81 protein-coding genes are annotated in these 82,738 nt (G+C 72.9%); 56 read left to right on the forward strand and 25 right to left on the reverse strand.

Annotated elements, in window-relative coordinates; translation table 11 throughout:
• The first annotated feature begins 37 nt into the window (after window positions 1–37).
• From ACFWUZ_RS14455 to ACFWUZ_RS14520, 14 genes are all read left to right on the forward strand, one after another.
• Entirely contained in the window at window positions 38–961 is a 924-nt protein-coding gene (locus tag ACFWUZ_RS14455) for an ABC transporter permease (RefSeq protein ID WP_384371893.1), read from the forward strand.
• A 21-nt stretch (window positions 962–982) separates the two neighbouring features.
• Entirely contained in the window at window positions 983–1,903 is a 921-nt protein-coding gene (locus ACFWUZ_RS14460) for an ABC transporter permease (protein WP_384371895.1), read from the forward strand.
• A gap of 51 nt (window positions 1,904–1,954) precedes the next feature.
• Complete coding sequence (locus ACFWUZ_RS14465) at window positions 1,955–3,004, forward strand: ABC transporter ATP-binding protein (protein WP_384371897.1); 1,050 nt, start codon at window positions 1,955–1,957, stop codon at window positions 3,002–3,004.
• The gene (locus ACFWUZ_RS14470; RefSeq protein ID WP_384371899.1) at window positions 2,997–4,049 is read left to right on the forward strand and encodes an ABC transporter ATP-binding protein; all 1,053 of its coding nucleotides are present in this window, start codon (window positions 2,997–2,999) and stop codon (window positions 4,047–4,049) included. The genes ACFWUZ_RS14465 and ACFWUZ_RS14470 overlap by 8 nt, the downstream gene beginning before the upstream one ends.
• A 168-nt stretch (window positions 4,050–4,217) precedes the next feature.
• On the forward strand, window positions 4,218–5,156 hold the full coding sequence (locus tag ACFWUZ_RS14475) for a GNAT family N-acetyltransferase (RefSeq protein WP_384371901.1): 939 nt from the start codon (window positions 4,218–4,220) through the stop codon (window positions 5,154–5,156).
• Between the two features lie 107 nt (window positions 5,157–5,263).
• Window positions 5,264–6,895: an ABC transporter substrate-binding protein gene (locus ACFWUZ_RS14480; RefSeq protein ID WP_384371903.1), complete on the forward strand. Its 1,632-nt coding sequence runs from the start codon at window positions 5,264–5,266 to the stop codon at window positions 6,893–6,895.
• Window positions 6,896–6,987: 92 nt separating this feature from the next.
• Window positions 6,988–7,911 (forward strand): ABC transporter permease, encoded by a 924-nt coding sequence (locus tag ACFWUZ_RS14485; protein ID WP_384371905.1) that lies wholly within the window; start codon window positions 6,988–6,990, stop codon window positions 7,909–7,911.
• Window positions 7,904–8,920 (forward strand): ABC transporter permease, encoded by a 1,017-nt coding sequence (locus ACFWUZ_RS14490; protein WP_384371907.1) that lies wholly within the window; start codon window positions 7,904–7,906, stop codon window positions 8,918–8,920. The genes ACFWUZ_RS14485 and ACFWUZ_RS14490 overlap by 8 nt, the downstream gene beginning before the upstream one ends.
• 12 nt (window positions 8,921–8,932) lie before the next feature.
• A complete protein-coding gene (locus ACFWUZ_RS14495) occupies window positions 8,933–9,916 on the forward strand; it encodes an ABC transporter ATP-binding protein (protein WP_384371909.1) in 984 nt (327 codons plus the stop codon).
• Window positions 9,909–10,970 (forward strand): ABC transporter ATP-binding protein, encoded by a 1,062-nt coding sequence (locus ACFWUZ_RS14500; protein ID WP_384371911.1) that lies wholly within the window; start codon window positions 9,909–9,911, stop codon window positions 10,968–10,970. The genes ACFWUZ_RS14495 and ACFWUZ_RS14500 overlap by 8 nt, the downstream gene beginning before the upstream one ends.
• Before the next feature lie 356 nt (window positions 10,971–11,326).
• A complete protein-coding gene (locus tag ACFWUZ_RS14505; protein WP_215011896.1) occupies window positions 11,327–11,521 on the forward strand; it encodes a hypothetical protein in 195 nt (64 codons plus the stop codon).
• 81 nt (window positions 11,522–11,602) lie between these two features.
• Window positions 11,603–12,526, forward strand: a complete 924-nt coding sequence (mshB, locus tag ACFWUZ_RS14510; protein WP_384371914.1) for an N-acetyl-1-D-myo-inositol-2-amino-2-deoxy-alpha-D-glucopyranoside deacetylase — start codon at window positions 11,603–11,605, stop codon at window positions 12,524–12,526.
• Window positions 12,523–12,906 (forward strand): DUF6113 family protein, encoded by a 384-nt coding sequence (locus ACFWUZ_RS14515; RefSeq protein ID WP_384371916.1) that lies wholly within the window; start codon window positions 12,523–12,525, stop codon window positions 12,904–12,906. The genes mshB and ACFWUZ_RS14515 overlap by 4 nt, the downstream gene beginning before the upstream one ends.
• 348 nt (window positions 12,907–13,254) lie before the next feature.
• Entirely contained in the window at window positions 13,255–15,084 is a 1,830-nt protein-coding gene (locus tag ACFWUZ_RS14520) for a peptidoglycan binding domain-containing protein (RefSeq protein ID WP_384371917.1), read from the forward strand.
• A gap of 116 nt (window positions 15,085–15,200) precedes the next feature.
• On the opposite strand, the gene ACFWUZ_RS14525 is transcribed toward ACFWUZ_RS14520, so the two are convergent.
• Window positions 15,201–15,995, reverse strand: coding sequence for a transglutaminase-like domain-containing protein (locus tag ACFWUZ_RS14525; RefSeq protein WP_384371919.1), 795 nt, complete (start codon window positions 15,993–15,995; stop codon window positions 15,201–15,203).
• Window positions 15,992–16,978, reverse strand: a complete 987-nt coding sequence (locus ACFWUZ_RS14530; protein WP_384371921.1) for a GNAT family N-acetyltransferase — start codon at window positions 16,976–16,978, stop codon at window positions 15,992–15,994. Before ACFWUZ_RS14530 ends, ACFWUZ_RS14525 begins: the two co-directional genes overlap by 4 nt.
• Before the next feature lie 117 nt (window positions 16,979–17,095).
• Here ACFWUZ_RS14530 and fdxA point away from each other — a divergent pair, with 117 nt between their 5' ends.
• Window positions 17,096–17,428, forward strand: a complete 333-nt coding sequence (gene fdxA / locus ACFWUZ_RS14535) for a ferredoxin (RefSeq protein ID WP_031146270.1) — start codon at window positions 17,096–17,098, stop codon at window positions 17,426–17,428.
• A gap of 107 nt (window positions 17,429–17,535) precedes the next feature.
• Window positions 17,536–18,630, forward strand: a complete 1,095-nt coding sequence (gene dapC / locus ACFWUZ_RS14540; protein ID WP_384371923.1) for a succinyldiaminopimelate transaminase — start codon at window positions 17,536–17,538, stop codon at window positions 18,628–18,630.
• A 75-nt stretch (window positions 18,631–18,705) separates the two neighbouring features.
• On the opposite strand, the gene ACFWUZ_RS14545 is transcribed toward dapC, so the two are convergent.
• Window positions 18,706–19,080 carry an ATP-binding protein gene (locus ACFWUZ_RS14545; RefSeq protein ID WP_384371925.1) on the reverse strand — a complete coding sequence of 125 codons (375 nt, stop codon included), beginning with the start codon at window positions 19,078–19,080 and terminating at the stop codon, window positions 18,706–18,708.
• A 273-nt stretch (window positions 19,081–19,353) separates the two neighbouring features.
• On the reverse strand, window positions 19,354–20,313 hold the full coding sequence (locus tag ACFWUZ_RS14550) for a hypothetical protein (RefSeq protein WP_384371926.1): 960 nt from the start codon (window positions 20,311–20,313) through the stop codon (window positions 19,354–19,356).
• A gap of 86 nt (window positions 20,314–20,399) precedes the next feature.
• Here ACFWUZ_RS14550 and dapE point away from each other — a divergent pair, with 86 nt between their 5' ends.
• Window positions 20,400–21,479, forward strand: a complete 1,080-nt coding sequence (gene dapE, locus ACFWUZ_RS14555; RefSeq protein WP_384371928.1) for a succinyl-diaminopimelate desuccinylase — start codon at window positions 20,400–20,402, stop codon at window positions 21,477–21,479.
• Between the two features lie 64 nt (window positions 21,480–21,543).
• On the forward strand, window positions 21,544–22,311 hold the full coding sequence (locus ACFWUZ_RS14560; RefSeq protein ID WP_384371930.1) for a TIGR00730 family Rossman fold protein: 768 nt from the start codon (window positions 21,544–21,546) through the stop codon (window positions 22,309–22,311).
• A gap of 60 nt (window positions 22,312–22,371) precedes the next feature.
• Here the strand turns inward: ACFWUZ_RS14560 and folP are convergent, their stop codons facing one another.
• The gene (gene folP / locus ACFWUZ_RS14565; RefSeq protein ID WP_384371932.1) at window positions 22,372–23,232 is read right to left on the reverse strand and encodes a dihydropteroate synthase; all 861 of its coding nucleotides are present in this window, start codon (window positions 23,230–23,232) and stop codon (window positions 22,372–22,374) included.
• A 76-nt stretch (window positions 23,233–23,308) separates the two neighbouring features.
• Here folP and ACFWUZ_RS14570 point away from each other — a divergent pair, with 76 nt between their 5' ends.
• Together ACFWUZ_RS14570 and ACFWUZ_RS14575 are read left to right on the forward strand one after the other, a co-directional pair.
• The gene (locus ACFWUZ_RS14570; protein ID WP_384371934.1) at window positions 23,309–23,719 is read left to right on the forward strand and encodes a DivIVA domain-containing protein; all 411 of its coding nucleotides are present in this window, start codon (window positions 23,309–23,311) and stop codon (window positions 23,717–23,719) included.
• Window positions 23,716–24,303, forward strand: coding sequence for a DNA-3-methyladenine glycosylase I (locus tag ACFWUZ_RS14575; RefSeq protein WP_384371936.1), 588 nt, complete (start codon window positions 23,716–23,718; stop codon window positions 24,301–24,303). Before ACFWUZ_RS14570 ends, ACFWUZ_RS14575 begins: the two co-directional genes overlap by 4 nt.
• Before the next feature lie 61 nt (window positions 24,304–24,364).
• Here ACFWUZ_RS14575 and ACFWUZ_RS14580 read toward each other — a convergent pair whose 3' ends face one another.
• Entirely contained in the window at window positions 24,365–25,168 is an 804-nt protein-coding gene (locus tag ACFWUZ_RS14580; RefSeq protein WP_384371938.1) for an enoyl-CoA hydratase/isomerase family protein, read from the reverse strand.
• A gap of 332 nt (window positions 25,169–25,500) precedes the next feature.
• Between ACFWUZ_RS14580 and ACFWUZ_RS14585 the strand changes: the two genes are divergently transcribed.
• Together ACFWUZ_RS14585 and ACFWUZ_RS14590 are read left to right on the forward strand one after the other, a co-directional pair.
• Window positions 25,501–25,668 (forward strand): DUF3117 domain-containing protein, encoded by a 168-nt coding sequence (locus tag ACFWUZ_RS14585; protein WP_003966491.1) that lies wholly within the window; start codon window positions 25,501–25,503, stop codon window positions 25,666–25,668.
• A 183-nt stretch (window positions 25,669–25,851) separates the two neighbouring features.
• Entirely contained in the window at window positions 25,852–26,469 is a 618-nt protein-coding gene (locus ACFWUZ_RS14590; RefSeq protein WP_384371940.1) for a hypothetical protein, read from the forward strand.
• A gap of 71 nt (window positions 26,470–26,540) precedes the next feature.
• On the opposite strand, the gene ACFWUZ_RS14595 is transcribed toward ACFWUZ_RS14590, so the two are convergent.
• Complete coding sequence (locus ACFWUZ_RS14595; protein ID WP_030385883.1) at window positions 26,541–27,203, reverse strand: O-methyltransferase; 663 nt, start codon at window positions 27,201–27,203, stop codon at window positions 26,541–26,543.
• A gap of 179 nt (window positions 27,204–27,382) precedes the next feature.
• Between ACFWUZ_RS14595 and sigE the strand changes: the two genes are divergently transcribed.
• The 5 genes from sigE to ACFWUZ_RS14620 all read left to right on the forward strand — a co-directional run bounded on the left by sigE (window position 27,383) and on the right by ACFWUZ_RS14620 (window position 31,700).
• Window positions 27,383–28,162, forward strand: a complete 780-nt coding sequence (gene sigE, locus ACFWUZ_RS14600) for an RNA polymerase sigma factor SigE (RefSeq protein WP_384371942.1) — start codon at window positions 27,383–27,385, stop codon at window positions 28,160–28,162.
• Complete coding sequence (locus ACFWUZ_RS14605) at window positions 28,159–28,815, forward strand: zf-HC2 domain-containing protein (RefSeq protein ID WP_384371944.1); 657 nt, start codon at window positions 28,159–28,161, stop codon at window positions 28,813–28,815. The genes sigE and ACFWUZ_RS14605 overlap by 4 nt, the downstream gene beginning before the upstream one ends.
• 54 nt (window positions 28,816–28,869) lie before the next feature.
• On the forward strand, window positions 28,870–30,264 hold the full coding sequence (locus ACFWUZ_RS14610; RefSeq protein ID WP_384371946.1) for a trypsin-like peptidase domain-containing protein: 1,395 nt from the start codon (window positions 28,870–28,872) through the stop codon (window positions 30,262–30,264).
• A gap of 117 nt (window positions 30,265–30,381) precedes the next feature.
• Window positions 30,382–30,822: a sec-independent translocase gene (locus tag ACFWUZ_RS14615; RefSeq protein ID WP_384371948.1), complete on the forward strand. Its 441-nt coding sequence runs from the start codon at window positions 30,382–30,384 to the stop codon at window positions 30,820–30,822.
• A gap of 143 nt (window positions 30,823–30,965) precedes the next feature.
• Window positions 30,966–31,700, forward strand: a complete 735-nt coding sequence (locus ACFWUZ_RS14620; protein WP_384371950.1) for a hypothetical protein — start codon at window positions 30,966–30,968, stop codon at window positions 31,698–31,700.
• A gap of 114 nt (window positions 31,701–31,814) precedes the next feature.
• Here the strand turns inward: ACFWUZ_RS14620 and ACFWUZ_RS14625 are convergent, their stop codons facing one another.
• The 3 genes from ACFWUZ_RS14625 to ACFWUZ_RS14635 form a co-directional block, all read right to left on the reverse strand.
• Complete coding sequence (locus tag ACFWUZ_RS14625; RefSeq protein ID WP_384371952.1) at window positions 31,815–32,981, reverse strand: Mrp/NBP35 family ATP-binding protein; 1,167 nt, start codon at window positions 32,979–32,981, stop codon at window positions 31,815–31,817.
• A gap of 42 nt (window positions 32,982–33,023) precedes the next feature.
• Window positions 33,024–33,530 carry a DUF1003 domain-containing protein gene (locus ACFWUZ_RS14630; RefSeq protein ID WP_384372220.1) on the reverse strand — a complete coding sequence of 169 codons (507 nt, stop codon included), beginning with the start codon at window positions 33,528–33,530 and terminating at the stop codon, window positions 33,024–33,026.
• 163 nt (window positions 33,531–33,693) lie between these two features.
• Complete coding sequence (locus ACFWUZ_RS14635) at window positions 33,694–34,965, reverse strand: magnesium transporter MgtE N-terminal domain-containing protein (protein WP_384371954.1); 1,272 nt, start codon at window positions 34,963–34,965, stop codon at window positions 33,694–33,696.
• 178 nt (window positions 34,966–35,143) lie between these two features.
• On the opposite strand from ACFWUZ_RS14635, the gene ACFWUZ_RS14640 reads away from it, so the two are divergent.
• Entirely contained in the window at window positions 35,144–35,953 is an 810-nt protein-coding gene (locus tag ACFWUZ_RS14640; protein WP_384371956.1) for a hypothetical protein, read from the forward strand.
• Window positions 35,954–35,984: 31 nt separating this feature from the next.
• Here the strand turns inward: ACFWUZ_RS14640 and ACFWUZ_RS14645 are convergent, their stop codons facing one another.
• Entirely contained in the window at window positions 35,985–36,497 is a 513-nt protein-coding gene (locus tag ACFWUZ_RS14645) for a hypothetical protein (RefSeq protein ID WP_384371958.1), read from the reverse strand.
• A 43-nt stretch (window positions 36,498–36,540) separates the two neighbouring features.
• Window positions 36,541–37,665 carry a magnesium and cobalt transport protein CorA gene (locus tag ACFWUZ_RS14650; RefSeq protein WP_384371960.1) on the reverse strand — a complete coding sequence of 375 codons (1,125 nt, stop codon included), beginning with the start codon at window positions 37,663–37,665 and terminating at the stop codon, window positions 36,541–36,543.
• Between the two features lie 388 nt (window positions 37,666–38,053).
• On the opposite strand from ACFWUZ_RS14650, the gene ACFWUZ_RS14655 reads away from it, so the two are divergent.
• The 4 genes from ACFWUZ_RS14655 to ACFWUZ_RS14670 all read left to right on the forward strand — a co-directional run bounded on the left by ACFWUZ_RS14655 (window position 38,054) and on the right by ACFWUZ_RS14670 (window position 41,036).
• Window positions 38,054–38,638 carry a suppressor of fused domain protein gene (locus tag ACFWUZ_RS14655; RefSeq protein WP_384371962.1) on the forward strand — a complete coding sequence of 195 codons (585 nt, stop codon included), beginning with the start codon at window positions 38,054–38,056 and terminating at the stop codon, window positions 38,636–38,638.
• A gap of 71 nt (window positions 38,639–38,709) precedes the next feature.
• On the forward strand, window positions 38,710–39,354 hold the full coding sequence (locus ACFWUZ_RS14660; RefSeq protein ID WP_384371964.1) for a DUF6758 family protein: 645 nt from the start codon (window positions 38,710–38,712) through the stop codon (window positions 39,352–39,354).
• A 129-nt stretch (window positions 39,355–39,483) separates the two neighbouring features.
• Window positions 39,484–40,347, forward strand: coding sequence for a PHP domain-containing protein (locus ACFWUZ_RS14665; RefSeq protein ID WP_384371966.1), 864 nt, complete (start codon window positions 39,484–39,486; stop codon window positions 40,345–40,347).
• 83 nt (window positions 40,348–40,430) lie between these two features.
• On the forward strand, window positions 40,431–41,036 hold the full coding sequence (locus tag ACFWUZ_RS14670) for a MarC family protein (RefSeq protein ID WP_384371968.1): 606 nt from the start codon (window positions 40,431–40,433) through the stop codon (window positions 41,034–41,036).
• A gap of 72 nt (window positions 41,037–41,108) precedes the next feature.
• Here ACFWUZ_RS14670 and ACFWUZ_RS14675 read toward each other — a convergent pair whose 3' ends face one another.
• The 3 genes from ACFWUZ_RS14675 to ACFWUZ_RS14685 all read right to left on the reverse strand — a co-directional run bounded on the left by ACFWUZ_RS14675 (window position 41,109) and on the right by ACFWUZ_RS14685 (window position 44,296).
• The gene (locus tag ACFWUZ_RS14675) at window positions 41,109–41,261 is read right to left on the reverse strand and encodes a hypothetical protein (RefSeq protein ID WP_384371970.1); all 153 of its coding nucleotides are present in this window, start codon (window positions 41,259–41,261) and stop codon (window positions 41,109–41,111) included.
• Between the two features lie 93 nt (window positions 41,262–41,354).
• Window positions 41,355–42,215 carry an alpha/beta fold hydrolase gene (locus ACFWUZ_RS14680; protein WP_384371972.1) on the reverse strand — a complete coding sequence of 287 codons (861 nt, stop codon included), beginning with the start codon at window positions 42,213–42,215 and terminating at the stop codon, window positions 41,355–41,357.
• 104 nt (window positions 42,216–42,319) lie between these two features.
• Window positions 42,320–44,296 (reverse strand): DEAD/DEAH box helicase, encoded by a 1,977-nt coding sequence (locus ACFWUZ_RS14685; protein WP_384371974.1) that lies wholly within the window; start codon window positions 44,294–44,296, stop codon window positions 42,320–42,322.
• Window positions 44,297–44,750: 454 nt separating this feature from the next.
• On the opposite strand from ACFWUZ_RS14685, the gene ACFWUZ_RS14690 reads away from it, so the two are divergent.
• Window positions 44,751–45,509, forward strand: coding sequence for a ferritin-like fold-containing protein (locus ACFWUZ_RS14690; protein ID WP_384371976.1), 759 nt, complete (start codon window positions 44,751–44,753; stop codon window positions 45,507–45,509).
• 64 nt (window positions 45,510–45,573) lie between these two features.
• Here ACFWUZ_RS14690 and ACFWUZ_RS14695 read toward each other — a convergent pair whose 3' ends face one another.
• From ACFWUZ_RS14695 to ACFWUZ_RS14710, 4 genes are all read right to left on the reverse strand, one after another.
• A complete protein-coding gene (locus ACFWUZ_RS14695) occupies window positions 45,574–45,876 on the reverse strand; it encodes a hypothetical protein (protein WP_384371978.1) in 303 nt (100 codons plus the stop codon).
• Window positions 45,877–46,008: 132 nt separating this feature from the next.
• Window positions 46,009–46,236 carry a DUF3107 domain-containing protein gene (locus ACFWUZ_RS14700; RefSeq protein WP_384371980.1) on the reverse strand — a complete coding sequence of 76 codons (228 nt, stop codon included), beginning with the start codon at window positions 46,234–46,236 and terminating at the stop codon, window positions 46,009–46,011.
• Between the two features lie 166 nt (window positions 46,237–46,402).
• Complete coding sequence (locus ACFWUZ_RS14705; protein WP_384371982.1) at window positions 46,403–47,041, reverse strand: TetR/AcrR family transcriptional regulator; 639 nt, start codon at window positions 47,039–47,041, stop codon at window positions 46,403–46,405.
• A gap of 149 nt (window positions 47,042–47,190) precedes the next feature.
• Window positions 47,191–47,406: a hypothetical protein gene (locus tag ACFWUZ_RS14710; RefSeq protein ID WP_384371984.1), complete on the reverse strand. Its 216-nt coding sequence runs from the start codon at window positions 47,404–47,406 to the stop codon at window positions 47,191–47,193.
• A 131-nt stretch (window positions 47,407–47,537) separates the two neighbouring features.
• Here ACFWUZ_RS14710 and ACFWUZ_RS14715 point away from each other — a divergent pair, with 131 nt between their 5' ends.
• The 7 genes from ACFWUZ_RS14715 (at window position 47,538) to moeZ (ending at window position 55,917) form a co-directional block, all read left to right on the forward strand.
• Complete coding sequence (locus tag ACFWUZ_RS14715; RefSeq protein ID WP_384371986.1) at window positions 47,538–48,536, forward strand: alpha/beta fold hydrolase; 999 nt, start codon at window positions 47,538–47,540, stop codon at window positions 48,534–48,536.
• Between the two features lie 5 nt (window positions 48,537–48,541).
• On the forward strand, window positions 48,542–49,993 hold the full coding sequence (locus ACFWUZ_RS14720) for a DUF3152 domain-containing protein (protein ID WP_384371988.1): 1,452 nt from the start codon (window positions 48,542–48,544) through the stop codon (window positions 49,991–49,993).
• Between the two features lie 211 nt (window positions 49,994–50,204).
• Window positions 50,205–51,806 (forward strand): GT4 family glycosyltransferase PelF, encoded by a 1,602-nt coding sequence (gene pelF, locus ACFWUZ_RS14725; protein WP_384371990.1) that lies wholly within the window; start codon window positions 50,205–50,207, stop codon window positions 51,804–51,806.
• Window positions 51,803–52,765, forward strand: a complete 963-nt coding sequence (locus tag ACFWUZ_RS14730; protein WP_384371992.1) for a hypothetical protein — start codon at window positions 51,803–51,805, stop codon at window positions 52,763–52,765. The genes pelF and ACFWUZ_RS14730 overlap by 4 nt, the downstream gene beginning before the upstream one ends.
• 132 nt (window positions 52,766–52,897) lie before the next feature.
• Entirely contained in the window at window positions 52,898–53,905 is a 1,008-nt protein-coding gene (locus tag ACFWUZ_RS14735) for an NAD-dependent epimerase/dehydratase (RefSeq protein WP_384371994.1), read from the forward strand.
• Entirely contained in the window at window positions 53,893–54,657 is a 765-nt protein-coding gene (locus tag ACFWUZ_RS14740) for a spherulation-specific family 4 protein (RefSeq protein WP_384371996.1), read from the forward strand. The genes ACFWUZ_RS14735 and ACFWUZ_RS14740 overlap by 13 nt, the downstream gene beginning before the upstream one ends.
• 81 nt (window positions 54,658–54,738) lie before the next feature.
• Entirely contained in the window at window positions 54,739–55,917 is a 1,179-nt protein-coding gene (gene moeZ / locus ACFWUZ_RS14745) for an adenylyltransferase/sulfurtransferase MoeZ (RefSeq protein WP_384371998.1), read from the forward strand.
• 53 nt (window positions 55,918–55,970) lie between these two features.
• Here the strand turns inward: moeZ and ACFWUZ_RS14750 are convergent, their stop codons facing one another.
• Together ACFWUZ_RS14750 and ACFWUZ_RS14755 are read right to left on the reverse strand one after the other, a co-directional pair.
• On the reverse strand, window positions 55,971–57,518 hold the full coding sequence (locus ACFWUZ_RS14750) for an alpha/beta hydrolase (RefSeq protein WP_384372000.1): 1,548 nt from the start codon (window positions 57,516–57,518) through the stop codon (window positions 55,971–55,973).
• A gap of 91 nt (window positions 57,519–57,609) precedes the next feature.
• Window positions 57,610–57,822 carry a hypothetical protein gene (locus ACFWUZ_RS14755; protein WP_384372002.1) on the reverse strand — a complete coding sequence of 71 codons (213 nt, stop codon included), beginning with the start codon at window positions 57,820–57,822 and terminating at the stop codon, window positions 57,610–57,612.
• On the opposite strand from ACFWUZ_RS14755, the gene ACFWUZ_RS14760 reads away from it, so the two are divergent.
• Both ACFWUZ_RS14760 and ACFWUZ_RS14765 read left to right on the forward strand, forming a co-directional pair.
• Window positions 57,821–58,309 (forward strand): YwiC-like family protein, encoded by a 489-nt coding sequence (locus tag ACFWUZ_RS14760; RefSeq protein WP_384372004.1) that lies wholly within the window; start codon window positions 57,821–57,823, stop codon window positions 58,307–58,309. The genes ACFWUZ_RS14755 and ACFWUZ_RS14760 overlap by 2 nt on opposite strands.
• The gene (locus ACFWUZ_RS14765; protein WP_384372006.1) at window positions 58,306–58,731 is read left to right on the forward strand and encodes a hypothetical protein; all 426 of its coding nucleotides are present in this window, start codon (window positions 58,306–58,308) and stop codon (window positions 58,729–58,731) included. The genes ACFWUZ_RS14760 and ACFWUZ_RS14765 overlap by 4 nt, the downstream gene beginning before the upstream one ends.
• On the opposite strand, the gene ACFWUZ_RS14770 is transcribed toward ACFWUZ_RS14765, so the two are convergent.
• On the reverse strand, window positions 58,728–61,472 hold the full coding sequence (locus ACFWUZ_RS14770; protein WP_384372008.1) for a lysylphosphatidylglycerol synthase domain-containing protein: 2,745 nt from the start codon (window positions 61,470–61,472) through the stop codon (window positions 58,728–58,730). The genes ACFWUZ_RS14765 and ACFWUZ_RS14770 overlap by 4 nt on opposite strands.
• 119 nt (window positions 61,473–61,591) lie before the next feature.
• Here ACFWUZ_RS14770 and ACFWUZ_RS14775 point away from each other — a divergent pair, with 119 nt between their 5' ends.
• The 5 genes from ACFWUZ_RS14775 to nudC all read left to right on the forward strand — a co-directional run bounded on the left by ACFWUZ_RS14775 (window position 61,592) and on the right by nudC (window position 71,672).
• Window positions 61,592–61,939, forward strand: a complete 348-nt coding sequence (locus ACFWUZ_RS14775; RefSeq protein WP_384372010.1) for an MGMT family protein — start codon at window positions 61,592–61,594, stop codon at window positions 61,937–61,939.
• A gap of 231 nt (window positions 61,940–62,170) precedes the next feature.
• Complete coding sequence (locus ACFWUZ_RS14780; protein ID WP_384372222.1) at window positions 62,171–65,644, forward strand: ATP-dependent helicase; 3,474 nt, start codon at window positions 62,171–62,173, stop codon at window positions 65,642–65,644.
• Window positions 65,641–69,282, forward strand: coding sequence for a UvrD-helicase domain-containing protein (locus ACFWUZ_RS14785; protein WP_384372012.1), 3,642 nt, complete (start codon window positions 65,641–65,643; stop codon window positions 69,280–69,282). Before ACFWUZ_RS14780 ends, ACFWUZ_RS14785 begins: the two co-directional genes overlap by 4 nt.
• A 10-nt stretch (window positions 69,283–69,292) precedes the next feature.
• Entirely contained in the window at window positions 69,293–70,696 is a 1,404-nt protein-coding gene (locus tag ACFWUZ_RS14790) for a dipeptidase (RefSeq protein ID WP_384372014.1), read from the forward strand.
• Between the two features lie 34 nt (window positions 70,697–70,730).
• Window positions 70,731–71,672: an NAD(+) diphosphatase gene (gene nudC / locus ACFWUZ_RS14795; RefSeq protein ID WP_384372016.1), complete on the forward strand. Its 942-nt coding sequence runs from the start codon at window positions 70,731–70,733 to the stop codon at window positions 71,670–71,672.
• A gap of 100 nt (window positions 71,673–71,772) precedes the next feature.
• Here nudC and ACFWUZ_RS14800 read toward each other — a convergent pair whose 3' ends face one another.
• The gene (locus ACFWUZ_RS14800; protein WP_031151539.1) at window positions 71,773–72,033 is read right to left on the reverse strand and encodes a mycoredoxin; all 261 of its coding nucleotides are present in this window, start codon (window positions 72,031–72,033) and stop codon (window positions 71,773–71,775) included.
• A gap of 173 nt (window positions 72,034–72,206) precedes the next feature.
• Between ACFWUZ_RS14800 and ACFWUZ_RS14805 the strand changes: the two genes are divergently transcribed.
• The 5 genes from ACFWUZ_RS14805 to ACFWUZ_RS14825 all read left to right on the forward strand — a co-directional run bounded on the left by ACFWUZ_RS14805 (window position 72,207) and on the right by ACFWUZ_RS14825 (window position 76,054).
• Complete coding sequence (locus ACFWUZ_RS14805) at window positions 72,207–74,375, forward strand: ATP-dependent DNA helicase UvrD2 (protein ID WP_384372018.1); 2,169 nt, start codon at window positions 72,207–72,209, stop codon at window positions 74,373–74,375.
• Window positions 74,376–74,542: 167 nt separating this feature from the next.
• On the forward strand, window positions 74,543–74,866 hold the full coding sequence (locus ACFWUZ_RS14810; protein WP_384372020.1) for a hypothetical protein: 324 nt from the start codon (window positions 74,543–74,545) through the stop codon (window positions 74,864–74,866).
• Window positions 74,867–75,051: 185 nt separating this feature from the next.
• On the forward strand, window positions 75,052–75,420 hold the full coding sequence (locus tag ACFWUZ_RS14815; RefSeq protein WP_384372022.1) for a WhiB family transcriptional regulator: 369 nt from the start codon (window positions 75,052–75,054) through the stop codon (window positions 75,418–75,420).
• Window positions 75,417–75,749 (forward strand): hypothetical protein, encoded by a 333-nt coding sequence (locus ACFWUZ_RS14820; protein WP_384372024.1) that lies wholly within the window; start codon window positions 75,417–75,419, stop codon window positions 75,747–75,749. Before ACFWUZ_RS14815 ends, ACFWUZ_RS14820 begins: the two co-directional genes overlap by 4 nt.
• Window positions 75,750–75,847: 98 nt before the next feature.
• A complete protein-coding gene (locus tag ACFWUZ_RS14825; RefSeq protein ID WP_384372026.1) occupies window positions 75,848–76,054 on the forward strand; it encodes a hypothetical protein in 207 nt (68 codons plus the stop codon).
• A gap of 37 nt (window positions 76,055–76,091) precedes the next feature.
• Here the strand turns inward: ACFWUZ_RS14825 and ACFWUZ_RS14830 are convergent, their stop codons facing one another.
• The gene (locus ACFWUZ_RS14830) at window positions 76,092–77,420 is read right to left on the reverse strand and encodes an ABC1 kinase family protein (protein ID WP_384372028.1); all 1,329 of its coding nucleotides are present in this window, start codon (window positions 77,418–77,420) and stop codon (window positions 76,092–76,094) included.
• 72 nt (window positions 77,421–77,492) lie between these two features.
• Window positions 77,493–78,629 carry a TOMM precursor leader peptide-binding protein gene (locus ACFWUZ_RS14835; RefSeq protein WP_384372030.1) on the reverse strand — a complete coding sequence of 379 codons (1,137 nt, stop codon included), beginning with the start codon at window positions 78,627–78,629 and terminating at the stop codon, window positions 77,493–77,495.
• Window positions 78,630–78,849: 220 nt separating this feature from the next.
• Between ACFWUZ_RS14835 and ACFWUZ_RS14840 the strand changes: the two genes are divergently transcribed.
• From ACFWUZ_RS14840 to ACFWUZ_RS14855, 4 genes are all read left to right on the forward strand, one after another.
• On the forward strand, window positions 78,850–79,389 hold the full coding sequence (locus ACFWUZ_RS14840) for a SprT-like domain-containing protein (protein ID WP_384372032.1): 540 nt from the start codon (window positions 78,850–78,852) through the stop codon (window positions 79,387–79,389).
• A gap of 117 nt (window positions 79,390–79,506) precedes the next feature.
• Window positions 79,507–81,162, forward strand: a complete 1,656-nt coding sequence (locus ACFWUZ_RS14845; protein ID WP_384372034.1) for a TerD family protein — start codon at window positions 79,507–79,509, stop codon at window positions 81,160–81,162.
• Window positions 81,163–81,182: 20 nt separating this feature from the next.
• Complete coding sequence (locus ACFWUZ_RS14850) at window positions 81,183–81,863, forward strand: AIM24 family protein (protein WP_384372224.1); 681 nt, start codon at window positions 81,183–81,185, stop codon at window positions 81,861–81,863.
• Window positions 81,864–81,880: 17 nt separating this feature from the next.
• Window positions 81,881–82,636 carry an AIM24 family protein gene (locus ACFWUZ_RS14855; RefSeq protein ID WP_384372036.1) on the forward strand — a complete coding sequence of 252 codons (756 nt, stop codon included), beginning with the start codon at window positions 81,881–81,883 and terminating at the stop codon, window positions 82,634–82,636.
• Window positions 82,637–82,738: the final 102 nt, after the last annotated feature.

The following is an 82,738-nucleotide window of genomic DNA, read 5'->3' on the forward strand; positions in this document are numbered from 1 at the left end:
CGCTGTTCCCAGAAGCGGCCAGGTAGAGAGGCAAAACATGGGAAGGTACGTCGCCCGTCGCCTCGGGCAGATGGTCATCACGCTCATCGGCGCGACCATGGTTCTGTTCACGTGTCTGTTCGTCCTCCCCGGAGACCCCGTGGGCTCGATCGCGGGCAGTGACAAGGCGCGTGACCCCGCAGTGGTCGCCGAGCTCCGTCAGCGCTACGGACTCGACAAGTCCCTGCCCGAGCAGTACGTGAACTACGTCAAGAAGGTCACGACCGGTGACCTCGGGGAGGACTACATCCAGCGCCGGGAGGTCTCCGAGATCCTCGGTCCGAAGCTGGCCAACACCGCCAAGCTGGCCGCCTTCGCGATCGTTCTCATCTCCGTCTTCGGCATGGGCGTGGGCATCATCGCCGCGCTGTACAGATACAGCGCACTGGACGTCACCACGACGTTCTTGACCACAGCCCTGGTCGGCTTCCCCACCTTCGTCATCGGCTTCCTGCTGAAGAAGTACCTCGCGCTGGAACTTCAGTGGCTGCCGATCGACGGCGACTCCTTCGACGCCCTGATCCTTCCCGCGCTGACCCTGGCCCTGGTGGACATCGCCTTCGTGGCCCGCCTCACCCGCGGCACCATGCTGGAGGTGCTGCGCGCGGACTACGTCAAGACCGCGGTGGCCAAGGGCCTTCCGCGCCGCCGCGTGCTGTTCAAGCACGTCCTGCGCAACTCGGTCATCCCCGTCGTGACCTACCTGGGCATCGCCTTCGGCGCCCTGCTCGGCGGCGCGCTGATCACCGAGACGATCTTCAACTGGGACGGTGCCGGTCTGGCGCTGGTCCAGGCGGTGCAGCAGCAGAACAACCCGATCGTGATCGGCGTGGTCACCTACAGCGTCGGCATCTTCATCGTTCTCAGCCTCCTCGTCGACATGCTCTACGCAGCACTCGACCCGCGCATCCGCCTCAGCTGACCGTCCCCAAGGAGATTTCCCATGACTGAGCTCGTCAAGAGCCCGGCGCTCGGGGACGAGGCCCCCGCGCCCGAGAAGGCCGCCGTCGTGCCCGCCCCCAAGCAGATCAGCCAGTGGGGCGAGATCCGCCACCGCTTCGTGCAGAACAAGCTGGCCGTCGTCGGCCTGTGCATCGTCACCCTGCTGTTCCTGACCGCGGCGTTCGGCGACTTCATCGCGCCGTACGACCCCCAGGACCAGGACCTCATGAACACCCTGGCGAGCCCGGGTGGAGAACACCTGATGGGCACCGACTCGCTCGGTCGCGACGTGTTCTCCCGCCTCATAGCCGGCACCCGCATCGCCGTCCTCGTCGGTCTCGCGTCGATCCTCTTCGCCGTGCTGATCGGTGTCCTGCTCGGCGCCGTCGCGGGCTACTTCGCCCGGTTCGCCGACCCGGTCATCATGCGCATGGCCGACGTCTTCCTCGCGTTCCCGATGCTCATCGGCGCCATGGTCATCATCCTGGTGACCGGCCGCGGCATCACGCCGGTGATCATCTCGCTGGCGATCTTCTCGTGGGCCACCGTCGCCCGACTGCTGCGCAGCTCGATCCTGTCGGTGCGCGAGATGGACTACGTGCACGCCGCGAGGGCGCTCGGCGCCAGCGGCCCGCGGATCATCCGCAAGCACATCCTGCCCAACTCGCTGACCGCGGTGCTGGTCTACGCGACCTTCAACGTCGGTACCGCGATCATCGGTGTGGCCGCCCTGTCCTTCCTCGGCGCCGGCGTCCCGGTGAACATCCCCGAGTGGGGCAACATGCTCGCCGACGGCCAGGCCTACATCGGGGTCCAGGACTACCTGTGGATGTTCCCCAGCCTCTTCGTCGTGGTCACCGTGCTCGGCTTCGCCTTCGTCGGCGACGGCCTGCGTGACGCGCTCGACCCGAAGCTGCGGTAGGGCCACCCGATGCTCCGAGACAACAACAGCAAGCAGGACGAAGGTGGCGGCGTGACCACGTCGGAGATTCTCAGCGGAACGGAGACGGACACCCGTCCCGGCACCCCGCTGCTGGAGGTGGACAACCTCCAAGTCGAGTTCAAGACCCGTGACGGGGTCGTCAAGGCCGTCAACGGCGTGAGCTACAGCGTCAGCTCCGGCGAGACCCTCGCCGTGCTCGGCGAGTCCGGCTCCGGCAAGTCCGTCACCGCTCAGGCGATCATGGGCATCCTCGACAGCCCGCCCGGACGGATCGCCGGCGGCGAGGTGCGCTTCCACGGCAAGGACATCCTCAAGATGTCCGACGAGGAGCGCCGCAAGCTCCGCGGCAACAAGATGTCGATGATCTTCCAGGACGCGCTGTCCTCGCTGAACCCGGTCTACTCGGTCGGCAACCAGCTCGGCGAGATGTTCACCGTGCACCGCGGCATGTCCAAGAAGGACGCCAAGGCCAAGGCCATCGAGCTCATGGACCGCGTGAAGATCCCCGCCGCCAAGGCGCGCGTGGGGGACTACCCGCACCAGTTCTCCGGCGGCATGCGCCAGCGCATCATGATCGCCATGGCCCTCGCCCTGGAGCCGGACCTGATCATCGCCGACGAGCCCACCACGGCTCTCGACGTGACGGTCCAGGCCCAGGTCATGGACCTGCTCGCGGAACTCCAGCGCGAGATGAACATGGGCATGATCCTGATCACCCACGACCTCGGCGTCGTCGCCGACGTCGCGGACAAGATCGCGGTCATGTACGCGGGCCGCATCGTCGAGACCGCCCCGGTCCACGAGATCTACAAGCGCCCGTCCCACCCGTACACCCGCGGCCTGCTCGACTCGATCCCGCGCCTGGACCAGAAGGGCCAGGAGCTCTACGCGATCAAGGGCCTGCCGCCCAACCTGCTCAAGGTCCCCAGCGGCTGCGCGTTCAACCCGCGCTGCCCCAAGGCGACCGACCTCTGCCGTACGGAGATCCCCGTACTGCACCAGGTCACCGAGCAGGACGGCACCGAACTGCCCGGCCGCGGCAGCGCGTGCCACTTCTGGAAGGAGCAGATCCATGGCTGAGCTCATCAAGAACGCCACCGAGCGCGAGCCGATCCTCCAGGTACGCAACCTGGTCAAGCACTTCCCGCTGACCCAGGGCATCCTGTTCAAGAAGCAGGTCGGCGCGGTCAAGGCGGTCGACGGGATCTCCTTCGACCTCTACAAGGGCGAGACCCTCGGCATCGTCGGCGAGTCCGGCTGTGGCAAGTCCACCGTCGCGAAGCTGCTGATGAACCTGGAGACGGCCACCGCGGGCGAGGTCTTCTACAAGGGCCAGGACATCACCAAGCTGTCCGGCAAGGCCCTGAAGGTCGTCCGCCGCAACATCCAGATGGTCTTCCAGGACCCGTACACCTCGCTGAACCCGCGCATGACGGTCGGCGACATCATCGGCGAGGCCTTCGAGATCCACCCCGAGGTGGCTCCGAAGGGCGACCGCCGGCGCAAGGTCCAGGAGCTCCTGGACGTGGTGGGCCTGAACCCGGAGTACATCAACCGGTACCCGCACCAGTTCTCCGGCGGCCAGCGCCAGCGCATCGGCATCGCCCGCGGCCTGGCCCTCCAGCCCGAGATCATCATCTGCGACGAGCCGGTCTCCGCGCTCGACGTGTCGGTGCAGGCGCAGGTCATCAACCTGATGGAGAAGCTCCAGGACGAGTTCGAACTGTCCTACCTCTTCATCGCGCACGACCTGTCGATCGTCCGGCACATCTCGGACCGCGTGGGCGTCATGTACCTGGGCAAGATGGCCGAGATCGGCACCGACACCCAGATCTACGACCACCCGACCCACCCGTACACGCAGGCGCTGCTGTCTGCCGTCCCGGTCCCCGACCCGGACGCCCGCGAGGGCCGCGAGCGGATCATCCTCACCGGCGACGTCCCGTCCCCGGCCAACCCGCCGTCGGGCTGCCGCTTCCGCACCCGCTGCTGGAAGGCCCAGGACAAGTGCTCCACCGAGGAGCCGCTGCTGGCGGTCCCGGAGCGCTTCAAGGGCCAGGACACCTTTGCCGCGCACGACTCGGCCTGCCACTTCGCGGAGGAGAAGGCCATCCTGGCCGTCTGACCCCCGCAGGCGCACGTCCTCCAGGGCGCCCGGTCCCGGATTCCTTCCGGCACCGGGCGCCCTGGCGTTTCCTGCCGCCGGGCCGGGCCGTCCGGACCGGGCCGTCCGGACCGGGCCGTCCGGCAAAGTCGGTTGCGTCCGCCCGACGACCGGGCCGAGAGTGGCCCGATGACCGCCATGCTGACCGTCCGACCCGCCGGGCCCGGGGACGCGTCCGACATCTGCGCCCTGCTCAACGCCGTCGACATGATCGAGATCGGCCGTCCGGAGACCGACCTGGGCACCGTCGAGGCCGACCTGCACCACCCCGGCGTCGACCTGGCCACCGACTCCTGGCTCGCCTTCCACGGCGGCCGGCTCGTGGCCTACGCCATGGTCTGGGCGGACTCCGGCCCCGGACGCGTCGACGGGGACCACTACGTGCTGCCGGACCATCAGGAGGCGGCCCTCCTGCTCCTGGAGCGGATGGAGGCCCGGGCCCGCGAGATGGCCGCGGGCACCGGCACCGGCGTCCTGCGGATCCAGCTCAACGTGGCCCCCACCCTCGACCTCGGCCTGCTGCGCGGGCGCGGCTACCGGACGATCCGCCACTACCAGGTCATGACCCGCGCGGTGAGCCCGTCGGGAGACCTCCCGCCCGCCCTGCCGGCCGGCCTGACCCTGCGTCACTGCGCGGCCGACGAGGCCGACCGCCGCCGGGCCCACGCCCTGGTGGAGGAGACCTTCGCGTCGCACTTCGGCCATGTGGGCCGCCCGTACGAGGCCTGGCTGGACCACCTCGACGCCCGCGACCTCGACTGGTCCCTGGTCTGGATCGCCTCCCGCGCGGGGGAGGGCGACGTGGCCGTCCTGCTCACCCGGGACGACCGCACCAGCATGGGCTGGGTCAGCCACCTCGGCGTACGCAAGGACCAGCGCGGCCTCGGCACCGGGGGCCTCCTGCTGCGCCACGCCTTCGCGGCCTACGCCCAGCGGGGCCGCGACACCGTGGGCCTCGGCGTGGACACCGCCAACGAAACCGGCGCACTCGCGCTCTACGAGGCGCACGGCATGGGCCTGCACTACGCGGTCGACACCTGGGAGCTGCCGTTGCACTCGCAGGGGTGACAGGCGCGTGACGCGGGAGTGCAATCGGTCCAACGAGGAGTGTGCGGGACCCCACATAGGGTGACATTGGGCCCTACGTGAGTCTTGGGATCCATAGGAGGCACTCCATGCGCGGAGCCACCCACGTCAAGTGGGCCGCATGTGCGGTGGCCGTCGCCCTCGCGGCGACGGCCTGCGGCGGCGGAAGCGACAGCGGCGGAGGCGGCGGCGGTGCGGGAATCGTCTCGTCCTCCTGGGGTGACCCGCAGAACCCGCTGGAGCCGGCCAACACCAACGAGGTGCAGGGCGGCAAGGTCCTCGACATGCTCTTCCGGGGACTGAAGCGGTACGACCCGAAGACCGGCGAGGCCAAGAACATGCTCGCCGAGAAGATCGAGACCACCGACAGCCAGAACTTCACCATCACGCTGAAGGACGGCTGGAAGTTCAGCAACGACGAGCCCGTCACCGCCCAGTCCTTCGTGGACGCCTGGAACTACGCGGCGGACGTGCGCAACAAGCAGAACAACGCACCGTTCTTCTCCGACATCGTCGGCTACGCGGACCTGCACCCGGCCTCCGGGGAACCCAGGACCAAGACGATGTCCGGACTCGTCGTCAAGGACCCCAAGACCTTCACCGTCGCCCTGAAGGAGAAGTTCTCCACCTGGCCCGAGACCCTCGGCTACCAGGCCTTCTCCCCGCTGCCCCAGTCCTTCTTCACCGACCACGCCGGCTGGCTGAACAAGCCCGTCGGCAACGGCCCGTACACGGTGGACTCCTACACCAAGGGCACCGGCATGAAGCTGCGCAAGTGGGAGGGGTACCCCGGTGAGGACAAGGCCCAGAACAGCGGCGTGGACCTCAAGGTCTACACCGACAACAACACCGCGTACACGGACCTGATCTCCGGCAACCTCGACCTCGTCGACGACGTCCCGGCGCAGCAGCTGAAGAACGTCAAGAACGACCTCGGCGACCGGTACATCAACCAGCCGGCCCTGATCATCCAGACGCTCACCTTCCCCCTCTACGACCCCCAGTGGGGCAAGGAGGGCATGGAGAAGGTCCGCCGGGGCATCTCACGGGCGATCAACCGCGACGAGATCACCCGGCAGATCTTCCACGAGACCCGCACCCCGGCCAAGGACTGGACCTCACCCGCCCTCGGCGACAAGGGCGGCTTCTCCGCGACCGCCTGCGGCGACGCCTGCACCTACGACCCCGCGGCCGCCAAGCAGCTCATCCAGGAGGGCGGCGGCCTGCCGGGCGGCAGGATGACCCTCACCTCGAACGTGGACACCGGTTCGCACCGCGACTGGATGGACGCCGTCTGCAACAGCATCAACAACGCCCTCGGCGAGGGACCGGTCTGCACGGTCAACCCCATCGGCACCTTCGCGGACTTCCGCAACCAGCAGAGCGCCTTCAAGCTGACCGGCCCCTTCCGCTCCGGCTGGCAGGCCGACTACCCGCTGATCCAGAACTTCCTGGAGCCGCTGTACTACACGGGCGCGTCCTCCAACTACGGCAAGTTCAGCAACCCGGACTTCGACAAGCTCGTCGACACGGCCAACCAGGAGAGCGACGCGGCCAAGGCGACCGCCACCTTCCAGGACGCCGAGAAGATCCTCGCCGAGCAGATGCCGTCCATCCCCCTCTGGTACCAGAACGGCAGCGCCGGGTACTCCGAGCGGCTCTCGGACGTGACCCTCAACCAGTTCAGCGTCCCGGTCTACGACCAGATCAAGGTCAGCTGACCCGCCGACGGACTCCTCACCGGGCCCCCCGCCGCGCGCGGGGCCCCGCCGAGCCCCCAGACGCTGAGCCCACCGAAAGCATGGAGCACTCCATGGGACGTTATGTGATCCGGCGGCTGCTCCAGATGATCCCGGTGTTCATCGGCAGCACCTTCCTGATCTTCTTCATGGTCTACGCGCTCGGTGACCCCGTCGCGGCACTCTTCGGCGACAAGGCCCCCGACCCCGCCACCGCCGCGCGCATCCGCAAGGACCTCTACCTCGACCAGCCCCTGTGGAAGCAGTACCTCCACTACATGGGCCAGATCTTCCAGGGCGACTTCGGCACGGCCTTCAACGGCCAGGAGGTCACCTCCCTGATGGCGACGGCCTTCCCCGTCACCCTGCGCCTGACCGTCGTCGCGATCGTCATCGAGATCGTCGTCGGCATCACCCTCGGCGTGGTCAGCGGGCTGCGCCGCGGCAAGGCCGTCGACACCGGCCTGCTGGTGGCCACCCTCGTCGTGATCTCCGTGCCCACCTTCGTGACCGGCTATCTGCTCCAGTACCTCTTCGGCGTGAAATGGGGCTGGGTCCGGCCCACCGTCTCCCCGGACGCCCCCCTGAACGAACTGATCCTGCCCGGCATCGTCCTCGCCCTGGTCTCCCTCGCGTACGTCACCCGCCTCTCGCGCACCTCGATCGCCGAGAACGTCAAGGCCGACTACGTGCGCACCGCCGTGGCCAAGGGGCTGCCGCGGCGCAGGGTCATCACCCGGCACCTGCTGCGCAACTCCCTCATCCCGGTGGTCACCTTCATCGGCACCGACATCGGCGCCCTGATGGGCGGGGCCATCGTCACCGAACGGATCTTCAACATCCACGGCGTCGGCTACCAGCTCTACCAGGGCATCCTGCGGAACAACGCCCCGACGGTGGTCGGATTCGTGACCATCCTCGTCATCGTCTTCCTCCTGGCGAACCTGCTCGTCGACCTGCTCTACGCGGTCCTGGACCCGAGGATCCGTTATGCCTGAGCGCGAGACCCCCGAAGGCCCCGGCGGCTACGACCCCGTGGGCCCGCGCCCGCACGAGGCGATCTCCCCCACCGGCCAGGGAGGTGCCATGGACCTCGCGCTGGAGGAGGCCGAGAGCTTGGAGAAGACCCCGGGCCCCGGCCCGGAGGGCGCCCCGCGGGAACGGGCCCGCTCCCTGTGGTCCGACGCCTGGCACCAGCTGCGCCGCAACCCCGTCTTCATCCTGTCCTCGCTGCTGATCCTCTTCCTCGTCCTCATCGCGATCTGGCCGCAGCTCATCGCGAGCGGAAACCCGCTCCAGTGCGACCTGTCGAAATCACAGGAGGGATCCGCCCCCGGCCACCCCTTCGGCTACGACACGCAGGGCTGCGACGTGTACACCCGTACCGTCTACGGCGCCCGCGCCTCCATCACGGTGGGCGTCTGCGCCACCCTCGGCGCCGCCCTGCTCGGCTCCGCGCTCGGCGGGCTGGCCGGCTTCTTCGGCGGCTGGAGCGACTCCCTGCTCTCCCGGGTCGCCGACATCTTCTTCGGCATCCCGGTCATCCTCGGCGGCCTGGTCTTCCTGTCCGTCGTCACCAGCACCACCGTCTGGCCGGTGGTCGGCTTCATCGTGCTCCTCGGCTGGCCGCAGATCGCCCGCATCGCCCGAGGATCGGTGATCACCGCCAAACAGAACGACTACGTGCAGGCGGCCCGGGCCCTCGGTGCGGGCAACGCCCGGATGCTGCTGCGGCACGTCGCGCCCAACGCCGTCGCACCCGTCATCGTCGTCGCCACCATCGCGCTGGGCACCTACATCGCCCTGGAGGCCACGCTCTCCTTCCTCGGCGTGGGGCTGCGCCCGCCCACCGTCTCCTGGGGCATCGACATCTCCAACGCGGCCTCGCAGATCCGCAACGCCCCGCACATGCTGCTCTACCCCGCGGGCGCGCTCAGCCTGACCGTGCTCGCCTTCATCATGCTCGGCGACGCGGTGCGCGACGCCCTCGACCCCAAGCTGCGCTGAGGAGCCCCGCACATGCTGCTCGAAGTCCGCGATCTGCACGTGGAATTCAAGACGCGCGACGGAGTCGCGAAGGCGGTCAACGGCGTCAACTACTCGGTGGACGAGGGCGAGACCCTCGCCGTGCTCGGCGAGTCCGGCTCGGGCAAGTCGGTGACCGCCCAGGCCGTGATGGGCATCCTCGACATGCCGCCCGGCCGGATCGGCGGCGGGGAGATCCTGTTCAAGGGCAAGGACCTCCTGAAGATGAAGGAGGAGGAACGGCGCAAGGTCCGCGGCGCCGAGATGGCCATGATCTTCCAGGACGCGCTCTCGTCCCTGAACCCCGTCCTGAGCGTGGGCGCGCAGCTCGGCGAGATGTACGAGGTCCACCGCGGGATGTCCCGCAAGGACGCCAGGGCCAAGGCCGTCGAGCTGATGGACCGGGTGAAGATCCCGGCCGCGAAGGAGCGGGTGGGGGACTACCCGCACCAGTTCTCCGGCGGCATGCGCCAGCGCATCATGATCGCCATGGCGCTGGCCCTGGAGCCCTCGCTGATCATCGCCGACGAACCGACCACGGCCCTGGACGTCACCGTCCAGGCCCAGGTCATGGACCTGCTGGCCGAGCTCCAGCGCGAGCTGAACATGGGCCTGATCCTGATCACCCACGACCTCGGCGTCGTCGCCGACGTCGCGGACAAGATCGCGGTCATGTACGCGGGCCGGATCGTCGAGGCGGCCCCGGTCCACGAGATCTACCGGGCTCCCGCGCACCCGTACACGCGCGGCCTGCTCGACTCGATCCCGCGCCTGGACCAGAAGGGCCAGGAGCTGTACGCGATCAAGGGACTGCCGCCCAACCTGCTGGCCATCCCGCCCGGGTGCGCCTTCAACCCGCGCTGCCCGATGGCGCAGCCGGTGTGCCGCACCGACGTACCGCCGCTGTACGAGGTCACCGGGTCCCCGGTGCCGCGCGCCAGCGCCTGCCACTTCTGGAAGGAGTGCCTCCATGCCTGAGTCCCTTCTGGAAGTGAAGGACCTCGTCAAGCACTACCCGCTGACCCAGGGCATCCTCTTCAAGAGGCAGGTCGGCGCGGTCAAGGCCGTCGACGGGGTCTCCTTCGAGCTGCGCCCCGGCGAGACGCTCGGCATCGTCGGCGAGTCCGGCTGCGGCAAGTCCACCGTGGCCAAGATGCTGGTCAACCTGGAGCGGCCCACCTCGGGCGCGATCTCGTACAAGGGCGAGGACCTCACCAAGCTGTCCGGCAAGGCGCTGAAGGCGGTCCGCCGCAACATCCAGATGGTCTTCCAGGACCCGTACACCTCGCTGAACCCGCGCATGACGGTCGGCGACATCATCGGCGAGCCGTACGAGATCCACCCCGAGGTCGCCCCCAAGGGCGACCGCCGGCGCAAGGTCCAGGACCTCCTGGACGTGGTCGGCCTGAACCCGGAGTACATCAACCGGTACCCGCACCAGTTCTCCGGCGGCCAGCGCCAGCGCATCGGCATCGCCCGCGGCCTGGCCCTCCAGCCCGAGATCATCGTCGCCGACGAGCCGGTCTCCGCGCTCGACGTCTCCGTCCAGGCCCAGGTGATCAACCTCCTGGAGCGCCTCCAGAGCGACTTCGACCTCTCGTACGTCTTCATCGCGCACGACCTCTCGATCGTCCGGCACATCTCGGACCGGGTCGGCGTCATGTACCTGGGCCGGATCGTCGAGATCGGCACCGACACCCAGATCTACGACCACCCGACCCACCCGTACACCCAGGCCCTGCTCTCGGCCGTGCCCGTCCCCGACCCGCAGGCGCGCGCCCACCGCGAGCGGATCATCCTCTCCGGCGACGTCCCGTCCCCGGCGAACCCGCCGTCCGGCTGCACCTTCCGCACCCGCTGCTGGAAGGCCGAGGCGCGCTGCGCGGCCGAGGTCCCGCTGCTCGCGGTGCCGGAGGTCTTCCCCTCGGGCCCCGCCGCCCATCCTTCGGCCTGTCACTTCGCGGCGGAGAAGCAGGTCGTGCCGCACACGGCACCCCCTCCGGGGCCGCCCGGCCCGCCGGTGAAGGAGTAGGTCAGGTCGACCGCTCATTTCCGGCCACCCGCATATGCGCGGCACGGTGACCCCGGTCACCGTGCCAACTCCGTTTACACGCAGGCAACTTGCCCGTTTCTGCCCCGAGATGAGGGACGGGCAGCCTGACGGGTGTGCGGCCGTGCGGGTGCCGACGGCCGGCCGGGGAGGCGTCACGCCTGTCCGGCCGGCCATCCCCGTGCCCCTTCTCATGCGCGGCGTGCGCCCCTCGTGCTGCCGGATTTCGATCGATGCGCTGGCACGGATAGTTATGATCCGTAGCACGCGGTGGGTATGACTCCTGCCGAGCACGAATATGCGTACCCGATATCCGCTCGACGTGGAGGTGAAACGCCGTGGCACTCTCGATCTCCGCCGTGGTGCTGCTGGCGATCATCGTCTTCCTGCTGGTCCGCAAGTCGGGCCTGAAAGCAGGACACGCGGTGGTCTGCGTGCTGCTCGGTTTCTACCTGGCGAGCTCCACCGTGGCGCCGACCCTCAGTCAGCTCACCTCGAACGTGGCCAGCATGATCAGCGGCCTCAAGTTCTAGGGAGGGTCCCGGACCTGACCGGGGGCGTGCCCCGCGGGCCGGGCAGGGCCCGCGCCGCCCGGCACGCCCTAGGCTAGGTCCATGAACGGTCTTCCCGCCCGCCGTCTGCTGCTCGTGCACGCGCACCCGGACGACGAGTCGATCAACAACGGCGTCACCATGGCCAAATACGCGGCCGAGGGGGCCCACGTCACCCTGGTGACCTGCACCCTCGGCGAGGAGGGCGAGGTCATCCCGCCCGGGCTCGCCCACCTGGCCGCCGACCGCGAGGACACCCTCGGCGCCCACCGCGTCGGCGAGCTCGCCGACGCCATGGCCGAACTGGGCGTCACCGACCACCGGTTCCTCGGCGGCCCCGGCCGCTTCCGGGACTCCGGGATGATGGGCGCCCCGCAGAACGAGCGCCCGCAGGCCTTCTGGTCGGCAGACGTGGACGAGGCGGCCGCGTACCTCGTCGAGGTGCTCCGGGAGGTCCGCCCGCAGGTCCTCGTCACCTACGACCCGGACGGAGGCTACGGCCACCCCGACCACATCCAGGCCCACCGGGTCGCCATGCGCGCCGCGGAACTGGCGGCCGAGAGCGCCTACCGGCGCGACCTCGGGGCACCGCACCAGGTGCAGAAGATCTACTGGAACCGCGTCCCGCTCTCGGTGGTCGAGGAGGGCTTCGCCCAGCTCCGGGCGGCCCGCGGGAACCGCCCGGAGGCTGCCGGGGGAGCGGGGGCGGCCTTCCCCGGACTGGCGGCACCGGCCGACGTGCCCGGAGTCGTGGCAGACGAGCGCATCACCGCCGAGATCGGTGACGACGAGCGCCACGCCGCCGCCAAGGCGGCCGCCATGCGGGCCCACGCCACCCAGATCGCCGTGGACGGGCCCTTCTTCGCCCTCTCCAACGACCTGGCGCAGCCGCTGTTCACCCGCGAGTACTACGAGCTGGTGGCGGGCGAGCCGGGCGCCCCGGCGGGCGAGCGCGAGCGCGACCTGTTCGCGGGGGTGCGGGCATGAGCGGGAACCTCACCCCGGGGCGGATCGCCGCCTGCCTGGGCCTGTTGGCGGCCGGAGCGCTGACCGGCGCGGCCGGCTGGCTGGTGGTGGACCTGTGGTTCCCCGCCGGACTGCTGCTCGGACTCCTCGCGCTCTTCGGGCTGTTCCTGGGCGGCCGGATCGCCCTCGGCACCGGGCTCGGCGTGGGCGGTGCGGCCGCCGGCTGGTTCCTCGCGTACGTGATGCTCAGCGTTCCGAGGCCGGAGGGGGACTTCCTGCTGAGTTCGTCCGGTATCGCCATGTACGCCTATCTTTTGGGTGGAACCGCACTCGCTGTGATCTGCGCCACGATGCGGGGTCCGCAGGATCGTCCGATTCCGGCCGCGCGGCCTGCCAAGTGACGTGGTGTCGGACCCCGTAGGGCTACCGGCCCGAGGCGGTCCGCACGCCCCTTGAGGGGGGTTTGACCCGGGTCATGGGGAACCTCTGATTCCCCGTGGTCAGTTGCGCCCGGGCGGCGGCCAGTATGGTGGACGGGCCGCCGAGCTGCCCGCGCACGGTATGACGGGCGGCGGAGCCAACCGGGAGAACCTGCCTTGAGTCGTGAAACTGACAGTTCGTCCTCCGGGCCCCAGGGGCACGGCGGAGCCGCCTACCCCTCGGGTACGCCGCCGTATGGAACCGGCCAGTATCCGTCCACGGCTGTGCCACCCGGGCCTGGAGCGGCGAACGCCCCGGAGGAGAACCCTGTGACCTCGAAGCCGTCCACGCCCGACTCGGACGGGCCGAAGACCGAGACCACCCTGACGACCCGGATCCGGATCAACATCCCGGGTTCGCGTCCGATTCCGCCCGTGGTCGTCCGCAAGGCCATGGGGGCCGCTGCCGACCGCGACGACCGCCCGGTCCCGCAGCCGGACGCGCAGCAGGCGCCCGAGCCGGGTCCCGCGCCGCGGCCGGCGCCCCAGCCGACCCGGATCGAAGCCGCGCCGGAGCCCCTTCCCGTGCGGAGCCCGGCAGCCGGCGCCCCCCGCCCGGCCCCCGCCCCCGGGTCCGCGCCGGCCGGGGGGGAGGCGGCCGGCAACTGGTTCGCCCCCCGCAAGGCCCCGAACCCCGCCGCCGCACCGCCCCCGCAGGCATCCGCCGCCCCGGCGCCCCCGGCCGCGCCGCAGCCCCCGCCCGCACCGGGAGCGGGCTACGCCCCGCCCCGGACCACGCCGCCCCCGCCGGTGCCCGGCGCGGGCTACGCGCCGCCGCGCACCACCCCGCCCCCGCCCGTCCCCGGCTACGGCCAGGACCCGACGGGTCAGGGCCCGCGCGTCGGCGGCCCGGGCGCGGGCGCGACCCAGGGCTTCCCGGCGTACGGGAGCGGGCAGGAGGACGGCGGCCCCGGCACCGAGGCGTTCCCCGCCTACGGCAGCCAGGACGCCGTCCCCGCCGGCCCCACCGGCGGCCCCGGCTTCGGCACCGCCCCCGTCGACGGCTCCCGCCCCGGCGAGGCACCGCGCTGGCCCGGCCCCGAACTGGACGGCCCGGCGCCGGCCCCCCGGCCGACGCCCCCGCTGCCCCCGCCCGCCCCGGCCCCGGCAGCGGCTGGCTCGGCCGCGCCGAAGCCGGCGGCCGCCGCCAAGCCCGCCAGGAAGGGCCGCTCCAAGCTGGTCCTCCTCGGCGGCGGCGTCGTGGCCCTCCTCGGCGTGGCCTACGGCGCCGGGCTGCTCCTGAACCACTCCGACGTCCCCAAGGGCACCACCGTCCTCGGCGTCGACATCAGCGGCAGCCGCGACGAGGCCGTGGCCAAGCTCCAGAAGGCCTTCGGCAGCCGCGCGACCGCCCCGCTGCAGCTCAGCGTCGGCGGCAAGCAGGTCGAGCTGAAGCCCGAGAAGGCCGGCCTGACCCTGGACAGCCAGACCACCGTCCGCAACGCGGCGGGCAGCGACTACAACCCCGTCACCGTCATCGGCTCGCTCCTCGGCCAGGAGCGCAAGGCCACCGCGGTGATGCCGGTCGACGAGGAGAAGCTCCAGGTCGCGCTCCAGGAACTGGCCGGCACCGCCGGCACGGCCACCGAGGGCACGATCAAGTTCGACACGGGCAAGGCCGTCGCCGTCCCCGGCACGCCCGGCACCACCCTCGACGTGGACGCCTCCGCGGAGCAGGTCACCAAGGCCTTCCACGACATGGTGGCCACCGGCAAGCCGACCTCGCCCGAACTGCCCGTCACCACCAAGCAGCCGGTCATCGACCAGGCCGAGCTCGACCGGGCGATGAAGAGCTTCGCCGAGCCGGCGATGTCCGCCAACGCGGTCGTCAAGGCCGGCGGCAAGTCCCTTCCCTTCGGCAGCAAGTCCCTGCCCCGCATCCTCAGCATGCAGGTCGTGGACGGGCACCTCGTGGAGAAGTACGACCTGGAGGCGCTGAAGGAGACCTACGGGAACACCTTCGACGGGGTCCTGATCACCCGCGGCACCGGAGCCAAGACCGCGGTCACCCCGCAGGACGTCGCCGGCGCCCTCGGCACGGCCCTGCGCGGCAAGACCACGGCCGAACGGACCGTGGTCATCGACACCAACGCCGGCTAGCCGCCCCGGCCCTCCCGGGGCAGTCGTCGAGGAGCCCCCGGCCCGGATCCCGGGCCGGGGGCTCCGGCGCTGCCCGGCCCGGGCAGCGCCGGGGAGGCGCCGCGCAGCGGGCGGGGTCAGTTCAGCAGGGCGCGGGCGGAGGCCGCCTCGGAGCGGACGCGGGAGGCCGCGCCGGTGTCCACCGCGGCGACCACCTCGGCGTACGCCTCCAGTTCCGCCGCCCCCTCCCGGAAGGCGCCCCGCTCCACCAGCAGCCGCGCCCGCTCGTACCGCAGCGAGGCGGGGTGCGAGGGGAGCAGCAGCGAGAGCTCCAGGGCCCACAGGGCCACGGCCGACTGCTCCGGGCGGGAGGAGGCCCAGGCGCGGACGTTGTTCAGGATCCGCAGCACGATGTCCAGCGTCCTGGCGGGCGTGCGCGGCCCCTCCGCCAGCTCCGCAGGCCCGGCCCCCAGCGAGGCGCCGCCCGCGAAGGGGTCCACCACCACCCCGTCCTCCGGATCGCCGAATCCGATCACGAAGTGCCCCGGCAGGCCCAGCCCGTACACCGGGGCCCCCGCCCGGCGGGCGACCTCCAGCCACACCACCGACAGCAGGATCGGCAGCCCCCGCCGGCGCCGCAGCACCTCGTGCAGCAGCGAGGACGACAGCCGGTCGTAATCCGCCGGAGTGCCGTGGAACCCCAGCCGCCCGCCCAGCAGTTCCGTGACAGCCGAGGCCCACTGGCGCCCGCCCCGCAGCCCGTACGGCAGCATCCCGGCCAGCCGGTCCAGCTCGATCTGGGCCCGGTCCATGGCCCGCTCGTCCAGGTCCGGGTCGGCCTCCGCCGCCAGCAGCAGGCACAGCAGCGCGAGGTCCGGGCGCTCCGAGCGGGCCTCCGCCGCGAACTGCTCCCGCCGGTCCGCCGTACTCACGACGCCGTCCGGTAGTGGTGGTACGCGTGGTGCGTGGCGAAGCCCAGGCCGTCGTACAGGGCCCGCGCCGCCGCGTTGTCCGTCTCCACCTGGAGCCACGCCGCGGACGCGCCCTCCTCCAGGGCCCGCCGTGCCAGCGCCGCCATCACGGCGGTCGCCAGGCCCTCCCGCCGGTGCGCGGGATCGACCGTCACCGCCGCGAACCCGGCCCACCGGCCGTCCACCACGCACCGCCCGATCGCCCGGCCCCCGGGCAGCGCCGCGAACCACACCGACGGCCCCTCGACCAGCATCCGCCGGGCCAGGTCCGGGTCGGTGACCTTGCCGTAGCGCCCGAGCCACTCCTCGTCCGGGGCGCGGGTCAGCAGGACCTCCCCGGCGGCGGGCGCGTCCACGTCGGCCACCGGTGCCAGCCCGCCGATCCGCACCTGCGCCGACACCTCCGGGGTCCAGCCCCGCCGCTCCAGCTCGGCGCAGAGCAGTTCCTGGGTGCCCGCGGCGCCCGTGGCCGCCTGCACGTACGCCGGCAGTCCTCGTTCCGCGTACCAGTCGGTCACCCTCGTGAGTGCATCGTCCAGGGGTATGCCGGGGTCGCCGAGCGGCAGGACCGAGTTGGCGCGCCGGGTGAAGCCCGCGGCCGCCCGCAGCGTCCACTCGCCCAGCGGCTCGCTCTCCAGCGGCTGCCAGGACCGGGCGGCGACCCGCGTCAGCTCCTCGAAGGAGGCTGCCGGACCCCGCCTGCGGGCCGGTGCAGGAGGTACGACCTTGCCCGCGACCAGCGACGATTCCGCGATGCGGACGGACTGGCCGTCCTTCCTTGTGATCAGCAGCACACCCTCGTCCCAGAGTGTGAGAACCCCTACCGTGTCGGTGAACTCGGGGGATCCGCTCAGCCCCGCCTCCACCCGTCGTACAGACACGCGTTTACCCACGTCAGCCGGGGTGATACGGACCTCCAGCAGCCCACCCGCAGTGATTTCCACAGCTCTGTCCGCCCCTCCTGTTCGGATCGTGCCCGGGAACGGAGATACTAGGTGCGGGCATCGACGACGCCGCGCTCCCGCGCGATATGGAAAGCCCTACCGAGGAGGAACGAGAGCGTGACCTACGTCATCGCGGAGCCTTGTGTCGACGTCAAGGACAAGGCATGCATCGAAGAGTGCCCCGTCGACTGCATCTACGAGGGCCAGCGGTCCTTGTACATCCACCCGGACGAGTGCGTCGACTGTGGTGCCTGTGAGCCGGTCTGCCCGGTCGAGGCCATCTTCTACGAGGACGACACCCCGGAGGAGTGGAAGGACTACTACAAGGCGAACGTCGAGTTCTTCGACGAGCTCGGTTCGCCCGGTGGTGCCTCCAAGCTCGGCCTGATCGAGCGCGACCACCCCTTCGTCGCGGCGCTGCCCGCCGGCATCAACGGCGACGAGCACTGACCGTTCACGGCAGAAGCGCCCCTCGGTCCCGTACGGCCTGCCCGCCGCACGGGACCGAGGCGTTTACCCGCCCGCAGACCCCGTACTCAGAGAGAGCAGAGAGCACCGTGGCCGCAGTATCCGACCGTCTTCCCACCTTTCCCTGGGACAAGCTGGAGCCGTACAAGGCCACGGCGGCGGCCCACGCGGACGGCATCGTCGACCTGTCGGTCGGCACCCCTGTGGACCCGGTGCCCGAGCTGATCCAGCGCGCCCTGGTCGGCGCCGCGGACTCCCCGGGCTACCCGACGGTGTGGGGCACGGCCGCCCTCCGCGACGCGATCACGGACTGGGTGCGGGGCCGCCTCGGCGCGAGCGCCGCCGGACACCGCAACGTCCTGCCGGTGGTCGGCTCCAAGGAACTGGTGGCCTGGCTGCCGACCCAGCTGGGCCTGGGCGCCGGGGACAAGGTCGCGTACCCGCGGCTCGCCTACCCCACGTACGAGGTCGGCGCCCGCCTGTGCGGAGCCGAGGCCGTGGTCTACGACGACCCCACCGAGCTCGACCCGGCCGGGGTGAAGCTGCTGTGGCTCAACTCCCCGTCCAACCCCACCGGGAAGGTCCTCTCCAAGGAGGAGCTGATCCGGATCGTGGCCTGGGCGCGCGAGCACGGCATCCTGCTCTTCAGCGACGAGTGCTACCTGGAGCTGGGCTGGGAGGCCGAGCCCGTCTCCGTCCTCCACGACGAGGTGTGCGGGGGCTCGTACGAGGGCCTCGTCGCCGTGCACTCCCTCTCCAAGCGGTCCAACCTGGCCGGTTACCGGGCCGCCTTCGTCGCCGGTGACGCGGCCGTCCTGCGCGAGCTGCTGGAGATCCGCAAGCACGGCGGCATGATGACCCCCGCCCCGGTACAGGCGGCCACCGTCGCGGCCCTCGGCGACGACCGCCACGTCGAGGAGCAGCGGGCCCGCTACGCCGCCCGCCGCGCCGCGCTGCGCACCGCCCTGGAGGCGCACGGCTTCCGCGTCGAGCACAGCGAGGCGAGCCTCTACCTGTGGGTGACCCGGGACGAGCCCTGCTGGGACACCGTCGGCCACCTGGCGGAGCTGGGCATCCTGGTCGCGCCGGGCGACTTCTACGGCGAGGCCGGCGCGCGGTTCGTCCGCGTCGCCTTCACCGCCACCGACGAGCGGGTCGAGGCGGCCGTCAAGCGCCTCGGCTGACGGGCCGGCCGTCCGCAGACAGCCCGAAGGGGCCGGGAGTTCGCGCTCCCGGCCCCTTCGGCGTCCCGTGGACGGTCAGGCGCCCAGGCCTCCGGGCAGCCCGCCGGGCAGACCACCGGGCAGGCCGCCGGCCAGCGGCAGCCCGCCCGCCGGCAGGCCCTGGGTGGCGGCCGGCAGGTCCTGCGCGGCGGGCAGCCCGCCGAGCAGGCCGCCCGCGGTGCCCGCCAGGTCGGAGGCCGGAAGCGCCTCCGCGGCGGTGCCCGCCGCGTCCGTGACCACATCGGTCGCGGCCGCCGCGTCGGCGGTGTCCGGGGCGGTGAGCGAGCCCAGCTGCGGCACGGACTCCAGACCGGCGGCACTGGCCGCGCCGGCCGCACCGACCACGGGCGCTGTCCCGGCTGCGAGGAGCAGCGCGGCACGGGCGATCCGACGGGTCAGGGGGAGGGTCATGATGCTCCTAAGCGGTAGCGGCTGAGTACGCCGTGTACAACCGCTCGTGGGGCGGGTGGAGTTGCGGAGCAGGTAGGTAAAGGATCGGTAACGCATCGTTTAATCGGCTTCCGCGACAAACGCATCGGACCCCCGCCCACCAGGGCTTCCTTGCCCGGACGGCCCTCCGGGCCCGGCGGTCCGGTCACCCCCGCAGGAGTGACCGCTCGTACGCGTGGCCGGTCCCGGCCCACCAGCGTGTCGCCGGGGCGCGCGGGAGCCCGCGCGGAGGCCTCAGCGGGCCACGAAGATCCGTACCTCGCCGTCAGCGGCGTCGTGCGCATCACCGGCACCGGACGTGCCGGCGCCACCCTTCGGCTGCCACTTGCCCCGGGCCCTGCCGCCGGTCCAGCCCCCGTCCCCGTACGAGACCCGGGCGATGCCCAGCTCGTGGGACCGGGCCACCGCCCAGTGCGCCATCGCCCGGCCACGGCGCGCCTCGTCGGGTCCGCCGTCCCGCTCCAGCCGGAGGTTGATCTCGGGCTCCGGGACCCCGGCCCGCCCCGTCGTGCCGTCCGGGGCCCCGCCGGGGCTGCCGGCCGGGGCGCCCAGCGCCTGCTTGCCGAAGGCCCGCACCAGCTCCGCCCTGACCTCCTCCGGGTCACCGCGCAGCGGGGCCGGGCCCGAGCAGAACAGCACACCGCCCCCGCCGAAGGCAGACGTCAGCACCGTCGCGTCCGGCTCGTGCTTCGCGTACGCCTGCGGGTACCCGCTGCGCTGCACCTTCTGTGCGGCCACCGTCAGCGGCAGCCGCGAGTACCCCGGGACGTCGACGAGGTGGTCGTAGAAGATCCCGGCCGAGTACACCGGGTCCGTGATCTGCTCCGGGGTGCCCCAGCCCTGCGAGGGCCGCTGCTGGAAGAGGCCCAGCGAGTCACGGTCGCCGTGGTCGAGGTTGCGCAGCGAGGACTCCTGCATCGCGGTCGCCAGCGCGATGGTCACCGCCCGCTCCGGCAGCCCCTTGGCGATGCCGACGGCGGCTATCGTGGCCGCGTTCGCCGCCTGTTCGGGGGTCATCTCGTACTTCTGCCGGCTGTCGGCGCCCCCGGTGGCCGTGCAGTACGGCGCTCCGGCACCGCCGTTGGAGTCCCGTTGGACGGCGAAGTAGCCGATCACCGCGAGCAGCACGAGGAAACCGACGGCCGTACGGAGCGGCCTGCGACGACGGGGGCGGGGATGACGGGTCTCGGACACGCGGCCCACCGTACTTGAGGCATATGAAGCATCCACCGGCCGGACGAACGGGCTGTGTCCCATCCCGCCGGGTTAGGGTCGGTTCCATGCCCGAATCCGAGCTGGACCTCACCCTGGACGCCGCCGAGCTGACCGCCCGGCTCGTCGACATTCCTTCCGTGAGCGGCGACGAGAAGGTACTCGCCGACCTCGTGGAACACGCCCTGCGTGCCCTGCCGCACCTCACCGTGGACCGCTACGGCAACAACGTGGTGGCCCGTACGCACCTCGGCCGTGCCGAGCGCGTCGTACTCGCCGGCCACCTCGACACCGTGCCGATCGCCGACAACGTGCCGTCCCGCCTCGACGAGAACGGCGTCCTGTGGGGCTGCGGCACGACCGACATGAAGTCGGGGGTCGCCGTACAGCTGCGCATCGCGGCGACCGTGCCCGCACCCAACCGCGACCTCACCTTCGTCTTCTACGACCAGGAGGAGGTCGCCGCCGACCTGAACGGCCTCGGCAAGGTCGCCGAGGCCCACCCCGACTGGCTGACCGGCGACTTCGCGGTGCTCCTGGAGCCCTCGAACGCCGAGGTCGAGGGCGGCTGCCAGGGCACCCTGCGCGTCCTGCTGCGCACGGCCGGCGAGCGCGCCCACTCCGCGCGCAGCTGGATGGGCTCCAACGCCATCCACACGGCCGGACCGATCCTGGCCAGGCTGGCGGCGTACGAGCCCCGCAAGCCGGTCATCGACGGCCTGGAGTACCACGAGGGCCTCAACGCCGTCCGGATCGAGGGCGGCGTCGCCAACAACGTGATTCCCGACGCCTGCACGGTGACGGTCAACTTCCGTTACGCCCCCGACCGCAGCGAGGCCGAAGCGCTGGCCCACGTACGGGAGGTCTTCGCGGACTGCGACATCGCCGAGTTCGTCGTCGACGACTCCTCCGGCGGCGCCCTCCCGGGCCTCTCCCACCCGGCGGCCGCGGCGTTCATGGAGGCGGTCGGCGGCCGCGCCATGCCGAAGTTCGGCTGGACGGACGTCTCCCGCTTCAGCGGGCTGGGCGTACCGGCGGTCAACTACGGCCCGGGCGACGCCCTGCTGGCCCACAAGGTCGACGAGCGGGTCGGGACGAAGGCGATCCTGCACTGCGAGGAACGACTCCGTGCCTGGCTGACCGCCTGAATTCCGCTTCCCGTCACCTTCCTGCGCCTAACCTGATCCAACGATCAGCAGGAGGGAGCACATCATGGGCAACCACGGCATTCCCGACGGTTCCGCTCGTCGTCGGCCCGAGGAGCAGCAGCTCGGGCCGGTGCTGAGGAGGCGGAGCCAGGTGCAGGCGGGCAGTACGACGGACCAGCGGCTGCTGGACTCCGCCGGTCCCTCCGAGTGGGTGCACACCGATCCCTGGCGGGTCCTGCGCATCCAGTCGGAGTTCATCGAGGGCTTCGGCACGCTCGCCGAGCTGCCGCCCGCGATCAGCGTGTTCGGCTCGGCCCGCACCCCGGCGGGGACGCCCGAGTACGAGGCGGGCGAGCGGATCGGCGCCGCGCTGGTCGACGCCGGCTTCGCGGTGATCACCGGCGGCGGGCCGGGCGCCATGGAGGCGGCCAACAAGGGTGCGCGCGAGGCCGGCGGCATCTCGGTCGGCCTCGGCATCGAGCTGCCCTTCGAGCAGGGGCTCAACCAGCACGTGGACCTCGGGCTGAACTTCCGGTACTTCTTCGTCCGCAAGACGATGTTCGTCAAGTACAGCCAGGGGTTCGTCGTGCTGCCGGGCGGCCTCGGCACGCTGGACGAGATGTTCGAGGCGCTGACCCTCGTCCAGACGCAGAAGATCACCCGCTTCCCGATCGTGCTGTTCGGCACGGAGTACTGGAGCGGGCTGATCGACTGGCTGCGCAACACGGTGATCGCGCAGGGCAAGGCCTCGGAGAAGGACCTCTACCTGTTCCACGTCACGGACGACGTGGACGAGGCGATCGCGCTGGTGACGAAGGAAGTCGGCAAGTAGGCGCCGGGCCCGGGTCCTTGCCGGCCCGGGCCTGTCGTCCCGGCGTCCGCCGCCGGGCGGTCAGGCCAGGCCGCGGCGGGCGACGGCGGGCGGGCGGTGGCCCTGGATGGAGGCCACCATGTCGAGGATCTGCTTCGTCTCCGCGACCTCGTGGACCCGGTAGACCTGCGCGCCCAGCCAGGCCGAGACGGCCGTCGTGGCCAGGGTCCCCAGCAGCCGCTCCTTGACCGGCCTGTCGAGGGTCTCGCCGACGAAGTCCTTGTTGGACAGGGAGACCAGCACGGGCCAGCCGGTGCCGGCCATCTCCGCCAGACGGCGGGTGGCCTCCAGTGAGTGCCGGGTGTTCTTCCCGAAGTCGTGCCCCGGGTCGATCATGATCGATTCGCGGGGGACCCCCAGGGCCGCGGCGCGCTCCGCCAGACCGACGGTGACCCGCAGGATGTCCGCCATCACGTCCTCGTACGCGATCCGGTGCGGCCGGGTACGCGGCTCCACGCCGCCCGCGTGGGTGCAGACCAGCCCGGCCCCGTACCGCGCGGCGACCTCCGCCAGCTTGGGGTCCACCCCGCCCCACGCGTCGTTCAGCACGTCGGCCCCGGCCTCGCACACCGCCTCGCCGACCTCGTGCCGCCAGGTGTCCACGCTGATCACGACGTCCGGGTGGCGGCGCCGGACCTCGGCCACGAAGCCGACCGTGCGCCGCGCCTCCTCGGCCGCGTCCACGTGCTCGCCCGGTCCCGCCTTGACCCCGCCGATGTCGATGATGGCGGCGCCCTCGGCGACCGCCTGCTCGACGCGGTCCAGGGCCGGCTCGTCGAGGAAGGTCGCGCCCTGGTCGTAGAAGGAGTCCGGCGTCCGGTTCACGATGGCCATGATCACCGGCTCGTGGGTCTCGAACTCGCGCCTGCCCAGTCGCAGCATCCTGCTCTTTCCTCCTTCGGCGGCCCTTGCGCCTCGCCTGCGACCTTAACCTGGTGGCCGGAGTCTCTCAGGGGAGTTGATCGTGTTCTTCTTCTTGATGATCGCGCTGGTCGTGGTCGTGGCGGCGGTCACCCTCGCGGTGATCGGCGGCGGTTCGGAGGCCGTCCTGCCGGAAGCGGAGCCGGACCGGGTGGCCGACGGGCTGCCGGAGAGCCGGCCCGTCGTACGCGCCGACATCGACGCGCTGCGGCTGCCGGTCGCCCCCCGCGGCTACCGCATGGCCGAGGTGGACGACGTACTGGAGCGGCTGGCGGCGGAGCTGGCCGAGCGCGACGCCCGGATCGCCCAGCTGACGGCCGGGACGGCCGGACCGCAGGACGCGGTGCCCGGGCACGCGGGACACGCCGGCCGCGAGGACCAGGCCGGCCCCGCGGACGACGGCGAGCCCGCCGACCAGGTCGACCTCACGAAGCACGGCGAGCGGTGAGCGTCGCGGTCGCGGGCCCGGACGGGGCCCTGCGCTGCCCGTGGGCGCTCTCCGCGGGGCCCACCGGGGAGTACGTCGTCTACCACGACACCGAGTGGGGCCGCCCGGTCCACGGCGACGACGCGCTGTACGAGCGGCTGTGCCTGGAGGCCTTCCAGTCGGGACTGTCGTGGATCACGATCCTGCGGCGGCGGGAGGGCTTCCGCAAAGCCTTCGCCTCGTTCGAGATCGCCGCGGTCGCGGAATTCGGGCCGGCGGACGCGGAGCGCCTCCTCGCCGACGAGGGGATCATCCGCAACCGCGCGAAGATCGAGGCGACCTTGGCCAACGCGAAGGTGCTCGCCGGCTGGGAGCCGGGCGAACTGGACACCCTGATCTGGTCGCACGCCCCGGAGGACCCCGGCCCGGCCCCGCGGAGCACCGCGGGCGTCCCCGCGGTCACGCCCGGGTCCGTCGCACTGGCCAAGGCCCTGAAGAAGGCGGGCATCCGCTTCGTCGGCCCCACCACCGCCTACGCCCTGATGCAGGCCTGCGGCCTGGTCAACGACCACCTCGCCGACTGCGCCTCCCGCGACCCGGCCTGAGCCGGGCCGCGGCAGCACGCGGGCGGGGGCCGGCGGGACCGCGAGCCCCGGACCCGCCGGCTCAGCGGCCGAGGTAGACCGGCGGCTGCTTCGCGAGGAAGGCCTGGACGGCGATGCCGTGGTCCTCGGAGGCCCCCGCACGGGTCTGGAGCACGTCCTCGCGCTCCAGCGCCTCCGGCAGGGTGCGGGAGGCGCCGTACGCCAGGGACTCCTTCAGCGCCGCGTAGGCCACCGTGGGGCCCGAGGCCAGGGCGCGGGCCACCGACTCCGCCTCCGCGTGCAGGGAGTCAGAAGGGACCAGGCGGTTGGCGATCCCCAGCTCGTACGCCTCCTGCGCCTTGACCGAGCGCGGGAAGAGCAGCAGGTCGGAGGCGCGCGAGGCGCCGATCAGGCGGGGCAGGGTCCAGGAGACCCCGGAGTCGGCGGTCAGTGCCACGCCCGCGAACGAGGTGGTGAAGGACGCGGTGTCGGCGACGACCCGGAAGTCCGCCGCCAGCGCGAAGCCGAAGCCCGCTCCGGCCGCGACGCCGTTCACCCCGGCGACCACCGGCTTGGGCATCTCCGTCAGGGCCCGGACGATCGGGTTGTAGTGCTCCGCCACGGTGGTCATGGTGAGCGAGGAGCCGCCCTCGCGGTCGGCCGCCAGGTTCCCGATGTGCTCCTTGAGGTCCTGGCCCACGCAGAAGGCCCGGTTGCCCGCCGCGGTCAGCAGGACGGCCCGCACCGCGGAGTCGGCGGCCGCCGCCCGGACCGCGTCGCGCAGCGCGACCTTGGCCTCCGTGTTCATGGCGTTCATCGCGTCCGGACGGTTGATCGTGATGGTGGCGAGTCCGTCGGTCACTTCGTAGAGCACGCTGTCGGCCATGGCAGGGGGTCCCCCTTCGTCGCGGCTTGGCTACCGGCCGGTACCGGCCGGTGCAAGGGCCAGCATGGCGGACCGGACGGGAACGGCACATGTGATGTGCGTCAAAGAAAGCGGATGCCATTCGCCAGGGGCAGCTGCGAAGTATCGCAGGCGGGTCCCCGAAATGAGTGGTTTTGGCCGAGCGCGTTGCGCAAGCGTTCCCGAGCGATGTTGGTCATCGGGTCCTGACATGCGGGATAATGGCTGGGAAGCAATGTGTTCGATGCCGGGTATTAGGCGCCTGAATGGGGCCGTCGGCTGACGATGAACTGGTTTCAGGAAGGGGAACGAGCATGGCGGCCATGAAGCCGCGGACGGGCGACGGCCCGCTCGAGGTCACCAAGGAGGGGCGGGGCATCGTCATGCGCGTACCGCTCGAGGGCGGCGGTCGGCTCGTCGTCGAGCTGACCCCGGACGAGGCGGACGCCCTGGGTGACGCCCTGAAGAAGGTCGTCGGCTGACCCCCCAGGGACGCTGACCGCACTTTCACAGATTTTCTGCGCTGCCCCGACCGCGACGAGCGGTCGGGGCAGCGTTGTGTCCGCCGGTGCCCGCCGCCCCGGCCGGCCTCCTGCCCCGCTGAACCGCTTCTGCCCGCCGAACCGCTTCTGCCCCGCCCTGCGCCCTTCATCCGGAGCCGTGACGTGACCTTCGCCCCGCCCGCGCCGCCCGCCTTCGCCGACTGCACCCCCCGCCAGAAGACGGCCCGGGTCGTCACCGACGTCCTGGCACCCGGGAACCTCGTCGTGGCCCTGCTCCTGCTGATCGGCTGGCACAGCACCGGGTCGTGGACCGGCCTCGGCTGGGGCGTGCTCGCCGCGGTGTTCTGCGGCGGGATACCGATCGGCATCATCCGGCTCGGCGTACGGCGCGGCTCACTGACCGACCAGCACATCCGGGTGCGCCGCCAGCGGCTCGTGCCGATGGGGCTCAGCCTGCTGTCCGTCGCCGCCGGCATCACCCTCGTCCACGCCTTCGGCGCCCCGGCCGACGTGAGCGCGCTGGTCGTCGCGATGCTCGTCGGCCTCGCGTCGTCCCTGCTGGTCACCCTCGGCTGGCAGATATCCCTCCACATGTCGGTGGCGGGCGGCACCGTGATGGTCCTGCTGATCGTCTTCGGTGCGCCGATGCTGCTCGCGGTCCCCTTCGCGGTGGCCGTCGGCTGGTCCCGCCTGGCCCTGCGGGCGCACACCGCCGCCCAGCTCCTCGCCGGCACCGCACTCGGCGGCACGACGGCCCTCACCTTCGCCCTGCTGCGCTGACACGGGGTCCCCGGGGGCGTACGGGCCTCAGCGCCGGACGGGGTGCGGGGGCGGGGGTGCGGCGTACGGGCTCAGCGCCGGACGGCGCACAGCAGGCCGTCGCCCACCGGGAGCAGCGCGGCCTCCAGCGCCGGGCTCTCCCGGACGCTGCGCAGCAGTTCGCGGACCCGGAGCACCTCCACGGGCTGGGCCGCGGAGTCGACCGTACGGCCGTCGGAGAAGACCCCCTCGAAGCAGACCAGTCCGCCCGGGCGCAGCAGCCGCAACGATTCGGCGAGGTAGTCGAGGGATTCGGAGGGGTCGCCGTCGCAGAAGACGAGGTCGTATCCGCCGTCGGCGAGCCGGGGCAGCACGTCGAGCGCGCGGCCGGGGATGAAGCGGGCGCGGTTGCCGGCGAAGCCGGCGGCGCGGAAGGCCTGGCGGGCGAAGGCCTGCCGGTCCGCCTCGGGGTCCACGGTGGTCAGCACCCCGTCGGGACGCATCCCGTGCAGGAGGTGGATGCCGGAGACGCCGGTTCCGGTGCCGATCTCGGCGACCGCCTTGGCGTCCGCGGTGGCGGCCAGCAGGCGCAGCGCGGCCCCGGTACCGGGGGAGACGGAGCGCAGGCCCGCTTCCCTGGACCGGTCGCGGGCCCATCGCAGAGCGTCGTCCTCGGCGACAAACGCGTCGGCGAACGCCCAGCTCGTCTGCCGGTTGCCGGTAATGACCCTCTCCTGTCCCCATAGTTGGCGCAACGGTGACTGTATCCGTTGACGTCGGGAACCCGCAGATGGGACCGGGCGTTGTGAAGGGTGGACGCGGGATAAGAAGGGACGGGGCCGGGCAGATCGGTGGCCCGGAGCCGCTCCGGAGCCTCATTGCCGTGCAAAGTTACTGCAAAAATACTTATCCGGAGCTGACGGAGGGGGTGGCTATGGTAGGGACTCCACTGGACACCACCAGAGCCGATAGGGGAGGTGCGGCTGCGCCTGTGGATCGTGGGGGCGTACTGAGACGCCTCTTCTGGTCGGCTGGTGAGCCGAAATCCGTGACCGACATTGCTGACCGCTTCCACACCGCAGACACCGCAACCACCGCGACCTTTGCCGCCGATGCGGGCTCCCAGGCGTGGACCCCTCCCTCGTGGGAGGAGATCGTCAGCACGCACAGTGCGCGGGTCTACCGCCTCGCCTACCGTCTGACGGGCAATCAGCATGACGCCGAGGACCTGACGCAGGAGGTCTTCGTCCGCGTCTTCCGCTCGCTGTCCACGTACACGCCCGGCACGTTCGAGGGCTGGCTGCACCGGATCACCACGAACCTGTTCCTGGACATGGTCCGCCGCAAGCAGCGGATCCGTTTCGACTCCCTCGCCGACGACGCCGCCGAGCGGCTGCCGAGCCGTGAGCCGTCCCCGCAGCAGGTGCTGCACGACACCCACTTCGACGCGGACGTCCAGCAGGCGCTGGACACCCTCGCGCCCGAGTTCCGCGCCGCCGTGGTGCTCTGTGACATCGAGGGTCTGTCGTACGAGGAGATCGCCGCCACGCTCGGCGTGAAGCTCGGCACCGTGCGCAGCCGTATCCATCGCGGTCGTTCGCACCTGCGCAAGGCGCTCAAGCACCGGTCTCCCGCGGCGCGTGCGGAGCAGCGCGCGCTGGCCGGGGTGGCCGTGGGCGCCCCGGGTGCCGGGGGAGAGGGCGGAGCCGAGTGAGCGGAGTCAGTTCTTCTCCCGCCGAACAGCACCTCGGCGACCGGCTGGCCGCCCTGGTGGACGGGGAGCTGAAGCACGACGCCCGCGAGCGGGTCCTGGCCCACCTGGCGACCTGTGCCAAGTGCAAGGCCGAGGCCGACGCGCAGCGCCGCCTGAAGACCATGTTCGTGGAGAGTGCGCCGCCGCCGCTGTCCGCGGGGCTGCTGGCGCGGCTCCAGGGACTGCCGGGCGCCGGACCCGAAGGCCCGTCCGGTCCCGCGGGGCGGTCCGGTCCGCCGGGTGCCGCGGGGCCCGACCCCCTCGCCTCCTTCGCGTACGCCCTTCCGGCGGCCGCCCGGCCGCAGCAGGAGGGCTTCCGGATCCACGAGGTGGGCCGTCCGCGCCGCCGTCTCGCCTTCGTCGCGGCCGGAGCCGTGTCGCTGGCCGCGCTCGCGCTCGGCGGCTCGCTGCCGCTGGAGGCCGTCGACCCGAACGCCCGGCGCGACTCCCCCGCTCCCGCCTCCCGCCCGGGCCCTGCGGTGTCCGTGGCCGATGCGGTCGTCCGCGACCGGCTGCCCACCCCCGGCGCCGTCCCCACCCTCCTCCCGCCCCCCTTGCCGCCGCTCCACCCCTCCCCGCCGGCCTCGGCCCGCCCGGTCTCACTCCTGCGCTGACCCGGGACCTGGTTGAATCTGCGGCACATGCGCATGAGTACGCGGGGAGCGCCCATGGCCGACAGGCAGCAGACCGATCCGGCTCCGTCCTGGTGGAGCCGGCCCGAGGGGCCGGCCGACCCCCACCGCGACGGGGTTCCGGCCCCGCGCCCGGAAGATGCCCGGGACCAGGGCGCCTCCCCGGCCCCTGACCCGGCCGGGGACCTCCCGCAGCAGCCGCGCGATGACCCGCAGCCGCGGGAGGACCCGCCCCCGTACGAGGACCCGTACCGCGGCGGGCCCGCCGGCGGGCCGCCCCGGTACGACCCCTGGAGCGACCAGCCCCTCCAGGCCGTGGACCGGGGCCGGCGGTCGCGTCCGGTCCGCCTCTGGCACGTGGTGTCCCTCGGCGCGGGCGTGGCCCTGCTCGCGGGCGGGATCGGCGGCTACGCGGGCGTCCTCGCCGAACGGCAGAGCAACACCCGGCTGGAGCTGCCCCAGGCCGCCGCCGCGGACCGGGGAAGGGCGCCGGAGAGCGTGGCGGGGATCGCGGCCACCGCCCTGCCCGGCGTGGTGACCCTGCACGTACGGGGCACCGCGGGCAGCGGTACGGGCACCGGCTTCGTGCTCGACCAGCAGGGCCACATCCTGACCAACAACCACGTGGTCGGCGACTCCAAGGACATAGCGGTCACCTTCAGCACGGGCGAGAGCGTCACCGCCGAGCTGGTCGGCCGGGACACCGGCTACGACCTGGCCGTCGTCAAGGTCAGCGGGGTGCGCGGGCTCCAGCCGCTGCGCCTCGGCAACTCCGAGAACGTCCAGGTCGGCGACCCGGTGGTGGCCATCGGCGCGCCCTTCGACCTGTCCAACACCGTCACCGCGGGCATCATCAGCGCCACCGGCCGGCCCGTCACCGCGGGCGGCGACAAGGGCGACGGCAGCGACATCAGCTACGTGGACGCCCTCCAGACCGACGCCCCGATCAACCCCGGGAACTCCGGGGGCCCGCTGCTGGACTCCTCGGCCCGGGTGGTCGGCATCAACAGCGCGATCCGCGGAGCCGACAAGGGCGACCCCACCCGCCAGGGCGGCAGCATCGGTCTGGGCTTCGCCATCCCCATCAACCAGGGCAAGCGCGTCGCCGAGGAGCTGATCCGCACCGGCCGGGCCACCCATCCCGTCATCGGCGTCACCCTCGACATGCAGTACACGGGCGACGGGGCACGGGTGGACGGGAAGGGCGAGGACGGCAAGCCCTCCGTGGTCACGGACGGGCCGGGAGCCCGCGCGGGGATCCGGCCCGGGGATGTGATCACCAAGGTGGACGGCCAGCGGGTGCACGGCGGGGACGAGCTGATCATCAAGATCCGGGCCCACCGGCCGGGGGACCGCATGACCCTCACCGTGCTCCGCGAGGGCCGGGAGCGCACGCTGGAGGTGGTCCTCGGATCGGCGAACGGCTCGTGAGCACTCCATGACGGGCGGGTGAATCCGCTGCCGAGCCGGTACGCAGGTAGGGGCCCGTGGACCAGGCCGGGTACCGTGTGTCCGGGCCCGAAGTGAAGAGAGCCGAGGAGCGGCAAGGTGTTCAACGACATAGGCGCACTCGAACTGGTCACGATCGTGGTGCTCGCCATTCTCATCTTCGGCCCGGAAAAGCTGCCCAAGGTCATTCAGGACATCACGGGTGTGATCCGGAAGATCCGTGCGTTCTCCGACAGCGCCAAGCAGGACATCCGTTCCGAACTCGGCCCGGAATTCAAGGATTTCGAGTTCGAGGACCTGAATCCGAAGACCTTCATCCGCAAGCAGCTGGGCGAGAACGAGGACCTCAAGGAGATCCGCAGCAGCTTCGATCTCCGCAAGGAGCTGAACGACGTCACCGACGCCGTGAACAGCAAGGAGACGGAGCCGGCGCCCGCCTCCGCGGGCTCCGCGCCCGCCGCCGGCGCGCCCTCCGCGGGCCCGGACCTCGTGAAGAAGCCCGCGGCCCCGACCGCGCGCTTCGACGCCGACGCCACCTGAGCGCACCACGCGGCCTGCCCGGCGAACCCGGGTCGGATGGCTATCCTCCATGAGTCCGGATCCAGGACGCCCGAGGACGGGGGTCCCCCCAGCGAAGTGTGGGGGAGGGCCGCTTCGGACCCACGGAACGAGAGGCCGCTCAGATGGAGACGACGAGCAGTAGCCGGGTAGGCGCGCAGCCCGCGGAAGCCGCCGCTCCCGGTGACGCACCCGCGCAGGAACAGCAGACCGCCCCGCAGGACGACGCGCAGCCCCAGGAGGCCACTGCGTCCGTCCCGGTGGCCCGCCGGACGGCGGAGGGGTACCTGAGGGCCGAATTCCCCTGGTACGGCCTGGACGGGGCCTTCACCGGCCCCCGGTGGCTCATGCAGGTCGGCGTCGGCGCCGACGGCACGGTGGAGCACGGTTCGACCGGCCACGGTGACGAGCCCTCCGCCCGTGGCGAGATCGCCACCGGCGAGAAGGAGCGCTTCGCCGTGGTCGTCACGGTGGCGAGCAACCCGCTGCGCCGCAGCGGCGACGGCACCGGGGTCCTGGAGGCCACCTCGGTCTCCTCGGCGGCCTGGCTCGCCGGCTCCGGGCTGCTGGCCTACAGCTGGCCCGGCCAGATGGACCACTCCCTGCGCAGCGACTGGCTCGACCAGCAGACCGAGGCCGCCTGGGAGCTCGCGGACGACCTCGGCGGCGAGGACTGGTCGACGCTGTCGCTGCCCGTCGACGGGGAGCCGACGCCCTTCCACTACCGCGAGTCGGAGTTCGGCTGGGTGCTCGCCGGTTCCACCGGCAGCGGGGTCCACCTGGGTGCGTACGGGCGCGGCATGAGCGCCTACGGCCTCGGCTTCTCGGTCATCGCCGACCTGGCGGCGTACGAGGGCTAGCGGACCCGGATCCGGCCGCACCGGAGCCGGCCGGCCCCCGGAGCACGCGTACGGCCGGGAACACGCGAAGGGCGCCGCTCGTCGAGCGGCGCCCTTCGCGCGGGTGACGGCGGATCAGAACTTGTTGCGCGGGGTGATGCCCAGCGACATGCCCGACAGGCCGCGCGCGCGGCCGCCCAGCTTGCCCGCGATCGCCCGCAGCGCCGCGCCCGCCGGCGAGTCCGGGTCGGACAGGACCACGGGCTTGCCGTCGTCGCCGCCCTCGCGCAGCCGGACGTCGATCGGGATCGAGCCCAGCACCGGCACGCTCGCTCCGACCGTCTTGGTCAGGCCGTCGGCGACCTTCTGGCCGCCGCCCGAGCCGAAGACGTCCACCATCTCGTCGCAGTGCGGGCACGGCAGGCCCGACATGTTCTCGACGACACCGACGATCTTCTGGTGGGTCTGTACGGCGATCGACCCGGCCCGCTCCGCGACCTCCGCCGCGGCCTGCTGCGGGGTGGTCACGACCAGGATCTCGGCGTTCGGCACCAGCTGGGCCACGGAGATCGCGATGTCGCCGGTGCCCGGCGGCAGGTCCAGCAGCAGTACGTCCAGGTCGCCCCAGAACACGTCGGCCAGGAACTGCTGGAGCGCCCGGTGCAGCATCGGACCGCGCCACACCACCGGAGCGTTGCCCGGGGTGAACATGCCGATGGAGATGACCTTCACGCCGTGCGAGGACGGCGGCATGATCATGTTCTCGACCTGGGTCGGGCGGCCCTCGACGCCCAGCATCCGCGGCACGCTGTGGCCGTAGATGTCCGCGTCGACCACGCCGACCTTCAGGCCGTCCGCGGCCATCGCCGCGGCCAGGTTGACCGTCACCGAGGACTTGCCGACGCCGCCCTTGCCGGAGGCCACCGCGTACACGCGGGTCAGCGAGCCCGGCTTGGCGAAGGGCACCTCGCGCTCGGCGGTGCCGCCGCGCAGGGTGGCCGCCAGGTCCTTGCGCTGCTCGTCGCTCATCACGTCCAGGGTGACGGTGACCGAGGTGACGCCCGCGACGCGCTCCACGGCCTCGGTGACGTTCTTGGTGATGGTCTCGCGCATGGGGCAGCCCGACACGGTGAGGTAGACCGTGACGGCGACCGCGCCGCCGTCACCGATCTCCACCGATTTGACCATGCCGAGTTCGGTGATCGGCCGGTGGATCTCGGGGTCGTTCACCGTCGCCAGCGCGTCGAGGATCGCGTCCTGCTCGGGCACGGCGGCGGCGTCGGAGGATGTGTCGGTAGCCATGCCCCGATGGTACGGCTCGGTAGCATGCCGCGGGGCAGCCTGCTAACGGTCGGCTTCGTCACTCTCGACCGGGAATAGACGGCGCTCGTCCATCTCCTTGATCAGATCCTGGAACTCGGACCTGATCCAGTCGCGCGTCGCCACCTCGCCCAGGCCCATCCGCAGGGCCGCGATCTCCCTCGTCAGGTACTCGGTGTCCGCGATGGAGCGCTCGTTCTGCTTGCGGTCCTGCTCCAGGTTGACCCGGTCCCGGTCGTCCTGCCGGTTCTGCGCGAGCAGGATCAGCGGGGCCGCGTAGGAGGCCTGGAGCGACAGCATCAGCGTCAGGAAGATGAAGGGGTACTGGTCGAACCTCAGATCGTCCGGCGCGAAGATGTTCCACAGCACCCAGAGGATGATGACCAGGGTCATCCAGACGATGAACCGGCCCGTGCCGAGGAAACGCGCGACCCGCTCCGAGAGCCGCCCGAAGGCCTCCGGGTCGTACTCCGGCAGCAGCGACCGGCGCGGGGCCCGCGGCTGGTCCAGGCGGACCCGCGAACGCGTCAGCGCGCTCGACCCGCCGCCCTGGCCGGACTTCCCGGGCCGCTCCCCGAAACGTTCCGCCGCCTCCGTCGCCAGCCCGTGTTCGCGCGCCTGCAGCCGGGCCTGCTCGCGCCGCTCCCGGATCTGCTCCCGGCGCCGCTCGCGGGCCTGCTCGCCGCGCCCCCGCTCAGTACCCACCGACGGCCTCCTCGGAATGGAAGTCCCGCTCCCGCCAGTCGTCGGGCAGCAGGTGGTCCAGTACGTCGTCCACCGTCACCGCGCCGAGCAGCGAGCCGCTCTCGTCCACCACCGGCACCGCCACCATGTTGTACGCGGCGAGGTGCGTGGTCACCGCCGGCAGCGAGGCGTCGGGCCGCAGCGGCGGCAGGTCCGTGTCCACGATGGAGCTGACCAGCGTGAACGGCGGGTCCCGCAGCAGCCGCTGGAAGTGGACCGTGCCCAGGTACTTGCCGGTCGGCGTCTCGTCCGGCGGCCGGCACACGTACACCTGCGCCGCCAGCGCGGGCGACAGGTCCGCCTGCCGTACGCGGGCCAGCGCGTCCGCGACCGTCGCGTCCGGCCGCAGCACGATCGGCTCGGTCGTCATCAGGCCGCCCGCGGTGTTCTCCTCGTACGACAGCAGGCGGCGCACGTCGGCCGCGTCGTCCGGCTGCATCAGCGTCAGCAGCCGCTCCTTGTCGTCCTCCGGCAGCTCCGAGAGCAGGTCGGCCGCGTCGTCCGGGTCCATCGCCTCCAGGACGTCGGCGGCGCGCTCCTCCTTCAGCTTGCCGAGGATCTCCACCTGCTCGTCCTCCGGCAGCTCCTCCATGACGTCCGCGAGCCGGTCGTCGTCGAGGGCACTGGCCACCTCGGCCCGCCGCTTGGGGGTCAGGTGGTGCAGGACGTTCGCCACGTCGGCCGGACGCATCTGCTCGAAGGTGGCCACCAGGTTCTCGGCGCCCTGTCCGTGCTCCTCGAGCGAGAAGCCGGTCACGGCCGACCACTCGACGGTCAGGGTCTCGCCGCGCCGGCGCAGCGCACCCGACTTGCCCTTCCGTACGAAGATCCGGTCGATCTCCCAGTCCCGGCGGGCCGGCAGCTGCTGGATGGCCACGTCCAGGACGGTGACCTCCTCGCCGTCCGCGACGAGCTTCACCCGCCGGTCCAGCAGTTCGCCGAGGACCAGCCGCTCGGTGGGCCGCTGTTCGAAGCGGCGCATGTTGACGACGCCGGTCGTGATGACCTGACCGGACTCCACGCCCGTGACCCGGGTCATCGGCAGGAAGATCCGGCGCCGGCTCACCACCTCGACCACGAGCCCCAGCAGACGCGGCGGGCGCCCGCCCACGCGCAGCATCGCGACGAGGTCGCGGACCCGGCCCACCTGATCACCGTTGGGGTCGAAAACGGGCACACCCGACAGATGCGAGACGAAGATCCGCGGGGCGCCTGCAGCCATCCGAGCGCCTCCTAGAGCGTCAATCGACAGTTGTGCCGGCCCTCAGGCTAGCCCCTGCCCGGGGAAGGCGTCCTGGTGGGGCGGTCCGCCCGGGTCCCTACGGGGGGCCTGCGGCGGGCCGCCTACGGGCGGGTACGCTGCCTGCTGCCCCCAGCAGTCCGACGAGAGGCATCCGCCCGTGACCGCCTACTTCCCCGCCCTGCGGATGCGCCGGGCAGCCTTCATCGGCGCACTGTGCGCGGGCCTCGCCGTCACCGGCACCGCCTGTGGGGGGAAGGACCCCGACGAGGGCACCAACGGGGTCGGCAAGCTCTCCGCGGACAAGATCGAGGAGAAGGCGAGGACGGCCGCCACGGAAGCCGACTCGGTCCACCTGTCCGGCACGCTCGTCACCGGCGGCAAGACCTTCACCCTCGACATGCGCCTGAAGTCGGACGGCGGCTCCGGCGAGGTGAAGTCGCAGGAGGACACCTTCCAGCTGCTGCGGGTGGGGGAGCAGCTGTACCTGAAGGCGAGCGCCGCCTTCTGGGGGCAGTCCGACTCCGCGGGCAAGCTCGGCGACAAGTACGTGAAGGTGCCCGAGGCCGACCCCTCGTACAAGCAGTTCCGCGGCTTCACCGACATGGACGTCCTGCTGGACGGGCTGCTCGGCCTCGACGGCAAACTGGCGAAGGGCCCCTACACCAAGGTCGGCCACACCCGCGCCGTCCAGGTCACGGCGGACGCGGGCAAGGGCGGCAGGCTGTCGGTGTCCCTGGAGGGGACCCCGTACCCGCTCCTGATGGAGCGGGCCGGCGGCGCCGGGCGCGTCGAACTCGCGGAGTGGGGACAGGCCTTCCCGCTGGACCCGCCCGCGCAGGACCAGACGGTCGACTACGGTTCCCAGCTGCCGACGACCAAGGGCCAGGGCGGCGGCTCCGCGCCGGCGTCCCCGTCCGGATCCGCGTCCAAGGGGTCCGGGCAGGGCTCGAACCCCACCACGCCCTGAGGCCCGGGCCGTACGACGCGGCCGGACGGCGCTAGCGGGCGGCCTTCTTCCGCTTCAGCAGCAGCTTCGGCAGGCCCGCCGGGACCGGCTTGCGGGTGGTCGCCGGCGACTCCAGCGGGACCGCCGCCAGCGAACCCGCCGGCAGCTCCGCGCGGACCGCCTCCGGCTCCAGCCGCAGCAGCCGGCACTCCCGGGCCCACCGGCCGGTCATCTGCTCCGAGTCGGGCGCGTTCAGCCGCTTGCCCTTCAGCTCGGCGACCGCGGCCTCCCACGGCTCGCTGCCGGGCGCCAGCTCCCGTACCGTCGCCGTCCACGCGACCAGCCGGCCGCCCTTGTCCTTGCTGCGCACGGTCACCTCGGCGGACGCACCGTCGGCCAGCCCCGGGAACGGCTGCTCGCCGGGTCCGTCGCCCAGGACGTGGGCCGCGCCGTCCACCCAGGCGTGCCACAGGGCACGGTCGGCCCCGGCGCCGCGGACCCAGATCAGGCCGGACTTCTTCGTGGCCTCCTCGACGAGGGCCAGGTCGAGCGTGCTGAGAGTCATGCGGACCAGAGTAGGGGGTGCCCGTACGGGTCCCCGAGGCGCGTCAGAGCCAGCCGTGACGGCGCAGCGCCCGGTGGATGGTGAAGCAGATCCCGACGATCGAGGCCATCACCATCGGATAGCCGTACTCCCACCGGAGCTCCGGCATGTGGTCGAAGTTCATCCCGTACACCCCGCAGATCATGGTGGGCACGGCGATGATCGCCGCCCAGGAAGTGATCTTGCGCATGTCCTCGTTCTGGGCCACCGTCGCCTGCGCGAGGTTGGCCTGGAGGATCGAGTTCAGCAGCTCGTCGAAGCCGACGACCTGCTCGTGCACCCGCGCCAGGTGGTCGGCGACGTCGCGGAAGTACTTCTGGATGTCCGGGTCCACCAGCCGCATCGGACGCTCGCTCAGCAGTTCCATCGGGCGCAGCAGCGGTGACACCGCCCGCTTGAACTCCAGCACCTCGCGCTTGAGCTGGTAGATCCGGCCCGTGTCGCCGCCGCGCGTGATGCCCTTGGCGGGAGCGGCGAAGACCTGGCTCTCCACCTCGTCGATGTCGTCCTGAACGGCCGCCGCCACCGCGATGTACCCGTCGACGACGTGGTCGGCGATGGAGTGCAGGACGGACGACGGACCCTTCGCCAGCAGGTCGGGGTCGCCCTGGAGGCGGTGGCGCAGTCCCTTGAGGGAGCCCTGGCCGCCGTGCCGGACGGTGATGACGAAGTCGGGGCCGGTGAAGCACATCACCTCGCCGGTCTCCACGACCTCGCTGGTGGCGGTCAGTTCGGTGTGGTCGACGTAGTGGATCGTCTTGAAGACGGTGAAGAGGGTGTCGTCGTAGCGCTCCAGCTTGGGCCGCTGGTGCGCGTGCACCGCGTCCTCCACCGCCAGCGGGTGCAGGCCGAAGGTGGCGGCGATCCCCGCGAACTCGGCCTCGGTCGGCTCGTGCAGGCCGATCCACGCGAAACCGCCGTCCTCGCGGACCCGGCGGATCGCCTCACGCGGCGTCAGACGGGCCGTGTCCGGGTCGCAGCCGTCGCGCCGGCCGCCCCGGTACACGGCGCAGTCGACCACCGCGCTGCTCTCGGACGGGTCACGGGTGGTGTCGTAGCCGGGCTGGGCCGGGGTGGACTTGCGCAGCGACGGGCGGACGGCCGCGCGCAGGTAGGGCAGCATCGACATGGCAGGCTCCTTCGCACGCACGGCTGCGGACCGTACGGGTGGGAGACCCTCCCCCTGCGACGGGCAGGCGGAAGGAAGCAGGACGGGAGGACAAAGTTCTGCCGTCGCTCTTCTACTGATCAGAAGATCACAGGGGGCGGGAGGCGCCCGTCACAGAAGTGGAAGAGCGATTGGTACTGCACGATCGACTTCGGTCCACCGCAGCCCCACCTCCTCCGGCCGGTCCCCCGTGAGGGACGTCCTGTCGCCGGGGCACTGAAACACCTCCCCCAGCTCCCGCTGGGTGGCACCCCCGGGCGTGCGGCCCCGAACAGCTGTCAACACTATCAGCCGACGGATGGTCAAGACCCGCCCTTTACCCGGCTGATACGAGTTCTATGCTCGCTCCATGGCAGAAATTCTCGCCCTCGTCGAAGCCCGGCTGCGCACCGCGTTCGGAGAACCCGACGCGCGCGCCGCGGTCACCTTCCTGGGCACCGACCGCATCGAGGTACTCCGCTTCGCCGAGGGCGACCTCGTGCGGTACGCGACCCTCGGGATGTCCGCGCACCCGATGACCGACCCGACCGCCGTGGTCGCCGACCCCGTACGCGGGCCGCGCGCCGAGCTGGTGCTGACCGTACGGGGAGGCCTGGCGGCCACCGACAAACTGCTCAGGCCGCTCGCGGTGCTGGCCGCGTCCCCCCAGGTCGAGGGGCTGATCGTGGCCCCCGGAGCCTCGCTGGACGTGGGTGAACCGCTGTGGGACGGGGCGCCGTTCAGCTCGGTGCTCGTGGCGGAGCCGGGCGGTCTGGTGGAGGACCTGGAGCTGGAGGAGCCCATGGACCCGGTGCACTTCCTCCCTCTCCTGCCCATGACGGCGAACGAGGCAGCCTGGAAGCGGGTGCACGGCGCGGCCGCGCTCCAGGAACGCTGGCTCGCGCGCGGCACCGATCTGCGGGACCCTCTGCGTACGGCAGTCGCACTGGACTGAGACCGGCGCTTCGCCCCGGACGGGTGATCGTGTCTTGACGGGGCGCCGGGCGGGGAGGAGCGTGGCTTCTTATGAGGGGCGAAGCAAGTTGCCCGAAGTGCGGTGGCCGGGTCAGGGCGCCCGGTCTCTTCTCCGACTCCTGGCAGTGCGCGGTGCACGGGACCGTCCACCCCCTGCAGCCCGTCATCCCGCCGAGCGTCGAGGGCCTGGGCGTGGTGGCGCACCGGGCGCAGGTGCCCGTGTGGATGCCGTGGCCGCTGCCGGTGGGGTGGCTGTTCACCGGGATCGCGTCCGCCGGTGACGACCGCAGCGGGGGCAGGGCGACGGCCGTGGCCTGCTCGGGCCCCGGCCCGCTGGGCGGGATCGGGGAGCTGCTGCTGGTCGCCGAGGAGCTGGGCGTCGGCCTCGGCGCGCGGTACGCGGGGATCGACGGCCCCGACCCCGGCCCCTACATCGACGTCTCGGCGCCGCCCCACGCCAAGGTCGTCGCGGCGGGCCGCCCGACCCCGCTGTGGCACGTCAACGGAGCCCCGGACGACCGGGCCGTCTTCGCGGGCGAGGCGAGGGGCCTGTGGCTCTGGGCGGTCGTCTGGCCCGAGCAGTCCGGCCTCCTGATGTACGACGAGCTCGTCCTCACCGACCTGCGCGACGCGGGGGCCGAGGTCGAGCTGCTTCCCTGCGGCGCCCTGAGCCCGCGGATCCTCGGCCCGGCCTGACCGGCGGGACGCCCCCGGTGCGCCGCGGCCCCTGACCAGGGGAGCCCGCGCCCCGGTTATCCTGGAGTTCGCCCGGCCCCCGCCGGGAGCTGCCCCCCGCCCGCCCCGTACGACCCCTGGAGCCAGGCTGTGCGCATCGACCTGCACGCCCACTCCACGGCCTCGGACGGTACGGACACCCCCGCCGAGCTGGTGCGCCATGCCGCCGCTGCCGGGCTGGACGTGGTCGCGCTGACCGACCACGACACCGTGGGCGGATACGCCGAAGCCGTCGCCGCGCTGCCCGCCGGGCTGACGCTGGTGACCGGAGCCGAGCTGTCCTGCCGGCTCGACGGGGTCGGCGTGCACATGCTCGCGTACCTCTTCGACCCCCAGGAACCCGGGCTCGCCCGCGAACGGGAACTCGTCCGGGACGACCGCACGCCCCGGGCGCAGGCCATGGTCGGCAAGCTCCGGGACCTCGGAGTGGACGTCACCTGGGAGCAGGTGGCCCGGATCGCCGGTGAGGGTTCGGTGGGACGGCCGCACATCGCGACCGCGCTCGTCGAACTCGGTGTGGTCGCCACCGTTTCGGACGCCTTCACGCCGGACTGGCTCGCAGACGGTGGCCGCGCGTACGCCGAGAAGCACGAGCTGGACCCCTTCGACGCCGTGCGCCTGGTCAAGGCCGCGGGCGGCGTCACCGTCCTCGCACACCCGGCCGCCGTCAAGCGCGGCCGGTGCGTGCCCGAGTCCGCGATGGCCGAGCTGGCGGCAGCGGGCCTCGACGGCATCGAGGTCGACCACATGGACCACGACTCCGGCACCCGCGCCCGGCTGCGCGGGCTGGCCGCCGACTGCGGGCTGCTGACGACCGGTTCCAGCGACTACCACGGCAGCCGCAAGACCTGCCGCCTCGGGGAGTACACGACCGACCCCGAGATCTACGGCGAGATCACGCGCCGCGCGACCGGGGCCTTCCCCGTGCCCGGCGCCGGCGGACGCGTGCGCTAGGCCGGTCCTTCCCCCGGACCGGGCCCGCTCCGCCCACCCCCCTTTTTTCTTCGCGACACCCCTCTCTCCTGCAAGGCATCACTGTGTTCGACTTCGCCGTCTTCGGATCCCTTTTTCTCACCCTTTTTGTGATTATGGACCCCCCGGGGATCACGCCGATCTTCCTCGCCCTCACCTCGGGCCGCCCCGCCAAGGTGCAGCGCCGCATGGCCTGGCAGGCCGTCTGCGTGGCCTTCGGCGTCATCGCCGTCTTCGGTCTCTGCGGCCAGCAGATCCTGGACTACCTGCACGTCTCCGTCCCGGCGCTGATGATCGCCGGTGGTCTGCTGCTCCTGCTCATCGCGCTCGACCTGCTCACGGGCAAGACCGACGAGCCCAAGCAGACGAAGGACGTGAACGTCGCCCTGGTCCCGCTGGGCATGCCGCTGCTCGCCGGGCCCGGCGCCATCGTCTCCGTCATCCTGGCCGTCCAGAAGGCGGACGGGGTCAGCGGTCAGGTGTCCGTCTGGTGCGCGATCATCGCCATGCACGTCGTGCTGTGGATCACCATGCGCTACTCGCTCGTCATCATCCGGGTCATCAAGGACGGCGGTGTCGTGCTCGTGACGCGGCTCGCCGGCATGATGCTCTCCGCGATCGCCGTCCAGCAGATCATCAACGGCGTGCTCCAGGTCGTCCGCGGCGCCTGACCCCACACGCGCGAACGCCCCCGCACCGGTCCCGGTGCGGGGGCGTCGACGTCTGTGGGTGATTGCCAGGCGTCAGCAGGACGCCGCTGCGGCCGGTCGGATCAGAATGCGCTGGCCGACGTACGCGGCCTGCTGCACGATCCGCTTGACGGAGGCCGCGTCCACGACGGTGCTGTCCACGGCGGTTCCGTCGACGTCGTCCAGGCGCAGAATCTCGAAGCGCACGGGCTTCTCCCTTCGTCGGTGTTTCTCCTTGCACAGGGTTCAACGAAGTGTAGAGGGCAAACATTCCCTACGCTAACGAAATTTTTTCACTGGCTAACTACTGGCCGGTGCGGAGCCCCAGAAGGCGACCAGGGCATCCGCCGTGACCTGCGGGTTCTCCGTGTTCGGGGAATGCTCGGCCCCCGGCACGACCACCCGCTCCGCCCCCAGGCGGAGGGCCATGTCGTCCATCAGCGGGACCGCCCAGGCGTAGTCGACCGCTCCCGACAGCACCAGCTTCGGCAGCGCCACCGCCGCCAGGGCGTCGACCCGGTCCGGCTCCGAGACGAGGGCGCGGCCCGTGACGATCAGCTGCTCGGGGACGGTCGCCAGCCACCGCTCGCGCAGGAAGCGGGCCACTTCGGGGGAGTCGGCCCCCGCGTCCGGCGGATCCTGCGCACGCATCGCCGCCCACACCCCGGGCATGTCGTCCCCGAGCGCCTCCAGGGCGGCGACCAGCAGCTTCGTACGGGCCTGCTGGCCCTCGTCGATCGCGGCGGGCCCGCTGCTCATCAGCGTCAGCGAGGCGAACGGGGAGGGGTCCAGGAGGACCGCGGCGCGGGAGACCAGCCCGCCGAAGGAGTGCCCGAGCAGGTGGACCGGGCCTCCGTCCAGCGCGGCGGCCTGGGCCAGCAGGTCCCTGGCCAGCTCCTCCACGGCGTACGGGGCCTCCTCGCGCGGGCCCGGGCTCTCGTACTGGCCGCGCCCGTCGACGGCGACCACCCGGTAGCCGGCCGCGGCCAGCGGGCCGAGGAGGGCGATGAAGTCCTCCTTGCTGCCCGTGAAGCCGGGAACCAGCAGGGCGGTGCCGCGGACGGGCTCCCCCGCCTCGTGCACGGCGAACCCGCCGCGGGCGGTGGCGAGCCGGTACGCGCGGGCGGCGGACGGCAGCGTGAGGAAGGGCGGCTTGCTCATGGCCCGAGGTTACCGGCCCGTACGGACCGGCGGTGCGGGGATGCGCCGACGGCCCGGCCCCCAGGGAAAGGGGACCGGGCCGTCGGATCGTGCAGGGGCCGGGACTACGCCTCGGGCGCGGCCGCGGCCTTGCGCGTGCGGGTGCGCTTCGGCTTCGCCGGTGCCTCCGCGCCGGCCTCGGCGGCCACCGGGGCGGCCTCCGCGGCCTTGCGGGGCCGGGTGGTGCGGCGGGCCTTGACGGGCTCCACCGGCGGGGCCATCTGGAAGTCCGGCTCCGGAGCCGCCGCGACGACCTTGCGGGGACGGGCGCGCCGCGGCGCGACCGGGGCCTCCTCGGCCACCGGGGCCTCGACCACGGCGGTCTCGGCGACGGGCTTGCGGGTGGGGGTCCGCCTCCGCTTGACCGGAGCCGGAGCCTCCTCGGCGGCCGGGGCCTCGACCACGGCGGCGTCGGCGACCGCGGCTACGGCCTTGCGGGTACGGGTGCGCCTGGGCTTGACCGGGGCCTCCTCGGCCACCGGGGCCTCGGCGACGGCGACCGGAGCCTCGACCACGGCGACGGGGGCGGCCGGAGCGACCGGCGCGGCCTCCACCGCTTCCACGGCCTCCACCGCTTCCACGGCCTGCGCCGGAACCGCGCCCACACGGGTGCGGCGGCGGCGCGGCCTGCGCGGCTCGTCGGCGGCCGGGGCCTCGGGGGCCTCAGCCACCGGGGTCACCGCAGCGGCGGCCACCTCGGCGCCCAGCTCCGCACCGCTACGGGTGCGGCGGCGCTGACGCGGCGTACGGGTGCGGGCGGGACGCTCCTCTTCGACCGCCGCGGCGGCCGGGGCCGGGCCGCGACCGCCGCGGCCACCACGGCCGCCGGTCTCGCCCAGGTCCTCGACGTCCTCGGCCTTCAGGCCGGCCCGCGTGCGCTCGGCACGCGGCAGGACGCCCTTGGTGCCCGTCGGGATGTTCATCTCCTCGAACAGGTGCGCAGACGTGGAGTACGTCTCGACCGGGTCGTGGAAGTCCAGCTCCAGCGCCTTGTTGATCAGCTGCCAGCGCGGGATGTCGTCCCAGTCGACCAGGGTGACGGCGATGCCCTTGTTGCCCGCACGGCCCGTGCGGCCCACGCGGTGCAGGAAGGTCTTCTCGTCCTCCGGCGTCTGGTAGTTGATGACGTGGGTGACGCCCTCGACGTCGATGCCGCGCGCGGCGACGTCGGTGCACACCAGCACGTCGACCTTGCCGTTGCGGAAGGCGCGCAGCGCCTGCTCGCGGGCGCCCTGCCCCAGGTCGCCGTGGACGGCGCCGGAGGCGAAGCCGCGCTTCTCCAGCTGCTCGGCGATGTCGGCCGCCGTGCGCTTGGTACGGCAGAAGATCATGGCCAGCCCGCGGCCCTCGGCCTGCAGGATGCGGGAGACGAGCTCCGGCTTGTCCATGTTGTGCGCACGGAAGACGTGCTGCTTGATGTTGGCGACGGTCACGCCCTCACCCTCGGGCGAGGTGGCGCGGATGTGCGTCGGCTGCGTCATGTACCGGCGGGCCAGGCCGATGACCGCGCCCGGCATGGTCGCCGAGAACAGCATGGTCTGACGCTTCGGCGGCAGGTAGTTCATGATCTTCTCGACGTCGGGCAGGAAGCCCAGGTCGAGCATCTCGTCGGCCTCGTCCAGGACCAGGGCCCGGATGTGCGAGAGGTCGAGCTTCTTCTGGCCGGCCAGGTCGAGGAGGCGGCCCGGGGTGCCGACGATGATGTCGACGCCCTTCTTGAGCGCCTCGACCTGGGGCTCGTACGCGCGGCCGCCGTATATGGCGAGGACGCGGACGTTGCGGACCTTGCCCGCGGTCAGCAGGTCGTTGGTGACCTGGGTGCACAGCTCGCGGGTCGGAACCACGACGAGGGCCTGCGGGGCGTCCGTGAGCTGGTCGGGGCGGGCCCGGCCGGCCTCGACGTCCGCGGGGACGGTGACCCGCTCCAGCAGGGGGAGGCCGAAACCGAGCGTCTTGCCGGTACCGGTCTTCGCCTGGCCGATGACGTCCGAGCCGGAGAGGGCGACGGGGAGGGTCATCTCCTGGATCGGGAAGGGGGACACGATGCCGACGGCCTCGAGGGCTTCGGCGGTTTCGGGAAGGATCCCGAGGTCTCGGAACGTAGTCAGGGTGCTGCCTCTTCTGTGAGACGCGGCGCGAGGCGGCGAGGGGGGTCGTACCGTGCCGGGCTTGCAGTACTGCGACGTACGTACAAAGCTGCGCGGGACCACTAAGCCTTCGCTCAAGCGCTTGTGCCGCTGAGGGGGCCCCTCAGCGGCAGGCGATGCGCATGGACGCACGCACCACGCCGAGGGCGGGTCGGTTGGAGCCGATCGGGCCACCGACCGGGCATCCTCATTCGGATGGCCCGCCGAGTTTCCGGCAGGCGCATTACCACTGTACCCCGGAATCGCGCAGCTGTGTCGGTCGAATTCACCGGCCAGGCGTGTTTACGCGGCCCGGCAGTGAACAGGTGTGGTGACCTGGGCCGCCTTTCGGCGGGCTATTGTGCGGAGCATGTCGACCGTAGAAAACGCCTCGCCCGCCGACGACAGCGCCGCCGGGGAATCCGCGGGCATCGCCTCCCAGGACTGGGCGACCGCCTCCGCTTCGCCCCAGTACCGGGCCGCCGTCGTGGACCTGCTCGGCGCACTCGCCTACGGAGAGCTCGCGGCCTTCGAGCGCCTCGCGGAGGACGCGAAGCTCGCGCCCTCCCTCGACGACAAGGCCGAGCTCGCCGCCATGGCGTCCGCCGAGTTCCACCACTTCGAGCGGCTGCGCGACCGGCTCGCCGCGATCGAGGTGGAACCCACCGCCGCCATGGAGCCCTTCGCGAAGGGCGTCGACGACTTCCACCGCCAGACCGCCCCGTCGGACTGGCTGGAGGGACTGGTCAAGGCGTACGTCGGCGACTCGATCGCCAGCGACTTCTACCGCGAGGTCGCCAGCCACCTGGACACCGACACCCGCGCCCTCGTCGTCGGCGTGCTCGACGACACCGGCCACGGCAACTTCGCCGTCGAGAAGGTGCGTGCCGCGATCGAGGCCGACCCGCGCTGCGGCGGCCGGCTCGCCCTGTGGGCCCGCCGTCTGATGGGCGAGGCGCTCTCGCAGGCCCAGCGCGTCGTCGCCGAGCGCGACGCGCTCTCCACCATGCTGGTCGGCGGCGTCGACGGGATGGCGGCCGGCTTCGACCTGGCGGCGGTCGGCGAGATGTTCACCCGGATCACCAAGGCCCACACCAAGCGGATGGCGGCCCTCGGCCTGGCCGCCTGACGGTCACGGGCGGACCGCGGCCCCGGAGCGCATCGAGCGCTCCGGGGCCGCGGTGCGTCAGGGGTCAGCCCCGGGAGGGGAGGGAAAACGGAGGCCTGCGCGACGGCCTGCGCGGACCGGAGCCCGGCCGCAGCAGCAGGGACAGGACCACTGCCGACACCAGCAGACCGCCGACGAAGGTCGCGGTCAGGGTGTTGTGCCCGGGGCCCAGCGCGAAGTGCGTGAGGTACGCCCCGAACAGCGCGCCCAGCACCCCGCTGACCAGCACCACTCTCGGCGAGGGCAGTCGGCGTGCGAGCACGCGCGCCGCCGTCGCGGACAGGGCGAGGCCCAGCAGAGCAGAGCCGAGCGCTTCGATCAGCAGCATTGAGGTCCCTCCCACACGTCGGGCAAACCACGTCACAGCGGTCCTACCCGAAGCGGAACAACGGGAAACGGCCCGGTGGGATCAACCACCGGGCCGCTTCAGACACTTCTCGGTATGTCAGGTGCCATCGCGTCAGAGCGCGCCGAAACCGACCTTGCGCGTGCTCGGCTCGCCCAGGTCGACGTACGACAGGCGGTCGGACGGCACCAGGACCTTGCGTCCCTTGATGTCGGTGAGGCTGAGCAGCGGCGCCGTACCGGACAGGGCGGCGGCCACGATGCCCTCCAGCTCCTCGGCGCTTAGGTCGCTCTCCAGCACGATCTCCCGGGGTGCGTGCTGCACGCCGATCTTGACCTCCACGGCTATGTCCCTCCGACGGTCCGTTTCGCGCGATCAGCCGCGCCGTACGCGGTCCACATTAGCCCGGAGAGGGGACGCGGACCGCGCAGAGCGGACACGCTGGCAGCGAACAGCAGCCGTCGGTCACCGCAGCCGCCACCGCCACCGGCCGGCCGCGGTCCGAGGGTCAGGCGTCCGAGCCGTGCAGCGGGAAACCGGCGATGCCGCGCCAGGCCAGCGAGGTCAGCAGGCCGACCGCGGTGTCGCGGGCGACCGGGCTCTCGCTGGACAGCCAGTACCGGGCCACCACCTGGGAGACCCCGCCCAGGCCCACGGCCAGCAGCATCGACTCGTCCTTGGACAGGCCGGTGTCCTCGGCGATGACGTCGGAGATGGCCTCGGCGCACTGGAGCGAGACCCGGTCCACGCGCTCGCGCACCGCCGGCTCGTTCGTCAGGTCGGACTCGAAGACCAGCCGGAACGCGCCGCCCTCGTCCTCCACGTACGCGAAGTAGGCGTCCATCGTGGCGGCCACGCGCAGCTTGTTGTCCGTCGTCGACGCGAGCGCGGTGCGCACGGCCAGCAGCAGCGCCTCGCAGTGCTGGTCCAGCAGCGCCAGGTACAGGTCGAGCTTGCCGGGGAAGTGCTGGTACAGCACCGGCTTGCTGACCCCGGCGCGCTCGGCGATGTCGTCCATGGCGGCAGCGTGGTAACCCTGCGCGACGAAGACCTCCTGGGCCGCGCCCAGGAGCTGGTTCCGCCGGGCTCGGCGCGGCAGTCGTGTGCCCCGCGGACGCGCTGCCTCGGTCTGCTCGATGGCTGTCACGCCGCCTCCCACTTTCTCTAAGAACACAGTGCGCTCTGCGCCGCGCCCGCCATCGTACTTTTCGGTAACCGGATCTGGAGGGTTCAAGCCGACTTTTCTCGCGGTACGGACGCGCCACGGACCCCCTGGAGGCGCTGGTCAGCGGTCGGTCAGCGGTAGTCGTCCTCGTCCAGCGGGACCACCCGCGCCTGCTCGGCGGCGTCCCCGTCGTTGGCCTCGCCCCGGTCGGTGCCGGTGACCGGGTCGTCCTCGTCCGGCCGCAGGTCCGCCAGCTGCTCCGCCACGTCCGCCTCGGGTGCCTCCGGGTCGAGGGTCTCCGGGAAGCCCTCGCGGAAGGTGTCCGGCTCCGCAGGGTCGACAGTCATGGCGCTCCCCTCACTTCCTTTTGCTCACTACGAGCCTATGAGGCTCGCGGATGCCCCGCGAGGCGGATCGGCATGCGTCTGTGACCGCCAACACAAGAAGAGGAGCGTGATCCTCTCGTAACATTGCCCGCATGTCTTCGACCGAGCTGCCGGGTGTACGGTCCACCGCCGAGCTGTCCGCCCTGGTGGGCGCCGTCCGGCTGGCCGAAGGAGAGCGGCTGCGCACCGCGGTGCTGCCCGGCCTGGAGCTCGCCGTCCGGGAGCGGCCCCCGCGCCGGACGGACCTGCCGCCCGCCCTGTTCGTGCACGGACTCGGCGGCTCCTCGCAGAACTGGTCGGCGCTCATGGCGCAGCTGGCCGACACCGTCGACGGCGAGGCCGTCGACCTGCCCGGCTTCGGCTGGTCCCCGCCGCCCGCCGACCGGGACTACTCGGTCACGGCGCTCGCCCGCGCGGTCATCCGCCACCTCGACGCGGCCGACCGCGGCCCGGTCCACCTGTTCGGCAACTCCCTCGGCGGCGCCGTCTCCACCCGCGTCGCGGCCGTCCGCCCCGACCTGGTGCGCAGCCTGACCCTGGTCTCGCCCGCCCTGCCGGAGCTGCGCGTGCAGAAGTCGGCCGTGCCGACCGCACTGCTCGCCGTGCCCGGGATGGCCGCCCTCTTCGGCCGCCTCACCCGCGGCCTGACCGCCGAGCAGCGCACCCGCGGGGTGCTGGGCCTCTGCTACGGGGACCCCGCCCGGGTGACTCCCGACGGCTTCCGCCTGGCCGTGGAGGAGATGGAACGGCGCATGGGCCTGCCGTACTTCTGGGAGGCCATGACCCGGACCTCGCGCGGCATCGTCGACGCCTACACCCTCGGCGGACAGCACGGGCTGTGGCGCCAGGCGCAGCGGGTGCTCGCCCCGGCCCTGCTGGTCTACGGTGGCCGGGACCAGTTGGTCTCGTACCGTATGGCGCACAAGGCCGCCGCGGCCTACCGGGGCTCGCGGCTGCTGTGCCTGCCCGAGGCCGGTCACGTGGCGATGATGGAGTACCCCGAGGTGGTGGCCGCCGCCTTCCGGGACCTGCTGCGGGACACCGGCGCGGCCGGCACGGAACACCGGGACACCGAAGACGGCAGAGGCTGAGGACCGTGGGACGACATAGTCGCAAGGCCCCTTCCGCCGCCTCCGCGCCCGAGCCCGCCGGTCCGGCCCCCGCGGAGCCCGCCCCGGCACCGTACGAGGATCCCCTGTACGGGTACGGGCAGTGGCCGGACCCGTACGAGGAGCGGAGCCTGTTCGAGGGCCCGGCCGCCCCGTACGGGGAACAGGCCGGGTGGGGCCGCGCCGAACCCACCGTCACCCACCAGGGCTACGCACCCCGGGCCGGTGTCCGGACCGAGGAGCGGCCCGGCGGGCACCCCGAGCCGTACGGACCGGGCGGCGCCCGGGGAGCGGGGCCCGGCTCCGGCCACGGCGACCGGCACGGCGTCCCGCGCGACCGGGCCGCGGCGGCCTCCGCGGTGGCTGCCCCGCCGGCCCCGCCCCGCCTGACGGTGCCGGCCGCACGGGCGTACCCGGCCGCACCGGCGTACCCGTCCGGCCCTGCGGCGCCGTCCGTCCCCGGCGCCGACCCGCTCACCTCCACCGGCTCGCACCGCCGGGTGCCCGGGCCGCGCAAACCCGTCCTGGACGCGCCCGCCGCCGCCGCGCCGTCCCCCGCCGGGGAGCGGTCCGGCTCCGGCCGGGGCGCGAAGGTGCGGACGTACTCGGGCATGGCCGCCGCGGCCGTCACCACCGTGCTCGCGGTCGTCGTCGCCGTCCAGGTCGCCTCCGAGAGCGACGTCGGCAAGACCGGCACGCTCGCCGCCCCCGACGACGGCCGGGCCCGCGCCGAGGACGCCGGCACCTCCCGTTCCGACGGCCGCCCGACCCCGGAGGTGCCCGCCGGCCAGGCCGCGAGCCCGGCGGCGGCGCCGTCCGCGGCCCCGCCGCCGGAGCTGACGTACGAGCAGAAGATGGCCCAGCAGCTGCCCGTCGACGCCGCGCTCACCGGACCGGGGACCTTCGACACCGTCCCGGGGTCGGCCAGGGCGCCCGGCAAGGGGAAGGTGGTCCGCTACCGGGTCGACGTCGAGCAGGGTCTGGGCATGGACCAGCAGTTGTTCGCCGAGGCCGTCCACCGCACCCTCAACGACCCGCGCAGCTGGGGCCACGGCGGTACCCGGACGTTCGAGCGGGTGCCGGGCGGCGGGGCGGACTTCGTCATCACCCTGGCCAGCCCCGGGACCACCGGGGTCTGGTGCGCCAAGTCCGATCTGGACACCACCGTCGACAACGTCTCCTGCGACTCCGCCGCCACCGACCGCGTGATGATCAACGCCTTCCGCTGGGCGCAGGGTTCGCCGACCTACGGACCGGACCAGATGTTCGCGTACCGGCAGATGCTCATCAACCACGAGGTCGGGCACCGGCTCGGACACGGTCACGTGAACTGCCGCACCCCGGGATCGCCCGCGCCGATCATGCAGCAGCAGACGAAGTCGCTCGACATCGACGGCATCCGCTGCAAGCCCAACCCGTGGGTGCACCCCGCCGGTTGACGCCCCCTGCGCCGGATCCCGGCGCCGTCCCCCTCGCCCGTCACTAGCGCGCTCGAACGCGAACCGTACGGGAAAGTTACGACTCTTCACCCCTTCCGGTGGCGCGACGGACAACCGTCCGCCGCACCTCCGGCGGATCCGCTTGAGTTCTTCCGCGGCGGGTCGCCGGACCGACGGAGACCGCCAGGACCGGAGATCGGGGGTGCCACTCGTGCGGATCGGACTGCTCACGGAAGGTGGTTATCCGTATGCGACGGGAGAGGCGAGGCTGTGGTGCGACCGGCTCGTGCGCGGGCTCCCGCAGCACGAGTTCGAGCTCTACGCACTGAGCCGCACCGCCGAGCAGGAGCGCACGCGGGTCCCGCTGCCCGCGCACGTCACCCGGGTCCGCACCGCCCCCCTGTGGGCCCCGGCCGACGACGGGCGGACCCACTCCCGGCGCGAACGCCGCCGGTTCGCCGGCTGCTTCGGGGACCTGGTCCGGGGCATCTGCGCCGGTGAGGGCGAGCCCTTTGCGGCCGGGCTGTACGGACTCGCCGGACTCGCCTGGGAACAGGGCGGGCTCCACGCGGCGCTGCGCTCCGAGTCCGCGGTCCGCGCGGTGGAGTCCGCCTGCCGGGCACCGGGCGCGAGCCGCGCCGTACAGGCCGTACGGGTGCCCGACCTGCTGGAGTTCGTCGACGAACTGGAGCGGATGCTGCGCCCGTTGTCCCTCGACTGGTACGAGGAGCACGGCGGTCTCGGTGCGGTCGACGTCTGCCACGCGGCGGCGGGCGGGGTGGCGGCCCTCCCCGGACTGCTGGCCAAACGCTTCTTCGGGGTCCCCCTGCTCGTCACCGAGTACGGGGTCCAGCTCCGGGCCCACTACCTCGGCCGACCCGACGACGAACACGGCCCCGACGCCCGCCCCGCCCTCCGGGCCCTGCTGGCCGCCTTCCACGGGAGGCTGGCCGGCGAGATCTACGCCCAGGCCGACCTCCTCACCCCCGGGAACGCGCACGCCCGGCGCTGGCAGGAGCGGTGCGGGGCGCCCCGGGAGCGGCTGCGGACCGTCCACCCGGGCATGGAGGCGGACCGATTCGCCGGCATCGGGGAGGCCGAGGACGGCGGCGACCCCGACACCCTGGTGTGGGTCGGCCGCATAGAGCCCGCCAAGGACCTGATCGGCCTGCTGCACGCCTTCGCCGAGGTCCGCAGGGCCGAACCGCGCACCCGGCTGCGGATCTTCGCGGGGGAGGCCGAGCCGGGGTACCTCGCCGACTGCCGCTCGCTGGCCGCGCAGCTCTTCCCGGACGAGGCCGCCGACGCCGTCACCGCCGGGGAGAACCCCGTCACCTTCGAGGAGATCGGCGGACCCGACGCCCCCACCTCCGCCGAGGCGTACGCCGCAGGGCAGGTCGTCGTGCTGTCCTCCGTGATCGAGGGTTTCCCCCTCACCCTGGCCGAGGCGATGTTCTGCGGCCGGGCCACCGTCTCCACCGACGTCGGAGCGGTGCGCGAGGTCATCGGCGGCACCGGGCTGATCGTCCCGCCGCGCAATCCGCGGGCGCTCGCCGACGCCTGCCTGTCGCTCCTGCGGGATCCCGAACGGGCCCGGCGGCTCGGTGCGGCGGCCCGGGCCAGGGCCCTGGAACTGTTCACCGTCGAGCAGAACGTGGCCGCCTTCCAGGACATCTACCTGAGCCTGCTCGCCCGTGGATCCGCCCGGCCGGACGGGGAGATCCCCTTCGCCCGGCCCCCTGAGGCCCGGGTCCCGGGCCACTGGACCACCCCCACCTGGGCTCCGGTCCCCACCTCGGAGGCATCGGCATGACCGTCGAAGAAGCCGCCGTCACGCCCACCCCTGCCCCCACTGCCGTCCCCACGGCCGCCCAGGCCCCGGCGGCCCCGGCAGCGGTTCCGGCCGCTGCGCGCCGCCGGGTCGCCGGGGACCCCGTCAAGGCCCTGCTCCACCGGCACCGGGCCCTGTGCGAACGGGCCGTGGACCCGCTGGAGATCGCCGCCGGACTGGAGGCCCACGGCATCACCGACCGCACGGCCGCGCGGTTCCGGCACCGGGACGTCTTCTCGCTCGCCGAGGAGCTGTACGCCCGCAGCGCCCGCGCCGAGGCCCCGGCCGGCCCGGCCCGTCTGCTCCCGGCCTCGGTGACCAGCGGCCCGAGGGCCCTGCGGGGCTTCGGCTGCGCGCTGCTGCCCGGTGCCCTCGCGCTGGGCGGGGCCGCCGCCGGGACGCCCTTCGCGGGAGCCGCCGCCGCACTCCTCACCGTGGCCGCCCTCGTCTGGCCCGGGCGGGCCGCCGGAGGCCGCCTGCCCTGGCTCGCGCACCTCCTCGCCGCCGCCGCCGTCGGCTGGGCCGCGTACCGGTACGGCACCCCCCTCGCCGTCGCCCTCGCCGTGGCCGTCGCCCCCGGGCACCTGGCCGCCGCCGCGTTCGCCGGCCGGGCCCGGCACCGGCTCGCCGCCAGCCGGGCCCTGGAGGACTTCGCGGACGGGGCCCGGCCGCTGCTCGCCGGTGTCGTCCTCGCCTTCACCGCGGCAGCCGCCGGGGCGGCCGCGGTCGCCGGAGCACCGCTCGCGGCAGCCGTACCGCTCGCCCTGCTGCTGTTCCTCACCCGGCTGCTGCTCCGGCACGGCGCCCACCGCGGACCCGTCGCCGCGGCCCTGGCACTCGCCCTCGTCCCGGTCCCCGCAGCGGCCGTCGCCGCCGCCGCGGGACTCCTCGTCCATGCCGTGCTCGCCCTGTCCCGGGCCTCCGCGCACGCCCGGCCCTGACGTCACCGACGCCCCCCGGGCCGCCCCCGCACCTTCGGAGCCGACGCCGAAGCGCCGTACCCCTCCCCATCCACCCACCCGCAAGGAGAACCAGGACATGACCGGCCAGCCAACCGAACAAGGGGTCACGCGATGAGGGTGCTGCTGATCGGAGCCAACGGATACCTCGGCCGCTACGTCGCCGACCGGCTGCTCGCCGACCCCGCCGTCCAGCTCACCGCGCTCGGCCGCGGCGACGACGCCGACGTCCGCTTCGACCTCGCCACCGGCAGCCCCGGCGCGCTCACCCGGTTCCTCGACGCCGTGCACCCGGGCGTGGTCATCAACTGCGCCGGAGCCACCCGCGGCGGAGCCCGGGAACTCACCCGGCACAACACCGTCGCCGTGGCCACCATCTGCGAATCCCTGCGCCGCAGCGGCTGCGGGGCCCGCCTGGTCCAGCTCGGCTGCGCCGCCGAGTACGGCCCCAGCCAGCCCGGGTCCTCGACGGCCGAGGACGCCGTCCCGAGACCCGGCGGACCGTACGGGGTCAGCAAGCTGGCCGCGACCGAGCTGGTCCTGGGCTCCGGACTCGACGCGGTCGTCCTGCGGATCTTCTCGCCCGTCGGCCCCGGCACCCCCGCCGGATCCCCGCTCGGCCGCCTCGCCGAGGCCATGCGCCGCGCGATGCAGTCCGGGGACGGGGAGCTGAAGCTCAGCGGACTCGGGGTCCAGCGCGACTTCGTGGACGTGCGCGACGTGGCACGGGCCGTCCACGCCGCCTCGCTCTCCGCCGCCCAGGGCGTCGTCAACATCGGCACCGGCCGCGCGGTCCGGCTGCGCGACGCCGCCTCCGTCCTCGCCCGGGTCGCCGGATACGGGGGCGCCCTGCACGAGCTGGACGTACCGCACGGCGGACCCCAGGCGCACGGGCACCCCGGCCGCCCGTCGGGCCTCGCCGCCATCGGGTCGCCCCGCTCCGAGGCCACGTCCGAGCAGCTCGCCGCCTCGGCGCCCCAGCCGTACCCCTACCCCGACGGCTGCGGAGCCTGGCAGCAGGCCGACGTCCGTACGGCCAGGGACCGGCTCGGCTGGCGTCCGCGGATCAACCTGGAGGAATCCCTCGCGGACATCTGGATGGAGGCGGCGTGCCGCATCTGACCACGCCGCCGGGGACCACGGCGGCCGCGACCGGCGCCGGACGCCTCGGCCTCGGGGTCCCCGGTTACGCGCACCCGCTGCTCGCCCCCGTCGAATGGGCCGAGCTGACCCGCCCGGGCACCCCGCTGCACTGGGCCGTGCTCAACGTCACGGACGGCCCGGGCGGCCGGCCCGACCCGCACTGCTCCGAGGCCGCCGTGCGGCTGCGGACCACCGGCCCCGGGGCGGGCAGCAGGCTCCTCGGCCATCTCGCGATGCGAGACGGCGAACGGTCCTTCGGGGAGCTGGTCTCCGACGCCCACCGCTTCCGGGACTGGTACGGGGTGGGCGGCTTCTACCTGGCCGGCGCCCCGGCCGGGAAGGCGGAGCTCCCGGCGGTGCGCCGGGTCGTCGACACGCTGCGAGGCCTGGGCGACGGCCTGCGGATCGTGCTCGGGCACGGGACCCACCCGTACGAGGGCTACGCCGAAACCGCTGATCAACTGGTCACCTTCGCCGGCGCCTGGGCCGACTACCGCTGGTCACAGGTGGCGGAGTGGACGGCCGACCACCCGCCCGAGCTGTTCTGCCACTTCGTCCACGGGGTGCCCCGCACCCATCTGGAGGAGGCCGTCCGGATCGCCCGCTGGCAGGGCGCGGGCACCGTCTGGTTCACGGACCGGCGCGGAGCGGGGGACCGGGACCCCTGGGCCTCCATGCCCGGGTACTGGGACGAAATCGTCTCGCGGATCGGGACGGGTGTCTTGGAATGAAGTGGGCCGTGGCAGTGTTACGGGACAGAACAACCCTTTGAATGCTCCCCGCTTCCGCGGGGGTGACCCGCTGGAGTCCCCGTGTCGCTGCCACCCTTGGTTGAGCCAGCCGCAGAGCTCACCGTTGACGAGGTCCGCCGGTACTCGCGGCACCTGATCATCCCGGATGTCGGGATGGACGGCCAGAAGCGCCTGAAGAACGCCAAGGTGCTCGCCGTGGGCGCCGGCGGCCTCGGCTCGCCCGCCCTCATGTACCTGGCCGCGGCCGGCGTCGGCACGCTGGGCATCGTCGAGTTCGACGAGGTCGACGAGTCGAACCTGCAGCGCCAGATCATCCACAGCCAGGCGGACATCGGCCGTTCCAAGGCCGAGTCGGCCCGCGACAGCGTGCTGGGCATCAACCCGTACGTGAACGTGGTCCTCCACGAAGAGCGGCTCGAAGCCGAGAACGTGATGGAGATCTTCAGCCAGTACGACCTGATCGTCGACGGCACGGACAACTTCGCCACGCGCTACCTGGTCAACGACGCCTGCGTGCTGCTGAACAAGCCGTACGTGTGGGGCTCGATCTACCGCTTCGACGGCCAGGCCTCGGTCTTCTGGTCCGAGCACGGTCCGTGCTACCGCTGCCTGTACCCGGAGCCCCCGCCGCCGGGCATGGTCCCGAGCTGCGCCGAGGGCGGCGTCCTGGGCGTGCTCTGCGCGTCCATCGGCTCCATCCAGGTCACCGAGGCCATCAAGGTCCTCACGGGCGTCGGCGAGCCGCTGGTCGGCCGCCTGATGATCTACGACGCCCTGGAGATGCAGTACCGCCAGGTCAAGGTCCGCAAGGACCCCGACTGCGCGGTCTGCGGTCCGAACGCGACCGTCACGGAGCTCATCGACTACGAGGCCTTCTGCGGCGTCGTGTCGGAGGAGGCCCAGGAGGCGGCCGCCGGTTCGACGATCACTCCCAAGCAGCTCAAGGAGTGGATCGACGACGGCGAGAACATCGAGATCATCGACGTCCGCGAGATCAACGAGTACGAGATCGTCTCGATCCCGGGCGCGAAGCTGATCCCGAAGGGCGAGTTCCTCATGGGCACGGCCCTCCAGGACCTGCCGCAGGACAGGAAGATCGTCCTGCACTGCAAGACGGGTGTCCGCAGTGCGGAAGTCCTCGCGGTCCTGAAGTCCGCGGGCTTCTCCGACGCCGTGCACGTCGGCGGCGGCGTGATCGGCTGGGTCCACCAGATCGAGCCGGACAAGCCGGTGTACTAGCAGTCCTCCGGAGGGGCCGTACCGCGCAGTCGGGTACGGCCCCTCCGGCACGTCTAGGCGGCCGTGCAGACCGTGCCGGAGGCCGGCACCTTCCCGTCCAGCAGGTAGGAGTTGACCGCCTTCTGCACGCACGGGTCGCCGCTGTTGTACGCGCCGTGCCCCTCGCCCTTGTACGTGAGCTCCACGCCGACGCCGGGTCCGAGCCGCTCCACCATCTTGCGGGCGCCCTCGTACGGGGTGGCCGGGTCCCCGGTGTTGCCGATCACCACGATCGGGGCGGAGCCCGGAGCGGACACGTCCGGGGTGTCCGACGCGCCCGCGACGGGCCAGTCGGTGCAGCCCATCATCGCCCAGCCGAGGAAGTTCCCGAAGACGGGCGAGACCGAACGGAACTCCGGCAGCTTGGCCTTGGTCTCCTCCAGGGTGTAACGCTCCTTGGAGTCGGCGCAGTTGATGGCCGTGTTGGCCGCCCCGATGTTGCTGTAGTGCCCCTGCTGGTCCCGGCCGTTCAGCGCGTCCGACAGCGCGAGCAGCAACTGCCCCTGGCCGCCCTCCGCTTCGTCCAGCCCCTGTTCCAGCAGCGGCCACAGCTCCTTGGAGTAGAGGGCCTGGGCGATGCCGTTGGTCGCGGCGCCCTCGGTGAGCTGCCGGTCCCCGATGCCGGCGATGGGACGCGCCTCCAGCTCCTTCTGGAGCTTCATCACGTTCGCCTCGATCTCCTTGGCGGTGCTGCCCTGGAGCCGGCAGGCGTCGCCGCGGTCCACGCAGTCCTGCGCGAAGTTGCCGAGCGCGAGCTGGAAGCCCTTGGCCTGGCCCAGCGCCCCCTCCTCGGAGGTCGCGGTCGGGTCCACGACGGCGTCGAAGACGGCCCGGCCGACGTTCTTGGGGAAGAGGTGGGCGTAGACCCCGCCGAGTTCGGTGCCGTAGGAGATGCCGAAGTAGTGCAGCTTCTCGTCGCCGAGGGCCTGGCGGATGCGGTCCATGTCACGGGCGGCGTTCTCGGTGCCGACGTGCGGGAGCAGCTTGGCGGAGTTCTTCTCGCAGGCCTGGCGGTAGGTACGGATGTTGTCGACCAGGGCCTTCTCCTCCTGCGGGGTCTCGGGGGAGGAGTCCTGGGCGTAGTACGCGTCCAGCTGTGCGTCGTCCTCGCAGCGGACGGGCGCGCTGCGGCCGACCCCGCGGGGGTCGAAGCTCACCAGGTCGTACCGGGCGCGCAGGGCCTCGAACTCCTTGGCGGCGCCGGGGAGGGTGTTGATGCCGGAGCCGCCCGGCCCGCCGAAGTTGAAGACGAGGGAGCCGATGCGCTGGTCCTTCTTGCGGGCCTTGGCGCGGATCAGGGCGATCGGGACGGTATCGCCCTCGGGCTCCGCGTAGTCCAGCGGGACGTCGAGGGTCGCGCACTGCCAGTCCTTGCCCGGGGCCGGTCCGCCGCCCTCCAGGGCGGTCGGGGCCGGGCACTCGCCCCACTTGAGGGGCTTGGACCCCTCGGTGCCGCCGGCCTTCGGTCTCTGCCGGTCGCTCCCGCCGGAGCAGGCGCCGGTGGTGAGCAGCGCGGCGGCGACGGCGGCGGCGGCGGTGGCCCGCAGGGCGATTCTCGGCATGTCCCCATCCTGTGGGCACGCCGCCCGGCCCGCTCCCGCGCTGACCCGAACGGGGCACCCGGCCGGGGCCGCGGGGCCGGGGCCGGCCCGGTCAGGCGCCGGCCAGCACCTGTCGGCCCGCGGCGCGGCCGGTGGCCACACAGGCGGCGACGCCCACGCCCTCGTACGCCGCTCCGGCGAGCGCCAGGCCCGGGAGCTTCGCGGCGGCCTCGCGGATGCGGGCGACGCGCTCGCGGTGGCCGACTCCGTACTGGGGCAGGCCGCGGTCCCAGCGCGTCACGCGGGCGGCGAGGGGCTCGCCCATGGGGCCGACGGCACGGCGCAGTTCGGTGACGGCCGAGCGGATCAAGTGCCGGTCGGGGCGGCCGAGGAGTTCCTCCTCGCCGATCCGGCCGACCGAGGCCCGCAGGACGAAGGTGTCCGGGGCCGCCGCGTGCAGCCACGGCCACTTGTTGGAGAGGAAGGACGCGGCCCTTCAGGGTGTGGCCGTCCACCGGCGGGACCAGGAATCCGTTGCCCTCCGGCAGGAACGGGGCCTGCGCCCGGGAGAAGGCCGTCGTGATGACGGCCGACTGCTGCTCGCCTGCGCGGCGGCGGCGCCGTTCGTCGCGGTCAACACCTGGTACGCGTGGCGCGGCCGGGAGCGGGCCCTGGCCAACGGCCTGGCGGCAGTGGTCCCCGCCTGCGGGATGCTGCTGGTGGCGACCCGCCTGGGCGGCCTCGGCCCGGCGCAGCCTGGCCTCCTGCGGCGGCCTGCCTGCTGTACTTCGCGGGGACCGTGCCGTACGTGAAGACGATGATCCGGGAGCGCAACTCGCGGGCGTACCGCCGCGGTTCGGTGGCCTACCACGCGGTGGCCCTGGCCGTGGCCGCCTGCCTCTCGCCCTGGCTGGCGATCCCCTTCTCGGCCTACCTGGCCCGCGCCGCCGCCCTCCCGGGCCGGGGCCTGCGCGTCCCCGTGGTCGGCGCGATCGAAGTCGCCGCCTCGCTGGCGCTGCTGGTGACGCTGCTCCTGGTGTTCCAGCGTGCGGCGCCGCTGCCGGGGGCCGGGACCCGGACCCAGGCCCCGCCGGACGGCATCCGCACCTTCCAGCCCCGCCGGCGTTCGAGGCGCGGGGTCCGGGGCGGAGCCCCCGAAGGCCGGGCGCAGCCCGGTCCCGCCCCGGCGCAGCCGGGCCCGGGCTCCGGTCTCCCGTACCGAGCCGGAGGCTAGATGGCTTCCTTGCGGGTCAGGAAGTTGAACGAGATCCACCCCGGCAGCACCGGCAGCCAGAACGTCATCAGGCGGAACAGCAGCACCGCCGAGATGGCGACCTCCTTCTCCAGCCCGGCCGCGACCAGGCCCAGCGTCAGCGTGGCCTCCACCGCGCCCATGCCGCCCGGCGTCGGCGCGGCCGAACCGAGCGCGTTGCCGGCCAGGAACACCACCGCGATGCTCGCGTAGCTGATGGCCTCGCCGCCCCCGAACGCCCGGATCGACGCGTCCAGGCACATCACGAAGCAGCCCGTCAGCAGCAGCATCCCGCCGATGCCGGTCACCAGCTTCTGCGGCCGCTGGAGCACGTCCAGCATGCGCGGCACCACGCCCGCGAACAGCGCCCGGACCCGGGTCACCACGAACTTCCGCATGAACGGCACCGCAGTCACCACCAGCACCAGGACCGCCACCGTCAGCAGACCCGCGATGACCGTCCGGGACGGGGTCATCTCCGGGGTCTTCTCGGTCCCGGTCAGATAGCCGAAGGAGAGCAGCAGCAGGATGTGGCTGGCCAGCCCGAACAGCTGCGAGGCGCCGACGCTCGCCACCGCGAGCCCCGGCCGGATCCCCGCCCGCTGGAGGAAGCGCGTGTTCAGGGCGACACCGCCCACCGCCGCCGGCGCGACCAGCTTCACGAACGACCCGGCCACCTGCGCGACCACGGTCCGCAGGAACGGCACCCGCTCGGGCACGAAGCCCAGCAGGCTCATGGCCGCCGCGACGTAGCTCAGCGCCGAGAAGGCCAGGGCCGCACCGACCCAGCCCCACTCCGCCTCCCCGACGGTCTCGGCGAGGGGGACGTGCGCGAGCTGCGTCAGCAGGAAGTAGGCGCCGAAGGCGCCCGCGATGAACGAGACCAGCGTGCGCGGCCGGATCCGCTCCAGCCGCGCCGGCTCCACCGGCGCCTGCGGACGGATCAGCAGCACCTGCTGGCGGATCTGACTGAGCAGATCCTCCTCGCGGGCCCCGTCCAGGGCGTCGTCCAGGGCCTTCTTCTCGGCCTTGCGGTCCGCGGAGGACACCGCCGCGATCGTCCCCGGAGCCGAGGCGTCGGCCTCCCGCGCGGCCTTCGCCGCCCGCGAGGACTCCAGCACCGCCTCCCGCTGCCGGTCCGCCCGCTCCCTGGCCAGCTTGCGCAGCGTCGCCCGCGTGGACCGGCTCAGTGCGATCGGCTGGAGCAGCGGCAGGCAGTCCGCCACCGCGTCCGGGCCGAGCACCGACAGCGCCGAGGCCACCGACCGCTGCGCGCCGACCCGCAGGCCGAGCGTGACCAGCAGCTGCGCGATGTCCATCCGCAGCACCAGGTCACCCGCCGCGATCTCACCGCCCCGCAGGTCGGTGAGGGTGACGCTGCCGGAACGATCCACCACCAGGGCGTCCCCGGTGAGCCTGCGGTGCGCGATCCGCCGCGACTGGAGGGCCCGTACCTGCTCCCACGCGTTGCGGCTCAGGTCGTCGGTGATCTCCTCGTCGGCGAGGGAGTCCAGGGTCCGGCCGCCCAGGTGCTCGTACACGAGCATCACGGCGTCCGGGCCGAGCTCGGAGGTGGCGATCAGCTTGGGCGCGTTGGCCCCGGCCGCGATGGCCGCGTACGCGAGGAGGGCCTCCTGTTCCAGTGCCTGGCGCAGCGACTGCAGGCTGCGCCGGGTGGTGATGCCGCGCAGGGTGAGCCGCCGCCAGACCCGGTAGAAGAAGCCCTGGGCCTGCTGCTCGCGGTCGACGACGGTGACGTCGAGCGGCGGGCCGTCCTCCAGGGTGACGTGGTAGCGGCGTCCTCGGTCGCTGACCTCGGACGCCTCGGGACCCTCGGGCACCTCGGCGCGCATCGCGCTGACCGGCCGGAAGCCGACCCGGCGCAGTCCCGCGAGCAGGGTGTGCCCGGTGGGGCGCACATTGGGCGAGCCGACGGCGTACAGGGTCCCGTACGCGACGCTCCACCCGATGAGCACGGTCAGGATGATCGAGAAGGGCGTGGTGTAGCCGCTGACCAGCATCGTGAAGGCGTCGAGCAGCAGCACCACCCACAGGGCGACCCGCCAGCGCGGCCGGCGGGTCATCCCCACGGCGGTCATGTACGCGATCACGGGCGCGAGGTAGCCGTGCACCGGGTCGGTCAGGGCCCCGCCGGAACCGGTCTGAAGGGTGAGGGCGTCCTGGATCGTGGCGGAGGCGGCCTGGGAGACCCACAGGTCGGTGGCGAGGGTGACCCCGTGCGCGAGGACCGCGGCGAGTACGCCGTCGGCGATGCGCAGGCCGTCGCGTTTGATCAGCCGTTCGATGGCGAAGGCGACGGGGAGCAGCAGCACCGCGATGCTCGACACCAGCGCGGCGACCTTGATCAGCAGGTCCGGCGCCTGGCCGGTGCCCTTGCTGATGTCCTCCTCCAGGCCGACCGTGGTGCCGTGGGCGAAGGCGGCGATCCCGAGGACGACGGCGATCCCGAGGATCCCGACGAGGAGGCGTACGAGGTCGGAGGGGCGGTGCACGCGGGCGGCGAGCAGCGGTTCGTCCACCTCCACCCGGTCGGCGTCCGTGGGCTCGTGGCCGTGCGGTGCCTCGGGGACGTCGGAGGGCAGGTCGGCGCCCGGGCCGGGGCCGTCGCCCGGGCGCGCGCCGTCGTCCCGCGCCGCGCCGTCCGGAGGGCTCACACCCTGCTCCTTCGTCGTCACTTCCGTCTCTTCGTGATCACGTATCACCAGTCACCGCCCGGAAGATGGTGGCACGGACCGACGGGCGATCGGGGCAGCAGGGTGCGCGCCGGTATGGAACCGACGCTTCCACAGGGCCCGGACCGGCGTGCTGCACCATGGGCCGGATGAGCGAGGAGCTGCCCGCGTACGCGGAGCACGTGCTGGAGCTGGCCGAGCGTATTCCGCCCGGGCGGGTGATGACCTACGGGGACGTGGCCGAGTGGCTCGGTGAAGGCGGACCGCGCCAAGTCGGGCGCGTGATGGCCCTCTACGGCGCAGCCGTGCCCTGGTGGCGCGTGGTGCGGGCGGACGGCGTACCGCTGCCCGGCAGCGAGCGGCGCGCCCTGGAGCACTACCGGGCCGAGGCCACCCCGCTGCGCCTGACCGCCGGAGGCGAGCCGCGGCTGGACATGCGCCGGGCTCGCTGGGACGGCCGCGGACCGGAGGACGGGCGCGACGAGGCTCACACCTGACAGCTTCGGCCATGGGCGGCCCGGGCGGGCGGTCGAGTGCCCGTGCGAAGGCCCGTACGGGGGACGCGGGAGGACTGCGCGGGGTCGGCGGGTTGCCGTAGCGTTGCCTCTTCGGCTCCGCCCGCGGCACGCGCCGCGGCCGCCGCGCAGAACCCCGCAGGACCCGTAGACCCCGCACGACCCGCAGACCCCGTAGAACCCGCAGACCCACCAGGACCGGCACCTCACGTGATCACCTCTCCCTCCGACCGCTCCGCGCGGCGTACGCGGACCCCCGACGCGTACCGCCTCGTGCGCACCGGGCCGGAACGGGTGGATCCCCCTGTCCTGGACGCAGCGCAGCGCGCGGTGGTTGATCACACCACCGGACCTCTGCTGGTCCTCGCGGGGCCGGGCACCGGCAAGACGACCACGCTGGTCGAGGCGGTCGCCGCCCGGGTGGAAGCGGGTGCCGACCCCGCCCGGATCCTGATCCTCACCTTCAGCCGCAAGGCCGCGGTGGAACTGCGCGACCGCGCCGCCCTGCGTCTCGGCGGTGCGCGCGCACCGCAGGCCACCACCTTCCACTCCTTCTGCTACGGCCTGGTCCGCGCCCACCAGGACACCGACCTGTTCGCGGATCCGCTGCGGCTGTTGTCCGGACCCGAGCAGGACGTCATGGTCCGCACCCTGCTGGAGGGCCAGCGCCGGATCCGCTCCATCCGCTGGCCGGACGACCTGCGCGCCGCGCTGACCACCCGGGGCTTCGCGGACGAGGTGCGGGCGGTGCTCGCCCGCGCCCGCGAGCTGGGCCTGGGGCCGGCGGCGCTCGACTCCTTCGCGACCCGGACCGGCCGCCCGGACTGGAAGGCTGCGGCGGCCTTCCTCTCCGAGTACCTGGACGTCCTGGACATGCAGGGCACGCTGGACTACGCCGAACTCGTCCACCGGGCGGTGCTGCTGGCCGAACGCACCCCGGAACTCGCCTCCGCCTACGACGCGATCTTCGTGGACGAGTACCAGGACACGGACGCCTCCCAGCTGAGGCTGCTGCGCGCGCTCACCGGCCCGGGCGGCACGCTGGTCGCCTTCGGCGACCCGGACCAGTCGATCTACGCCTTCCGCGGCGCCGACATCAACAACATCCTGGACTTCGGGACCTCCTTCCCCGGCGCGCGGGTCGAGGCGCTGACCGTGGGCCGCCGCTCGGGCGCGGCCCTGCTGGCCGCCACCCGCCTGCTCACCGCCCGCATGCCGGTCCCGCGGCTGCCGTCCGCCGCCGTACGGGCCCACCGCGACCTCAAGGCCGTGCGGGACGGCGGCCGGGTGGAGGTGTTCACGTACCCCACGGCCGGAGCCGAGCTCGACAACATCGCCGACGTGCTGCGGCGGGCGCACCTGGAGGACGGCGTGCCCTGGCAGGACATGGCCGTCCTGGTCCGCGCCGGCGGACGCACCCTCCCCGCGATGCGCCGTGCCCTCGTCACGGCGGGCGTCCCCGTCGAGACGGACGGCACGGACGTGCCCCTCCGCCACGAACCGGCCGTCTCCCCCCTCCTGACGGCCCTCCGCGTCACCGCCCTCTCCGCCGCCGGCCTCCCCCCGGCCGCCCCCACGCCCCCCGGGGCCGCCCCCGCCCCCGAGGCGGCCCCGGCCGAGCCCGCCGCAGCCCTACCGGCAACCGCGGGCCCCGCCGAGCCCGTACCGGCCGACGCCGCCCCCTCCGAGCCCGTGGCCGGGGCTGCTCCCGCCGGGTCGGACACGGGCGAGCCCGTACCGGGCGGGGGCGCGGCGGAGCCTGCCGCAGCCGTACCCGCCGGGGCCGACACCCCCGGGCCCGCCGCAGGCGACGGGTGGATCGGGGTCGACGCGTGCCTGGAGCTGCTGGCCTCGCCGCTGGGCGGGATGGACGCCGCCGACCTGCGCCGCCTCGGCCGGGCCCTGCGTGACGAGGAGCGCGCCGCAGGCGTCAAGGTGCCCGCGCCCTCCGACGTCCTGCTGGCCCGCGCCCTCGCCGAACCGGAGCGGCTCACCGCGCACGACCCCGCCTACGCCCGCGGAGCGCAGCGCCTCGGCCTGCTCCTGCGCAAGGCCCGCGAGCTGCTCCAGGGCGGCGGCACCGCCGAAGAGGCCCTGTGGACCCTCTGGGACGGCACCCCCTGGCCCCAGCGCCTGGAGCGCGGCGCCCGCCGCGGCGGCGCGGCCGGCCGCAACGCCGACCGCGACCTCGACGCAGTCTGCGCCCTCTTCGACACCGCCGCCCGCGCGGAGGACCGCACCGGCGGCCGCGGCGCCCTCAACTTCCTGGAGCAGCTCGAGGCGGAGGACATCGCCGCCGACACCCTCACCACCCGCGCCGCCCGCTCCGACGCCGTCCGGCTCATGACCGCGCACCGGTCCAAGGGCCTGGAGTGGTCCCTCGTCGTCGTCGCCGGGGTCCAGGAAGGGCTCTGGCCCGACCTGCGCCGCCGCGGTTCCCTCCTGGAGGCCGACCGCATCGGCCGCGACGGCCTCGCCGAACCCCTCACCCCCGGCGCACTCCTCGCCGAGGAGCGCCGCCTGTTCTACGTGGCGGCCACCCGCGCCCGCGACCGCCTCGTCGTCACCGCCGTCAAGGCCCCCGCCGACGACGGCGACCAGCCCTCCCGCTTCCTCACCGAGCTCGGCGTCCCCCCGCGCGACGTCACCGGCCGCCCCCGCCGCCCCCTCGCGGTCCCGGCGCTCGTCGCCGAGCTGCGCGCCACCACCGTCGACCCGGACGCCTCGCCCGCGCTGCGCGACGCCGCCGCCCGCCGCCTGGCCCGGCTCGCCGCGCTGACCGACGACGAGGACCGGCCGATGGTGCCCGCGGCGCACCCGCAGCGCTGGTGGGGCCTGTACGAGCCCACCCGCAGCAGCGTCCCGCTGCGCGACCGGGACCGGCCCGTGGCCCTCTCCGGCAGCGCCCTGGACCAGCTGGCCAACACCTGCTCCCTCCAGTGGTTCCTGGGCCGCGAGGTCAAGGCCGACACCCCCTCCACCGCCGCCCAGGGCTTCGGCAACGTGGTCCACGTCCTCGCCGACGAGGTCGCCTCCGGCCGCACCCCCGCCGACCTGGCCGTCCTCATGGAACGCCTCGACTCCGTCTGGGACGCCCTCGCCTTCGACGCGCCCTGGAAGTCGGCCCAGGAGAAGGGGAACGCCCGGGCCGCCCTGGAACGCTTCCTGCGCTGGCACGCCACCGACCGCGGCGGCCGCCAGGCCGTGGCCACGGAGCACGAGTTCGACGTCACCCTCGAAGCCGGCGACGTGGCGGTCCGCATCCGCGGCTCCATGGACCGCGTCGAGGCCGACCCGCAGGGGCGCGCGTACGTCGTCGACTTCAAGACCGGCAAGGCCTCGCCCACGAAGGACGAGGTCGCCCGCCACCCCCAGCTCGCCGTCTACCAGCTCGCGGTCCGCGAGGGCGCCGTCGACGAGGTCTTCGACGGGCTGCGCCCCGCCCCCGGCGGCGCCGAGCTCGTCCAGCTCCGCCAGGGCGCGCCCAAGAAGGACGGAGGCGACGAGGTCCCCAGGATCCAGGCCCAGCAGCCGCTGGAGGGGGAGTGGGTGGGCGACCTGCTCGCCACCGCCGCCGGCCGCGTCCTGGACGAACGCTTCGCGCCCGCCGCGGGCAGACACTGCGACCACTGCTCCTTCCGCAGCGCGTGCAGTGCCCGCCCGGAGGGCCGCCAGACCGTGGAATGAGACGCCGTCCAGGAGTGTCGGTGGGTGCGGCTAGCCTCTTGGACGTGTCCGCGCGTCCGTCCGTCCTCACCGACCCCGAGCAGCTCAAGGAGCTCCTCGGCATCCCCTTCACGCCCGAACAGATGGCCTGCGTGACCGCCCCGCCCGCCCCGCAGGTCGTCGTGGCCGGCGCCGGATCCGGCAAGACCACCGTCATGGCCGCCCGCGTGGTCTGGCTGGTGGGCACCGGCGCGGTCGCACCCGAACAGGTCCTCGGCCTGACCTTCACCAACAAGGCCGCCGGGGAGCTCGCCGAACGCGTCCGCAAGGCCCTGGCACGGGCCGGCATCACCGACCCGGACCCCTCCCCGGCCGAGGCCGACACCGCCGGCGGCGAGCCGCGGATCTCCACGTACCACGCCTTCGCGGGTCAGCTCCTGACGGACCACGGCATGCGCATCGGGCTGGAGCCCAGCTCCCGGCTCCTCGCCGACGCCACCCGCTTCCAGCTCGCCGCGAAGGTGCTGCGCGAGGCCCCCGGCCCCTACCCGTCGCTCACCAAGTCCGTCCCCGACCTCGTCGGCGACCTGCTCGCGCTCGACGCGGAACTGTCCGAGCACCTGGTCGAACCGGCCGCGCTGCGCGCGTACGACACCGGGCTGCTGGACACCCTCGCCGGCACGAAGCTCGGCAACGAGGACCTGCGCAAGGTCCCCGAGGCCGTGCGCGGCCGCCTCGAACTGCTGGAGCTCGTCAGCCGCTACCGCGCCGCCAAACGCTCCCGCGACCTCTTCGACTTCAGCGACCAGATAGCCCTCTCCGCACAGCTCGCCACCACCCGGCCCGAGGTCGGGGCGCTGCTGCGCGAGGAGTTCCGGGTGGTCCTGCTCGACGAGTACCAGGACACCTCCGTCGCGCAGCGGCTGCTGCTGTCCGGCCTCTTCGGCGCGGGCACCGGGCACGCCGTGACCGCCGTGGGCGACCCCTGCCAGGCGATCTACGGCTGGCGCGGTGCCTCCGTGGCCAACCTCGACGACTTCCCCGAGCACTTCCCGCACGCCGACGGCAGCCCCGCCACCCGCCTGTCGCTCAGTGAGAACCGGCGCAGCGGCGGCCGCCTCCTCGACCTCGCCAACGGGCTCGCCGCCCCGCTGCGCGCGATGCACGAGGGAGTCGAGGCGCTGCGTGCGGCGCCCGGGGCCGAGCGCGCCGGTTCCGTGCGGTGCGCCCTGCTGGAGACGCACGCCGAGGAACTGGAGTGGCTCGCCGACTCCGTCGCCCACCTGGTCCGCACCGGGACGGAGCCGAAGGAGATCGCGGTCCTGTGCCGGTCCGCCGCCGACTTCGCCCGGATCCAGGCCGTCCTGGTCGCCCGGGACGTGCCGGTGGAGGTCGTCGGCCTCTCCGGGCTGCTCCACCTGCCCGAGGTCGCGGACCTCGTCGCCGTCTGCGAGGTCCTCCAGGATCCCGGGGCCAACGCCTCCCTCGTCCGGCTCCTCATCGGCCCGCGCTGGCGGATCGGCGCCCGCGACCTCGCCCTGCTGGGCCGCCGGGCCCGGCTCCTGATCGGCCGTGCCCCGGCCGGCGCGGAGGACGCCGACGAGCGGCTCGCCGCCGCCGTCGAGGGCGTGGACCCGGCGGAGATCGTGTCCCTCGCCGACGCCCTGGAGACCTTCCTCGACGGGGCCGGGCAGGCCCCGGACGACCTCCCCTTCTCCGCGGAGGCCCGGGTCCGCTTCGCGCACCTCGCCCAGGAGCTGCGCGACCTGCGCCGCTCGCTGGCCGACCCCCTGATGGACGTCCTGCACCGGGTCCTGTCCGCCACCGGGCTGGAGGTGGAACTGTCCGCCTCGCCGCACGCACTCGCCGCCCGCCGCCGCGAGACCCTGTCGAACTTCATGGACGTGGCCGCCGGTTTCGCCGCGCTCGACGGCGAGGCCACCCTCCTGGCGTTCCTGGCCTTCCTGCGCACCGCCGCCCAGTACGAGAAGGGGCTGGACCACGCCCTGCCCGGCGGGGAGAACACCGTCAAGGTACTGACGGCCCACAAGTCCAAGGGCCTGGAATGGGACGTGGTCGTGGTGCCCGACCTGTGCGCGGGGTCCTTCCCGAAGGAGAAGCCGCCGGAGGCCTGGACCTCGTACGCGAAGGTGCTCCCGTACGCCCTGCGCGGCGACGCGTCCACGCTGCCGGGCGACCCGGCCTGGACCTCGGCCGGCCTGAAGTCCTTCAAGGCCGCCCTGAAGGACCACAAGGCGACCGAGGAACTCCGCCTCGGATACGTGACCTTCACCCGGCCGCGTTCCCTGCTGCTGGCCTCCGGCCACTGGTGGGGCCCGACCCAGAAGAAGCGCCGCGGCCCGTCCGCCTTCCTGACCGCCCTGTACGAGCACTGCGCGGCCGGGTTCGGCGAGATCGAGGCCTGGGCGCAGGAGCCCGAGCCGGACGCGGAGAACCCGGCCCTGTCCGCCGAGGGCGGCCCCGACCACTCCTGGCCGCTGCCCCTGGACCCCGGCTCGCTCGCGCTGCGCCGCGCGGCGGCGGCCCTGGTGGAGTCCTACCTGGCGACGGCCGGGGCGCAGCCGCCGCGATCCCCGGAACCGGACGAGGACCACCTCTGGCCCCCGGACTGCGAGGAGCCGTCCTACGAGGACGAGCCCTGGCCGGACGAGCACGCCGCCCCGGGCCCCGCCACGGATGCCGCTCCGGGCCCCGACTTCGCGCCCGCCCCCGCGCCCGCCCCCGGCTCCGGGCCCCGGGACCCCGCCCCCGCCTGGGCTCCGGCCCTTGCGGCGGACGACCTGTGGCCGGAGGCCGAGCTGTGGGGTCCGGCCGGCGTGCCCGCGCCCCGGCCCGGGGAGCGTGCTCCCGCCGCGGCCCCGTACCCCGCCCCGGCGCCCGGCCGGGGATCCCGGCCCACCCCGGAGGAGGCGCCGCCCTCCCCCGAGGAGGCCCGGGCCATCGCCTCCTGGGACCGGGACCTCGACGCCCTCGAAGGCGAGCTCCGCCGGGCCCGCGCGGCCGTGCGCGACGTCGAGCTGCCCGCCGCCCTGTCCGCCAGCCAGCTGCTGCGGCTCGCCGCCGACGAGGAGGGCTTCGTCCGCGACCTCGCCCGCCCCATGCCCAGGCCGCCGCAGCCCGCGGCCCGCCAGGGCACCCGCTTCCACGCCTGGGTCGAGTCCCGCTTCGACGAGCTGCCGCTCCCGCTCCTGGACGTCCTGGACCCCGCCACCGAGCTGCCCGGCTCCGACCAGGAGATCGCCGACGAGGCCGACCTGGACTCCCTCAAGGCCGCCTTCGAGCGGAGCCCCTACGCCGAGCGGACCCCGTACCGCATGGAGGCCCCGGTCCAGCTGACCCTCGCCGGCCGCGTCGTCCGCGGCCGGATCGACGCCGTGTACCGCAACGACGACGGCTCGTACGAGATCGTCGACTGGAAGACCGGCCGCACCAGCGAGGCCGACCCCCTCCAGCTCGCCGTCTACCGGCTGGCCTGGTCGGAGGCCACCGGCACCCCCCTGGACAAGGTCACCGCGGCCTTCCTGCACGTACGCAGCGGCCGCGTCATCCGGCCCCGTGACCTGCCCGGACGTGCCCGCCTTGAGCGGATCCTCCAAGGCGAATCGGGCACCGGCCGAGCCCCCCGGACGGACGGTTAGGCTCGTGGGCATGAGCCACGCCCCGGCGGACAGCGCCGTCCGCACGTACATCGACAGCCACCGCGCCGCCTTCCTCGACGACCTCGCCGAGTGGCTGCGCATCCCCTCCGTCTCGGCTCAGCCCGAGCACGCGGGCGACGTACGCCGCAGCGCCGAATGGCTCGCCGCGAAGCTCAAGGAGACCGGCTTCCCGGTCGCCGACATCTGGGAGACGCCCGGAGCCCCCGCCGTCTTCGCCCACTGGCCGAGCGAGGACCCGGACGCCCCCACCGTCCTCGTGTACGGGCACCACGACGTGCAGCCCGCCGCCCTCGCCGACGGCTGGCACAGCGACCCGTTCGAGCCGGTCGTCAAGGACGGCCGGATGTACGCGCGGGGCGCCGCCGACGACAAGGGCCAGGTGTTCTTCCACACCCTCGGCGTCCGCGCCCACCTGGCCGCCACCGGCGCCGCGGCCCCCGCCGTGCACCTCAAGCTGCTCATCGAGGGCGAGGAGGAGTCCGGCTCGCCGCACTTCCGCGCCCTCGTCGAGGCCCGGGCCCGCGAGCTCGCCGCCGACGTCGTGATCGTCTCCGACACCGGCATGTGGTCCGAGACCACCCCCACCGTCTGCACCGGCATGCGCGGCGTCGCCGACTGCGAGATCGACTTCCACGGCCCGGACCAGGACATCCACTCCGGCGCGTTCGGCGGGGCCGTGCCCAATCCGGCCACCGTCGCCGCCCGCCTGGTCGCGGCCCTGCACGACGAGGACGGCCGCGTCACCCTCCCCGGCTTCTACGACAACATCGCCGAACTGACCGACGCGGAGCGGGCGCTCATCGCGGAGCTCCCCTTCGACGAGGCCGAATGGCTCCGCACGGCCAAGTCGTACGCGGCCTCCGGCGAGGCCGGCTACTCCACCCTGGAGCGCGTCTGGGCCCGCCCGACGGCCGAGGTCAACGGCATCGGCGGCGGCTACCAGGGGCCCGGCGGCAAGACGATCGTCCCCGCCTCCGCCCACCTGAAGCTGTCCTTCCGCCTGGTGTCCGGGCAGGACCCGTACGAGGTCGAGGCGGCCGTCAAGGACTGGGTCGCCGCCCGGGTCCCGGCGGGGATCCGGCACACCGTCACCTTCGGCGCACCCACCCGCCCGTGCCTGACGCCGCTGGACCACCCGGCCCTGCAGTCCGTCGTCCGGGCCATGGGCCGCGCCTTCGGCCAGAAGATCCGCTTCACCCGGGAGGGCGGCTCGGGGCCCGCGGCGGACCTCCAGGACGTCCTCGGCGCCCCCGTCCTCTTCCTCGGCGTCTCCGTCCCGTCCGACGGCTGGCACGCGCCGAACGAGAAGGTCGAGCTGGACCTCCTCCTCAAGGGCGCCGAGACGACCGCCTACCTCTGGGGAGACCTGGCCGCCCACCACCGCCCCGCCTGACCCGCCCGCCCTGCCTGTCCCACCACCGGGGGAGTTGGAAGTACCTGTGAGCACCGAAACCGAGCGCCCTCTCTCGCTCGCCGCGCCCAGCGGAATCGACCGCGCCGCGCACCACCGCCTCGACGAGGCATGGCTCGCCGCCGCCTGGAGCCACCCGACGACCCGTGTCTTCGTCGTCTCCGGCGGCCAGGTGCTGATCGACGACACCCCCGACGGGGGCACCGCCATCGTGATGACCCCGGCCTTCGAGGCCCCGGTCACCGAGACGCACCGCTACTTCCTGGGCACCGACGAGGACGGCGTACGGTACTTCGCGCTCCAGAAGGACTCGCTGCCCGGCCGGATGGACCAGTCGGCCCGCCCGGCCGGCCTGCGCGAGGCCGGGCTGCTGCTGCCCCCGCGCGACGCCGGGCTGATGGTGCACGCCGTGGCCCTGGAGAACTGGCAGCGGATGCACCGCTTCTGCTCCCGCTGCGGCGAGCGCACCGTGGTCGCCGCAGCGGGCCACATCCGCCGCTGCCCGGGCTGCGGCGCCGAGCACTATCCGCGCACCGACCCGGCCGTGATCATGCTGGTCACGGACGAGCAGGACCGCGCCCTGCTGGGGCGGCAGGTGCACTGGCCGGAGGGCCGCTTCTCGACGCTTGCCGGGTTCGTGGAGCCCGGCGAGTCGATCGAGCAGTCCGTGATCCGGGAGGTGTGGGAGGAGGCGGGTGTCAAGGTCGGCGAGGTCGAGTATGTGGCCAGCCAGCCGTGGCCGTTCCCGTACAGCCTGATGCTGGGCTTCACCGCCCGCGCCACCTCCTCCGAGATCACCGTGGACGGCGAGGAGATCGAGGAGGCCCGCTGGTTCTCCCGCGACGACCTGCGCACGGCGATCGAGACCGGTGAGGTGCTGCCGCCCTCGGGCATCTCCATCGCGGCCCGGCTGGTCGAGCTCTGGTACGGCAAGCCCCTGCCGCGGCCCTCGGCGTAAGACTCGTCACAGGGTCGCGCTCGTCACACCGGCACAGCAGGAGGCCCCCGCCGAGGCGGGGGCCTCCTGCCGTGCGCGGAGGGGACGCGCGGGGGGCGCCTCAGACCGCGAGGGCCTGCTTGACCTGCGCCAGGCTCGGGTTCGTCATGACGGACTCGTTGCCCGCGGAGGACTTCACGAGGACCGTGGGAACCGTCTGGTTGCCGCCGTTGGCCTTCTCCACGAACGCCGCGGACTCCGGGTCGAGCTCGATGTTGATCTCGTTGTACGCGATGCCTTCCCGGTCCAGCTGGGTCTTCAGCCGGCGGCAGTAGCCGCACCAGGTGGTGCTGTACATCGTGACGGTGCCCGTGTCCTGCATGCTGCGCTCTCCTTCGTGGGGGCTCGGTGGTCCGAGTACTCGAACGTACGGGGTGGCCCGGCCATTCCCCGGGGAACGGCCGGTTACCGGTCAGCGTCTGTCAAGTACGACGGACAGGTGCGGCCTGTGGACAAGTTTCCCGTCCGGCACTCGGGGCCTGGCAGCATGGCGGGGTGACAGCAGCAACGCACTCCTCATCCTTCCCGGCCGGACCCGACCACGCCGACTCGGCCGACGCGGTGCTCCTCGGCCTGGACCCGGAGCAGCGCGAGGTCGCCACGACCCTGCGCGGCCCGGTGTGCGTGCTGGCCGGCGCCGGTACGGGCAAGACCCGCGCCATCACCCACCGCATCGCGTACGGGGTCCGGTCCGGCCAGCTGATGCCGGCGAGCGTGCTGGCCGTCACCTTCACCAACCGCGCCGCCGGGGAGATGCGCGGCCGCCTGCGCTCCCTGGGCGCGGGCGGCGTCCAGGCCCGGACCTTCCACTCCGCCGCCCTGCGCCAGCTCCAGTACTTCTGGCCCAAGGCGGTCGGCGGGGACGTGCCCCGGCTGCTGGAGCGCAAGATCCAGCTCATCGCCGAGGCCGGGGCGCGCTGCCGCATCCGCCTCGACCGGGGGGAGCTGCGCGACGTCACCGGCGAGATCGAGTGGGCCAAGGTCACCCAGACCGTCCCCGCCGACTATCCCGTCGCGGTGCTGAAGACGGGCCGCGAGGCCCCCCGGGACACCGCCGAGACCGCCCAGATCTACGGGACGTACGAACAGCTCAAGCGCGACCGCGGCATGATCGACTTCGAGGACGTGCTGCTCCTCACCGTCGGCATCCTCCAGGACCGGTACGACATCGCCGAGCAGATCCGCAGCCAGTACCAGCACTTCGTCGTCGACGAGTACCAGGACGTCAGCCCCCTCCAGCAGCGCCTGCTGGACCTGTGGCTCGGCGAGCGCGACAGCCTCTGCGTCGTCGGTGACGCCAGCCAGACCATCTACTCCTTCACCGGGGCCACCCCCGACCACCTGCTGAACTTCCGCACCCGCTACCCGCAGGCCACCGTGGTCAAGCTGGTCCGCGACTACCGCTCCACCCCTCAGGTGGTCCATCTCGCCAACGGGCTGCTGAACCAGGCCAAGGGCCGCGCCGCCGAGCATCGCCTGGAGCTGGTCTCCCAGCGCGAGACCGGCCCCGACCCGGTCTACGCCGAGTACCCCGACGAGCCCGCCGAGGCCGAGGGGGTCGCCGGTCGGATCCGGGACCTCATCGCGGCCGGGGTCCCGGCGGGCGAGATCGCCGTGCTGTACCGCATCAACGCCCAGTCCGAGGTCTACGAACAGGCCCTCGCCGACGCCGGGGTCCCCTACCAGCTGCGCGGAGCCGAGCGCTTCTTCGAGCGCCAGGAGGTCCAGAAGGCGATCCTCGCGCTGCGCGGAGCCGCCCGCTCGGGCGGCAACGACCCGCTGCTGGAGGACGTCGTCGAACTGGGATCCCAGGTCAGGGCCGTGCTCAGCTCCACCGGCTGGGCCGCCGAACCGCCCGCGAGCTCCGGCGCCGTGCGCGACCAGTGGGAATCGCTGGCCGCGCTGGTGCGGCTAGCCGAGGACTTCGCCCGGACCCGGCCCGGCGCCACCCTGGTGGACCTGACGGTCGAGCTGGACGAGCGCAAGGCCGCCCAGCACGCCCCGACCGTCCAGGGCGTCACCCTCGCCTCGCTGCACGCCGCGAAGGGCCTGGAGTGGGACGCCGTCTTCCTCGTCGGCCTCACCGACGGCATGATGCCCATCACCTACGCCAAGACCGACGAGCAGGTCGAGGAGGAGCGCCGGCTGCTGTACGTCGGCGTCACCCGGGCACGCCACCACCTGACCCTGTCCTGGGCCCTCTCCCGCGCCCCGGGCGGCCGGGCCTCCCGCAGGGCCAGCCGCTTCCTGAACGGCCTGCGGCCGGGCTCCGTGGCTCCGGGCAGCGGGGCGGCCGCGGAGCGCGGGCCCCGCAAGCGCGCGCGGCGCGGCCCGGTGCTCTGCCGGGTCTGCGGCAGGACCCTGACCGAGGCCGGCGAGCTGAAGCTGATGCGCTGCGAGGACTGCCCGTCCGACATGGACGAAGGCCTCTACGAGCGGCTGCGGGAGTGGCGCGCGGCCCAGTCGAAGGAGCAGGGGCTGCCCGCCTACTGCGTCTTCACGGACAAGACGCTGATGGCGATCGCGGAGGCCGCGCCCTCCGAGGCGGGGGAGCTCTCTATGATCTCCGGGGTGGGCGGCCGCAAGCTCGACCGGTACGGGACCGAGGTCCTGGCCATCTGTGCAGGTCAAGAGCCCGGCGGCGAGGACGCCGACGACGCGTAGAAACTCGTCGGAAAAATAGTTTGCACATGCCCAGCCAATCCCCATAGGTTCTTAGCAACGGAAACGGTGGCTTCTCCGAAGCCCTGGATCCGTGCTGTACTTATCCGAATACGCATGGGACAGGCCTCAGGGCCCGGTCCCCGAGACGCCGAGAGGAGGCGAGACCAGTGGCCAGCTTCATGACCTTCACCAAAATGACCGATCGCTCGGTCGACGCTTCCTGCCTGCTCGGTTCCGTCTCCTTCCGGGGTACCGGTGTGTCCGCGATTTCCGCTGACCGCCCCGCCCTGCTGGCGACCCTTCCGGTCAGCGAGCGCAATGAGCGACCGACCCAGGCACCGGTGGCAGTACTGGCAGCGGAAGCAAAGGCGCATGGCGCCTATGCCCTCGCCGCCGCGGCCGGTGCCGGATCCAAGACGAAGCAGACGAAGCAGCAGCACCACCTGATGTGGGCCTTCCGTGGGCTCGAACCCTGGAGTGATCCAGCCTGATCGCATGATCAGGCCGGCGCCTTCAGGGCCGCGGAACCCCACCCGGGATCCGCGGCCCTTCTGTTTGTCCCCGAACGGGGACGGCGGAGCGAAGGGGCCTCGGGACTGGCAGAACCAGGTACCACCAGCCGCACCCGGCCGACCGGCCGGAACGACTAGCCGAACCAGACGAGGAAGAAACCACCGTGCAACTCGAAGCGCACGCCCCGTCCGTACCGCAGACCCACATGATCTCCCCGCCCGCAGTCCCGGAGGACCACGCCTTGACCCCGCTCACCGCGCTGACCGCGCTCGACGACGCCATCGAGAACCTCGGCGTACCCGTCCCGTGCCGTACCTTCGACCCCGAGGTCTTCTTCGCCGAGTCCCCGGCGGACGTCGAGTACGCCAAGTCGCTCTGCCGCACCTGCCCGCTCGTCGAGGCCTGCCTCGCCGGCGCCATCGAGCGCCGCGAGCCCTGGGGCGTCTGGGGTGGCGAGCTCTTCGTCCAGGGTGTCGTCGTAGCCCGCAAGCGTCCGCGTGGCCGCCCGCGCAAGAACCCGGTCGCGGCATGAACGCCGCGGGAACCATCGACCGCCCCCTCACGCACGACCCCTTGAAGCAGGCCCTCATGACCACCGACACCACCACGAGCGCGCAGCCGCACGGCGCCGCCCACGCAGACTTCATCACCGCCGGCGCGATCACCTCGCGTCAGAACAGGACCCGCGAAATGCAACTCATCCCAGAAGCCCTGGCTCGTGCCCATATGGACGACCGCCTGCGCGAGGCGGACGCCGAGCGTCACGCCACGCGCCTGGTCGCCGCGCGCCGCATGCAGCGGCGAGCCGAGCGCGTCTCGCTGCGCGCCCGGCGCGCGCTGGCCATGGCCGTCATGCAGTAGGAGCTGAGAACAGCCACCCGGGGGGACCGGTCCGAACGGACCGGTCCCCCCGGTGCGTTGCGGGCCGCCGCCACCCCCTGCGGGGATATCGTCTGGAGGTGGACCAGCCGACTCCCCACCCCGCCCAGCCGGGACCCGAGGCCCAGCCCGTCGTCTGCGCGCGCTGCGGCACCCGAGCCCCCGACGGCGCCCCGCCCTCCTGGACCTGCTCGGTCGAGAACGGGGCCAGAGAGTACTTCTGCGTCGACTGCGCGCGCGCCAACCTCCGGGCGATCGAGAGCCGTCTCGACTCGTCCTGGTGGTGAGCCCCCGCCCGGGACACGTCCCGGGCGGGGTCGGCGGTCACTCCGCGGGCAGGAACCCCGGCAGCCAGGACTCCAGTTCCTCCCGCAGCCGTACGGTCGCGCCCAGCTGGCACAGGACGCCGATGGTGCTCAGCGTCACCCGGTGGATCAGTACGTACGACGGCGGCAGGTTGATCTGCCGGCCCAACTGGTGCGCGGGGGAGCGGGGATCGGCGATCCGCGCCGCCTGGCCGCGCAGCCACGGCCGGGTGAAGGTGAACTCCTCGGCCTCGGCGGGCTCGATGATCGGCTTCAGGTAGTCCAGTACCGCGTCGGGGTCGAGCTCGATGGACTTCTTCACGAACCCCTCGGCACACAGGTGCCCGTAGACCCCGTCGGCGTCACCGTCCAGCGTCATCCGCAGCGACCTGCCGATGGGCTTCGGCCAGCCCCCGGGCAGCCGGTCGACCGTGCCGAAGTCCAGTACGCCCAGCCGCGTGCGGCCGTCCGCCCCGGAGACCAGCCGGAAGTTGCCGGGATGCGGGTCCGCGTGCAGCAGTCCGGTGCGGGCGGGACCGGAGAAGAGGAACCGGGCCAGCAGCTGACCGGCGCGGTCGCGCTCCTCCTGGGTGCCGTCGGCTATCACCTCCGACAGCGGGGTCCCCTCCAGCCACTCGGTCACCAGCACCTGGTCGCCCTGGTGCACGACATCGGGGACGACCACGTCCTCGTCGCCCACGAAGGCGTCCGCGTGCGAGCGCTGTGCCTCGGCCTCCAGCTCGTAGTCCAGCTCCTCCGTGACCCGCTCGCGCAGTTCCTTGATCACCGGCTTGATGTCCATGCCCGGAATCAGCGGCCCCAGCAGCCCGGCGAACCTGCTCAGTTGCCTGAGGTCCGACAGCAGCGCCTCACCGGCCCCGGGGTACTGGACCTTGACCGCGACCTCCCGGCCGTCGTGCCACACCGCCCGGTGCACCTGCCCGATCGAGGCCGCCGCGGCCGGCTTGTCCTCGAACTCCTCGAAGAGGTCCCGCCAGTCCTCGCCCAGCCGCTCCGCCAGCACCTTGTGCACCGTCGCCGCGGGCAGCGGCGGAGCGGCCTCCTGAAGCTTGGTCAGCGCCGCCCGGTAGGGCCCGGCCAGCTCTTCGGGAAGGGCCGACTCGAAGACCGAAAGGGCCTGCCCGAACTTCATGGCCCCGCCCTTCAACTCGCCCAGCGTGCGGAAGAGCTGATCGGCCGTGCGCTGCTGGAGCTCGCGCGCCACGATCTCCGCCGACTTCCCGCCGATCCGCTTGCCGAGCCCCCACGTGGCCCGGCCCGCCATGCCGAGCGGCAGCGCGGCGAGCTTGACCGTGCGCGTGACCGCCTTCCGGGGAAGATCAGACATACGCCCCTCCGTTTCCCAGACAGCTGTGCCGCAAGCGGCGGTTCGGGTGGCCTCTCGGACACAGGCATCCTGTCATGGCCGTTCTCCCGGCCCGGAGCCCGATCCTCGTCCCGCCGGCTCCGGCACCTGACGGACGGCCGCCCCGCAGGGACAGCCGGGGTGCGCGGCCACCGCCCGGTGCTCCCAGTGCAGGCCCGGCAGGGCCGCCTCCCAGCGGGCCGCGGTCGAGGCGGGCAGCTCCCCGTCCAGGAAGGACAGGGCGTGGGCCGCGGCCAGCCCGGCCACCGCGGTCGACAGCCCGAGGTCGCAGGCACCGGCCGCGCGGCGGCGGTGGGCCGACCGCCACTGCACCAGCATCCTCGGCCAGGCAGGGTCCCGCTCCACCCGGTCGCGCTCCATGCAGCCCGCGCAGGCCGTGGCACCCGGCAGCACCAGCGGCCCCACCAGCCCGGTGCCCTCCAGCACCCCCGCGTACAGATGCGGGGTGCCCGTGGCCACCCAGCCGGCCGCGGTGTCGGGATCCGGGGCCCAGGCCTGCAGACCGTCCCGCGGCGCGACCACCACCAGGGCCAGCCCGGGCTCCGGGCCCTCCTCCTCCCCGGCCCGCGGCGCACGGCCCGGGGCCGCCTCGCGGACCAGCCTGCCCGCGGCCTCGGCCCTCAGCCGGCCCACGCTCCCGGGCCCCATCCCGCCCGGCGCCACGTCCGCCGCCTCCACCCGGCCCCCGTCGAGCACCTCGACCCGGCCCACCCCCGCCCCGGCCAGGACCGCGGCGACCAGGGCGCCGACCCGGCCGCTCCCGCGCACCTGGACCCGTATCACCCGGCGGGCCGCGACGCCCCTCAAGTCACCGCCGGGCTCGCGGTGGACGAGAGAGAGGGAGGCCAGGTCGGGCCCCAGCCGCTCCAGCGCCTCCGGCCGTCCGCGCACGGCCTGGGCCCGGGGTCCGCCCGCGGTGGCGTCGTCGAGCAGACCGGCCCCGGCCAGCCGTCGCACCAGTGCGTCGGCCTGACCGTCCGGCAGCCCCATCCCGGACGCCTCCGCCCTCAGCAGTTCCATCCCGCGCGTCCCGTCGATCCGCTCGATGAACGACCCCGTCGCCGTGTCCACCGGGCCGAGCACCACCGCGTGGGCGGGAGTCACCCCGAACTGCACGCTCTCCCGGTCCCGCCAGGCCCGCGCCAGTGCGGGCTTCACCTTCGGATACATCGCCGTCCCCCGATTCCCCTGCCGACTGCGCCGCCTTCTGACGTCCTCTCCCGCAACATTGCCCGCCCGCCGGATTCCGTGCGGGAATTTGTCCACAGGCAAGGGCTATCAGGCATATGAGAGGGAAAGCGTGGGCGCCTCGGGTACCGGCTGTGAATCGATCACGTTCGAAGGCCGGAGCGGCGCGACTTCGGCCGGGCCTTCCGGGTACCGTCGTGCCGTGTCCGCCGACCCCCCGCAGCGCGCCGTCGAAGTCCGCCGGAGCGCGCGCCGCCGCAGGACCGTATCCGCCTACCGCGAGGGTGACCGTACGGTCGTCCTCATCCCTGCCCGGATGTCCGAGGCCGAGGAGCAGCGCTGGGTGGGCGTCATGCTCGACAAGCTGGCCGCGCAGGAGAGCAAGCGGACCCTCGGGGACGCGGAACTCACCGCCCGCGCGGAGCGTCTGTCCGAGCAGTACTTCAGCGGCCGCGCGCGCCCCCGCTCGGTGCGCTGGGTGACCAACCAGAACACCCGCTGGGGCTCCTGCACCCCGGCCGAGGGCAGCATCCGGCTCTCCCACCGCCTCCAGGGGATGCCCGAGTACGTCGTCGACTACGTGCTCCTCCACGAGCTGGCCCACCTGCTCGTACCCGGCCACGGCCCGCGTTTCTGGGAACTGCTGGAGCCCTACCCCCGCACCGAGCGGGCGCGCGGGTACCTGGAGGGCGTGGTCGCGGCCGAGCGCCTGCCGAAGGTGCCCACGGCGCGCGACGAATGACCGGGATGTCACGCACCGTGATGTGTACCGGGTCGGTACCGACTTGGCTGGATGTCGGCAGATGCCGTTAGCCTGAGCGGCACGCATTCACAGTCGGGATGGGGGACGGTCGTACGTATGGCCAGGGAATTCCAACGCGGCCACAAGGCCAAGATCAGTGATCTGACGGCGGGTACCGATCTGTACGTGGGCGTGCAGATCGCCGGGCCCGGACTCGTCTTCGACATCAGCTGCTTCGGCCTCGACGCGAACGAGCAGCTGTCCGACGACCGCTACTTCGTCTTCTTCAACCAGCCGAAGTCGCCGGAGGAGTCAATTCAGCAGCTCGGCGCACAGGCCGGCGACACCGAATCCTTCCGGGTGACGCTGGACCGCATTCCGGCGTCCATCCACAAGCTGTCCTTCACCGCCACCATCGACGGCGCCGGACAGATGTCGCAGGTCGGTCCGGGCTACATCCGGATCGTCGCGGGTGGCGAGGAAGTGGTGCGGTACGCGTTCACCGGCTCGGAGTTCACCACCGAGCGCGCCGTGATGCTCGGCGACTTCTACCTCAAGGACGTATGGCGCTTCGCCGCCGTCGGCCAGGGCTTCGACGGCGGCCTCGACGCGCTGCTGCGGAACTTCGGCGGCGAGGTAGCCGAGGAGGCGCAGCCGCAGCAGCAGGTCCCGGCCCAGGCCGCCGGCGCCCCCGGGTTCGCCCCGCCGCCGCAGGCCGCCGCCCCGGCGCCGTCCTTCGGCGCCCCGGCCCCGCAGGCACCGGCCCCCGCGCCCTCCTTCGGCGCCCCGGCCCCTGCGCCCGCTCCCGCCCCGCAGCCCCAGCCGTACCAGCAGCCCGCCGCGCCCGCGCCTGCCCCGGTGCACGCGGCCCCCACCATGGCCGCACCGCTCGCCCCTCCGGCCCCCGCGCCTTACGGACAGGCCCCCCAGGCCCCGCAGCCCTCGTACGGGCAGCTGCCCGGCCAGTACCCGGGCCAGACGCCCCCGCCCGCCCCGGCGCCGTACGGCCAGCAGCCGGGATACGGCCAGGTCCCCGGGCAGGTCCCCGGTCAGGCTTCGGGCCAGTTCCCCGGCCAGCAGCCCGGTCACCACCCCCAGGCGGCCCCCGCCGCGGCCGGACTCGCCGCAGCGCTCCAGCCGTACAAGGAGGCCCCCACCGGCGCCCGCTGGACCCCGCAGAACCAGCAGCTCATGCGGGTCGACCTCTCGATGGGCGGCCAGGCCGTCCTCGCCCGCCAGGGCAGCATGGTCCTGTACCAGGGCAAGGTCGACTTCAGCTACAAGGGAGCGGGCTTCGCCGGCCGCATCGTCGGCAACGCCACCGGCCAGGAGATGCAGCTCATGCGCTGCACCGGCCGCGGCCAGGTCTTCCTCGCGGAGACCGGTGCCCACCTGCACGCCATCGAGCTCCAGGGCGACGCCATCTGCGTCTCCGCCGAGAACGTCCTCGCCTTCGACGAGTCCCTCCAGCACGAGGTCCGCCGGATCGAGGGCCACGGCATTCCCGGCGGAGCCCTGTTCACCATGCAGTTCCAGGGATCCGGCACGGTGATCGTCAAGACCCACGGCGTCCCGGTCGTCCTGCCCGTCACCCCCACCACCTTCGCGGACAGCAACGCCATCGTCGCGTGGTCGGCCGCCTCACAGGTGATCATTTCCAGCCAGGTCCGGCTCCGGCGCAACGCCTACCCCGGCCACAGCGGGGAGACCGTGAACCTCCAGTTCCGCGGTGCTCCCGGCAACTTCATCGTCGTCCAGCCGTACGAGGTCTGAGGGAGCCCGACATGAACGCAATGAACCAGCAGCTCGCGGGCTACGCCCCGACCCCCGTCACGGCCCGCATGGGCAACCACGGCCGGGCCATGCTCAAGGTCGCCATGCAGAGCGGCCAGGACCTCTTCGCCCGCACCGGCTCGATGGTCGCCTACGAGGGTTTCGTCCAGTACGAGCCCAACCCGCCGGCCGTCCGTCAGATGGCCTCGCAGTGGCTCACGGGCGAGGGCGCCCCGCTGATGAAGTGCACCGGCGACGGGCTCCTCTACCTCGCCGACTACGGCGCCGACGTCGTCGTCATCAACCTCGACAACGACGCGCTCTCCGTCAACGGGACCAACCTGCTCGCCTTCGACGCGCACCTCCAGTGGGGGGTCGAGCGGGTCAAGGGCATGGCGAAGTTCGCCGGCCAGGGCCTGTTCAACGTAAAGATCGCCGGCACCGGATGGGTCGCGATCACCTCCCGCGGCACCCCGATCGTGGTCGACTGCGGCCGCGGCGAGGACGAGACGTACGTGGACCCGGACGCGCTCGTCGCCTGGTCCCCGAACCTGAAGGTCAAGGGGAAGCGCAGCTTCAAGGCCTCGTCGATGATCGGCCGAGGCAGCGGGGAGGCCTACCAGATGGCCTTCTCCGGCCAGGGCATCGTCGTCGTACAGCCGAGCGAGGACAGCACCGACCGGCTCCGGGCCCGGGGCTGAGGGGGAGCGGACACATCATGCAGAGTTCACTTTTCGCCCATGCCGAGGCGCAGTCCCAGGAGCGGTACGCCGTCCAGAACCCGCAGCTGCTGCGGGTCTCGCTGACCGGATCCGACGACGTCCTCGCCCGCAAGGGCGCCATGGTCGCCTACCAGGGCATCATCGATTTCGACGGCGAGTACCAGAGCGCCAACCAGCGGGGTGCCCGCCGCCGCACCGGCGAGGGCCTCGACCTCATGCGCTGCTCCGGGCAGGGCACGGTCTACCTGGCCAACCTCGCCCAGTACGTGCACGTCGTGGACGTGGACCAGGACGGCCTCACGGTCGACAGCAGTTACGTGCTGGCCCTGGACTCCACCCTGCACACCGAGGTCATCGCGGTGGACAGCCAGTACGGGATCTCCGGATCCGGCAAGTACCAGCTCAACATCAGCGGTCGTGGCAAGGTCGCGCTGATGACCTCCGGGCAGCCGCTGATGATGCAGGTCACGCCCGACAAGTACGTCAACGCCGACGCGGACGCCGTCGTCGCCTGGTCCACCTCGCTGCGCGTGCAGATGCAGGCCCAGACGCACTCCACCGGAGTCTGGCGGCGCCGCGGCAACACCGGTGAGGGCTGGGAGCTCAGCTTCCTGGGCACCGGCTACGCACTGGTGCAGCCCAGCGAGGTGCTGCCGCCGCAGAACGCCCAGCTCGGACAGGGCGCCGCGGCGCAGTTCGGCATGGGCCAGCACGGCTCCCACGCGCAGAACCAGAACAACGCCTGGAACTGACGCCCGATGCGGCGCGGGGGGGGGGGGCGGGCCGGCCCCCCCCCCCCCCCCCCCCCCACCCCCCGCCCCCGCCCCCCCGCCCCCCCCCGCCCCCGCCCAACC

Origin of the sequence: Streptomyces sp. NPDC058646, from assembly GCF_042716875.1 — a bacterium.
GTDB lineage: Bacteria > Actinomycetota > Actinomycetes > Streptomycetales > Streptomycetaceae > Streptomyces.

What these genes read in the sequence shown, in the direction of transcription:
- ACFWUZ_RS14455 (WP_384371893.1), top strand. Translation starts at nt 38, where the DNA reads ATGGGAAGGTACGTCGCCCGTCGCCTCGGGCAGATGGTCATCACGCTC.
- ACFWUZ_RS14460 (WP_384371895.1), top strand. Translation starts at nt 983, where the DNA reads ATGACTGAGCTCGTCAAGAGCCCGGCGCTCGGGGACGAGGCCCCCGCG.
- ACFWUZ_RS14470 (WP_384371899.1), top strand. Translation starts at nt 2,997, where the DNA reads ATGGCTGAGCTCATCAAGAACGCCACCGAGCGCGAGCCGATCCTCCAG.
- ACFWUZ_RS14475 (WP_384371901.1), top strand. Translation starts at nt 4,218, where the DNA reads ATGACCGCCATGCTGACCGTCCGACCCGCCGGGCCCGGGGACGCGTCC.
- ACFWUZ_RS14480 (WP_384371903.1), top strand. Translation starts at nt 5,264, where the DNA reads ATGCGCGGAGCCACCCACGTCAAGTGGGCCGCATGTGCGGTGGCCGTC.
- ACFWUZ_RS14485 (WP_384371905.1), top strand. Translation starts at nt 6,988, where the DNA reads ATGGGACGTTATGTGATCCGGCGGCTGCTCCAGATGATCCCGGTGTTC.
- ACFWUZ_RS14490 (WP_384371907.1), top strand. Translation starts at nt 7,904, where the DNA reads ATGCCTGAGCGCGAGACCCCCGAAGGCCCCGGCGGCTACGACCCCGTG.
- ACFWUZ_RS14495 (WP_384371909.1), top strand. Translation starts at nt 8,933, where the DNA reads ATGCTGCTCGAAGTCCGCGATCTGCACGTGGAATTCAAGACGCGCGAC.
- ACFWUZ_RS14500 (WP_384371911.1), top strand. Translation starts at nt 9,909, where the DNA reads ATGCCTGAGTCCCTTCTGGAAGTGAAGGACCTCGTCAAGCACTACCCG.
- mshB (WP_384371914.1), top strand. Translation starts at nt 11,603, where the DNA reads ATGAACGGTCTTCCCGCCCGCCGTCTGCTGCTCGTGCACGCGCACCCG.
- ACFWUZ_RS14515 (WP_384371916.1), top strand. Translation starts at nt 12,523, where the DNA reads ATGAGCGGGAACCTCACCCCGGGGCGGATCGCCGCCTGCCTGGGCCTG.
- ACFWUZ_RS14545 (WP_384371925.1), bottom strand. Translation starts at nt 19,080, where the DNA reads ATGACCCTCCCCCTGACCCGTCGGATCGCCCGTGCCGCGCTGCTCCTC.
- dapE (WP_384371928.1), top strand. Translation starts at nt 20,400, where the DNA reads ATGCCCGAATCCGAGCTGGACCTCACCCTGGACGCCGCCGAGCTGACC.
- ACFWUZ_RS14560 (WP_384371930.1), top strand. Translation starts at nt 21,544, where the DNA reads ATGGGCAACCACGGCATTCCCGACGGTTCCGCTCGTCGTCGGCCCGAG.
- folP (WP_384371932.1), bottom strand. Translation starts at nt 23,232, where the DNA reads ATGCTGCGACTGGGCAGGCGCGAGTTCGAGACCCACGAGCCGGTGATC.
- ACFWUZ_RS14580 (WP_384371938.1), bottom strand. Translation starts at nt 25,168, where the DNA reads ATGGCCGACAGCGTGCTCTACGAAGTGACCGACGGACTCGCCACCATC.
- ACFWUZ_RS14585 (WP_003966491.1), top strand. Translation starts at nt 25,501, where the DNA reads ATGGCGGCCATGAAGCCGCGGACGGGCGACGGCCCGCTCGAGGTCACC.
- sigE (WP_384371942.1), top strand. Translation starts at nt 27,383, where the DNA reads ATGGTAGGGACTCCACTGGACACCACCAGAGCCGATAGGGGAGGTGCG.
- ACFWUZ_RS14610 (WP_384371946.1), top strand. Translation starts at nt 28,870, where the DNA reads ATGGCCGACAGGCAGCAGACCGATCCGGCTCCGTCCTGGTGGAGCCGG.
- ACFWUZ_RS14620 (WP_384371950.1), top strand. Translation starts at nt 30,966, where the DNA reads ATGGAGACGACGAGCAGTAGCCGGGTAGGCGCGCAGCCCGCGGAAGCC.
- ACFWUZ_RS14625 (WP_384371952.1), bottom strand. Translation starts at nt 32,981, where the DNA reads ATGGCTACCGACACATCCTCCGACGCCGCCGCCGTGCCCGAGCAGGAC.
- ACFWUZ_RS14635 (WP_384371954.1), bottom strand. Translation starts at nt 34,965, where the DNA reads ATGGCTGCAGGCGCCCCGCGGATCTTCGTCTCGCATCTGTCGGGTGTG.
- ACFWUZ_RS14645 (WP_384371958.1), bottom strand. Translation starts at nt 36,497, where the DNA reads ATGACTCTCAGCACGCTCGACCTGGCCCTCGTCGAGGAGGCCACGAAG.
- ACFWUZ_RS14650 (WP_384371960.1), bottom strand. Translation starts at nt 37,665, where the DNA reads ATGTCGATGCTGCCCTACCTGCGCGCGGCCGTCCGCCCGTCGCTGCGC.
- ACFWUZ_RS14655 (WP_384371962.1), top strand. Translation starts at nt 38,054, where the DNA reads ATGGCAGAAATTCTCGCCCTCGTCGAAGCCCGGCTGCGCACCGCGTTC.
- ACFWUZ_RS14660 (WP_384371964.1), top strand. Translation starts at nt 38,710, where the DNA reads ATGAGGGGCGAAGCAAGTTGCCCGAAGTGCGGTGGCCGGGTCAGGGCG.
- ACFWUZ_RS14680 (WP_384371972.1), bottom strand. Translation starts at nt 42,215, where the DNA reads ATGAGCAAGCCGCCCTTCCTCACGCTGCCGTCCGCCGCCCGCGCGTAC.
- ACFWUZ_RS14690 (WP_384371976.1), top strand. Translation starts at nt 44,751, where the DNA reads ATGTCGACCGTAGAAAACGCCTCGCCCGCCGACGACAGCGCCGCCGGG.
- ACFWUZ_RS14695 (WP_384371978.1), bottom strand. Translation starts at nt 45,876, where the DNA reads ATGCTGCTGATCGAAGCGCTCGGCTCTGCTCTGCTGGGCCTCGCCCTG.
- ACFWUZ_RS14710 (WP_384371984.1), bottom strand. Translation starts at nt 47,406, where the DNA reads ATGACTGTCGACCCTGCGGAGCCGGACACCTTCCGCGAGGGCTTCCCG.
- ACFWUZ_RS14715 (WP_384371986.1), top strand. Translation starts at nt 47,538, where the DNA reads ATGTCTTCGACCGAGCTGCCGGGTGTACGGTCCACCGCCGAGCTGTCC.
- ACFWUZ_RS14730 (WP_384371992.1), top strand. Translation starts at nt 51,803, where the DNA reads ATGACCGTCGAAGAAGCCGCCGTCACGCCCACCCCTGCCCCCACTGCC.
- ACFWUZ_RS14735 (WP_384371994.1), top strand. Translation starts at nt 52,898, where the DNA reads ATGAGGGTGCTGCTGATCGGAGCCAACGGATACCTCGGCCGCTACGTC.
- ACFWUZ_RS14750 (WP_384372000.1), bottom strand. Translation starts at nt 57,518, where the DNA reads ATGCCGAGAATCGCCCTGCGGGCCACCGCCGCCGCCGCCGTCGCCGCC.
- ACFWUZ_RS14760 (WP_384372004.1), top strand. Translation starts at nt 57,821, where the DNA reads ATGGGGCCGACGGCACGGCGCAGTTCGGTGACGGCCGAGCGGATCAAG.
- ACFWUZ_RS14755 (WP_384372002.1), bottom strand. Translation starts at nt 57,822, where the DNA reads ATGGGCGAGCCCCTCGCCGCCCGCGTGACGCGCTGGGACCGCGGCCTG.
- ACFWUZ_RS14775 (WP_384372010.1), top strand. Translation starts at nt 61,592, where the DNA reads ATGAGCGAGGAGCTGCCCGCGTACGCGGAGCACGTGCTGGAGCTGGCC.
- ACFWUZ_RS14785 (WP_384372012.1), top strand. Translation starts at nt 65,641, where the DNA reads ATGAGACGCCGTCCAGGAGTGTCGGTGGGTGCGGCTAGCCTCTTGGAC.
- ACFWUZ_RS14790 (WP_384372014.1), top strand. Translation starts at nt 69,293, where the DNA reads ATGAGCCACGCCCCGGCGGACAGCGCCGTCCGCACGTACATCGACAGC.
- ACFWUZ_RS14800 (WP_031151539.1), bottom strand. Translation starts at nt 72,033, where the DNA reads ATGCAGGACACGGGCACCGTCACGATGTACAGCACCACCTGGTGCGGC.
- ACFWUZ_RS14820 (WP_384372024.1), top strand. Translation starts at nt 75,417, where the DNA reads ATGAACGCCGCGGGAACCATCGACCGCCCCCTCACGCACGACCCCTTG.
- ACFWUZ_RS14830 (WP_384372028.1), bottom strand. Translation starts at nt 77,420, where the DNA reads ATGTCTGATCTTCCCCGGAAGGCGGTCACGCGCACGGTCAAGCTCGCC.
- ACFWUZ_RS14835 (WP_384372030.1), bottom strand. Translation starts at nt 78,629, where the DNA reads ATGTATCCGAAGGTGAAGCCCGCACTGGCGCGGGCCTGGCGGGACCGG.
- ACFWUZ_RS14845 (WP_384372034.1), top strand. Translation starts at nt 79,507, where the DNA reads ATGGCCAGGGAATTCCAACGCGGCCACAAGGCCAAGATCAGTGATCTG.
- ACFWUZ_RS14850 (WP_384372224.1), top strand. Translation starts at nt 81,183, where the DNA reads ATGAACCAGCAGCTCGCGGGCTACGCCCCGACCCCCGTCACGGCCCGC.
- ACFWUZ_RS14855 (WP_384372036.1), top strand. Translation starts at nt 81,881, where the DNA reads ATGCAGAGTTCACTTTTCGCCCATGCCGAGGCGCAGTCCCAGGAGCGG.